Source organism: Grimontia sp. THUN1695 (genome assembly GCF_059704325.2).
This window is the reverse complement of record NZ_AP046577.1, coordinates 2,422,202-2,537,544: the sequence shown is the minus strand read 5'-3', so window position 1 is coordinate 2,537,544 and position 115,343 is coordinate 2,422,202. Positions and strand designations below refer to the sequence as shown.

Annotated in this window: 84 protein-coding genes, 7 tRNA genes, 3 rRNA genes and 2 pseudogenes (2 of these 96 running past the window's edge); 57 read left to right on the top strand and 39 right to left on the bottom strand. The window is 49.7% G+C overall.

Going from position 1 to position 115,343, the window contains the following annotated elements; genetic code table 11:
- The 7 genes from AC6IB1_RS14960 to AC6IB1_RS14930 all read left to right on the top strand — a co-directional run.
- Nucleotides 1-927, top strand: the 3' portion of a protein-coding gene (locus tag AC6IB1_RS14960; protein ID WP_497567303.1) for an efflux RND transporter periplasmic adaptor subunit. Its footprint begins 405 nt before the window's first position; the window shows 927 of its 1,332 coding nt (coding positions 406-1,332); the start codon falls outside the window, past its left edge; the stop codon is at nt 925-927.
- Complete coding sequence (locus AC6IB1_RS14955; RefSeq protein WP_497567302.1) at nt 924-4,043, top strand: efflux RND transporter permease subunit; 3,120 nt, start codon at nt 924-926, stop codon at nt 4,041-4,043. The genes AC6IB1_RS14960 and AC6IB1_RS14955 overlap by 4 nt, the downstream gene beginning before the upstream one ends.
- Before the next feature lie 365 nt (nt 4,044-4,408).
- The gene (gene leuO / locus AC6IB1_RS14950) at nt 4,409-5,356 is read left to right on the top strand and encodes a transcriptional regulator LeuO (protein WP_497567301.1); all 948 of its coding nucleotides are present in this window, start codon (nt 4,409-4,411) and stop codon (nt 5,354-5,356) included.
- A 294-nt stretch (nt 5,357-5,650) separates the two neighbouring features.
- Nucleotides 5,651-7,444: an AMP-dependent synthetase/ligase gene (locus tag AC6IB1_RS14945; RefSeq protein ID WP_497567300.1), complete on the top strand. Its 1,794-nt coding sequence runs from the start codon at nt 5,651-5,653 to the stop codon at nt 7,442-7,444.
- A 535-nt stretch (nt 7,445-7,979) separates the two neighbouring features.
- Nucleotides 7,980-9,698, top strand: a complete 1,719-nt coding sequence (locus AC6IB1_RS14940; protein WP_497567299.1) for an acetolactate synthase 3 large subunit — start codon at nt 7,980-7,982, stop codon at nt 9,696-9,698.
- On the top strand, nt 9,698-10,195 hold the full coding sequence (gene ilvN / locus AC6IB1_RS14935; protein WP_005504039.1) for an acetolactate synthase small subunit: 498 nt from the start codon (nt 9,698-9,700) through the stop codon (nt 10,193-10,195). The genes AC6IB1_RS14940 and ilvN overlap by 1 nt, the downstream gene beginning before the upstream one ends.
- 148 nt (nt 10,196-10,343) lie before the next feature.
- Nucleotides 10,344-10,496, top strand: coding sequence for a hypothetical protein (locus AC6IB1_RS14930; protein ID WP_005504038.1), 153 nt, complete (start codon nt 10,344-10,346; stop codon nt 10,494-10,496).
- A 66-nt stretch (nt 10,497-10,562) separates the two neighbouring features.
- Here the strand turns inward: AC6IB1_RS14930 and pykF are convergent, their stop codons facing one another.
- Complete coding sequence (gene pykF / locus AC6IB1_RS14925) at nt 10,563-11,975, bottom strand: pyruvate kinase PykF (protein ID WP_497567298.1); 1,413 nt, start codon at nt 11,973-11,975, stop codon at nt 10,563-10,565.
- Nucleotides 11,976-12,720: 745 nt separating this feature from the next.
- Between pykF and AC6IB1_RS14920 the strand changes: the two genes are divergently transcribed.
- Nucleotides 12,721-14,055, top strand: coding sequence for a diguanylate cyclase (locus AC6IB1_RS14920; protein ID WP_497567297.1), 1,335 nt, complete (start codon nt 12,721-12,723; stop codon nt 14,053-14,055).
- Here the strand turns inward: AC6IB1_RS14920 and AC6IB1_RS14915 are convergent.
- Nucleotides 14,052-14,960, bottom strand: a complete 909-nt coding sequence (locus AC6IB1_RS14915; RefSeq protein WP_497569152.1) for a GGDEF domain-containing protein — start codon at nt 14,958-14,960, stop codon at nt 14,052-14,054. The two genes, AC6IB1_RS14920 and AC6IB1_RS14915, sit on opposite strands and share 4 nt — an antisense overlap.
- Before the next feature lie 309 nt (nt 14,961-15,269).
- Here AC6IB1_RS14915 and AC6IB1_RS14910 point away from each other — a divergent pair, with 309 nt between their 5' ends.
- The 5 genes and pseudogenes from AC6IB1_RS14910 (at nt 15,270) to AC6IB1_RS14890 (ending at nt 18,920) form a co-directional block, all read left to right on the top strand.
- The gene (locus AC6IB1_RS14910) at nt 15,270-15,752 is read left to right on the top strand and encodes a sel1 repeat family protein (protein ID WP_497567296.1); all 483 of its coding nucleotides are present in this window, start codon (nt 15,270-15,272) and stop codon (nt 15,750-15,752) included.
- A gap of 157 nt (nt 15,753-15,909) precedes the next feature.
- A complete protein-coding gene (locus AC6IB1_RS14905; RefSeq protein ID WP_040528633.1) occupies nt 15,910-16,233 on the top strand; it encodes a ribbon-helix-helix domain-containing protein in 324 nt (107 codons plus the stop codon).
- Between the two features lie 121 nt (nt 16,234-16,354).
- Nucleotides 16,355-16,749, top strand: a pseudogene (locus tag AC6IB1_RS14900) (VOC family protein).
- Nucleotides 16,750-16,800: 51 nt separating this feature from the next.
- On the top strand, nt 16,801-17,343 hold the full coding sequence (locus AC6IB1_RS14895) for a hypothetical protein (RefSeq protein WP_497567295.1): 543 nt from the start codon (nt 16,801-16,803) through the stop codon (nt 17,341-17,343).
- Nucleotides 17,344-17,345: 2 nt separating this feature from the next.
- A complete protein-coding gene (locus tag AC6IB1_RS14890) occupies nt 17,346-18,920 on the top strand; it encodes a GMC family oxidoreductase (RefSeq protein ID WP_497567294.1) in 1,575 nt (524 codons plus the stop codon).
- Between the two features lie 56 nt (nt 18,921-18,976).
- Here AC6IB1_RS14890 and AC6IB1_RS14885 read toward each other — a convergent pair whose 3' ends face one another.
- The 4 genes and pseudogenes from AC6IB1_RS14885 to AC6IB1_RS14870 all read right to left on the bottom strand — a co-directional run.
- Nucleotides 18,977-20,602, bottom strand: coding sequence for a methyl-accepting chemotaxis protein (locus AC6IB1_RS14885; protein ID WP_497567293.1), 1,626 nt, complete (start codon nt 20,600-20,602; stop codon nt 18,977-18,979).
- Nucleotides 20,603-20,811: 209 nt separating this feature from the next.
- Nucleotides 20,812-21,159 carry a hypothetical protein gene (locus AC6IB1_RS14880; RefSeq protein WP_497567292.1) on the bottom strand — a complete coding sequence of 116 codons (348 nt, stop codon included), beginning with the start codon at nt 21,157-21,159 and terminating at the stop codon, nt 20,812-20,814.
- Between the two features lie 197 nt (nt 21,160-21,356).
- Nucleotides 21,357-25,088, bottom strand: a complete 3,732-nt coding sequence (locus tag AC6IB1_RS14875) for a M66 family metalloprotease (protein ID WP_497567291.1) — start codon at nt 25,086-25,088, stop codon at nt 21,357-21,359.
- Between the two features lie 455 nt (nt 25,089-25,543).
- A pseudogene (locus AC6IB1_RS14870) lies at nt 25,544-26,223 on the bottom strand (IS630 family transposase); the annotation flags it as partial.
- 386 nt (nt 26,224-26,609) lie between these two features.
- Between AC6IB1_RS14870 and AC6IB1_RS14865 the strand changes: the two are divergent.
- The gene (locus AC6IB1_RS14865) at nt 26,610-27,845 is read left to right on the top strand and encodes a site-specific integrase (protein WP_497567290.1); all 1,236 of its coding nucleotides are present in this window, start codon (nt 26,610-26,612) and stop codon (nt 27,843-27,845) included.
- On the opposite strand, the gene AC6IB1_RS14860 is transcribed toward AC6IB1_RS14865, so the two are convergent.
- From AC6IB1_RS14860 to AC6IB1_RS14850, 3 genes are read right to left on the bottom strand one after another with little or no spacing between them, the layout of a single operon-like run.
- Nucleotides 27,846-29,942, bottom strand: coding sequence for a UvrD-helicase domain-containing protein (locus AC6IB1_RS14860; protein ID WP_497567289.1), 2,097 nt, complete (start codon nt 29,940-29,942; stop codon nt 27,846-27,848).
- Between the two features lie 14 nt (nt 29,943-29,956).
- Nucleotides 29,957-30,661 carry a TOPRIM nucleotidyl transferase/hydrolase domain-containing protein gene (locus AC6IB1_RS14855; RefSeq protein ID WP_497569151.1) on the bottom strand — a complete coding sequence of 235 codons (705 nt, stop codon included), beginning with the start codon at nt 30,659-30,661 and terminating at the stop codon, nt 29,957-29,959.
- A gap of 38 nt (nt 30,662-30,699) precedes the next feature.
- A complete protein-coding gene (locus AC6IB1_RS14850; RefSeq protein ID WP_497567288.1) occupies nt 30,700-32,052 on the bottom strand; it encodes an AAA family ATPase in 1,353 nt (450 codons plus the stop codon).
- 939 nt (nt 32,053-32,991) lie between these two features.
- Here AC6IB1_RS14850 and AC6IB1_RS14845 point away from each other — a divergent pair.
- The 6 genes from AC6IB1_RS14845 (at nt 32,992) to AC6IB1_RS14820 (ending at nt 38,249) form a co-directional block, all read left to right on the top strand.
- Nucleotides 32,992-33,891, top strand: coding sequence for a hypothetical protein (locus tag AC6IB1_RS14845; RefSeq protein WP_497567287.1), 900 nt, complete (start codon nt 32,992-32,994; stop codon nt 33,889-33,891).
- Between the two features lie 87 nt (nt 33,892-33,978).
- The gene (locus AC6IB1_RS14840; RefSeq protein WP_114995976.1) at nt 33,979-34,221 is read left to right on the top strand and encodes a helix-turn-helix transcriptional regulator; all 243 of its coding nucleotides are present in this window, start codon (nt 33,979-33,981) and stop codon (nt 34,219-34,221) included.
- Complete coding sequence (locus AC6IB1_RS14835; protein ID WP_497567286.1) at nt 34,214-34,495, top strand: hypothetical protein; 282 nt, start codon at nt 34,214-34,216, stop codon at nt 34,493-34,495. The genes AC6IB1_RS14840 and AC6IB1_RS14835 overlap by 8 nt, the downstream gene beginning before the upstream one ends.
- Nucleotides 34,479-36,017, top strand: a complete 1,539-nt coding sequence (locus AC6IB1_RS14830; protein WP_497567285.1) for a replication endonuclease — start codon at nt 34,479-34,481, stop codon at nt 36,015-36,017. The genes AC6IB1_RS14835 and AC6IB1_RS14830 overlap by 17 nt, the downstream gene beginning before the upstream one ends.
- Before the next feature lie 130 nt (nt 36,018-36,147).
- Nucleotides 36,148-36,855: an HNH endonuclease gene (locus tag AC6IB1_RS14825; protein WP_497567284.1), complete on the top strand. Its 708-nt coding sequence runs from the start codon at nt 36,148-36,150 to the stop codon at nt 36,853-36,855.
- A 282-nt stretch (nt 36,856-37,137) separates the two neighbouring features.
- Nucleotides 37,138-38,249, top strand: a protein-coding gene (locus tag AC6IB1_RS14820; RefSeq protein WP_497566779.1) for an IS3 family transposase whose coding sequence is annotated in 2 segments (ribosomal slippage) — nt 37,138-37,390 and nt 37,390-38,249 — 1,113 coding nt in all. Because the reading frame shifts where the segments join, the coding sequence is not laid out codon by codon here.
- A gap of 275 nt (nt 38,250-38,524) precedes the next feature.
- Here the strand turns inward: AC6IB1_RS14820 and AC6IB1_RS14815 are convergent.
- The 5 genes from AC6IB1_RS14815 to rpsU all read right to left on the bottom strand — a co-directional run bounded on the left by AC6IB1_RS14815 (nt 38,525) and on the right by rpsU (nt 43,297).
- A tRNA-Ile gene (locus tag AC6IB1_RS14815) sits at nt 38,525-38,600 on the bottom strand.
- A 155-nt stretch (nt 38,601-38,755) separates the two neighbouring features.
- On the bottom strand, nt 38,756-40,603 hold the full coding sequence (gene rpoD, locus AC6IB1_RS14810) for an RNA polymerase sigma factor RpoD (protein ID WP_005504020.1): 1,848 nt from the start codon (nt 40,601-40,603) through the stop codon (nt 38,756-38,758).
- A gap of 93 nt (nt 40,604-40,696) precedes the next feature.
- Nucleotides 40,697-42,457, bottom strand: coding sequence for a DNA primase (gene dnaG, locus AC6IB1_RS14805; protein WP_497567283.1), 1,761 nt, complete (start codon nt 42,455-42,457; stop codon nt 40,697-40,699).
- A 156-nt stretch (nt 42,458-42,613) separates the two neighbouring features.
- Entirely contained in the window at nt 42,614-43,057 is a 444-nt protein-coding gene (locus tag AC6IB1_RS14800) for a GatB/YqeY domain-containing protein (protein WP_497567282.1), read from the bottom strand.
- 24 nt (nt 43,058-43,081) lie between these two features.
- Nucleotides 43,082-43,297 carry a 30S ribosomal protein S21 gene (gene rpsU / locus AC6IB1_RS14795; protein ID WP_002537656.1) on the bottom strand — a complete coding sequence of 72 codons (216 nt, stop codon included), beginning with the start codon at nt 43,295-43,297 and terminating at the stop codon, nt 43,082-43,084.
- A 208-nt stretch (nt 43,298-43,505) separates the two neighbouring features.
- Here rpsU and tsaD point away from each other — a divergent pair, with 208 nt between their 5' ends.
- On the top strand, nt 43,506-44,525 hold the full coding sequence (tsaD, locus tag AC6IB1_RS14790; RefSeq protein ID WP_497567281.1) for a tRNA (adenosine(37)-N6)-threonylcarbamoyltransferase complex transferase subunit TsaD: 1,020 nt from the start codon (nt 43,506-43,508) through the stop codon (nt 44,523-44,525).
- A 182-nt stretch (nt 44,526-44,707) separates the two neighbouring features.
- Here tsaD and plsY read toward each other — a convergent pair whose 3' ends face one another.
- Nucleotides 44,708-45,331, bottom strand: a complete 624-nt coding sequence (plsY, locus tag AC6IB1_RS14785) for a glycerol-3-phosphate 1-O-acyltransferase PlsY (protein WP_497567280.1) — start codon at nt 45,329-45,331, stop codon at nt 44,708-44,710.
- 200 nt (nt 45,332-45,531) lie between these two features.
- Here plsY and folB point away from each other — a divergent pair, with 200 nt between their 5' ends.
- From folB to AC6IB1_RS14770, 3 genes are read left to right on the top strand one after another with little or no spacing between them, the layout of a single operon-like run.
- Entirely contained in the window at nt 45,532-45,885 is a 354-nt protein-coding gene (gene folB, locus AC6IB1_RS14780; protein ID WP_497567279.1) for a bifunctional dihydroneopterin aldolase/7,8-dihydroneopterin epimerase, read from the top strand.
- Nucleotides 45,882-46,367, top strand: coding sequence for a 2-amino-4-hydroxy-6-hydroxymethyldihydropteridine diphosphokinase (folK, locus tag AC6IB1_RS14775; protein WP_497567278.1), 486 nt, complete (start codon nt 45,882-45,884; stop codon nt 46,365-46,367). The genes folB and folK overlap by 4 nt, the downstream gene beginning before the upstream one ends.
- 20 nt (nt 46,368-46,387) lie before the next feature.
- Entirely contained in the window at nt 46,388-47,191 is an 804-nt protein-coding gene (locus tag AC6IB1_RS14770) for an undecaprenyl-diphosphate phosphatase (protein WP_497567277.1), read from the top strand.
- Nucleotides 47,192-47,398: 207 nt separating this feature from the next.
- Here the strand turns inward: AC6IB1_RS14770 and AC6IB1_RS14765 are convergent, their stop codons facing one another.
- Nucleotides 47,399-48,628: a multifunctional CCA addition/repair protein gene (locus AC6IB1_RS14765; protein WP_497567276.1), complete on the bottom strand. Its 1,230-nt coding sequence runs from the start codon at nt 48,626-48,628 to the stop codon at nt 47,399-47,401.
- A 209-nt stretch (nt 48,629-48,837) separates the two neighbouring features.
- Here AC6IB1_RS14765 and AC6IB1_RS14760 point away from each other — a divergent pair, with 209 nt between their 5' ends.
- Complete coding sequence (locus AC6IB1_RS14760) at nt 48,838-51,105, top strand: AAA family ATPase (protein WP_497567275.1); 2,268 nt, start codon at nt 48,838-48,840, stop codon at nt 51,103-51,105.
- Nucleotides 51,106-51,265: 160 nt separating this feature from the next.
- On the opposite strand, the gene AC6IB1_RS14755 is transcribed toward AC6IB1_RS14760, so the two are convergent.
- The 3 genes from AC6IB1_RS14755 to AC6IB1_RS14745 all read right to left on the bottom strand — a co-directional run bounded on the left by AC6IB1_RS14755 (nt 51,266) and on the right by AC6IB1_RS14745 (nt 54,022).
- Nucleotides 51,266-51,880: a TIGR04211 family SH3 domain-containing protein gene (locus tag AC6IB1_RS14755; protein ID WP_497567274.1), complete on the bottom strand. Its 615-nt coding sequence runs from the start codon at nt 51,878-51,880 to the stop codon at nt 51,266-51,268.
- Nucleotides 51,881-52,039: 159 nt separating this feature from the next.
- A complete protein-coding gene (locus AC6IB1_RS14750) occupies nt 52,040-53,305 on the bottom strand; it encodes an inorganic phosphate transporter (protein WP_005504008.1) in 1,266 nt (421 codons plus the stop codon).
- Nucleotides 53,306-53,341: 36 nt separating this feature from the next.
- Nucleotides 53,342-54,022: a TIGR00153 family protein gene (locus tag AC6IB1_RS14745; protein ID WP_005504007.1), complete on the bottom strand. Its 681-nt coding sequence runs from the start codon at nt 54,020-54,022 to the stop codon at nt 53,342-53,344.
- 223 nt (nt 54,023-54,245) lie between these two features.
- Between AC6IB1_RS14745 and AC6IB1_RS14740 the strand changes: the two genes are divergently transcribed.
- Nucleotides 54,246-55,772 carry a CYTH domain-containing protein gene (locus AC6IB1_RS14740; protein ID WP_497567273.1) on the top strand — a complete coding sequence of 509 codons (1,527 nt, stop codon included), beginning with the start codon at nt 54,246-54,248 and terminating at the stop codon, nt 55,770-55,772.
- Between the two features lie 56 nt (nt 55,773-55,828).
- Here AC6IB1_RS14740 and AC6IB1_RS14735 read toward each other — a convergent pair whose 3' ends face one another.
- Entirely contained in the window at nt 55,829-56,617 is a 789-nt protein-coding gene (locus AC6IB1_RS14735) for a potassium channel family protein (protein ID WP_497567272.1), read from the bottom strand.
- A gap of 153 nt (nt 56,618-56,770) precedes the next feature.
- Here AC6IB1_RS14735 and AC6IB1_RS14730 point away from each other — a divergent pair, with 153 nt between their 5' ends.
- Entirely contained in the window at nt 56,771-58,369 is a 1,599-nt protein-coding gene (locus tag AC6IB1_RS14730) for a methyl-accepting chemotaxis protein (RefSeq protein ID WP_497567271.1), read from the top strand.
- A gap of 89 nt (nt 58,370-58,458) precedes the next feature.
- Nucleotides 58,459-61,308 (top strand): bifunctional [glutamate--ammonia ligase]-adenylyl-L-tyrosine phosphorylase/[glutamate--ammonia-ligase] adenylyltransferase, encoded by a 2,850-nt coding sequence (glnE, locus tag AC6IB1_RS14725; protein ID WP_497567270.1) that lies wholly within the window; start codon nt 58,459-58,461, stop codon nt 61,306-61,308.
- Between the two features lie 38 nt (nt 61,309-61,346).
- Here glnE and lpxL read toward each other — a convergent pair whose 3' ends face one another.
- Nucleotides 61,347-62,276 (bottom strand): LpxL/LpxP family Kdo(2)-lipid IV(A) lauroyl/palmitoleoyl acyltransferase, encoded by a 930-nt coding sequence (gene lpxL, locus AC6IB1_RS14720; RefSeq protein ID WP_497567269.1) that lies wholly within the window; start codon nt 62,274-62,276, stop codon nt 61,347-61,349.
- Between the two features lie 229 nt (nt 62,277-62,505).
- Here lpxL and hldE point away from each other — a divergent pair, with 229 nt between their 5' ends.
- Nucleotides 62,506-63,942 (top strand): bifunctional D-glycero-beta-D-manno-heptose-7-phosphate kinase/D-glycero-beta-D-manno-heptose 1-phosphate adenylyltransferase HldE, encoded by a 1,437-nt coding sequence (gene hldE / locus AC6IB1_RS14715; RefSeq protein WP_497567268.1) that lies wholly within the window; start codon nt 62,506-62,508, stop codon nt 63,940-63,942.
- Between the two features lie 72 nt (nt 63,943-64,014).
- Here hldE and tolC read toward each other — a convergent pair whose 3' ends face one another.
- The gene (gene tolC, locus AC6IB1_RS14710) at nt 64,015-65,331 is read right to left on the bottom strand and encodes an outer membrane channel protein TolC (RefSeq protein ID WP_497567267.1); all 1,317 of its coding nucleotides are present in this window, start codon (nt 65,329-65,331) and stop codon (nt 64,015-64,017) included.
- A gap of 269 nt (nt 65,332-65,600) precedes the next feature.
- Here tolC and nudF point away from each other — a divergent pair, with 269 nt between their 5' ends.
- The 8 genes from nudF to idi all read left to right on the top strand — a co-directional run bounded on the left by nudF (nt 65,601) and on the right by idi (nt 73,968).
- Nucleotides 65,601-66,224: an ADP-ribose diphosphatase gene (nudF, locus tag AC6IB1_RS14705; RefSeq protein ID WP_497567266.1), complete on the top strand. Its 624-nt coding sequence runs from the start codon at nt 65,601-65,603 to the stop codon at nt 66,222-66,224.
- Nucleotides 66,225-66,259: 35 nt separating this feature from the next.
- A complete protein-coding gene (locus tag AC6IB1_RS14700) occupies nt 66,260-66,685 on the top strand; it encodes a DUF1249 family protein (RefSeq protein WP_497567265.1) in 426 nt (141 codons plus the stop codon).
- A 45-nt stretch (nt 66,686-66,730) separates the two neighbouring features.
- On the top strand, nt 66,731-67,555 hold the full coding sequence (gene cpdA, locus AC6IB1_RS14695; RefSeq protein ID WP_497567264.1) for a 3',5'-cyclic-AMP phosphodiesterase: 825 nt from the start codon (nt 66,731-66,733) through the stop codon (nt 67,553-67,555).
- A gap of 8 nt (nt 67,556-67,563) precedes the next feature.
- A complete protein-coding gene (yqiA, locus tag AC6IB1_RS14690; protein WP_497567263.1) occupies nt 67,564-68,142 on the top strand; it encodes an esterase YqiA in 579 nt (192 codons plus the stop codon).
- A 97-nt stretch (nt 68,143-68,239) separates the two neighbouring features.
- A complete protein-coding gene (parE, locus tag AC6IB1_RS14685; protein ID WP_158162248.1) occupies nt 68,240-70,135 on the top strand; it encodes a DNA topoisomerase IV subunit B in 1,896 nt (631 codons plus the stop codon).
- 23 nt (nt 70,136-70,158) lie between these two features.
- The gene (gene parC, locus AC6IB1_RS14680) at nt 70,159-72,438 is read left to right on the top strand and encodes a DNA topoisomerase IV subunit A (RefSeq protein ID WP_497567262.1); all 2,280 of its coding nucleotides are present in this window, start codon (nt 70,159-70,161) and stop codon (nt 72,436-72,438) included.
- Between the two features lie 164 nt (nt 72,439-72,602).
- Nucleotides 72,603-73,328 (top strand): 1-acylglycerol-3-phosphate O-acyltransferase, encoded by a 726-nt coding sequence (locus tag AC6IB1_RS14675; protein ID WP_497567261.1) that lies wholly within the window; start codon nt 72,603-72,605, stop codon nt 73,326-73,328.
- A 103-nt stretch (nt 73,329-73,431) separates the two neighbouring features.
- A complete protein-coding gene (gene idi, locus AC6IB1_RS14670) occupies nt 73,432-73,968 on the top strand; it encodes an isopentenyl-diphosphate Delta-isomerase (RefSeq protein WP_497567260.1) in 537 nt (178 codons plus the stop codon).
- 78 nt (nt 73,969-74,046) lie between these two features.
- On the opposite strand, the gene AC6IB1_RS14665 is transcribed toward idi, so the two are convergent.
- From AC6IB1_RS14665 to argF, 4 genes are all read right to left on the bottom strand, one after another.
- Nucleotides 74,047-74,436 (bottom strand): RidA family protein, encoded by a 390-nt coding sequence (locus AC6IB1_RS14665; protein WP_497567259.1) that lies wholly within the window; start codon nt 74,434-74,436, stop codon nt 74,047-74,049.
- 206 nt (nt 74,437-74,642) lie between these two features.
- Nucleotides 74,643-75,110, bottom strand: a complete 468-nt coding sequence (gene pyrI / locus AC6IB1_RS14660) for an aspartate carbamoyltransferase regulatory subunit (protein WP_497567258.1) — start codon at nt 75,108-75,110, stop codon at nt 74,643-74,645.
- A gap of 15 nt (nt 75,111-75,125) precedes the next feature.
- A complete protein-coding gene (gene pyrB, locus AC6IB1_RS14655) occupies nt 75,126-76,055 on the bottom strand; it encodes an aspartate carbamoyltransferase (RefSeq protein WP_497567257.1) in 930 nt (309 codons plus the stop codon).
- A gap of 332 nt (nt 76,056-76,387) precedes the next feature.
- A complete protein-coding gene (gene argF / locus AC6IB1_RS14650) occupies nt 76,388-77,392 on the bottom strand; it encodes an ornithine carbamoyltransferase (RefSeq protein WP_497567256.1) in 1,005 nt (334 codons plus the stop codon).
- A 361-nt stretch (nt 77,393-77,753) separates the two neighbouring features.
- Between argF and rraB the strand changes: the two genes are divergently transcribed.
- Nucleotides 77,754-78,152: a ribonuclease E inhibitor RraB gene (gene rraB / locus AC6IB1_RS14645; protein WP_497569150.1), complete on the top strand. Its 399-nt coding sequence runs from the start codon at nt 77,754-77,756 to the stop codon at nt 78,150-78,152.
- Between the two features lie 57 nt (nt 78,153-78,209).
- Here the strand turns inward: rraB and AC6IB1_RS14640 are convergent, their stop codons facing one another.
- From AC6IB1_RS14640 to AC6IB1_RS14630, 3 genes are all read right to left on the bottom strand, one after another.
- Complete coding sequence (locus AC6IB1_RS14640; protein ID WP_497567255.1) at nt 78,210-79,118, bottom strand: bifunctional helix-turn-helix transcriptional regulator/GNAT family N-acetyltransferase; 909 nt, start codon at nt 79,116-79,118, stop codon at nt 78,210-78,212.
- Nucleotides 79,119-79,251: 133 nt separating this feature from the next.
- Nucleotides 79,252-79,650 (bottom strand): DUF2061 domain-containing protein, encoded by a 399-nt coding sequence (locus tag AC6IB1_RS14635; RefSeq protein WP_497567254.1) that lies wholly within the window; start codon nt 79,648-79,650, stop codon nt 79,252-79,254.
- 306 nt (nt 79,651-79,956) lie between these two features.
- Nucleotides 79,957-80,232 (bottom strand): hypothetical protein, encoded by a 276-nt coding sequence (locus AC6IB1_RS14630; RefSeq protein ID WP_497567253.1) that lies wholly within the window; start codon nt 80,230-80,232, stop codon nt 79,957-79,959.
- A gap of 755 nt (nt 80,233-80,987) precedes the next feature.
- Between AC6IB1_RS14630 and AC6IB1_RS14625 the strand changes: the two genes are divergently transcribed.
- On the top strand, nt 80,988-82,409 hold the full coding sequence (locus AC6IB1_RS14625; protein ID WP_497567189.1) for an IS1182 family transposase: 1,422 nt from the start codon (nt 80,988-80,990) through the stop codon (nt 82,407-82,409).
- 142 nt (nt 82,410-82,551) lie between these two features.
- Here the strand turns inward: AC6IB1_RS14625 and AC6IB1_RS14620 are convergent, their stop codons facing one another.
- The 3 genes from AC6IB1_RS14620 to pepA form a co-directional block, all read right to left on the bottom strand.
- Nucleotides 82,552-85,425, bottom strand: coding sequence for a valine--tRNA ligase (locus AC6IB1_RS14620; protein ID WP_497567252.1), 2,874 nt, complete (start codon nt 85,423-85,425; stop codon nt 82,552-82,554).
- 20 nt (nt 85,426-85,445) lie between these two features.
- On the bottom strand, nt 85,446-85,901 hold the full coding sequence (locus AC6IB1_RS14615; RefSeq protein ID WP_497567251.1) for a DNA polymerase III subunit chi: 456 nt from the start codon (nt 85,899-85,901) through the stop codon (nt 85,446-85,448).
- Between the two features lie 132 nt (nt 85,902-86,033).
- Nucleotides 86,034-87,542, bottom strand: coding sequence for a leucyl aminopeptidase (gene pepA / locus AC6IB1_RS14610; RefSeq protein ID WP_497567250.1), 1,509 nt, complete (start codon nt 87,540-87,542; stop codon nt 86,034-86,036).
- Nucleotides 87,543-87,735: 193 nt separating this feature from the next.
- Between pepA and lptF the strand changes: the two genes are divergently transcribed.
- Nucleotides 87,736-88,836, top strand: a complete 1,101-nt coding sequence (lptF, locus tag AC6IB1_RS14605; RefSeq protein WP_497567249.1) for an LPS export ABC transporter permease LptF — start codon at nt 87,736-87,738, stop codon at nt 88,834-88,836.
- Complete coding sequence (gene lptG / locus AC6IB1_RS14600) at nt 88,836-89,909, top strand: LPS export ABC transporter permease LptG (RefSeq protein WP_497567248.1); 1,074 nt, start codon at nt 88,836-88,838, stop codon at nt 89,907-89,909. The genes lptF and lptG overlap by 1 nt, the downstream gene beginning before the upstream one ends.
- 61 nt (nt 89,910-89,970) lie before the next feature.
- Here lptG and AC6IB1_RS14595 read toward each other — a convergent pair whose 3' ends face one another.
- Complete coding sequence (locus AC6IB1_RS14595) at nt 89,971-90,462, bottom strand: RDD family protein (protein ID WP_497567247.1); 492 nt, start codon at nt 90,460-90,462, stop codon at nt 89,971-89,973.
- A 182-nt stretch (nt 90,463-90,644) separates the two neighbouring features.
- On the opposite strand from AC6IB1_RS14595, the gene AC6IB1_RS14590 reads away from it, so the two are divergent.
- The 10 genes from AC6IB1_RS14590 to mepA all read left to right on the top strand — a co-directional run bounded on the left by AC6IB1_RS14590 (nt 90,645) and on the right by mepA (nt 98,266).
- Nucleotides 90,645-90,731: transfer RNA gene (locus AC6IB1_RS14590), tRNA-Leu, on the top strand.
- A 620-nt stretch (nt 90,732-91,351) separates the two neighbouring features.
- Nucleotides 91,352-92,903, top strand: a 16S ribosomal RNA gene (locus AC6IB1_RS14585).
- A 170-nt stretch (nt 92,904-93,073) separates the two neighbouring features.
- Nucleotides 93,074-93,149 (top strand) — tRNA-Glu (locus AC6IB1_RS14580).
- A gap of 2 nt (nt 93,150-93,151) precedes the next feature.
- Nucleotides 93,152-93,227 (top strand) — tRNA-Lys (locus tag AC6IB1_RS14575).
- A 67-nt stretch (nt 93,228-93,294) separates the two neighbouring features.
- Nucleotides 93,295-93,370: transfer RNA gene (locus tag AC6IB1_RS14570), tRNA-Val, on the top strand.
- 90 nt (nt 93,371-93,460) lie between these two features.
- Nucleotides 93,461-93,536: transfer RNA gene (locus AC6IB1_RS14565), tRNA-Ala, on the top strand.
- A 254-nt stretch (nt 93,537-93,790) separates the two neighbouring features.
- Nucleotides 93,791-96,782 (top strand): 23S ribosomal RNA (locus AC6IB1_RS14560).
- A gap of 131 nt (nt 96,783-96,913) precedes the next feature.
- Nucleotides 96,914-97,029 (top strand): 5S ribosomal RNA (rrf, locus tag AC6IB1_RS14555).
- The 16S, 23S and 5S rRNA genes sit together here with 5 tRNA genes alongside, the layout of an rRNA operon.
- A gap of 42 nt (nt 97,030-97,071) precedes the next feature.
- Nucleotides 97,072-97,148, top strand: a tRNA-Asp gene (locus AC6IB1_RS14550).
- 275 nt (nt 97,149-97,423) lie between these two features.
- Entirely contained in the window at nt 97,424-98,266 is an 843-nt protein-coding gene (gene mepA / locus AC6IB1_RS14545; protein ID WP_497567246.1) for a penicillin-insensitive murein endopeptidase, read from the top strand.
- Between the two features lie 133 nt (nt 98,267-98,399).
- On the opposite strand, the gene AC6IB1_RS14540 is transcribed toward mepA, so the two are convergent.
- From AC6IB1_RS14540 to trhP, 3 genes are all read right to left on the bottom strand, one after another.
- A complete protein-coding gene (locus tag AC6IB1_RS14540) occupies nt 98,400-99,821 on the bottom strand; it encodes an IS1182 family transposase (RefSeq protein WP_497567121.1) in 1,422 nt (473 codons plus the stop codon).
- A gap of 122 nt (nt 99,822-99,943) precedes the next feature.
- Nucleotides 99,944-100,198, bottom strand: coding sequence for a YfhL family 4Fe-4S dicluster ferredoxin (locus AC6IB1_RS14535; protein WP_497567245.1), 255 nt, complete (start codon nt 100,196-100,198; stop codon nt 99,944-99,946).
- Nucleotides 100,199-100,201: 3 nt separating this feature from the next.
- Nucleotides 100,202-101,563 (bottom strand): prephenate-dependent tRNA uridine(34) hydroxylase TrhP, encoded by a 1,362-nt coding sequence (gene trhP / locus AC6IB1_RS14530; RefSeq protein ID WP_497569149.1) that lies wholly within the window; start codon nt 101,561-101,563, stop codon nt 100,202-100,204.
- Nucleotides 101,564-101,827: 264 nt separating this feature from the next.
- Between trhP and AC6IB1_RS14525 the strand changes: the two genes are divergently transcribed.
- A complete protein-coding gene (locus AC6IB1_RS14525) occupies nt 101,828-103,105 on the top strand; it encodes a peptidoglycan DD-metalloendopeptidase family protein (RefSeq protein ID WP_497567244.1) in 1,278 nt (425 codons plus the stop codon).
- A 70-nt stretch (nt 103,106-103,175) separates the two neighbouring features.
- Here the strand turns inward: AC6IB1_RS14525 and rdgC are convergent, their stop codons facing one another.
- Nucleotides 103,176-104,087, bottom strand: a complete 912-nt coding sequence (gene rdgC, locus AC6IB1_RS14520) for a recombination-associated protein RdgC (RefSeq protein WP_497569148.1) — start codon at nt 104,085-104,087, stop codon at nt 103,176-103,178.
- 120 nt (nt 104,088-104,207) lie between these two features.
- On the opposite strand from rdgC, the gene AC6IB1_RS14515 reads away from it, so the two are divergent.
- From AC6IB1_RS14515 to AC6IB1_RS14495, 5 genes are all read left to right on the top strand, one after another.
- The gene (locus AC6IB1_RS14515; protein ID WP_503693035.1) at nt 104,208-105,452 is read left to right on the top strand and encodes an exonuclease SbcCD subunit D C-terminal domain-containing protein; all 1,245 of its coding nucleotides are present in this window, start codon (nt 104,208-104,210) and stop codon (nt 105,450-105,452) included.
- Nucleotides 105,449-109,216, top strand: a complete 3,768-nt coding sequence (locus tag AC6IB1_RS14510; RefSeq protein WP_497567243.1) for an AAA family ATPase — start codon at nt 105,449-105,451, stop codon at nt 109,214-109,216. The genes AC6IB1_RS14515 and AC6IB1_RS14510 overlap by 4 nt, the downstream gene beginning before the upstream one ends.
- Before the next feature lie 149 nt (nt 109,217-109,365).
- Complete coding sequence (gene phoB / locus AC6IB1_RS14505; protein WP_005507064.1) at nt 109,366-110,055, top strand: phosphate regulon transcriptional regulator PhoB; 690 nt, start codon at nt 109,366-109,368, stop codon at nt 110,053-110,055.
- A 56-nt stretch (nt 110,056-110,111) separates the two neighbouring features.
- Nucleotides 110,112-111,407, top strand: a complete 1,296-nt coding sequence (gene phoR / locus AC6IB1_RS14500; RefSeq protein ID WP_005507061.1) for a phosphate regulon sensor histidine kinase PhoR — start codon at nt 110,112-110,114, stop codon at nt 111,405-111,407.
- Nucleotides 111,401-112,348 carry a PstS family phosphate ABC transporter substrate-binding protein gene (locus AC6IB1_RS14495; RefSeq protein WP_497567242.1) on the top strand — a complete coding sequence of 316 codons (948 nt, stop codon included), beginning with the start codon at nt 111,401-111,403 and terminating at the stop codon, nt 112,346-112,348. Before phoR ends, AC6IB1_RS14495 begins: the two co-directional genes overlap by 7 nt.
- 56 nt (nt 112,349-112,404) lie before the next feature.
- On the opposite strand, the gene ppx is transcribed toward AC6IB1_RS14495, so the two are convergent.
- Both ppx and ppk1 read right to left on the bottom strand, forming a co-directional pair.
- The gene (gene ppx, locus AC6IB1_RS14490; protein ID WP_497567241.1) at nt 112,405-113,913 is read right to left on the bottom strand and encodes an exopolyphosphatase; all 1,509 of its coding nucleotides are present in this window, start codon (nt 113,911-113,913) and stop codon (nt 112,405-112,407) included.
- Nucleotides 113,906-115,343, bottom strand: partial view of a polyphosphate kinase 1 gene (ppk1, locus tag AC6IB1_RS14485; RefSeq protein ID WP_497567240.1) — the 3' portion only. 659 nt of this gene lie beyond the right edge of the window; 1,438 of the gene's 2,097 nt are visible here — the last part of the coding sequence; its start codon lies beyond the right edge, outside the window — the gene reads right to left on this strand; it ends in the stop codon at nt 113,906-113,908. The genes ppx and ppk1 overlap by 8 nt, the downstream gene beginning before the upstream one ends.

Below are 115,343 nucleotides of genomic sequence, written 5' to 3'. Positions count from 1 at the left end.
ACGCTGGCCATTGAACAGCGAAGACTGGCGTTAAGCCGCGATGAACTCGCCCGTAAAAAGAATCTGCGCCAAAAAGGGCTGACATCGCAATCAGAATTAGACAACGAACAACAAGCTTTCCTTTCCCAGCAAACCCGTGTTCAGGATCTGGAAGCTCAGCTGAAAGTCCTGCCGGACGAAAAACGCATTACCGAAGCGGAGCTTGAAGCAAGCAATCTGGCACTTGAGCAGGCGCAGCGAAATCTGGATAAAACCCAAATCGTCCTTCCGGTGGATAGCCGTATTGCGCAAGTGAATATCGAACGTGATCAGGTCGTTACGCCACAACAGGTGATGGTGATCGCCCACGGCCTTGGTGCGGTAGAAGTCGATGCGCAGGTCTCCATTCACGACATGCAGACGGTTTTCGATACCTTAAACGGGGAGCCAAACGAGGGTTTTGCCGAAAAACTGCATCAGCTCAACGCAAGCGTGAACCTTTCCAGTGGCAGTTTTAAAGAGCAATGGCCTGCCAAGGTGGCACGTCTCAGTGATACCGTCAGCCTGAATCAGGCGACGGTCGGCGTTATCCTCGAAATTGCATTGAACGAAGAGCAAAAACGTGGGATTGCCACCCAACCAAGTTTGGTTAATGGCATGTTTGTGAAAGCGACCATTGAAGGCAAACCCGTTTCCCATTGGGTGATCCCAGAGCGCGCCCTTCGCGGCGACAAAATCTACCTGATGGAAGACGGTGTGTTGAAAGTGATGCCGGTAACCATTTTATTTCGGCGTGGAGAGAGCGTGGCGATCGCCGGGGATCTGAAAGCGGGTCAGCAACTGGTGCTGAACGATCTTCTACCCGCCGTGCCAGGCATGGAGCTTCGCGCGCTGACCCTAAACGGTGAGGATGTTGAAAATACGCCGGTGAACGGAGAGGCGTCATGATCCGTTTCTTTGCCCGTCACCCGACAGCAGCCAACCTTCTGATGTTGACCTTGATCCTGTTGGGGTTAACGTCACTGTCAAAACTCAAGCGTGAAACCTTCCCTGAGTTTGCGCCGCCTTATATTCTCGCCACAGTGGTGTATCCCGGTGCCAGCCCAGAGCAGGTAGAGCAAAATATTTGTCTGTTAATGGAAGACGCGGTGGATGGTCTTTCCAACATCGTTGAAACCCGTTGTGAAGCGGTGGAAGGTTCGGCAGGGTTAGTGGTAAAGCTCGATGCCCAGGCCGATATCTCCCGCATGCTGGTGGACATCCAAACCCAAATCAATGCCATCAACAACTTCCCGAGTGATATTGAACTGCCCGTTGTGCGAGAGCTGGATTGGAATGAACCCGTGGTGGACGTGGCGATTGCGGCTGACACCGATTGGGTGGGGCTCAAAGCGTACGCGGAAGACCTTAAACAGACACTTAAACGTGAATACGACGTCCCGCTGGTCAGCGTGGCGGGCTTCTCGGGCAAGCAAATCCGCATCGAAGTGCGAGAGAGTGCGTTGCGCCAGCTGGGGTTAAGTGTTTCTGATATTGCCGCTCAGGTCAGTGCACAGAATATCAATTTGCCAAGCGGTAACGTTGAGCTTGATAACAAAAGTTTGCTTATACGCTTTGACGAAAGACGGATTGCCGCTGACACACTGGGGCAAATCGTGGTTGCCGCAGACAGCGACGGCGGCGTGATTCGTCTGCAGGATATCGCGACGTTGACCGAGCGCTTTGAGCTGGATGAACAACAGGTATGGTTTGATGGCAAACCTTCGGCGCTGCTCAAAATCAGCAAAAACAAAGCTGATGATGCTCTTCGTATCAAAGAAAAAGTCGCCCAGTTTGTCGAAGACGAGCGGGCCCGCACGCCCAATGGCGTGACGCTCAACCTCACCAATGATTTCTCGTCGCTCCTTTGGGATCGCCTGACCATGATGACTCGCAATGCCTGGCAAGGGGTGATCCTGGTGTTTGGCGTGATGTGGATGTTCTTTTCGTTGCGCTATTCATTCTGGGTAGCGGCGGGTTTGCCTGTCGCCTTCCTCGGCAGCTTCTTTTTGATGGCGCAACTTGGGCTTTCCATCAACATCATGTCGCTGGTCGCGCTCTTGATGGCTATCGGCATCATGATGGATGACGCCATTGTGATCTCCGAGTCCATTGCGGCCCATATCGATCGGGGGCAGAAACTTGAAGAGGCGGTGGTGAACGGGGTGAAGAAAGTGCTCCCTGGCGTCGTGTCCTCCTATCTAACAACAGTTTGCATCTTCGGCAGTTTGATTTTCCTGCAAGGGGAAATGGGAGCGGTGCTGCGGGTCGTGCCCATGGTACTGATCCTGGTACTGACGCTCAGTCTTGTCGAAGCCTTCCTTATTTTGCCGCATCACTTGCAGCATTCTTTGGCGAAAGCCAAAGCGCCAAAACCGGATTTGGCCTTCAAGCGCATTTTCCTTGAGAAGTTTGAAGCCTTCCGCGCAGGTAAACTGGCGGAGTTGGTCACCCGTGCCGTGAAATGGCGTTATCCCTTTGTGGGGGGCGTGATAGCCATGCTTTTGATTTCAATTTCCCTGCTGGCATCGGGTCAACTGCGGTTTGTCGGCTTTCCTGAACTTGATGGGGATATTGCGGAAGCCCGTGTCATATTGCCGCCCGGCTCGTCACTGGCGCAAACCGAAGCTGTTGTCGCAACACTGGTGGCCTCAGCCAATCGAGTGGGTGAGCGATTAAGTGAACAAAATGAAAGTGGTCAGCCTTTGGTGGAGCACATTACCGAGCAGTTCAACTTTAATGCCGATGCTGATGAGAGTGGTCAGCATATCGCGACAGTGAGGCTTGATTTGTTGAGTGCGGAGATCCGCAACACCCTGATTGATGACTTCATCTCAGATTGGGAAAAAGAAACCGGCGTGCTGACCGATCCTATTTCCATGGTGTTCAAGCAACCGGCGATGGGGCCGGGAGGGCGCGACTTTGATATCCGCTTGCAACATGACGATTTGAACGAATTGAAACAAGCCTCGGTCGCCATCCAGCAGTTTATCAGCCAATTTCAGGGCGTGTCAGGAGTACTTGATGACATGCGCCCCGGCAAAGAAGAAGTGAAGGTGACCCTGCGCCCGGGGGCAGAAGCGTTTGGCATTAACGGCCAAATGATTGCGCGCCAGCTTCGCGCCGCCTATTTCGGTCAAACGGCCGATGAAATTCAGGTCGGCCCAGAGAGCATTGAAATTGATGTACGCCTCGACAGTGATGATGCCGCCAGCCTGCAAAACTTTGCCAATTTCCCGATTGTGTTGCCGGATGGCAGTCAGGTGCCGCTTTCTACCGCCGCAGAGCTTAATTATCAGCGTAACTTTGTGCGTATCCAGCGCATTGATGGCATGCGAACGCTGAGTGTTTATGGCGATGTGGTGCAAAGCCAGGTCAGCATCGGTGATGTGTTGGCGCAATTAAAACGCGATGTGATCCCAGAGCTGGAAACGCAATATCCGGGGCTACGCGTGTTGTTTGAAGGCCAGAGTCAGGACTCTGCGGAAACCGGCCGCTCCATGGGGATTGGTTTTGCTCTGGGCTTGCTCGGTATCTTCGTGATCCTGAGTTATCAATTCCGCAGTTATCTGGAGCCCTTTGTGGTCTTGATTGCTATCCCGCTTGCCTTGATTGGTGTGCTGTGGGGGCATTGGCTGCTGGGGCATCCGCTCAGTATGCCAAGCCTGATGGGGTTCGTGTCGTTAGCTGGCGTGGTGGTGAATGACTCTATCTTGTTGGTGCAATACATCCGCCATCATCTCGATGAAGGGGAAGATATTTATGATGCCGTGGTGCGAGCCAGTCAGGAGCGTTTCCGCGCCGTCTTCCTGACGTCGTTGACCACGGCGGCAGGTTTGTTGCCGCTGCTGTTGGAAACCAGTTTGCAGGCTCAGGTGGTGAAACCTCTGGTGATTTCCATCGTATTCGGGATTTTTACATCAACACTGTTGGTGCTGTTTATGATCCCTGCGGCCTACGCCATATTGGCAGACTTCGGCAAAGTAAAACGACACCAACCCCTTCATGGTGATATGCCGGCGTGATCTTTGCCGGCAAATATAAATCGATGTCCCCATTGGTCGAGTCAATGTCTGATTGACAGGTTTTTTAGTCTAACTTTATATTTAACCATATGATTTTCAGTTTTTTTTGTTGATTTGTTGTTTTTTCTGTTGCTTCTTCTAGGCATCAATTTACAACAATTTACTGGGGGTATTTATTCAATCGTGTTACTAAGTTGATGCTTTGATTGTCGCGCGCGCAATTTCATATTATTGCAAGACGTAAGCAAGCTTTGTCTCATGGCTGGAAGGTCAACCTACTTCGTATTAATAATGAACTCTCCAGGGTTGATCGGTGACTGTTGCCACAGACGCTTTACATTTACTGTTTCCTTCAGGGTTTAGGTATGACGCAGAAAGAGTCGGTTAACCATTTCGAGAGCCGCACTGATACGACGCTGAGAAGCGTCGATCTTAACCTCATCACGGTCTTTGATGCCGTGATGCAAGAACAGAACATTACACGTGCCGCACAGAACCTGGGGATGTCGCAACCGGCAGTCAGTAATGCCGTATCACGCCTGAAAGTGATGTTTAATGATGAGTTGTTTGTTCGCAATGGCCGTGGCATTAAACCGACACAGCGCGCCCGTCAGCTATTTGGCCCAATTCGTCAGGCCATCCAGTTGATCAAAAATGAGCTGCCGACGTCAGTGTTTGAGCCTGAAACCAGTAATCGTACTTTCCGCCTGGCGATTTGCAGCCCCTCAGACATGCGGTTTGTTCCTCAGATCCTCAATACCATTTCTTCCGTTGCGCCTGGTGTCAAAGTACAGGTAGAAACGGAGTTTGATCGCGATATCGCCCGTAAATTGCGCTATCAGAAAGTGGACTTTGTGATTGATTACCTGCACTTCTGTGAAGCCGGTTTCTGCAGCACTGAGATGTTCAGCGATGAGCTGGTGGTGGTGGCAAGTAAAAACCATCCGCGTCTTGGAGACAGCATTACTGCCAAAGCACTTGCCAGCGAGGCGCATGCCGTCTTGAAACATAATGGTGAGATGCTGGGATATGCTGAAGCTTTATACCGTGATGGCCGTTACCATGAAGCCTATCATGGGGTTAGCCTGAGCAATATCTTATATGTGGTCAGTCAGTCACAACTGGTGGCCGTGGCGCCACGTTGGATGGTTGAAAGTGGCAGCAACCATGAAAACCTTAAGATGTTACCCCTGCCGCTGGAGAACAACCATATCAGCGGCTACCTGAGCTGGCATGCATCGGCGGAGAAAGACAAAGGTCACTTATGGATGCGTGACCAACTGCTGACGATTTGTGGTAACTCTTTGGTGTAAATCTGGCGCAAAAATGCTGCGAAAAAGCACTAAAAACCGGTGAAAGCCAATACTTGCTTTGATATATCTTGTTACAACTTTTTTCTGCTTTGAGAGAACAGGTGTACTCTGAAATGAACACTGTTTATCAAATGTATTGCTCAGGTTTTGAACGTCCTGTATGTGCTTTTTCTTGTAATTGATGGGAGAGTCATTACACTGCTGGCTGAGTTTTAGCTTACATCTGTAAGCCAATTGTTTTCCTTGCGACCCACCTTGTAATTATCGGGTCACGCTGTGCTGAGAGAGAGTGAAATGGCGCTGGAACTTCATATCGTTAACCGTATTCGTGAGCAGGTCAATGCTCAGGGCGACAAGATTGCGCTGCGCTTTCAACAAGGAAGCGGTTGGGGCGAGCTATCTTGGCGTCAATTCGGTGAACGCATTGATGCCGCTTCACGTGCGATGCTGGTTTCCGGCCTTGCAGTGCAGGACAAAATCGGTATTTTCGCCAATAACTGTGCAGAGTGGAGTATCGCCGATATTGCTGCGCTTCAGGTGCGTTGCGTGCCTGTGCCCATTTATCCCACCAACACGGCTGAGCAGGCGGCGTATATTCTGCGTGATGCAGGGGTGCGCATCCTGTTTGTGGGCGATCAGTCCCAGGCCGATGCGGCGATATCGATCGCAGATAGCTGTCCTTCACTGGAAAAAATTGTCAGCTTTGACGACAACGTCGATTTTTCCGGTCATGTTATGGGAATGGGGTGGCGTAACTTCCTGCAAACTGCGAATGACAATGTGGATCCGGAGTTCAATCAACGCCTTGCTGATGCGGCGATGGACGATTTGATGACGCTGATTTACACCTCAGGCACCACGGGCGAGCCGAAAGGTGTGATGCTGGATTACGCCAACATTGCTGCGCAGATTGAAAGCCACGATCAGGTGCTTGGGATCAGTGAAAATGAAGTATCACTCGCCTTCCTGCCACTGTCACATGTGTTTGAACGCTGCTGGACTTTCTATGTGCTACATCACGGTGCGACGAACTGCTACCTGTCCAATACCTATGCCATCCGCGAAGCATTGCAGGAAGTGAAGCCAACCGTGATGTGTGCGGTGCCGCGCTTCTATGAGAAAATCTACAGTGCGGTCCACGAAAAAGTGGCGACAGCTAACCCGGTGAAAAAAGGCATGTTCCGTGCGGCAGTGTCTATTGGCAACCTGATGGCAGAAATTACCCGTAAAGGCAAAATGCCGGCACCCTGGCTCAAGAGTGCGCACCGTATGGCGGATAAGCTGGTACTGCGCAAATTGCGCGAACTGCTGGGAGGCAATATCACCATGATGCCGTGTGGAGGGGCAAAACTGGAGCCAGCTATTGGCCGTTTTTTCCATGCCATTGGCGTGAATGTGAAACTGGGTTACGGCATGACTGAGACCACGGCAACCGTTTCATGTTGGGACAGCGGCAGTTTTGACCCAGACTCGATTGGCATGCCAATGCCCAATGCGGAAGTGAAAATTGGCGAGAACAATGAAATTCTGGTTCGCGGCCCGATGGTGATGCGTGGTTACTACAACAAGCCAAAAGAGACCGCCGACACTTTTACCAAAGATGGCTTCCTTAAAACCGGCGATGCAGGCCATATTGATGCCAAGGGTAACCTGTTTATTACCGACCGCATCAAAGAGCTGATGAAAACCTCAGGTGGCAAGTATATCGCGCCACAAATGATTGAAGGTAAGCTGGGCAAAGATCACTTCATTGAACAAATTGCGGTAGTGGCAGATGCGCGTCATTTTGTGTCTGCGCTTATTGTGCCGTGTTTTGAAACGCTGGAGAGCTGGGCGAAAGAACTCAACATTAAATATCACGATCGTATGGAGCTGATTAAACACAGTGAAGTGGTCGAACTGTTTGAAAAACGCCTCGCAGAGCTGCAAAAAGAGTTGGCGAAGTTTGAGCAGGTGAAAAAATTCACGCTCTTGCCTTCTGAGTTTTCCATGTCGAAAGGCGAGTTAACCCCCACGCTGAAGCTCCGTCGCAAAGTGATTCTGGAGCGATATAAAAAGCAAATTGAAGCCATGTACAAAAAGCACTGAGCTTGCCAATTCTCAAAGCCCGGCACTGATGTCGGGCTGTTTCTTTGCGTCTTTTCGCCTCTTTTCTTCCCCTCACGTTATTGCCCGACAGGCAAAAGTGTCTTTAACGTGCAACTCCCCGAAAATATTTCCCTGATGGTCAAAACAGACTTTTTTCGTGTGCATATACAACGGATGTCCAAACAGTAAATGTTGTTAACGCATGACTTTTTAGCAGTGAATGCTGATGGAGTGGGTTTGTACAGAGTCTTTAATGATGAATGATTGTTCAATTAGAGTATTAATGGGAATAAAGGTTATGTAATAGACAGATTTGCTAACAAAGCGTTAAAGTTGTTGGTGTTCATACAGCAGACAGGTGACTGGGATTAGACACTGTTAAACGCAGCATGGACAAACGCTTTTTTATTCCCTGTTACGACCGGGGATAAAAGCATAGCTGGCATGGATTGGCGGCAAGCAGGCAGTAAGTAATGTCGGCGTCCATCTCTAGGCTACAAATAAGTCCTAAACTATGCAGACATGGAGGCATATAGTGGAAATGTTGTCAGGAGCCGACATGGTCGTTCGTTCGATGATCGATCAGGGCGTTAAACATATATTTGGGTATCCGGGCGGATCAGTGTTGGATATCTATGATGCACTGCATGAGAAAAGTGATATCGAGCACGTGCTTGTCCGTCACGAGCAGGCTGCGGTTCACATGGCGGATGGTTATGCCCGTGCTACCGGCGAAGTGGGTGTTGTGTTGGTCACTTCAGGCCCAGGTGCAACCAATGCGATTACCGGTATCGCGACCGCGTATTACGACTCAGTTCCCTTGGTGGTACTCTCCGGCCAGGTAATGAGTAACCTGATTGGTAACGATGCTTTCCAGGAATGTGATATGGTGGGTGTCTCCCGTCCCATCGTAAAACACAGCTTTTTGGTGAAAAACACCGAAGACATTCCCAAAGTCATCAAAAAAGCCTTTTATCTGGCATCAACCGGCCGCCCTGGTCCTGTGGTTGTTGATCTGCCGAAAGATATGCTGAACCCTGCAAACACATACCCTTACGAGTATCCGGAAAGCATGTCCATGCGTTCTTATAACCCGACAACGTCGGGACACAAAGGACAAATCAAGCGTGGCCTGAAAGTGCTGCTGGAAGCGAAAAAGCCGGTTCTGTACGTTGGGGGCGGTGCGATTATCTCGGAGTGTGGTGAGCAGATTAAAACGCTGGCAGACACCCTGAACATTCCGGTTATCAGCACCTTGATGGGCCTTGGTGCGTATCCGGGAACAGGTGATAAGTCTCTCGGTATGCTGGGCATGCACGGTACGTATGAAGCCAACATGGCGATGCACAATGCCGATCTTATCTTCGGTATCGGTGTGCGCTTTGATGATCGTACCACCAACAACCTCGAAAAATACTGCCCGAACGCCAAGGTCATGCACATTGACATTGACCCATCAAGCATTTCAAAAACCGTCGCGGCTGATATCCCAATTGTAGGGTCTGCTGATGTGGTGCTGAACACCATGCTGAAGCTTCTGACTGAGCAGGGGGGCTCGAATGATGCGGCAGCGCTTGATGCCTGGTGGAGCAACATCAATGTCTGGCGTGAGCGCAAGTGCCTGGCGTATGAAACCAATAATGAGCGCATTAAACCGCAGCAAGCGATTGAAGCGGTTTACAAACTCACTAATGGTGATGCCTATGTGGCGTCAGATGTTGGTCAGCACCAGATGTTTGCGGCGCTTTATTACCCGTTTGACAAGCCACGCCGCTGGATCAACTCCGGTGGGCTTGGCACCATGGGGTTCGGCCTGCCAGCTGCCATGGGGGTGAAGTTTGCGCTCCCTGACGCTGAGGTGATTTGTGTCACCGGTGACGGCAGTATCCAGATGAATATCCAGGAACTGTCAACCGCGCTGCAGTACGACATTCCCGTCAAAATTATCAATCTCAACAACCGCTTCCTTGGTATGGTGAAGCAGTGGCAGGACATGATTTATCAAGGTCGCCACTCTCATTCTTACATGGACTCGGTGCCTGATTTCGCGGCGATTGCCGAAGCTTATGGCCATGTTGGTATCCGTATCAGCAATCCGGCAGAGCTAGAAAGCGAACTGGCGCGTGGTCTGGCGATGAAAGACAAATTGGTCTTTATCGATATCAGCGTGGATGAAACCGAGCACGTGTACCCGATGCAGGTGCGCGGCGGAGCGATGAATGAAATGTGGTTGAGCAAGACGGAGAGAACATAATGCGCAGTATTGTATCGATTTTGATGGAAAACGAACCTGGTGCATTGTCCCGTGTTGTCGGTCTGTTTTCCCAGCGTGGCTATAACATCGAGTCACTGACGGTTTCTCCGACAGACGATCCGACCCTGTCCCGCCTTAATATCACTACAACAGTGGTAAAAGAGTCAGAGCGTGAGCAAATCGAAAAGCAGTTGCATAAGCTTATCGACGTGCTGAAAGTCAGCAATGTGACTGAATCTGATTATATTGAGCGTGAACTGGCGATGGTGAAGGTGAAAGCGAGTGGCTTTGCCCGTGCGGAAGTCAAACGCACTGCAGACATTTTCCGCGGCCAGATCGTGGATGTCACCAACGCGCTGTATACGGTGCAGCTGGCAGGAACCAGCGAAAAGATTGATGCCTTTATCTCAGCAATGAAAGATGTCACTGACATCATTGAAGTTGCACGCAGTGGTATCGTGGGCATCGCACGTGGTGAGCGCGCGCTACGTCAGTAATCGAGAACCCGACCCGTCACGGAAAAGCCGATGGTAGGAGCCATCGGCTTTTTTTGATTTGCAGATGCTCTCAACTTGCGACTTTTTGCTCAAAATGTATACTGCCATCTTCATCAAAAGTAAAAATAACTTAAAAGAGAAACGTCACGTGTTCCAAACCATCAATAAGTATTTGGTGAGGGTGACAACGTTGTCACTGGCTGTCCTGACAATCAAGGTTGGCTGGATTTACTTGGTGCCAATGGCCATTCTGGTCAATACCCACCGCAATGAACTGTTGCCATCCTGGTTCAGAAAGTAAAACCTAAGACATTAAAAAAGGGAGCCAATTTTCGTTGGCTCCCTTTTCCTGTTAAGTACGGTTAGATTACAGAACGTGTACAGAGGCAGTATTGGTGGTACCGGAAGCAACCAGTGCACCTGATACCATCACCACGATGTCACCTTTCGCAGCCAGACCTGATTCCAGTGCAATTTCTTTTCCGCGACGGTAGAACTCGTCAGTGTTTTCAAATTGATCAACAACCACAGATGTTACACCTTTGCTCAGGCAAAGTTGTGCGGCAGTTTTCTCGTTGATGGTCATCGCGAGGATGTTTGCTGTTGGGAAGTACTTACGTACAGAGCGTGCAGACTTACCGGCTTCCGTCGCAACCACGATCAGTGGTGCGCCCAGTTTCTCAGCCGTGTCAACGGCACCTTTACATACCGCTTCAGTAATGCGCAGGCGAGGGCTGTCCAGACGCGAACCCAGCTCCGCTTTCAGTACAGCGTCAGTGCGCTTGGCGATTTGCGCCATGATGGTAACCGCTTCAACAGGGTATTTACCTTTCGCAGTTTCACCTGACAGCATCACTGCATCAGTACCGTCCATGATTGCGTTTGCCACGTCACCGGCTTCTGCGCGGGTTGGACGTGGGTTTTTGATCATTGAGTCCAGCATTTGGGTCGCGGTGATAACCACTTTACGTGCGCGGTTACATTTTTCGATCATCATCTTCTGTGCGAAGATCACTTCTTCTGCCGGGATTTCGACACCCAGGTCGCCACGTGCAACCATGATGCCGTCAGACAGCTCCAGGATTTCGTCAAAGTTATCAACGCCTTCCTGGTTTTCGATTTTTGAGATGATTTGGATTCGCTCACCGCCGTTTGCGTCCAGCAGTTCGCGGATTTCTTTCACATCAGATGCTTTACGGATGAAAGACGCCGCGATGAAGTCAACGCCTTGTTCACAACCGAAGATCAGGTCGCCTTTGTCTTTCTCAGACAGTGCAGGCAGGTTAACTGAAACGCCTGGCAGGTTAACACCTTTGTTTTCGCCCAGATCACCGTTGTTCAGTACTTTACAGATAACTTCTGTTTCTGTGGTTTCCAGCACTTCCATTTCGATCAGACCGTCGTCGACCAGAATGGTGTTACCCTCAGACAGGTCATTGGCGAAGCCTGGGTAAGTGACTGCAACGCGCTCTGCGTTACCGATGACTGATGCATCAGTCGTGAAGGTGAAAGTCTGACCTGCAACCAGAGAAACATCGTTGCCGCCTTCCAGTTTGGTGGTGCGGATCTCAGGACCTTTGGTATCCAGCAGGATAGCCAGTTGCTTTCCTGTGTTTTCCATTACCTTACGCAGGTTAGCGATGCGTGTGCCGTGCTCAGCGAAGTCGCCGTGTGAGAAGTTCAAGCGCATGACGTTCATGCCTGCTTCTGCCAGCTTGGTCAGCATCTCTACCGATTCGGTTTTTGGTCCAATCGTACAAACGATTTTGGTCTTTTTCATGTAAGGTTCTCTCCGGTCGAACGTTTACCCAAGGGATAAATGTCGCTGTAACCACGGGCACAGGTTATTGAAGTTTGTAATAAAACAACAACCTTGACACAGTGATGAGCGGCAACAGTGCCTTATTGCTCTTACAGCGTTAATACAGGTTCATGCCACATAATTGTGTTGTCCAAACGGTGAGGCGCTTGGACAACACAACTCATCCATGAAAGCGGGCACAAGTATACATGCTTTATATGGCGGAAATTTGATCGCAGGCAATGGAAAAAGGGTTATTCCCACCTTCATTCTACATTCCACTTAAGTGATAAAACGCATACCCGCTTCAAAACTGTAAATTTACCACAATAATCTAGGTAGATCACTAATCGATAACGATTAGGCAAAGAGCGGTGAACATTCGTAAACGAAGAGAAAGAAGCATTAGGGGTGTACAGTGGTATAGGCATCACGCATGGATGTTTGTGAAATAAAGTGACAATATTTTTTCGTTTTTCAATGAAATTCCGAATTTTTTTCACAGTTTCAGAGATCAAGCTCTCGCTCTGGTGAATCAACTGTTAAACACAGTGTGGTCTGTTGATTGAATTTTGCGACAATGTTTGCACTAATTGATGTGTAAAGAGGCTTGCTTTTGATATATACGCTTCGGTTATGCCGATTCGTTTGTAGCGTTGTGGTATTCATGCTGGGAATGCCCCAGTCGCTAGCGTTATCTGAAACAGATAAAGAGACCATTATCGTGACGAATTCCCATAGCTGGAAGCCGTTTGCTTTTTCTGAAAATGGTATTGCGACGGGATTGTTGGTTGACTACTGGAGGTTGTTTTCAGAGATCAACAATACGCCGGTCGAGTTTGCGCTGAGCGATTGGAATGACTCAATCGAAGCTATGAAAACGGGGGGGCGTAAGGTTCACGGTGGCTTGCTTTATTCTGAATCCCTGGTGGATACCCTAGATTATGTTTTGCCACTGTTCGAGATCTCTACCACCTTGTATGTACGGAACCGCGACGAAGAATTGCGAACTCAGGGTTTTTTGCCGGGAATGGTGATTGGCGTGGTGAAAGGCAGTTACGAAGAAGAATACGTCCAAACGCGTTATCCGTTAGTGGCAACCCTGGGGTTTGATAACAATGCGGCGCTGATCCAGGCTGCACACAATGGCAAAGTAAACCGCATGCTGCTCAATACTCAAGTTGCGACGTACTATTTGCATCAGCAGGAAAACCCAAACCGCTTTGTACCGATTGAACGCATTTATCAAAAGATGTTGTACACTGCGATCCCCAAAGACAATGAACTGCTGTTTAAGGAAGTCGAAAGCGGGATTAAGAATATTCCACCACAGGAAATTGCCCGTATTAAACAAAAGTGGCTTAACACCAGCAAAACTACCCAGATCCCACACTGGTTTTGGCCGATCACTGGTTCACTCGTGTTTCTGGTGGCTGTCAGCTATATCATCTTGCTAAAAAAAGTCGTGACCAGAAAGACCCGTGCCCTGAAAGCCTTGAATGTCAAACTTGAAGATTATGCCTATACCGACTCCCTGACTGGGCTGATGAACCGGCGTGGACTGGACAGAATGTACAGCAGCAAGCGGGTCAGCAATATGCGAAAGCGTGGGAAACTCGGTGTATTGATGCTCGATGTTGACCACTTCAAACAAATTAATGACAAATACGGTCACCTGAAAGGGGATGAAGTACTGAATAACCTGGGGGGAGTATTAACCGATTACGTGCGTGAGGCTGTGGCGGTTGCAAGACTGGGTGGCGAGGAATTTTGCCTGCTGCTACCCGCTGAAGATGTACGGGATTTGGAAGTGAATGCGGATTATGTCTGCAGTTGTCTGGTCCCCCAGGCGTCACAAATACAGCTGGATCTTCATGTTACGGCCTCTATCGGTGCTTTGTTGGTGGACAGGGAAAGCCCGGAGACATCATTAGAAGCTTTGCTGCATTATGCTGACCGCTTGATGTATCAAGCGAAAGAAGCGGGCAGAAACCGGGTCGTGGTCAGCCAGCTTTCTCACCAACGTTTTCACCGTTATGCGGGAAATATCACCGCTTAACTGGCGTTGATTTTCTGTGTTTTCTTTATTGATGCTTCATAATTGATCAGATTGTTACGGCCGCTCTTCTTGGCAATATACAGCGCTTCGTCTGCACGTAAGCTGGCGGAAAGAAAGTCGTCCGTTGCTGTAATGACTGTCATCCCGATGGAAATGGTACAGCTAAGTGTCAGAGGCTGTGAGTTGGGATGGCTGACCCGGAATTCACAGTGTTCTACGGATTTGCGCAGTTGCTCTAAACGGGCATAGGCTTCGCCATGATTGTCTGCCCAGGTTAATAGCGCAAATTCTTCTCCTCCAAGCCGAAATGCATACTCATCCGGTGCGGTGAAATCTTCAATCTCCCTTGCAACGCGGCGTAACACAATGTCCCCTACCGGGTGACCAAATGTGTCGTTGATGTGCTTGAAGTGATCGATATCTGCAATCGCCAGGTATTGGCACCGTTGGTGGGCGGCATGACGTTCACTGAACAGATCAAGCAGGTAGCGGCGGTTGTAGAGATTAGTCAGGTCGTCGCGATTCGCCATATCCCGCAATGTACGTTCACGACGGACTTGGTCTGTTACCACACTGACAAAGGTACACATCGCTTTCTCGCCGTACCAATCGATGACTTTGTCGGTAATTTCCGCAATCATAGGATTCCCTTTCAAATCCATGTGATTGATCACTTCAGGCGGTGTCGGGATCCCGGTTTCTATCGCATGGTTGTAACGACGCTGTGCTTCTGGCCAGTGCTCTTTCTCAAACAACACACGAATAGAGGGCAAGCTGAGCACGTCTTCGGCACTCTCCATACCGCTGAACTTAGCGAATGCGTTGTTGGCATACTTCGGCACAAAATTGATATGAATGACACAAGGGTTAGGATGTATGTCGAGTATGTCTTTAAAATCTGGCATTGACATGGAAGAAGGGCTAGTCAAATAATTGTGAAAGTTATCACTTGTTCGCATGAAAACTGCGATATATTTCAAGGTTCAGGGACTGTATTTTCAAATTAATCATTTGTGAGTCATATGTATTAATATTACGTCAAAATTGGAGTGAAAACAGGCAGTAAAACTCAAAAATAAGACAGAATCTTTATCCGGTTATTATCCTAACACCGGCCTTATTTTCCCCCTTTGTCACATCAATTCAACACCCCGTTTTTGCCACTGTTTGCTAGATTTAACCAATATCATAGCCATAAGAGGAGGAACATTTGCATGTCAGCATGGAAATTACTCGCAGGGAGCTGTGTGATGTTCTTTTCCCTGTCGTCGCCCGCTGCCCCTACCAGCGAATTTGCTTACACTGAACAACTGGACAGCGATAAACGTATGAAATGCCTTTATGGGTATTTTGCTGAAAAGACCGGTGATCATGAGTTTGCTGTGGCCATTTTAGAAGACTGTATCTCACGCTGGAACGATGTGTATTCGATGCTGCTCTTGGCACAAATCCACGAGAACGGTGTGTACGCCCCGCCGGATCCTGTTCGTTCTACTGCCTTGATGAAACGTGGCGCAGCAATGGATGATGAGGCCGGATATTCGCGGCTGGCCCGGTATCATTATGGTAAAGCGCTTTATGAAGGGTTTGGTACACAGATGGATAGGGTGCGGGGACGTGAATATCTGCGTATGGCGGCCAGCGAAGGGGTGACGGATGCTTGCGACTATTTGCAGGCAAAAGGAGACTCTTGTTAAACAAGGGAATATACCCAATAAACCTGCACTCAGCATATTCAGGTTTCTTGGGTATACGCGTAAAGTTTCCTACCCTTAGGGTGTCTCATTGATGAGGCGGTGTGCAAGGGGGGCATGGAATATGCTCATAGGAGTTGTAGCACAAAGGTAAGAAGTTATGTGTACTATATTTGCCGGGCAGGATCCCGCTAATTACGAAATGCACTCACGTTCAGTCCGCCTTGCAGGTCATTCAACCAGTGTAAGGCTGGAGAAAAAATTCTGGCAGATCATTGATCATCTTGCCCAGGAACAAGGCATGAACACCGGCAAGTTCCTTACTACGATGTATGATGAAGCCCTCGATATTAACGGTGATGTCAGCAACTTTGCCTCTTTGCTGCGTTGCAGCTGTATTCTCTATCTCAGCGAACCTCACGGTGTCCTTAACCTGGCTAATGCTGAATTGCGACAGCGTGAAACGCTGGATAAAGCGGGATGAAAAAGCGCGATAGCAGCCAACAACAAATATTAACAATTTTTTCACATGCGGTAGCATGATACCACCCAAGCCGAATACCCCGTCGTTATAGTGGAATGACTTAATAAACACGGAGGTATTTATGGCGAAAATGATCCATTCCATGATTCGGGTACTCGATCCGGATCGTTCTCTCTCATTTTATAAAACTGCACTGGATCTGGATGTTGCACAGCGGTTTGACTTTGATGGTTTCTCTCTCATCTATTTGCGTAATGACAGCAGTGACTTCGAACTTGAACTGACGCACAACCACAGCCAGACCGAAGCGTATACCCACGGCTCCGGTTATGGTCACTTGGCTGTGTGTGTGGACGATCTTGCTGCTATACACGCCAAACTTTGCGATGCCAACCTGAATCCTACAGAGATGAAAGCCATGAGTTACAACGGAAAACCCATGGCGCGTTTTTTTTCCTGACCGATCCCGATGGATACAAAATCGAATTCCTTGAGCAGTCTGGACGTTTCCAATAGAAGAAGCGCTATCTTGCTTGCGAAAGGAAGCTGAAAGCGAGGAGAGCAATCATGAATAACGTGAACCCTGCCTTTTCAAGGCGAACCATTTTAAAAATGGGTGCATTGACGGCCACCGCGGCGTATGCCTATGCGATAGCCGGATTGTCCCTGTCTGGCAAAAGCTGGGCACTTACCGTGAAGGCACTGGATAACAAAACGGCGAATGCCCTGATCAGCATCAGCCGAAGTATTTATCCACACCCTGAATTGGACGACCTTTTTTATGCTGCCAGTGTTGAAAGTATTGACGCACAAGCGGCGAAAGCCCCCTCACAATTGAAAGCCATTATTGAAGGCGTGGCCTCCCTGACCAACGCCGCTGATGGAGACTGGAACAGCCTGCCAGAAGCTAAACAGGCAGCCTTGTTGCAACAGGTGGACAGTGAGCCCTTTTTCCAAGCTATCCGCAGTAATATGGTGGTTTCCCTTTACGACAACCCTGGCCTTTGGTCTTCCTTTGGTTACGAAGGCCCTTCTTTTGAGAAAGGGGGCTACATCAACCGCGGCTTTAATGATATTCAGTGGTTGCCAACACCGGGCAAGGAGGTCTAGTCATGGCGAAGCAATTTGATCTTTCAGACACCAGTGTTGTGGTGGTGATTGGCTCCGGTGCCGGTGGTGGCACACTGAGTAATGAATTGGCTCAAAAAGGGGTGGATGTGGTGTGTCTGGAAGCTGGTTCACACCTCGATTACCGCAAGGATTTTGAAAACAACGAATGGAAAATGTTCGGCAAGGAGGCTTGGCTCGAACCCAGAACCACCTCCGGCAGTTGGGAAGTCGCAAGGGATTTTCCGGGCTTACCAGCATGGATCTGTAAAACTGTTGGCGGTTCGACCCTTCACTGGGCCGGGGCCAGCCTTCGCATTCAGGAACATGAATTCCGCACCCGGGATGTGTATGGCGATATTAAAGACGCCAATTTGCTGAACTGGCCGATCACCCTGGCGGAGCTTGCGCCTTATTACGACAGAGCGGAAGACAAAATGGGCGTGACCCGCACCCATGATATTCCGGGATTACCCGGCAACAACAACTTCAAAGTGTTGCAAGCCGGTGCGACCAAGATCGGTTACAAAAACGTGCACACCGGGCGAATGGCGATTAACTCCCAACCCCGCGATGGACGGGCTTCGTGCCAACAGCTGGGGTTTTGCTTTCAGGGATGCCGGATGGGGGCTAAATGGTCGACGTTGTATACCGAAATCCCGAAAGCAGAGGCGACAGGGCACTTTGAATTGCGCCCCAACAGCCATGTACTGAAAATTACCCATGATGTGACAGGCAAGGTTGACGGTGTGCTCTACGTGGATGCCGATGGGAATGAACAACATCAGAAAGCGCGCATTGTCTGCCTGGCAGGGAACTCGATTGAAAGTCCGCGCGTGTTGCTGAATTCCGCAACTGCCATGTACCCGGACGGGTTAGCGAACAGCTCTGGGGAAGTGGGCCGTAATTACATGCGTCATGTGACAGGTTCTGTGTACGGGGAGTTTGAGAATCCGGTAAACATGTACCGTGGTACCACCATGGCAGGTATTGTTCAGGATGAGGCCCGGCATGACCCTTCACGCGGCTTTGTAGGTGGGTATGAATTAGAAACCCTCTCGCTTGGCCTGCCGTTTATGGCTGCATTTTTACGGCCAGGGGCCTGGGGTGAAGAATTTGCCAAAGACATGGAAGGGTATGAACGCATGGCGGGTATGTGGATTGTTGGCGAAGACATGCCACGGTCAACCAACCGCATCACACTCAACACGGATGTAAAAGATCAGTTTGGTCTGCCCGTACCAAACGTGCACTATGACGATCACCCCAATGATATTGCTATGCGAAACCATGCTTACCAGCAGGGCAGTGCGATTTATGAGGCGGTAGGTGCGGTGAAAACCCATCGCGTGGTCCCTTATCCTTCGACCCATAACCTCGGCACTAACCGGATGAGTGCAAAGGCGCAGGATGGTGTGGTCAACAAATGGGGACAGTCGCATGATATCGACAACCTGTTTGTGTCGGATGGCAGCGTCTTCACCACGGGGGCGGCGGAAAACCCGACCCTGACCATCGTAGCGTTGGCTATCCGTCAGGCGGAATATATCGCCGATGCCATGAGCCAAAAACGTCTTTGACTGTAAATATGCCCTCCGGTGAGGTTGGAGGGCGTGTTACCTAGACGAAAATGATATCAGGCAGTCTTATACGCAATAATCTGGTCACGCAGTTGCTTGGCAAGCTTATCCAGTATTGAACTTGATTGTGCACTGTCTGCCGCCTGCTCTTGTAGGATTTGTGCTGCAGCATGCAACTCTGAAATGAGCAAAGAAATCTCTTGTGAGACTGAGGTTTGCTCATTTGCCGTTGCGGCGACCGTGGTGTTCAATTCGGCGATGCTATTGATGGCATTGGCAAGATCCCGCCAGCGTTCGGATACCTCGCTGATATTGGTGACTACTTCATCCGTTTTGTTTTGTCCGTTTTGCATCGCTTTAACGGTAGATTCGGATCCTTGGCGCAAACCTGCAAGGACTTCGGCAATTTCAGAGGTAGACTCCTGGGTTTTCTGTGCCAGCGCCCTGACTTCATCTGCAACGACCGCAAAACCACGACCTTGTTCACCGGCACGGGCAGCTTCGATGGCTGCGTTTAGGGCGAGTAAGTTTGTTTGTTCTGCAATTCCGCTAATGACAGTCATCACTTCATCTACGCGGACGACACGTTTGGACAAATCACCAACAGCCGATCCCGCCGATTCAATATCTTGGCGAAGCTGGGTCATCAACGCGTTGACGGATTCCATTTGAGTAGCACCTACTGCAGCCGATCCCGTTGTTTGTTGCGTGCTGTCAGAGGTTTCATTGGCACTGCGTGCAATCTCTGCCGCTGAACGTGAAAGCTCTTCTACCGCAGTAGAGGCTTGTTCGGTTTGTTGTTGTTGGGCATTGGCTGACTCTGACTGTTTCTGAGAATTGCTATTGAGTTGGTTTGATGCCGTTGACAGCTCATTGGCTGAGCGCTGTAGTCCGCTGATTAAGTTTGCCAACTGATTATGCAATTTGGTGGCAGATGCATTAATCATACCAATTTCGCCCAAACCGGTTGCTGAAGGAGTACTTGTTAGGTCTCCACTGGCAATAATATCCAGCTCTTTGGCTGTCGCTTCCAGTGGACGAGTGATGAACTTCATGATGAGTATATAAGCAAGAGCCAGCAGCACGATACTGATACCAATCACTGAAATGATAGAGATTTTCACCAATTCACGTGCTGTCGATTGCAGGATTTGTCCATGCTTTTCAGCGGATTCGCTTAAGACATTTGACAGTTCATCAAGACGTGCAGAAGGCTCACGGTCAATGCCACTCACCGCTTTATCACCTGCAGTATGGTTATAATTCGCATTCACGAAATCATTAAAACCACGACGGTAATCCGCTCCCATCTTCTTGTGCGACCTCAGGAAATCATTGGCCTGGGATGTCTGCTCCGGTGAATCGTTCAACAAGGGCACTAATTCCCTGCCTAACGCCTGGATTTTTGACTCTTGCTCTTGGAAGCGGCCCCAGTATTTCTCACGCTGCCCATCATCACTACCGCGGATCAATACGTTTTTCCACTCTTGTACCTGCCGCTTGAACTCAATATTCATTTGGTCTGCGAGCTGTACGGAGCGGATCTCTGTGTTAACGACAAAATCATATTCTTTCAGATCATCGCGCAAAGAAAGGATAGTTGTGAGGGAAATTGCTGTCAGGATGGCGATTACTGTGGTCAAGATACCAATCACTGCCCCTTTGATACTGAGATTTTTCATGAAAAACCTGCTGCTTCACATTCATCAATAAGTCTCTTTCAGTGTAGATTCGAATTTGAGACATGCATAATTTGTTGATTTAAAGACGTCTTGGGGAGGTGTGTGGTATATAGCGTGAAAATGAAAGCGCTGACGTAGACAGTTTTACCATGCAATGCGGCATTCCGTAGAGTGAGGCCTCATGGTGTGGGGCGTTGCAGAGCGGGCGGTTAAGTTGTTGGCGCTGGAGAGGTTAACCATTCAACCGCGAGTGTTTCCAGCGATGCCCAATCGGTAATTTCGCAGGTGCCAATATGAAAGCTAGAGGATGTCAGTTGTCCATAACGTTTAAAGGTCACACCTTCTCTGGGGTATTGGATTTCACAGTGGATGGAGGTAGCGAGGGTATCAATGTCGAAGGCAATGAGCATCACAGGAAGTGAAGGGTCGATACCACGCACATTTATCCGAAGCACCACAGGCAGGCCGCGTTCATTGGCAAACATATACATGGGTACAACATTGTGTTTGTTGCTGTTAGGTAGCAGCGTTTGAAGACAGTCCAACCGGTCTAACATTTCGTTCCCCTTCAAAAGTAAGGACTCATGACCTTACATCTTTTATTCAGTGTAGTGTTAAATCCCGGTATAAAACATGAATAGTGTATCCTCACGCATCTTCAGGTTCTAAATCTTCCTTTCAGAGCACACTGACTTATTCCTACATTAAAAAATGCCCCGACAAGTGCGGACCTGTCGGGGCATAAGGGCATTATTTATTGATAATAATGACCGAGATATTCCCATTCATGGTTACTGACATTGGGATCAGTTGGCCATGGGAAATAGCCGTATCGGTGGGTTTTCAGACGGTAATAGTGTTCCCCCCCTTGGAAATGATAAACATAGATATCGTTTACGTTTCCGTAGGTACCGTTATCACCCCATTCACGCATGGTGTCTTGCTTGTACCATGTCAGCAGCTCATCCTCGAAGGTGGTAACAGAACTTTTCAGTTTAGTCACCAAACGTTCAATCGTGGTATCTGAGCCTACGAAGTACCAGTCATCGTTTGAACCATACCAAGGGAACTCGCCGCCTTGTCCCGGACGTTTTTGGATAAAGTAACGGCGTTCACCGCTTTCATCTGTTCCCGTTGCGAAGACAGCATTTTCGCTTTCACCCCATTTTGTCGTTGTGCGCTCATCCCAGCTCAGCACGCGATCCTGACCGAAGTATTGCGCCACACGCGTTGCGGTATCTACGCCACTATTACGGTTCAGTTTCACTGGGTTCAACGCCAGGTTGACATAGTCATCGGCTGATCCCAGGAAGTGCCAGTCGTCGTTACTCTGATGGTTATTGGGCATGAGACCTGCGTTCTCATTGGCCATGATAAAGTAATCGCGGGTACCAGTATTTGGGTTCGCATAGACATACAATGCACCAGCTCGGCGGGCGTTAGAGGTGACACCGTTATTGATTTCACCGCCACCCCAATGTGCCGCAACATAGGCATCAAATTCGCTAAAGGACGCAAAATCCATGGTCTTTAGCCCTTGGTGCTCATTGAACGTAGGCATGGCTTCGACCACTTGGCGATAACCTTGTTCCTGGCCAATCACTACCGGTCCGTTGAGTTTGTCAATCGGTGGGTTTTGATCAGGTGTCAGGGTGTCAAGGATAGTTTCGCCCTGTGCATCCTCGCAGCTCAGCGTAACCTGAGCCGGTACGGTCATTGGCAGGTTTACGTGGAACTTGTTGCTTTCTGCACCATTATGACGGCTATTTGCCAGTTGGATTTGCTCTTGGCTACCATCGTGACGTGTCACCGTCAGGCTACAGACGCGTTGAGCATCAAAATGTGGATACCAGATGCCAGGTTGGCGAGATGAGTAGTACCAGTCAGCCCCGCCTTTGTGTTTGATATCTGGAAGTTGCTGGCAAGCATTGTCTTTAACAAAGCCTGCACCTTCGTGGTCAATATTCCCTTTATCCAAGACACACAGTTCTTGCTCGCCAATGTCAGCTGTTGGCTGGTAGGTCACTTTGCCATTACCGAATTTAGACAGTAATGCGTAGTCGTTTGGCTGTGAAACTATCGCCTCCCGTGAGCCATTGATATCCCAGTACATATCTTTACCGGCTTCACAGCGGGAAAGTGATGGGTTTTCAGCGCCGACGAAGTGAGCAGTCTGGCCGTTACTTGCGGTGTAAGTAAACTGACAAATTCGCTTCAGCTCGCCGTTTTCCCGCATTTTCCGCCAAATATCAGCGTTGAGTTGTGCATCGGTTAGGGACGTTACTGGCAGCCAACCTTCCACTTGGAAATCAATATCGGTAGGTTGTGGCAGATTGAACACATTGCCGTAGTTTGAATACAGCGGCGGATAAATCTGGCTTGGTAGCTGATTCATTGGATCGTACACGCCCAGTAATGTGACGACAGGCACACCTGTTTGAGACGGTTTGGGCGCCTCTGTCTGAACGACATCATAAGCTTGGGTGTGTCCATTCCAGCGTACATAGCCGCTTGGGCTGCTGCTATCCAGGTTGGCCGCTTGGTTTAACCAGTTCTGAGTTTTCCGGCTTTGAGCAGGGTGTTCAAGAGTGAACCGGCTAATAGTGCCGATTTTCTCTGCTTCACCGCCAGCTTGTGCATCCCGGGTAAAGCGGAACTCCCCTTTAAATGGTGGAACAATCTCACCGCCTTGCTCTTGGGTGTATGCCTCGCCTGTCCAGTGAAGGTTACCGATAAAGCGTTGATAGAATGCATCCCATCCCCAACCTGACTCCTGATCGTGAACGGATGCCATGTAAGGATAGTGACCCAGACCATAGTTATGACCAAGTTCATGTGACCATTCATTACCGGTTGTGCCTTCTAGTGTGACGATACCACCGCCACCACTGCCACCATGAACAACAGTCTGTGAGCCGCCATTAGGGTGTGTATAGACGCCGACGTTAGTGTGCGCCGTAATGTGGTTAAAACCACGATGACGGTTGTATTGTTGTGAGGCACCTGCAGAATCTGAAATACCGAAGTTTGCATTGTTAATGCCGGTAGATACCAGCGCTTTACCGATGGCCTCACGCATGTCGCCACTGTGCCAACCACCGGTGCTGTCGCTTTTTGTGGTGTAGACTTTCCCGTTTGGCATCGTCACTTTTTCAAAATGTGCCGGCGTGTAATCCGCCATCACCAGTTTTGAAACCGGGATCTTCTGGTAATAGTCCGCTGCCAGTGTTGCCATCTGCTGGATCATGGTGTTCTGACCACGTGGTGGGGTGAGCATGCCCATGTCGATATTCTGGATCACTAACTCAGGCGCACCGCCAAAGTAAATGCCAGTTTCAGGTAGCTCTCCGGTACGGCCAGTATTGTCAGTAATGCGCAGTGACAGGCCAGGCTGCATCCAATCCCATTGCATGTTTGCTGACCACGCATAATGGGAGTACACCACCTTGGTACGGCCATTATCAGGTTGATCGTTTTCAGGCAGAGCGCTCGGAGGGGTCATCGGCATGCGGTGGATGAGTTCACCGGATTGATACACTTCAACCCACAGTTGGTTGATGGTGCGATCTGATGGCGTAAACAGCAGCAGCGCAGCACGTTTCATGACAGGGTCTGGGAACAGACCATGCTCATTACCGTAAGGTGCGCTATCGGTATTGGTTTGTGCAAACGTCAGCCTTCCCTCTAAATCGCCGGTCAGGCTATTGGTGACAGGCAGATCGTCCACAAAGCCATGGCGAGCAGGGGCGGTGGTAAATGTCAGCGTTTTTGGTGCGCTGCAGCTTGCATCATTACAAAATGAGATGTCAGCTTGATAGGTAGTATTTGGCGTTAAATCACCAATAAAAAAGCCAGAACTGACCTGTTCAAATTGACGCTTGGCAGTAGGCTCTGATACGGGGAAAAGGGAGAGCGTTGCCAATGTGCCTTCATTTTCAGGCCAAACAAGGGATACCCCCTGATCGGAAAGGCTGCTTGCAACCAGGCTTTCAGGTGTTGCTGGCGTAACATCTCGGCAATCTGATGTTTCGATGCGCTGGATCATCGGGGCTCTAACGGTATCATCTCCCTTTGCTTTTGCCGCGGGAGAATACTGGATGTAACACCCTGACTGTGTTCCATCAAAGTTGATGCCTCCGAATTCCTTGTTGACCAGATAAAAACCGCCGTCATTCATCATGAATGACCAACGGTCATCCAGTCCGTCAATCACAGCGCGATACGCACTGTCATCCCCACCCAACATAAACGGGAAATTAGGATAGTGGTCAAAATTGACCAAATACTCATGGCCGTTATAGCGCAGATAGGTGTGGTCCCCTTTTTTGAATGTGCCTTCACCACGCTCTGCCAATGTTTTTAACTGCTCGATTTGTGCAAATGCGTGTTCACCGACGCGTTTCAGTTCCTCCGGCGAGGCCTGCACGGCTCCACTGAGGCTGCTTAGGGCAGCTGCTATTAGTATTGATAGTTTACGTTTGTTCATAAAATACCCGCAACATAGAGACGTTTGCTGTCTATAAATGCATTCAAATGTGTTTTGTTATCATGACAAATGTATCAATAATTGGATACCGCATGATTATCTTGCATGGCAAAAAAGATCACCAAAGAGGCGTAACAAGATTGGGACTTTCGTTCCATTCAGCGCGAAGCTGCATGCCGATAATGTATAGCGGGTTCAGATTATGTACCTATAACCTATTGATTAGTAGGTGACATACGCCAGGGATGGTGCGTTGACATGGAGGTATGAGCAATGATGAGAAACGAGGCCAGACATGAAAAGGGTACAGACAGTAACGCGACTTTACTAAGGCGCTGCATCTTGCAGAGTTCGGAGTGAGTGTGCTTAGAGACTGGTGATCTCCATATCTTACTTACCTGCGAAGAAGAGACTGAGAGAAGGAAGGTTGCGTGTAATATTATGAATATACCCATTCAACTTGAAGATGCAGGATTGAGCACTTGAAAATTATCATTTATACGAGACGCTAAAGAGCCTGCGATTTGTGGAAGGATCACAGTGAAAAATCGGCCAATAGCCGCTTCAAAATCCCGTTTACTTTTGAAGTAGACATTGTTCCTTACCTGCTCGTTCATCACTTTCCAAAGCCGGCGTCTTTTACTAAGTCGCTTCGGTGATACCCTGCACCATCCAGAATGAGGTGGAGCTTATGCGTCAGTGGGTAGCTTTCTCTCAGCTTGCACAAAAACCTAACGATGTTTTCGCTGTTGATGCTCTCGTAATTATCGATAACAGTGCGGCCAATCTCAGAGAGATTTAATGCACCCACAATGTTGAGGCGACTGCGGCTTCCCGTGGTTTCAATCGCTTTGTCCTGCCCAGTACGTATCCAGCCATGAGAGAGTTTGGTGGCCTGAGTGGGATGAACCGCATCCATGAACAGGATAGTTTCCTCTTTGCCGCAACTGGACTTAAGTGCCTTGTAGGCTTCGACAAATTCTTGCTGTTTAGCCTCATCAAACCTGTGAGGGACACCTTTAGGCTTTTTATAGCTAAAACCGTGGTGATGCAGCCACTTGTTCATGCCAGCGACGGTATAGCAGACGCCGAATTGCGCCAGAACATAGGCAACAATCTGGTGAGTATGGTGATAGGCAATGGCGTGGAGTTCAGGAATTGGCTTACAGCAATAGATAACGTGATTTATTTTCATGCGAAACAGCAAGGGTAGTTATCCCTTGTTTGACTAAAAATCGACAGGAATAAAAAAAGGTTAGTGAGCACTACGCTTACTAACCTTCTAGAATTTGGTGGCCCCTCCCAGACTTGAACTGGGGACCAATCGATTATGAGGGGCTTTTTTCGTTGTTTTTCAATGAACAAGGATGAACGAAAATGAACAAATAAACCCATTAAAATCAGTGTGTTGTCGTAATTCTCTGTGTTTTCTGTTGTTCATCGAAATCCATCGGAATATGATTGATTTGCTACATATATGCTACACAGCGAGCGCGGCGAGTTGCAGGGAAGCAAAAAATCATGCCTATAAAGAAGAAAATCACCACTACCACGATTAAGCAACTTCGTGTTGAAGATAAGCGAATCAATGATACCGAAATTCATGGTTTCCATGCGCGGATTTCTTCGGCGGGGCGCATTGTCTACTACCTCTATTATCGCTTCGACGGCAAACAGGTAAACTTCAAGCTGGGTTCAGCCAATGAGATAACGCCAGCACAAGCGAGAGACCTTGCTAAAGAGAAAGCGGGGGAGGTAGCAAAAGGCAATGACGTACACGAAGAGAAAAAACAGGTACGGCATGAAAATCAACGCCGAAAGCACTTAAAGCTGCCCGTTTACCTCGATGAGCGTTATCTGCCGTTTTTGATGACGCGAAACCCTAAAACCGCAAATCGCATCGTTAATCATATAAAAAGCCGTTTTGCTTTTTTGATGGAAAAAGAGCTCGATCAAATCACTCCGTGGGAAATCGAGAAATGGCGTAGTGAACAGCGAAAAAAGGGACGAACACCTTCAACCATCAATCACAGCGTTAACTCGTTAAAAGGTGCTCTATCACGAGCGGTTGAGTGGGGGCTGATTGATTCCCACGAACTGAGCAAAGTGAAAACCATCAAAGCGGACAACATTCGCGTCCGTTACTTGACCGAAAGCGAAGAAAAGCGGTTACGCCATGCCATAAAACTACGTGATATGAATGCACGTGCTGCTAGGCGTTCTGCCAATGAACATAGAGAAATTCGTCACCGTGAACTTTTCCCCAGTTTGGATGATGTAACGTTCGTTGATTACGTCGAGCCGCTTATCCTGCTTGCCATGAATACAGGCTTACGCCGTGGCGAACTACTAAGCCTTACTTGGTCAGACATCTATTTCACTGAACGATACCTTCAAGTTCGTGGCGGTAACGCCAAATCAAAGCAGGGGCGAATCATCCCGCTGAACAATGAAGCCTACAACGCTCTTTTCAACTGGCGAGAACAAAACCAGAAAGCGGCCTATGTGTTCGAAGGAAAAATGGGCGTACCGCTGACCGAGGTGAAAAAGCCGTGGGGCATGGTAATGAAGATGGCTGAGATTGAAGGGTTTAACTTTCATGACCTCCGCCACCACTTCGCAAGTAAGCTTGTGATGGCGGGAGTTGACCTGAACACAGTCCGAGAGCTGCTAGGCCATGCAGACCTTAAGATGACGCTTAGATATGCACACCTAGCGCCAGAGCATAAGGCTGCTGCGGTAAACCTGATTGGATAATCAAGAAAACTCGTTTGTTGTACTAAAAATAGTTTCAATTTTGCTTTTGAAGCTAGATATATCATCTAAATATAAAATGCTTAGGTTTTTCCTCGCGCGAGAACATGATACGTAGAGCAGGTTTTTTGTGTTCTCGTGTGTTTCTCTTCTTGCTAGGTCAAGAGTGTCTTCATTTCCTAAGTTCATGAAATAGTCTTTGAATTTATTTGGCTGACGAACCCCAAATCTATTTTCCATTATAATTACGACATTATCAAACTCGACCCCCTTTGTTCCATGATAGGTATGGAATATTACATTACCTTTAACATTGTCAGTAATGTGGTTATACCATTTTAGGAGTTGTGTTAAATCCGACTTAAGGAAATCATCGACGAATACTAATTTTAATTCTCTTTCTTGTTCACTCATCTCGTTAAGATTGAATAGCTTAGAGCTTATGTGTAAAAGGAAGTCATTATAGCTTCTTATTTCTATGTTAAATATATCATTAATCAAGCTCTTGAATTGATTGCTCGATTCTTCATATTTAGCGAAAAGTGACTTAATGATACTCATAATGCTTTTCCTTTTAAAACAGGAAAGCTCATTAAGAAGGTTGATTATTTCGTGAGAGCTCAATTGTGAAATTAACTTCTCGCTGATTATCGCTGACAGCTTGACTTTTGAATTAAGATGATCATGCAGTCTAATTATCTTGAACAGTAGTAATTGAATATCACCTAGCTTATGGGTGTCCTTACTTAAAAGTTCCACATTGACTTGATCAAAAAACTTTCTGTAATAGTCTGTAGAAGAAAAGAAATCATATACTGATGGGAAGCCTGCTAGTTGGCACAAAAACCTATTGGTCAACACTAGGCAATTTACTTTCTCTCTAGTTATGTCCTTTGATTTTTTGATGTTCGCTTCTATGAATCTTACAACCGACTCTTCTTGATTACTTGAGTTATGTAGATGATAAAATTCAACCTTACCGCCAAGATTGCTATTTCTATCGTCCGTACTGTAGATTGACTTTTGAATAATATCGTCATTTCTTATTTTGTTTATTACACTTATGATCTCTTCCTTAGATCTTCTGTTGAATTTTTTATATATTTCCTTTAGTCCTTTGTGAATATTCTTTAGCTTAACACCAACACCATCTTCATAAATGTTTTGCGCTTTATCTCCAAAATATCCCACTACCACTTTATTGTTGTTTTCTTTGGATTGTTCATCTATTAACGCAAGAGATTTTATAACAAGCGGGTTTGTGTCTTGATATTCGTCTACCAGTATATATGGGTATTTATCAGCAAAAATTTTAGCTATCAAAGGCTGTGATGAAAAAACCTTTTCAGAATACTCGAGAAGAGTATCGTGACTTATTAGCATTTTATGTAACACATCTGAGTTAAAGTTTTGGTTATAATCGATGAAATCCTTTTTCTTCAAATCTATATCTTTTATACATTCTGAGTAATTATCTATTCTAAATATCTCATTAACGATTGATTTTAGCTTTGATACATTATTTGATATTGAGCCAAACTGCTGTAGCCCATCACCTAACGAATTTCTGAAGTCAGCAGCTCCCTTGTTGTAATTTTCATGATAAGCATCTTTTACTGAATACATATATTCATGAAAAATTATTTTGTCTTCTTGGGAGAGGCTTCTATAAGCAGCATGTTGTTCCGATTTTTTATGTTTTTCATCAGTAAGGGAGCGTTTGCTGTTTTCTATTTCCTTTCTTAACTTTTCCTTATGTATAGAAAGAAGAACACTTTGATGTCTTGAGATAAAACCCCATAAAGTATCATGAATTGTCGATACTTTTACTAGTTCAGTATTACCCAAACGCTTGCTAATCTCATTGGCGGCTACATTAGTGTAAGTTATGCAAAGTACTTTTTGATTGTTCTTCTCTAGCCGCTCTCGTTGAGTTTTTAATATATACTGTATCGTTTGTACTAATGCGTATGTCTTGCCAGACCCTGCACCTGAATCAAATACAAAACTAAACTTCTCTTCGATGGTTTTGTTTATATCCTCTTGAATTCTTAGTTCTTCGTCTAAGTTTACTTGAGGTATTGTTTTTATTCTTTCCATTACATAACCCCAGATTAGTAAGAATCTTGTGTTTTAAGGCTTAGCCAGAAAATGCCATCTTTAATATATGATGGTAGCTCAGGATGTTTCTCTATGTCATCTTCACGACAAAGTTCATAAAGCAAGTTATTCGAGAACTTGCTTTTATCTGAAGATAGTTTTCTTTGGAGTAAATATGATGAGTGTATAATTTCTTTTATTGATTTTCCATTTTTCGTCACTTGTAAATATGTATTTTTCTTGGTTGAATACAGGGCTTTTTTTATTATTTCATTGCCCCAATTCATTAGTATTATTGCTTCTTCTAGGCTTGAAGCGTAATATCCATTTGTTTGCTCGATTTGATAAACACAGCGAACATTTTTGTTAGTGTAATACTTGTCTATATATTTTAGGTTTGGAATGTTACTGCTAAAATAATTAATTGTTGCGTTAGTGGTTGTTCTTAAATTCAAGTCGTTTACTTGTGAGTATTTTCTCTTTTCTTCTTCTGTCCTTAATATATCAAGATCGGTAACTATCAATGTTGGGATGCCTAAAATCGTAAGTAATGGCTGGTAAACAAGGCCATGAGCCCCATCAATATTAAATACCGATATATATTTATTTTTTAGAGATGGATTTTTATCAATATAGAAATTCAGTATTGTCTCTTCCGTCACGCCCTCTACAAATATCACGGCGTCAGAGAAAAATAGTTCTGATACTTTGAACTTTATATGTGTCTTAAGGAACTTTAGATTTTCCCTTTTTCGTTTTAAATACTCAGCTTGTGTTTCTTCTTTGTTATTTCTTTTCTTTTCTTTCCTTTTTTGTATATTTCATTGTCATTAAGATTTACTACATGTATGCCACCATTTCTAGTAGTGACATAGCTTATATTGTCAAATGAATTACTTGAGTGTATTTTGCTATTAAGAATATGGGCTGAGTGACTTGTTATAATAATTTGGCTGTTGATGCTTTTTGTAGCGCAATGAGCTATAAGTGTTTTAATTGCATCATCTATATATTTTATGAAATTCTCTTGCATCTGAGGATGCATAAAAGCTTCTGGTTCTTCAATGCATATAAGGTTTACTTTATGCTGTATTAAATCGTCTGGGCAATCTTCAATGTAGTCAATTATCTCACCGACTATGCTAACCAAATTGGTATAACCAAGGCCATACTGATCTTCCGGTATATAAATTCCCGCTTCGTCAAACTCATATTTTATGAGGTTAGCCATTAACTTTTCAAAGTCCAGATCGGAGATTAGACTTACATTGAGAGTGTCTGATGATTCGACTTTCCCTAGCACGTTATTAACTAGACTGTTATGAGTATTTGAAATATTTTCTGAAATCCCGATGTTTAATTTGTCTATTTCATCAATTAGATTATTGTACTCCGAGTTTGATGATGGGGATTTGTATTTTTTCTTTATTATTTTGTTGAACACCTTGGCTAGATTTGTGCCGTTTAGGTTTTTATTTGCTGAGATTGACTTTATTTCAATTATATCGCTAATCTTAAAGTTTGAACTAGTGATTGGGTTGTTTTTCTCATCATAATAAAATACTTTGAATTCAGTTTTGTCAATTAGTGAAATCAGCTTTGAAAATTGAAGCCTGGTTTGATCTTTATATTTATTCTTTATTTCTGATAGGCTGGATGAAAATTCATCTGCTTCTTTTATTTGTACTTTTGTTTTGATGTTAATGTCCATGCTTTCAGGTATGGATCCGTTGAATGAGTCAATGAAGTATATTAAGTTTCCTAAGCTGGATTTTTTGGTGTTGGAAATATGTATAACTATAGAGAATTCAAGTTCAGGTAGGATGTTATCGTTTTTCTTTGGATCAAACATTTTCAATATTCTCTGTAGGTATTGAAAGTTAAAGTCATTCCCTCTTATATTTTTGCTCCCACCAACGATACACTCTAGGGCTTTTGTAATCGTTGTTTTGCCGGCATTATTCTTTCCAACAATTAAAGTGGTAGCGTTTGCGACAGATTCAAAACCTTCTTCAATTTTATTTCCAATTCCTTTCGATACAAACTGTACTTCGTTACCAGTAGATTTGAACTTTCTGAAATTTTTTACTCTCAGGCTTTTTATATACATGTTTTACCTACAAACATCGAAATAACTTCACTTGATTAAGCTTCGTGACTACAAACCAATAAGGCTTTGTGGTCAGCGTTTCTAGGCTTAAATGTATCACGATGTTTGCTTTACATTACAGTCATTAGTGACAACGAACTTATACACACTTTGGCTAATTTCATGCGAACTAGTACTGGATCACATTGCTATGAGACCTAATCAACCTCTAAGCACTCTAGTAAGGGCACTCTAGCAGGGAGGCCGCATGAGTTGATTTTTTGTTTAAACAATGATTATCAAATGTTGCGATCATGCGAATGAGAGCTTGTTTTAGAAATCATCGCAGCATGTCTTGCTTGATAATTAACCGATTCAGTGACTAGCGATACATAAATTGAGTTATCTAAATGTTAATTTTAATGATTGGATAACTCATGCGGTTGCCCTGGGCACTCTAGTAAGGGCACTAAAGCGAAACACTGGGAGTAGCTATTTAGTTGGTTACCAATAAGGCGGGATGAAAGTTTGTCATTGCACAGATTTTTATGCAGTAAGAATATGATAGTTAACACTAATGATTTGGTGGTGGGTCGGTTTCATTTGCTTTGGCAATAGAGCTAACGTTCCAACTACCCGAATCGGCTATTCGTTTGGCTTGCTATCGCCTGAGTATCTAGCGGTAACGTTCTACGAATACGAGCCAGATCACTTGCTGTGAGGTTACGCTGCTATCGACTTGCCTTAATCTAACCGGATGTAAGTTCGGTTTGGAAGCCGGCTCCTTAACCGACCAACTTCGGTTAGATGAACCTTTAGGTTACCTCTTTCGGTCAAAATAAATCTTTCGGCTTCTTAACCGATGAAGGCGCATAAACACTAGGCTTCCAGCCGAAGCGGGTAGGCCTTTAGGCTCGGCTCGTTCGGTTTACAAGCCTAAAGGCTGGGAATAAGGCAAGGATGCAAAAAAGACGTTTTTACCGCTTAGACGAAATCAATGATGTTACCTCCATAACAAAAGGTGATTTGCTTCATGCCGTTGAAATAGGTGAGTTGGCGCTTTGTGCGTGGGTTGATGCCAAAGCGTTAGGCGCTCAAATTCAGAGTAAAGAACCAAATAGGCCAGCGCTGGCGAACCTTTTTGATTACCGTGGGGTATTGAGCCTCACGTCCAAACAATCCATTGATTGCCTCTCTTCATTAAAAACGGCTATCAGCCGGACGCTTATCCTTGAACCAGAGTTCGTTTCCAATTGGCGAAGTGCATCAACGGATTACCCTAAAGCCAAATCTGTTCGGTTTAGTTCAGTTACCGCATTGTCGAATAAGCCTTTAGACCCCTTTGTGGCGTTCGCGTCGATTGGTACTCAGGCGGTTTATGGTCAGAGGGCAAAGCAATTAGCGAAAGCGGGGGCAGATGAGTGGAAAAAGGAAGGCTTTTCAGGTCTGCTTGATGCTTTGCTCGATACCGATGAAGAATTGGCAATCAAACCGTTAGAGATTCGGATTGATCAGCTTCGGTTTGATTTGGAATCGGTTAACAAAGTGTTTGGTCTGGAAACCGTTAAAAATACACCTCAAAGCCCAAATATTGTGAATGTTGACGGTATTGAAACGCATCCTATCAAAATCATGATAAGTGCTGTGCTTGCTGGCAATCGGGAAGCCAATGCGCGAACCATTTGGAACGCAATAAAGCGTGATCACCAAACCGATGCGAAAAATATTGATGTAGATAGTCTGATCAGCACCATGAACAATGATGAAATCGAGTGGTTTGGTCAGAAAGACGCCGTAAGAATCACCAAGTACAAGACCTTTCAAAACTTGATAGCAGAGGTTAGAAAAAGCCAAAACTAAAAACCTTCCCGACCACATTCCCGATTAGCTTCCCGATGCCATCGGGACACTTACGGTATCTCCCAACGAACTACAGGAGATGTCGTTATGGCTACAGAGCACGCGAATAAACGCGCATACACAGAACAAGAAACTTCCGCCTATATCGGCATGAGCCGTTCCTTTCTGCGTCAGTCACGCATGGAAGGCCACCGCTTAAACCGCACCGAAGCACCGCCGTTTATCAAAATCGGTCGTGCCGTCCGTTACCTGAAAGAAGACCTTGACCAATGGCTTGATAGCCACCGCAAGCAAACTCACCTCGTTTGTGATGGAGGTGATCATGCCTAACGCTAAGAAGCCTCAGTTAAACAAGCACCTTCGAGACATTATTCGAGCACTTCAGGCGGGGCATTGGTTTGAGTTGTGCAATTCAACCAAACCGTCAATTCATGGTCGCTACGCCTGCTCTGATGGCTTTGATATCCGAGTGATGCACCGGACGATTATCAAGCTGCAACGTGAAGGGATTTTGACTAGCAGAAAGGTTTTCTATTACGGCATTTCATGGCTGCGCTATGAACTCACCGACGCTGGGAGGGCATTAGATGTTAGTCATTCCTGATTCTGAACTGGCGAAAGTTGATTGGGATGATAGGGCGTTCGTAAAAGAGCGCCTTTCCTGTTTGCCAGCGAAAGCGCAAAAAAAACTGTTCAGCCGTTACAACACGATTCCAGACAAGTTCGCCAGAAATACTTATCTTCGTGAGCTGGTCGATAGCCTTGTTTCAAAGCTTACTGTTTCTCCCGAAAAACTTAGCCTCAGCACGTCAGAAGATGAATTACAGGAAGAAGCTGAACATTTGGTGGATTCTGCATTGTCAATTCGTCGAACCATGATGGGTAACGAGGAAGAAGCCTTATCATTACTTTCTGTCATTTGCCGTGGCTACGGTGTTACCCCACCAGATGAGAATAAATACAAGCAGGAAGGGCGATTAAGGCGTCTGTCAGACAAGTCTTGGTGGCTGCGTAACCTTCGCAAGACACAGCGAAAAAACATAGAAACCACCATGCGCCACATTGGGGAAGTGAACCGCTGCAAAGCCATTTATTGCTCAGACGAAACGCTTAACGCCAGAGCGGCACAGAAATTCCAGCATACGGGATATCTGTCAAAGACCATGATGACCAACCAATACGGACAACGCTTTAGCCTGCTGGAGCTTTCGAAAAAAGGCGTATCTGATCCAAAAATCCGCAAAACCGAATTGATGGTTCGTGCGCGTGGCTTTGAAGATCTCGCCAACGAGCTAGGCCATGTTGCCACCTTCCTCACCATTACTTGCCCGTCAAAGTATCACCGCAGCTATGCCACTACCGGCGACGATAACCCCAAATGGCAAGGTTATACGCCAGCAGAAGCACAAACCTATCTCAACGAGAATTGGAAACTGGTTCGCGCAAAATTGCAGCGAGAAGACGTGCGTTTCTATGGTTTTCGCGTCGTAGAGCCGCAACATGATGGCACACCGCATTGGCATTTACTGTTGTTTGTCGAACCTCGACACTATGACACTTTGATAAACATCATGCGTGATTACGCCATGCGCGAAGATGGCGACGAGAACGGCGCAGATAAGCACCGTTTCACCGAAGTGAAGATAGATCCTAATAAGGGTTCAGCAACAGGCTATATCGCCAAGTATATTTCCAAAAATATTGATGGTGAGAACCTTGAAGCAGGTGTTTACGGTGAAGACCCAAAATGCGCAGCGGCAAGGGTGGATGCATGGGCTGCCTGTTGGAGCATTCGCCAGTTTCAGCAACTTGGTGGCTGTTCGGTAACGGTTTGGCGAGAATTACGCCGTTTAAAGGCCATGATGGGCGAAAGTCAGCGAGTGACAGAAATCCATGCAGCAGCGGATAAAGGTTGCTGGAAGACGTTTACAGACTTAATGGGAGGTGTGTTCTGTAAACGCACTGAACAGGCTATTGCGCCACACTATGAACTCGCCGTGGATACGGCAACGGGCGTTGTGAAAACCTCTATGTATAGCGAAGAGGAGCTTTTGAAGGTGCTAAAGGGCATCTCGACGGGTGGCAAGACCATCATCACTCGAACCAACGAGTGGCATCTGTCCTAGGGACAGATGTGCTTTTACTTGGAGTTCTGTGAATAACTGTATTTTGTTAGTTTCCATTCTAAATGTGGAATCAATATTCGATTTGATATATGTGTTAATGTATCGAAAATTCATAACTTATTGATTTAAAATGCCCGCGATTACGACTAAAGAAATTCAAGCTGCTTTTGAGCTGGGGGTTGAATGCTTTGAGAACGGTATTAGTCCGTCTCGCCTTAAACAGCGACTTATTGACTCTTTCGATATGAACTCTAGTTCAGCGCACGGATACATTGAAATTGTCAAACACATGCTTAAAGGGCGTCAGTACACCCGGACTATAAATGCCGAAGCTACTCAATATTACCTATCCACTATCCATGAGACATATGGGATAGATAGGCTAAAAATTGCTTTGGAAGCGGTTAGAAAACACTTGGAATACTACGAAACAACCAAAGGAAATTCACAGAAATCGGTTCGTCGGATTTATAAAGAACATCTAGCTGTCTGCGATGAATATTTTCAACTTTCTGATTTTGAAAAGGCTGTCATTCTGGCCAGTGACGATAGTTCTAAACAGCGTTCTGTGCGACTGAGATCCGCAGTATCAAAACCGGAAGTGGTCGAGAGAACATCTAAATATTATCGAAGGAATCCTGACGTTGTTGCCGAACGTCTGTTCATGGCTAAGGGAATATGTGAGGCATGTAAGAAACCTGCTCCTTTTAACCGAAAAGATGGTACTCCATACTTGGAAGTACATCATATCAAAATGCTTTCTGATGGTGGGCTAGACGTCATAGGAAATACTGAGGCGTTGTGCCCAAACTGCCATAGGGAAAAGCATTTTGGTTAAACCTTTTTGGGGTGCTTTTCCTTTCTCACTCGTAAGTTTCTGGTAACTGATATGACTGTTGGTACTAAGAAAATCAACCCAAAGAGGGGGGGCTAGCTCAACCGAAGCTTGTCCAAGCCCAATACTGATTGCTGATTCATTATCCAGAAACGCTGGAGCAATGTAGGCCAGCACAACATAGACAACTACTGCAAAGATTACGCTCATGTAACCCTCCCCGAAAAGCGGGTCATTAGCAATTAGAGTTTTTCCGTTTACACTGAAACGAACGGAGAACGTCTGATGAAAAAATCACGCTACACGGAATCGCAAATCGTCAAGATCCTCAAAGAAGTGGAAGCGGGTCGAAAAGTGAACGAAGTCTGCCGTGAATACGGCATTTCCGATGCAACTTACTACAACTGGAAATCCAAGTACGGCGGCATGGAAGCTTCTGATGTTAAACGACTGAAAGAGCTAGAGGACGAAAATCGAAGGCTCAAACAGATGTTTGCAGATCTCAGCCTCGAGCATCGTATTGTCAAAGATATCTTAGAAAAAAAGCTGTAACGCCAGCGGTTAAACGTGAACTTGTGGAATACGTTCGGCAACACTTTCAGGCCAGCTTAAGGATGGCCTGCCGCGTGGTTGGCATCAGTGATTCAGTGTATCGGTATCGTCCTGACCCGCATCGTGATGATGAAGTCATTGCCAAGCTGCAGGAAGCGGTAGAACGTTACCCTGCGTATGGTTTTGGAAAACTCTTCAAAGTCCTTAAACGTTGGGGGCACGCATGGAACCACAAGCGAGTATATCGCGTGTATTGTTCGCTAAAACTCAATTTGAGGCGAAAGGGTAAGAAACGCCTCCCTAAGCGAGAACCAACGCCGCTTTGTTGTCCTGATTGGGCGAACAGTTGTTGGTCTATCGACTTTATGAGCGATGCCCTTGTCTGTGGCCGGCGTTTTCGCACCTTCAACGTTGTTGATGACTTCAATCGAGAAGTGTTGGCCATTGAAGTGGACTTGAATCTCCCCGCACCGAGAGTTATCCGAGTCCTAGAGCGTATTATTGCTTGGCGCGGTGCTCCCCAGAAACTACGCATGGACAACGGCCCTGAGTTTGTCTCAACGGCATTGGCCGAGTGGGCGGAAGAGAACCGCGTTGAGCTTGAATTTATCCGACCAGGCAAGCCAACAGAAAATTCATACATTGAACGCTTTAACCGAACCTATCGAACTGAAGTTCTCGACATGTATGTTTTTAAAACGCTGTCCGAAGTCCGAGAAATCACCGAAAACTGGATGAAGGAATACAACAACGAGAGACCGCATGACTCTCTCAATGACCTAACCCCTTGGGAATATCTGGCTAAGTATGAAAGCAGGAAAAGCTCTAATTTAGACTGTCACTAAAATGGGGAGGGTTACACTCACCCACCAAGGCGAACCAGTTAGTAGCACCAGAATGTGTTTGTTACGTTTTGGCATATCATTCCCCTTACGTTAGTAAGGTTCTACTTCACCACAATCTTGGATGCGTTGGCAGCGGATGAGTCGGGAGTTTCGACGAGAGGAGAACTTTGGTGTAAATCGGCAGTTTGGTTGCTATAAATCTGCTACATATATGCTACACAGAAGCAGAAAAGCAAAAGGCCTGAGTGGTTACTAACCTCTCAGGCCTTTAAATATGGTGGCCCCTATGTGACTTGAACACATGACCAATCGATTATGAGTCGACTGCTCTAACCACTGAGCTAAGGGGCCGTTTAGGCGGTCGATTATAAGGGTTGGTGGCGGGCGTGTCTAGATGTAAGCATTCCTGATCGGTATGGATTTTAATCACTTGAACGGATTCTTAAATATAAAAAAGGCGAGCTGTATGCCCGCCTTTCCATTATGTCAGTTACACTATGTTTGGATTATTCATCCAGGAAGCTGCGCAGTACTTCTGAGCGGCTTGGGTGACGCAGTTTACGCAGTGCTTTTGCTTCAATCTGACGGATACGCTCACGGGTAACGTCAAACTGCTTGCCTACTTCTTCCAATGTGTGGTCGGTGTTCATGTCGATACCGAAACGCATACGCAGCACTTTTGCTTCACGTGGCGTCAGGCCTGCCAGTACTTCGCTGGTTGCCATTTTGAGGTTATTCATGGTGGCAGAATCCATTGGCAGTTCGAGGGTGGTATCCTCGATGAAGTCGCCCAGATGTGAATCTTCATCGTCACCGATAGGGGTTTCCATGGAGATTGGCTCTTTGGCGATCTTCAGCACTTTGCGGATCTTGTCTTCTGGCATTTGCATGCGTTCTGCCAGTTCTTCCGGCAGTGGTTCACGGCCCATTTCCTGAAGCATCTGGCGTGAGATGCGGTTCAGTTTGTTGATGGTTTCAATCATGTGAACAGGGATACGGATAGTACGCGCCTGATCAGCGATTGAACGGGTGATTGCCTGACGGATCCACCATGTTGCGTACGTCGAGAACTTGTAACCACGACGGTATTCGAACTTGTCTACCGCTTTCATCAGACCGATGTTACCTTCCTGAATCAAATCTAGGAATTGCAGGCCACGGTTGGTGTATTTCTTGGCGATAGAAATAACCAGACGCAAGTTTGCTTCAACCATCTCTTTCTTCGCACGGCGGGCTTTCGCTTCACCGATGGACATGCGACGGCTGATGTCTTTTACGCGCTCAACAGAAAGACCGGTTTCGTCTTCAACGATTTTCAGCTTCTGGATGCAACGGCGAAGATCTTCTTCGTGCTGCTTGAGGCGTTCTGCGTATGGTTTGTCAGAGGCCAAAGCCTTATCCAGCCATGCGTCTGATGATTCATTGCCGGCAAACAATTGTACGAAGGTTTTCTTCGGCATTTTTGCTTGGTCGACACACAGGCGCATGATGATGCGCTCTTGAGTGCGTACACGATCCATGGTGTCGCGCATTTCGTTGACCAGGCGGTCGAACTGTTTTGGTACCAGACGGAACTGCTTGAACACTTCAGACAACTCGGCGATGGCGACGGTGGTCTGTTCGTGGAAGCGGCCGTATTTCTGGATTGACTGTTGCATGCCTTCGTAAGCGACGCGCAGTTCATTGAACTTTTCACGCGCCAGCTCTGGATCGATGCCAGTATCTTCTTCCGCTTCGTCTTCGCTATCTTCGTCGTCATCGTCGTCTACGTCGTCGTCTTCATCGTCCAGTTGCTCGTCGGTGAGCTCTGAGCCGATGTGGGTCGCAGTAGGGGCGATGTCGTCCTGGTTAGGATCAACGAATCCGGAGATGATGTCAGTCAGGCGAAGCTCTTCAGCTTCCACTTTGTCAAATTGGTCCAGCAGTGATGAGATAGAACCTGGGTACTCGGCAACCGATACCTGTACTTGGTTTATCCCATCTTCGATGCGTTTGGCGATGTCGATTTCGCCTTCGCGGGTAAGCAGTTCTACTGTCCCCATTTCACGCATGTACATGCGCACAGGGTCAGTGGTACGACCTATTTCAGATTCAACGCTGGAAAGTGCTGCTGCGGCGGCTTCAACGGCATCTTCGTCTGCGACAGTTTCAGACATCATCAGCTCATCGGCATCCGGCGCTGTTTCCACTACCTGGATACCCATGTCGTTGATCATTTGAATGATGTCTTCTATCTGATCAGAATCGACAATGTCTTCCGGTAGGTGGTCATTTACTTCTGAATAGGTTAGATAGCCTTGTTCCTTACCTTTGGCGACAAGCAACTTTAGCTGTGACTGCGGATTTTGATCCATAGACGATATCCAACTTCGGGTCTGAGTGAAGAATTTAGTATGCGGAAACGCAAACTGCCAATTTTAGCAAAATACAAGTATGCTGGCTAGTTTCTAGTCGGGCCGGTTGAGGATTAACAACTGCAATTCCCGCTTCTCTTCGACTGATAAGCCGACGGTATTCGATTTAGCTTGCAACTTGGCTATTTGTTGTTTGACACACTGATCTAAAATTTTGTCCAGTGAGTCTAAAAATACATCTAATGCATTGTTTTCGTTGATAAGTAGTTCCCAACTTGCCAATTTGGCCAACAATGCTTCTTGATCTGTGCCGCGCCAGTGTTCGAGCAGCTGTCCTGTCGTAATATTGGGACGGGACCGGCAAAGTTCAAGCATCGAGGTGAATAAATTTAAGCCAGGGATCTCAAGCTTTTCCACCCCCTCCAAGGGGGGCACATTCTCAACAAACCCTGGGTTTTGTAATAACAGGGTTATCACCTCTCTCATGGGGGTACGTTTTATTTCTGGCAATGGCTTACGTGTTAGCGCCTGTCCTTGCCGGCTGATGAGTTTTTCCAGTTGTTGCTCATCAGGTAGACCGAGCTTCTGCCCCAACATGTTACGCAGATACAGTCGAAGTGTGCCACCGGGCACTTTATCAATCAGTGGCACCGCCAGTGTGGTCAGTTTGGCTTTGCCTTCCTGACTGCTGGTATCGACCTGCTCCATCAGGGTGTTAAACAGGAACTCGGACAGTGACATGGCACTGGCAAGGCGCTGTTCAAAGCCGTCTTTGCCTTCTTTCCGCACCATGGAATCCGGGTCTTCGCCATCGGGCAGGAACATGAACTTAAGCTGGCGGCCATCCACAAGGTGGGGGAGCGCCTGCTCCATAGCACGCCATGCGGCGTCACGTCCTGCGCGGTCGCCGTCATAACAGCAGATCACATTTGGCGTTTTGTGAAATAGTGTTTTGATATTTTCGCCGGTGGTTGCTGTTCCTAGCGCTGCGACAGCGTAATTTATTCCGTACTGAGCAAGAGCGACGACATCCATGTACCCTTCAACCACAACAAGCTGAATAGGATCTTTGTCATGCTCCAGAGCTTCATAGAGCCCATAAAGTTCGGAGCCCTTACGGAATATTCCGGTTTCTGGAGAGTTGAGGTATTTTGGGGTGCTGTTATCAAGCACGCGACCACCAAAACCAATGACCTTTCCTCTATTTAGTTTATGGCCGCGAATAGGAAACATCACACGGTTCCTAAAGCGGTCATAAGTCCGGCCATTGTCTGTTTTGATGAGCATACCAGCATCGATAAGTGCATCGATACTTGCTTTGTCTTGACCAAAATGTCTTTTTACTGTGTCCCAGCCTTCGGGAACAAAACCTATCCCAAATTTTGCTACAACTTCTCCGCTAAGTCCTCGCTGCTTTAGATATTCAACGGCTACAGCGCCAGAGTCTTTACGCAATTCTGCTTTATATAAGCGAGATATTGACTCCATTAAATCGTAAAGCTCTAGCTTTTGTGCGCGTGATTTTACAGGAAAGTTCTTGTCGAAGTTTCCTTGTTCTCTTGGAACCTCTAAACCCAATGTCGACGCCAGCTCTTCAATTGCCTCTACAAACTCGAGACGGTCATACTCCATAACAAAATCGATGGCATTGCCATGGGCACCACAACCGAAACAGTGATAGAACTGTTTTTCCTGGCTGACAGAGAATGATGGGGTTTTTTCGTTATGGAAGGGGCAGCAGGCACCGTAGTTTTTGCCTTGCTTTTTAAGTTTCACCCGCGCGTCTATCAGCTCGACAATATCCAGTCGTGCCAGCAGATCATCAATAAATGAGCGGGGGATCTTTCCTGCCATAAACCTTCAGAATTCGGTAGTTAAGAGCGTTAAATACCCAAGCTATCCGCCATTTCGGTTAGCTTTGGTATCATCAGTATTTGTTACTGAGCGAATACGAACAAGCCGCGCACTCCAAAATTGGATAGCACGGCTTGTTTGCAGGTTGGATAAACGTTAAGCCAGATTGGCTTTAACCAATTGGCTGATTTTACCCATGTCAGCACGGCCCTGAACCTGAGGTTTCAGGACGGCCATGACTTTACCCATGTCTTGCATGGAGCCTGCACCGGAAGTTGCGATGGCTTCTTTCACCAGGGCATCAACTTCTTCGTCGCTGAGTGGCTTTGGCATGAACTCTTCCAAAACGGAAATTTCAGCCAGTTCCACATCAGCCAGGTCATCACGGCCTGCTGACTGATATTGCGCTACGGAATCACGGCGTTGTTTCACCATTTTGGTCAGTACTGCCAGCACGTCATCTTCGGTCAGTGTTTTCTGACCGTCGATTTCCTGCTGTTTAATGGCAGCCATGATCAAACGGATGGTGCCAAGACGTGCTTTGTCTTTGGCTTTCATTGCCGCTTTTTGTTCGTCTTTCAGACGTTCAATCAATTCCATGTCGCAATCCTGTATTAATCGTAATTAGTACAGGCGAACGCGACGTGCGTTTTCGCGAGCCAGCTTTTTCAGGTGGCGCTTAACTGCAGCTGCTTTAGCGCGTTTGCGAACGGTAGTTGGCTTTTCGAAGTGCTCACGACGGCGAACTTCAGAAAGGATACCTGCTTTTTCACAAGAGCGCTTGAAGCGACGCAGTGCTACGTCGAATGGTTCGTTTTCACGTACTTTAACTACTGGCATGTGCCTTTCACCTCGGGGGTTAGTCAGTTATCGCTGGAGACAGTTTGACCAGCTTTGATTAAAAATGGTGCGGAATTCTAATCCGATACTAGGGTGCTTGTAAAGCATAACTGGTGAATTTGATGCCGCCCATGTAATATTGCCGCCTGTTTTGAAAACTGGCAGATCGAAAGCGGATCGATCTGGGATCCGAGCAAGCTGAGGTGTTATGCGAATTCTGGGCATCGAGACGTCATGCGATGAGACTGGCGTGGCAATTTATGATGATGAAAAAGGTCTGTTGGCGCACCAGCTATACAGCCAGGTCAAATTGCATGCCGATTACGGCGGTGTGGTGCCTGAGCTGGCATCTCGCGATCATGTGAAAAAGACGATTCCGCTGGTAAAAGCAGCGCTGGAAGAAGCCGGTTTGACGCCGGAAGGTCTTGACGGCGTGGCATATACCGCAGGCCCGGGCTTGGTGGGGGCGCTGCTGGTAGGTGCAACCATTGGCCGCAGCCTGGCGTATGCATGGGGCATTCCTGCTGTTCCCGTTCACCATATGGAAGGGCACCTGCTGGCCCCCATGCTGGAAGATAACCCACCGCCGTTCCCGTTTATTGCCTTGCTGGTCTCTGGCGGTCATTCGATGATTGTCGAAGTGAAGGGAATTGGTGAATACCAGATCCTCGGGGAATCGATTGATGATGCGGCCGGTGAAGCATTCGACAAGACGGCCAAGTTGATGGGGCTCGACTATCCTGGTGGCCCGCTGCTTTCCAAACTGGCCGAAAAAGGCGACAGCAGCCGTTTTACCTTCCCGCGCCCGATGACCAACGTGCCGGGGTTGGACATGAGCTTTTCCGGCCTGAAAACGTTCACGGCGAACACCATTGCTGCTCATGGCAATGATGACCAAACCCGTGCAGATATCGCCCGGGCGTTTGAAGATGCGGTTGTGGATACCCTGGTGATCAAGTGTAAACGCGCACTGAAGCAATGCGGCATGAAACGGGTGGTGATTGCCGGAGGCGTGAGCGCAAACCGCCACTTGCGTGCGAAACTGGAAGCGCTGGCAAACAGTATCGGGGGCGAGGTGTATTACCCGCGCACAGAGTTCTGTACTGACAATGGTGCGATGATTGCATATGCGGGCATGCAACGTCTGAAAAATGGTGAGCATAGCGATCTGGGGGTAAAAGCCTTCCCTCGCTGGCCCATTGATACGCTAAAACCGATTGAAGGGTAAGAGCGAAGAGCTGGTTCTAGGAAAAGAAAGGTCCTAGGACCTAGGAAGAGCGAAAAGTAGAACGAAAAAAGCGGCAACTGAACTCCAGTGCCGTTTTTTTGTTTTCCGGTGATGGGGCTGTTTTCTTCTAGACCCAGGACCTAGGACCTAGGACCTAGGACCTAGGACCTAGGACCTAGGACCTAGGACCAAGGATCCGCTCTTTCTTCCTGCTTCTTCTTTTTATGCCAGACTTTTTGCTCTTCCCCGCGCAGCAGGCGTTTTATGTTTTCCTGATGACGGAAAATGATCAGGCAAGAGAGCATAGCAACCGGCATAGTAAACTGGGGTTTGACCATCCAGGTGAAAAGTGGGGCGAGCAGAGAAGCAAACAGGGCCCCAGCCGATGAGTAGCCTGTCACCAACACCGCAGCGGCCCAGGTTCCCAGCATCATGCCGGTCAGATCCAGACCAATAGGGGCAATGGCCCCCAGTGCCGTAGCAACACCTTTTCCGCCGCGAAAGTGAAAGAAAATCGGGTAGATATGGCCAAGGCAAGCGGCAATACCAATCAGGCCAAGCAGGAAGGGATTGATGCCTATCAGGTAGCTGACCCAGACCGGGATAGTGCCCTTGAGCATGTCACACAGCAGAACTAACGCGGCAGTCAGACGTCCGCCAAGGCGAAAGACATTGGTTGCTCCGGGATTGCCTGAGCCCTGTTCCCGTGGGTCTGGCAGACTGTAAAGACGACAGATCAATACCGCACTGGAGACAGAACCCAGTAAGTAGGCAATCACGATCATCAGTAGGCCAATCGCTGTCATTCGGTCATCCACGTTGAACATTCGCTAGGGCGACAAGAACTTGTTATAGTTCGCGCAACAGACACAAAGTATCCATTTTTTATCGGGTAATGTGTAGATACAACGCGTTTTATAGATAATGATCCCAACTGCGTTGATTCAACGATGTTACGTGCTTTTGCGCATAATAGGTATCCGACCTCTGATATTTTTAAGTGAACATGGATTTAGTATTTATCGAGCAGCTTGAAGTCGTGACCACCATTGGTGTGTACGACTGGGAACAGCAGATCAAACAGAAGCTGGTGTTTGATATTGAAATGGCACACGACAACAAGCCCGCCGCAGACAGTGATGACGTGACCCTCGCGCTGGACTATGCGGCAGTCAGTGGTGCTGTGATCGATCTGGTCGAAAATGGCCGGTTCCTTTTGGTTGAACGGGTTGCAGAAGAGATTGCCGCCCTGATCCAATCCCGGTTCTCCGTTCCCTGGGTTCGTGTAAAAGTCAGTAAACCGGGCGCTGTGCCTCAGGCGCGCACTGTCGGCGTGGTGATCGAGCGGGGCATAAAGTGACACAGGTGTTAGTGAGTGTTGGCTCGAATATTGATCGTGAGCATCATATCACAGAAGGGGTTGCGGCACTGAGAAAGCTGGATCCACAGTGTCGCTGCTCGCGGATTTTTGAAGCTGAGCCTGTTGGCTTCGACGGCCCCAATTTTTATAACCTTGTGGTGGAACTTCATACCGATCTTAGCCTTGAAGGCATTATGACGGCGTTGCGTGACATTGAATCGCGATGGGGCCGTGAACGTGATGCGATCAAGTTCCGTGACCGTACGTTGGATATTGATCTGCTGACATACGGCGAGCTGTTGCAACCTTCCGGCCCGACCCTGCCCCGCAATGATATCTATAAGTTTGCATTTACCCTATGGCCGCTGGCAGAGCTTTGCCCTGATCAGATCATTCCGGGTGACTCGCAAACCTATAAACAGGCTTGGGAGGCTTTTACCGAAAAACAACCTCTCTGGCCTGCAACGGATTTCTCCCTTTAATCACAGGTAGTTTAACGCTAATGAGTATGTTTGAAGCCTTTGCGCTGGCGCTGATTCAGGGTTTGACGGAATTCCTTCCGGTTTCAAGCTCTGCGCATTTAATTCTTCCGTCAGAAATTCTCGGTTGGCAGGATCAAGGGTTGGCCTTTGATGTCGCCGTACATGTGGGCACCCTGCTTGCGGTTATTGGCTATTTCCGAACAGAAGTGACGCAGCTTTTGGGTGCCTTCTTCCGCTCTATTTTTAAAGGCGAACGTTCTTCTGATGCCAGTCTGGCATGGATGATTGCACTGGCAACGATCCCGGCCTGTCTGTTTGGCCTGTTTATGAAAGACATTATTGAGCTTTACCTGCGCTCAGCGTGGGTGATTGCCATAACCTGTATTGTCTTTGGTCTGTTGCTGTGGTGGGTAGACGTGAAAGCCAAGTGTGAGTTTGATGAATACAACACCACGCCGAAAATGGCGCTGTGGATTGGTATTGCACAGGCGCTGGCGATGATCCCGGGTACCTCCCGTTCTGGTGCAACCATGACCATGGCGTTGTATCTGGGCTACACCCGTGAAGCGGCAGCGCGTTTTTCTTTCCTGATGTCGATTCCAATCATCGTACTGGCGGGGTCTTATCTGGGGCTGGGTCTGGTGAAAAGCGATGTGCCTGTGATGTGGGGCCCCATCCTGACCGGTGTACTGGTGTCTTTTATTAGTGCGTATGCGTGTATTCACTGGTTTTTGAAGCTCGTTACCCGAATGGGCATGAAGCCTTTTGTTATCTACCGAATCGCGCTGGGTCTCGGTCTGGCGGTATTTCTGGCGACGAGATAAAGAATAAAGGTCCTAGAAGAGCAGGTCCTAGATTCTGGGAAAAACAGGTCCTAGGCCTTGGGAAGAGCAAGAGCAGATCCTAGGAATAGAAAAAGCGGCAACTGATAATCAGTGCCGCTTTTTTTATTCTTGATAATCTTGAATAATTCCTTCAGGACCCAGGACCCAGGACCCAGGACCCAGGACCCAGGACCCAGGACCCAGGACCTAAGCTCTATGTCCTTCAAGATACCCCTTCACAGCCTCAACTCTCTGTCTTGTCAGTTCTTCACGGATTGCCGGGCCTTTAAACCCTGCGGCAACAATCGGTTTTACCTCTACCGCATTGGCGGCATCAAAGGCGCCAGCCAGCCACTCCGCCTGCGGATAATCCCGCTGTTCAAACCCGGTGCGGCCTTGGTGGTCTGCTTTGCTTGCCGTGGCGAGTTGGGGGATTTTCTCCGGTTTTCGCCAGCAGTCATTGCGGTCGAAAATTTTTACGAAAGTGGCGGCTTTCAGCTCGCCGGCGTTGTGCACATTAGTGTGTTCGGCGCAGACCAGCAGAGCCGCATCACGGTAGGCGTTGGGTATGCGGATACGCTCACACAGCGCTTTTATCGGTGTTAACCCCAGCTTGGTATGACGTTTATGGCTCGGCCACTCTTCTTTCGGTGTCAGGCCTTTACCCAGATCGTGAACCTGCGCGGCAAAGCGGATCACCGGATCGTCGGTCAGCAATGCCGCCTGCCTTGCCACCATCAGAGTGTGAATCCCGGTGTCGATTTCCGGGTGCCACTGCTCAGGTTGCGGGACACTAAACAGGGTGTCGATTTCCGGCAGTACCACTGCCAGAGCGCCGCAGTCGCGCAGCACACTGAGGAATACGTCAGGGCGTTGGGAGGAGAGTGATTTTTCCCACTCTTTCCAGACCCGTTCGGCGGTCAGCGCTTCCAGCTCACCGCTGTCAACAATGTGTTTCATCAGTGTCAGGGTGTCGTCTGCTACCCGGAAACCCAGGTGGTGGAAACGTGCGGCAAAGCGGGCAACACGTAACACGCGCAGAGGATCTTCAACAAAAGCCGGTGATACATGGCGCAGCAGGCGATTGCTCAAGTCTTGCTGGCCGCCATAAGGGTCAACCAGGGTGCCATCTTCTGCCTTGGCAATGGCGTTGATGGTGAGATCGCGGCGCTGTAAGTCTTCTTCCAGTGTCACCTGTGGCGTGAAATCACAGACAAAACCGGTGTAACCTTTGCCGGATTTGCGCTCCGTGCGCGCCAGTGCATGTTCTTCGTGGGTTTTAGGATGCAGGAACACCGGAAAATCTGCACCAACCTGCTGATAACCCGCCTCCAGCATAGTGTTGATATCAGCTCCGACCACCACCCAGTCCCTGTCTTTTACATCCAGGCCGAGCAGTTCGTCGCGCACGGCGCCGCCAACGAGGTAGGTTTTCACATCACAGTCCGAAATTTAGGTAATAATGAGGGCATCATATACTGAAATATTGCATACCCAAACATCAGCAACGTCAGGGAGTGTAAATAGAGGGAGGAGTAAAAGCAGCGAACCTGCCCCTGAATACACGGTCTTACGGGCGTGTCTGTCTTTACAACGCTTATGGGCCGCGATACCTTGCAACCCATTGAGGGAACAGAGAACTATCCATGTACCAAGACTTTTTCCGGTTAACTGAATCGCCCTTTGCGATTGTGCCTAACCCCAAGTTTTACTTTTTGAGTGAGCGGCACAAAGAAGCGTTGAGCCATGTCCTGAATGGCATTGAGGACGGTGGTGGCCTTGCGCTGTTAACCGGTGAGGTGGGCACGGGGAAAACCACCACCATGAAAGCCTTGCTCGAGCGCCTGCCGGAGCAAACTCAGGTCGCAACCATTCTCAATCCAAGTGTTTCTGTGCTCGAGCTGCTCCAGACCCTTTGTGACGAGTTGGGGGTGGCATACAACGAGAATGACAGCTTCAAGCGGTTGTACGATGCGATTGCCAATAAGCTGTTCAACAACGAATCCAAGGGTATTCAGACGGTGTTACTGGTCGATGAAGCCCAGCACCTGATGCCGGATGTACTTGAGCAGCTTCGCCTTCTCACTAATATTGAAACCTCATACCGCAAGCTGCTGAAAGTCATTTTGATTGGCCAGCCTGAGCTGCAACAGATGTTACGTCAGCCGAACTTGCGCCAGCTTGCCCAGCGCATTACCGCACGCTACCACCTGATACCGCTTACGCCGGATGAGGTGCACCAGTACATCACCCACCGTATCAGCTGTGCCGGAGGGCTTGACCCTTTGTTTGACAATGCGGCGATCAAGCTGATTGCCAGTAAAACCGGGGGCGTGCCCCGGCTGGTGAATCTGGTGTGTGATAAATCCCTCAAGATGGCGTTTAAGGCATCCCGCCAGAAGGTTAACAAAGAGATTGCTGCTAAGGCCTGTCAGGATGTGCTGGAATGGCAGGGGATGACACAAACCAAGCCAAGCGGGAACAAGCGTTACTGGCCGGTGTATGTCGGTGTTATCGGTGGCGCGGCATTGCTGGCAGTGGCTGTCCGTGTTGGGCTGTGGGGGGGCAATGGGGAAAGCGTCGCTGTGATTGCCAACGATCCCGTTCCGGCCGCGGTGACAACCAAGCAGAAAGAGGAGACGCCGGTGGTCGCCGTTACTCAGCCTGAGCCCGTGGTGGCGCAGAAAGCACCGGCAAAGCCGCAGAAGCCGGTCGTTACCCTGCCATTGGGTGAGGTGGCGAGAGAAAGCCTGAGTGCAGGCACGGCGATGCAGTCACTGTACAAGCTCTGGGGCTTTGATGCTGATGTGCTGGCAGCAGGGTGCGCCAACGAGGTGCGTGGTGAGCTGGCCTGTTTTAAAGGCAGGCTGCCCTTTTCCCAGCTCCTGACCATTGGCCGCCCTGCGGTATTGCAAATGAACGGGCCTGAAGGGCAAAGCTGGTTTGCTGTACTGTATGGCAAAGGCGAAGACCAGTTTGAGCTGCTGGCGGCAGACAAACGTCTGCTGGTGAGCGGGGACTTCCTCAAACAACACTGGAGCGGGGAAGCGCTGGTGTTATGGCGCCCGCCGCTCGGCAACCCGAATCACATCAAGTTTGGTCAGCGTGGTGAGCGTGTACGCTGGCTTGACCAGCGCCTGAACCTGGTTCTGGGCGACACTACACCGGTTTCCGATATATTTGGACAGGCGCAGCGCGTTAAAGTGCGGGAGTTCCAGCGCAGCAAAGGACTGGATGCTGACGGCATTCCGGGAGCCATGACCTTTATGGTGCTGGATGCTGTGTTGCAGATGCCGGGGCCGGTTTTGGTTACCAGTATTGATGCCACACCGGGTGAAGTGCAGGCGATGCAAGAGGGTGACATTGTGATGATGCCGCAATCGGATGTCTTTGAGCTTGCCCTTGAACCTTTGCCGTCACCGGTAACAGAAGAAGCGATAACAGCGGAAGAGGACGAGGAGCAGACCACGCCTGCTGACAAGGCAGTGGACGTGGGCAGCACAACGTTTACCGCACCGAACCAAACCCAGTTGAAAGGTAATGATGAACTGACGCTGGAAGAGCTGGATTTGTCTGGACTGTCGCCGGAGCTTGTCAAGAAAGTGGAAGCCGCATTGGGAAGCGATAAAAGCCGTACGTTGGATGCCAAGCTTGAGCGAGCCAAACCACAAAGCAACGTCGTGCCGATTGCCGAGTTGCCTGATGCGCAGTTAACCCGCTTACCGCCAATGGATTTCCAGACCCATATTTATGCTTCCGATGAAAATGCACGTTGGGTGAAGGTGAATGGTAAAGAAACCCGGGAAGGAGAGTTTGTGGCGGAGGGAGTCTTGCTGCGGGGTATTGAGCCACAACAGGTCGTTGTGCAGTTTGAAGACATGCTGATTGCGATCCCTGCACTGACGACTTGGTAATTCAAGCTCGCGTTTAGAATTTTTTCCCAGGACCCAGGACCCAGGACCCAGGACCCAGGACCTGGGAGGAGCAGTGAGAGCCAGGCACTATCACCTTGTGTGCTGACTCAAGACACTAAAAAAGCCGCTTCCACGGCTTTTTTTGTCGTTCGATTATTGCCTACGCCCAACCGCTGTTGCGCTTCTTACGGCGTGGGATCAGGTGAGGTAAAATCAGGCCAAACAGCAGGCCACCACCGGCCACTATGCCACCGTAGGTGAAGTAGCGCATCAACAGATCATCTTTCTGGGTGTCGATACGGGCACGCAACTCGCGGATTTCGGTTTGTGCATCAATCAGCTTCTGGTTCAGCTCACTGGTATGCTGTTCAAGCTCTTTCACCTGAGCATTACGCTGCTCTAAGGAGGTAATCAAACCTTTGGTTTTGGCTTCCGTGTCACCCTGTGCCCTGGCCAGTGCTTCTTTTACCTGCTTCAGCTCTTCTTCCAGCGCCGGGACACGGATTTTCAGACCGGGTTGGTTGGAGACATATTTGGTTTCCACCCATCCCTTGCGGCCTCGATCATCAATGATTTGGCTGTAACCCGCGTTACGGTTACTGTCCACAACAGTTACTTTTGTGCCCGCATCCACACTGCCAATAATACGGTATTGGGTACCTGGGCCAGAATGCATGTAGGTGAATAGCTCATCAGAAATGTAGTTGTCCTTTGCATGCGCAGCAGGAACCGCCAACATCATCAATACAGCTAGGGCAGAGAAAAGTTGCTTCACGGAGTATTCCTTTGTTTTGATCGTGAGTATCTGTTTGTGTCAGATACTAAAAAATTTTGTGGTTCAGGTACAACAAAAGGGAGGTATAACCTCCCTTTTTTAACCGAAGACTGACATCACAGCACAAAAACGTGACTTAAATGCCTTTTTCGGATGGCATTATACGCCAAGCATAAACTGCATAACGTAGAAGAAGATCACAGCAAGCAGCGCGCCAGCAGGCAGGGTGACGACCCAAGATGCGACGATATTACGCACGACGCCGAGGTTCAGTGCGGCAATACCTCGGGCAAAACCTACACCCAGCACCGCACCTACCAGTGTCTGTGTGGTGGAGATAGGCAGGCCAGTACCGGAAGCCAGTACAACCGTTGATGCGGTCGCCAACTGCGCAGCAAAACCACGGCTTGGCGTCAGCTCGGTAATACCTGTGCCGACGGTGGCCATCACTTTGTGGCCAAGGGTCGCCAGACCGACAACAATGCCGATACCGCCCAGCGGCAGGATCCACCAGGCAATCTGACTTTTCTCGCTGATTTGGCCCATGTGTTCAACGGTAGAAACAATGGCTGAAAGGGGACCAATTGCGTTAGCTACGTCGTTTGAACCATGTGCAAACGCCATCGCACACGCGGTAACCACCATCAGGAGACTGAACACGCGCTCTACGCCCTGATAGCCATTTTCGCTGGCCGAGTTGTCTTTGTACTTACGGCGGATGTAAAAATAACCAAACACCATCACAAGCGTGGAAAGGGCGATAGATACTGTTACCGCTTCACCGGTAGTCAGGTGCAGGCCCACGTGTTTCAGACCTTTTTTGATCGTCACCAAGGTGATAATCATCGCAGTCAAGAACATGTAGACTGGCACGAAACGTTTGGCATTGATCAGGGGAGTGTCGGTATCAAAGATCAGGCGTTGGGCGCTGACAAAAATGGCATACGCAAACACACCTGAGATAAGTGGGGTGACAATCCAACTGCCTACAATGCCTTGGACAGAGCTCCAGTCGACGGCTTCAGTGCCTACAGATACGCAGGCAAAGCCGATGATGGCACCAATAATAGAATGGGTGGTAGAGACGGGCCAGCCCATGTAAGACGCGACCAGCAACCAGGAGCCGGCAGCCAGTAGAGCGGACATCATACCGTAAACCAACACGTCAGGTTGAGAGGCGTAAAGTGAGGTTTCAATCACCCCTTTACGGATGGTGTCTGTGACTTCACCACCGGCAAGATAAGCGCCGGCAAATTCGAAGATCATCGCGATGATGATCGCTTGTTTAACCGTCAGTGCCTTGGAGCCCACTGACGTACCCATGGCGTTGGCAACGTCGTTTGCGCCGATACCGATAGCCATCATGAAACCAAAGACTGCGGCCACCACAATAATGATGGAACCGTAATTCGCTAGGATTTCCATTGTTTTACCTTGTTATCTATTCGGAAAACGGGACACTTATGAACGTGACAGCATCAGCTCCAGACGTGATCCTACACGCTGAGCCTGATCAGCAATTTCACCAATCCATTCAAGGATCTTGTACAGGAACATCACATCAACAGGGTTGTATTCATTTTCGATGGACATCAATTTCTGGCGAAGGTGGATCTGCATGGAGTCTGTATCACCCTCAATGGTGTCTAGCTGGTGGATCATCTCTTCAACCAGTGTGACTTCACGACCTTTAAAACCCGTTTCCAGCAGTTCATCCAATTCACTGATCACGCGACGTGCCTGTTCGGCAGCATCAAGGCAACGTTGCACATAAGCGACGAAGTCAGTGTAGAGCAAGGAAGGGATTTGGAGTTGTCGGCCAATAACACGGCCAGCAATGTCTTTAGCGAGGTTTGCCAGTTTGTCCTGCTGGATAAGCAGATCCAGCATGTCGGTACGGTCTACCGGAAGGAACAGACCGCGGGGCAATTTAAGGCGGATTTCACGTTTGAGCGCATCAGCATCTTTTTCAATCGTTGAAATCTCATGGCGCAGTTGTTCTGCACGTTCCCAATCGCCCTTTTCGCATGCTTCGAAGAAAGGGACCAACAATGAGCAGCAGTCATTGACGCGACTCACATGGCGTTGCAAAGGTTTTAAGGGGCTCTTTGCAAACAGCCCAACAATTGTATTTACAGGCATAGCCGTATCTACCTAAAAAACCTGTCCAAAGGATCAGGCTAAATATTACACCCAAACACCCACCAACGCAGGTTTTACAAGTCCGGGTAGACCAATAGTTATTTAGGCGGCGAATGTTAGCGCAATCACATTTGCATTGATACCATTTCAGATCAATGAAAGTCTCTTGCCCGCGTCCACGAATATTCATATCCTTGTCTGGCTATTGGTTATGGGTCCCTTTATGGAAACTGAGATAGAGTTAAAGTTTTTTGTTTCTGGTGATTTTTACCGTCAACTTAGAGACAAAATTACGGATCTTAAAGTATTGCAACAGCGTCAGAAAAACCTGGGCAATATTTACTATGACACCCCGGACTTCCTGCTGCGACACCATGATATTGGTTTGCGTGTCAGGCGTTATGATGACGTCTATGTCCAGACATTGAAGACCGCGGGACGTGTTGTTGCCGGCCTTCACCAGCGTCCAGAATATAACGCTGAACTGGACTCCCCGGTGCCTGATCTCTCCCTTATCCCGGCAGATGCCTGGCCAGAAAGTATCGATGTTGATGCACTTGCCGCCAACCTGACCCCTTTATTTTCCACCGACTTTGAACGCCAACAATGGTTGGTCGCCATGCCTGACAGCAGCCAGGTCGAACTGGCGTTTGACAGCGGAGAAGTGACGACCACAGAAGGGGGCTACGATCCGGTTTGCGAGGTGGAGTTGGAGTTGAAATCCGGTCAGACGGATGCCCTGTTTGTGCTGGCGCGTGAGCTGGCGGAGCATGGCGGCTTGCGCTTGGGTAACCTGAGTAAAGCGGCGCGGGGCTACCGGCTGGCAACGGGGTACGAAGGCGATCCGGTCAAACCGCTGACTATCGTGCCGGTTAACAGCCAGATGCATGTCGAGGATGCGTTTGTGAAGGCACTGGAACATGCGCTGGCACATTGGCATTACCACGAGCAGATTTATGTTGAGCGTCCAGAGCAGGAAGCCATTTTTGAAATCTGTAATGCTGTTGCGCTGATCCGTCAAGCGCTGGTGCTTTACGGCGGCTTGATCCCACGCCGCGCCAGTGCACTGTTGCGCCAGGAACTGCAATGGCTGGAAGGGGAGTTCGAATGGGTCTATGAAGGGCGGGCGATTGAGCGCCTTCTTGATGACAAAGGCCATTTTCTGCGAAAACTCAACGCGCAAAAGCCACTGATGGCAAAGCTCTCTGATCGCTACGATAAACTGCCTGAACGTGCACAGGTGCTGGAATTGCTGCACTCAAGCCGCTATTGCAACCTGCTGCTTGATTTGAGCCGTTGGATCTTAACCCGGGGCTGGCAACCCTTCCTGGATGATAAAGCACGTGAAAAACTGGATGAGCCAGTTCGTCAGTTTGCTGTCCGTTCTCTGGCGCAATCCTGGGAGGAACTGCTGGGCGTATTTGCTGAAAACAACACGCTGGACCGCTTTGGCTATCTCGACCAACAGCCCCGCCTGACTCGTAACCTGATGTCGGGATGTTGTGTGGCGGCGCTGTTTGACATTGAAGAGCGTGAAATATTTCGTTTGCCCTGGTTGGATTTGCTGCAAGGGATTGAAGATATCCAATTGCTTGAGCCGGTGCGACGCCTGGCTGGCGATGAAGATCTGGATGAAGAAGATCGGCACCAGATTGAAAAATGGCTGAGCCGTAAGGAAGAATCCCTGTTGCATGCCATGATGCAATCGCGTCAGATTGGGTTGACACTAACACCCTATTGGGAGCTGTAACAGAACGCAGAGTCTATTGATCGTAAAAGGTCAGTAGACTCTGGCACTTGGGGGCGTTATTTTTGAGCTTGTGAAGGCGCCTCAGGTGATATTTGCTCCAGTTTTTTCTCAATTGCTGCAAGGCGCGTCATCATCTCATTTTGCTGGTTCAAGAGTTGTTCCAATACTTCACGGCTGCGTGCTTTCTTTTCCTGCTCTTTCTTCTGGGGCTTAGTGACGTAGGAAGTCACCAAACCGGTGATTGCACCGAAAATTCCCACACCACAAATGATCACAATAATGGCGACTGCCCGGCCGGCTGACGTGACCGGATAATGATCTCCGTATCCTACGGTCGAGATAGTGACAAAAACCCACCACATCGCATCCATCAAGCTGGTGATATTGGCTTCATCGGCCGGACTTTCAAGTACAAATATCGTCGCTGAACCCGTCGATACGATGACCGTCAGCAGCAACAGGATGGTTGCCATGGTGGTTTCGTTGCGGTTTTCGTTCATATAGCTGAGCAGGGAATGACTCTGCTGTATTAACCGGATAACCCGGAATATCTGGAAAATGCGGGCAAAACGCAGGGCTTCTATCACAGGAATGCTGGCAAGAATATCAATCCAATGTTTTCTCAAATAAGTGATTTTTCTGTCACTTTTAAGAAAGTGTGTCGTGATTTGGAGCAAAAATATCAGGCAGATCAGCGTGTCTATGCCCAGTAATAAGGTATAAAGGGGCGTGTTTTTCGGCAGTAATAACAAAGTGGTGACGATGCACAGTGAGACAAAAGAAAGCAACAGACTTAATAATCCCATTGGATTCAGATCTAAGTTTTTTGAATCGTTTTCACTCATCGCTCAATAAAATACCTGTTTTGCCGTTAATAAACGAAGGCAGGTTATCTTCACCGGCATTGATGATCGGCAGATACCTAGTGCCTGTTTTAGCTTGCATTATCTCTACTGTATCGCAGTTTACGCGGTGCAACTATCAAGGAGTCATCACGAATGTCACAGATGATATTCAGGCCTGGGGAAAAGGCCGCTGCTAACATCAAACTTGTCCCCAAACTCATACTGTTAATGGTGTTCAGTACCTTGCTGCTGGTAGTAAAACAACTGTGGGATGCTAATACGTTTCGTGACTCTGTTAAAGAGATGACTGAAGCCCAAAGCTATAGCTTGGCGCTTCGTAGCGCTGAGCTGGCGCAGACATTGTTGGCCAAGGAGGATGGTGTTGCATTGCTTGAGCATGTGGTTAAGCAAGAGAATGCGACCAGCACCATTGACCAATACATTTATCTGGTAAACCGTCAATCCGGCCAGGTATTGGCGCACCCGACGATCAAGAGGCTTGATGGCTTGAATCTGCCACTGGAAAATGGTCGCCTGCTCACAGAAGTATTCCGTAACACCCCAAGTGGCTTTGCTTACCATTTGGCTGATGAAGCCCGTCATGGCATTGCCGTGCCAGTGGGTAACAGCGATTGGATGGCGGTGTCGTCACAACCTGATTCTGCTGCCGAGCAGTATTACAACGCATATCTGATGCAGATGGTCTGGCAAACTGCCTTGATGATTGTGGCATTTATGGTGATTCTGTTTGGTGCTTCCAGCCTGATGCTACGCCAAATCAAATGCCTGACCAATGGCATGCGTAACATGGCACAGAAAAACCTGAGTATCCCTGTGGTGATGGATTGTAAGGATGAATTTGGTGAGCTTGCCCGTGAACTGGAAAAGAGCCGCGTTCAGCTTGCCAGCGTGATCAAGACCCAGCGCAGTTCTTCTGAAGAGTTGTACTCCATTGCGGAAGTGATGAGCGTCAGCATGGATGAAACCCGTGAGTCAGCCAAGGAACAGTTTGGTGAGATAGACCAGCTGGCATCGGCGATGAGTGAAATGACATCGACTGTTCAGGATGTTGCCAGTCATGCTCGTGCGGCATCACAGGCAACTGAAGCGTCACGCCAGCAGGTCGCCAACGGTCAGCTGTATGTGAGCAACACCATTTCCACCATTAACAAACTGTCTGAAGACATCAGGGAATCCGCGAGTGTGGTGAACCAGGTAGAAGAGCGTGTGGAGAAAATCAGCTCGGTGGTGGTTACTATTCAGGGCATTTCGGAGCAAACCAACCTGCTGGCACTGAACGCGGCGATTGAAGCGGCACGTGCCGGTGAAGCGGGTCGGGGATTTGCAGTGGTTGCCGATGAAGTGCGTAACCTGGCGCAGAATACCCAGAAAGCGACCGTAGAAATCCAGGACATGATCACCCAGCTGCAATCGTCTGCACAGAAGGCCGTTGGCCTGATGGAGCAAAGCGTGGTAGAAGCAGTAGCAAGCGTCGAGTCTGTCAGCAACGCCGGGGAGGAACTGAACCTGATTGTTGAGCAAATCTGCCAAATTAATGACATGAACTTCCATATTGCAACAGCGGCTGAGCAGCAGGCCTCGGTGGCGGATGAAATGAACCAGAATCTGACCAATGTGCGTGAGCTGGTTGAAGCTTCAGTGACGGTAGTCACAGAGCTTGCCAATACATCAGAGAGCATGCAGGGCAATGCGGAACAACTGGATCTGAAAATCAAAGAATTTGCTGTTTGATGCCCGCTTAGGAATGAAGAAGCCCACCATTTTGTGGGCTTTTTTATGATAAATTGTCAGATACTGAAAGCGTAAAGGAAAGAACACCGATGTCGTTGCCTAGGGAACTGGAAGCGTGCGCAACCTGCGCGATAGATGTATTGGCTGAAAAACAACCGGACAACCTTACACAGTGGCAAGGGAAAGAGCGGGATACACTTGCCCGCACATTGGCACTGAGTGACTTTATCAATGCATCGGTTTTGCAGGACGAAACCTTGTTGCCGTGGCTGAAAGCGAATCTGGAGAGTGGCCAGCGCCTGACTCAGTACCGCAACGCGCTGAAAGAAAAACTTGCTAGCCAGCAGGATGAAAATGGCTTGCTCCGTGAGCTTCGGCGTTTCCGTCGCCGTGAAATGGTTTGGCTGGCCTGGCATGACTTCAATGATTCCCTCTCGCTGGATGACAGTCTGGCGCACCTCTCCAAACTGGCTGAAGCCATCATCATGGAAGCCTATGGTTGGTTGTACCGTTTCTGTTGCAATGAATGGGGAACGCCTTGTGATGCTGAGGGAAACCCACAACCCATGCTGATCCTTGGTATGGGCAAACTGGGTGGCGGTGAACTAAATTTTTCCTCTGATATCGACCTTATCTTCACCTATCCGGAAAACGGTGAAACCCAGGGGGCACGCCGCAGCATTGCCAATGCCCAGTTCTTTACCCGCCTCGGTCAGCGCTTGATTAAAGCGCTTGACCAGCAAACCTATGACGGCTTCTGCTACCGCGTTGATATGCGCCTGCGTCCGTTTGGTGACAGCGGTCCGCTGGTGATGAGCTTCGCGGCACTTGAGGATTACTATCAGGAGCAGGGGCGTGACTGGGAACGCTACGCCATGATCAAAGCGCGGGTGATGGGCAAAGAACAGTTTGCCTGTTACCAGAGCTTGCGCCAGATGCTGCGTCCATTTGTGTTCCGCCGCTATATCGATTTCAGTGCTATCCAGTCCCTGCGCCGGATGAAAGCGATGATCCGCAGTGAGGTACGTCGCCGCGGACTGACAGACAACATCAAGCTTGGGGCAGGCGGGATCCGTGAAATCGAGTTTATTGTCCAGTCTTTCCAGCTGATCCGGGGTGGCCGTGATCCTGTCCTTCGTAAGCGTGGCTTGTTTATCACCTTACATGCTATTCGTGAGCTGGCACTGTTACCTGCACAGGATGCAGATACACTGGAAGCGGCTTACCGTTATCTGCGCCGGGTGGAAAACCTGTTGCAGGCGATAGGCGATAAGCAAACCCAGACCCTGCCGGATAACAAGCTCGACAGGTTGCGCCTTGCTGTCGCGATGGGTGAAGATAACTGGGATCTTCTTCGTGGGAAAATCGCGTCTCACATGCAGGACGTGCATGACATCTTCGATAATCTTATCGGTGATGAAGAAGAGGGCGAAGAAGAGAAGATCGCCGCTGAATTCAGCGAGATCTGGGATGCGGCGCGCGATCCGGAACTGGTTGAGAAGATCCTGACGGATATGACGGCGCAACATGCCGAAGAGCAAGCCAGGGCACTGCTGCGTTTCAAGGAAGAGCTGGCAAAACGCACTTTAGGGCCACGTGGCCGGGAGGTGGTGAACCGTTTGATGCCGGTGATGCTCAGCCACATTGTCTGCCGGCAGGACGCCATCGCGGTGTTGGAGAGGGTGCTGAAGCTGCTTATCTGTATTGCTACCCGCACCACCTATCTGGAACTTCTGGACGAGCACCACGGCGCTATTACACAACTGGTTAGACTTTGCGGTGCCAGCCCTATGGTGGCAGAGAAGTTGGCAAGCTACCCCATCTTGCTGGATGAATTGCTGGATTTGCAACACCTCTATAACCCAACACCGCTCGATCAATACCGTAACGAACTGTTTGATTTTCTTGCCCGCATTCCGGAAGAGGATATGGAGCAGCAGATGGAGCACATTCGCCAGTTCAAGCAGACCCAGTTGCTGCGTATCGCGGCAGCAGACATTGCCGGTGTGTTGCCTGTGATGAAGGTGAGTGACCACTTGACCTATCTGGCGGAAGCGATTGTAGAAGCGGTAGTGAATCAGGCCTGGTTCCAGATGACAGAGAAATATGGCCAGCCCTCCCACCTTGCCGGGCGTGATGGACGGGGATTTGCGGTGATTGGCTATGGCAAGGTTGGTGGTATCGAGCTCGGGTATAACTCGGATTTGGATGTGGTGTTTGTCCATGATTGCCCCGTTGACAGCTATACTGATGGCCCCAAAGAGATAGACGGTCGCCAGTTCTATCTTCGCCTTGCTCAGCGCATTGTCCACCTGTTTTCAACCCGCACGGCATCCGGTGTGTTGTATGACATTGACACCCGCCTGCGTCCATCCGGTGCTTCCGGCATGCTGGTGACCACACTGGAATCGTTCGAGGAATACCAGAACACCGAAGCCTGGACATGGGAGCATCAGGCGTTAGTGCGTACCCGCTTGATCTACGGCGATACGTTGCTGGCAAAAGGCTTTTCGGACGTGCGTAAGCGCATACTGACCAAAGCGCGTGACAGGGATGCTCTCCGTAAAGATGTGGTTGAGATGCGTCATAAAATGCGCGACCACCTGGGCAGCAAAGAAAAAGGTAAATTTCACATCAAACAGGATCCCGGCGGGATCACAGACATTGAGTTTATGACCCAGTTCTTTGTGCTGGCCAATGCCCACGATGAACCCGCTTTGATGCGCTGGAGTGACAATGTCCGTATTCTGGAAGACATGGCCCAGGCCGGCATTTTAAGCACACCACAGGCACTGACCCTGCGTGATGCCTATGTGGCGATGCGCGATGAAATCCACCGTCTGAACCTGCTGGACGCCCCTGTGGAAGTTGATGATGCGGCATTTACCGCAGAGCGCGAGGCAGTGAAAGCAGCATGGAAAGAGTGGATGGAGCCCTAAAGAGTAGAGAGAAAAACAGCATCGAGTTACCTCGCACATCAGTCGTATAACGATGGCTCACCGTCGGGGCGGCTTTTGAAACGGCGATGCAGCCACATATATTGCTCTGGTGCCCGCATAATAGATCGCTCAATAAACGTGTTGGTGTATGCGGCGGAGGCGTTTGCATCATCATAGGGAAAAGCCTCCATTGGCGGATCCAGCGTCAAAGTGTAACCGGTACCTTCCCTGTCGCGGGTAATGGTAAATGTCGCCACATCACACCTGCTGGCAGACGCAAGAAGATGGGTGCCTGTCGTTGTGCAAGCGTTTTCTACGGCAAATAATGGGGCCCATGCGTAACGGTGACGTCCATAGTCATGATCCGGCGCATACCAGACCAATTCCCCTTGCTTTAATCGTCTGATCATCTGTTTAACGTCGCAGCGGTCGATCAGTTTGTTTTCGCGACACCTTCCCCAGTATTGAAACCAATCATAAACGGGATTGGTGTTTGGCCTGTATACACCAAACCCGGGTGTATGCAGGCCAAATGCACGGGCGCCAAGTTCCAGGTTGAAAGAATGCACGGCAACAATCAGCACCCCTTTTTTGCGTGCTTTGAAATCGGCAATCTGTTCAAAACCTTCATATTTTATGTGCTTTCTAATTCGCCAGGCTGGCCAAAACCACGCCATACAGGTTTCAAAAAATGCTAAGCCCATATGCTCGAAGTTTTCTTTGAGCAGGGCTTCACGCTCGCCCCCTGTCATTTCTGGAAAGCAAAGCTCAAGGTTGCGTGCGGCAATTTTCTTACGACTTTTGAAAAACTTCATGATCAGCCGGCCAAGTTTCCGGCCAAGGAAGCGTTGCACACGGTACGGTAACCAACTGATCAAAAACATCACTCCGACACCCATCCAGGTGTGCCAGTACCTGGGGTGAAGGAAAGACAATTGGAAAGTTGGCGCTTCAGAATGGCTGCTCATAGCGTGGTCGTGTTTCCTGAATCAAACGGTAAAAATGAGGCGCCATTGTATACCGAAATGTTTGAAATAGTCAGGGCTCGTCGGCAGATCCTATCAGTGGCCCAAGTTGCCTGAAGGTACTGGATTGCGGTGGCGCGGATATAGACGGCGTGAGTTGTTGTCGGTATGGCTGTTGCTGTGAAGTCTTTATGATAATATCGCCGACGTTCCTTTTTCCTTGGAGAAAACAATGAAACTGACTTTGCCTGACTATCAGCAAGCTAATGTTCTGGTTGTTGGAGACGTGATGCTTGATCGCTACTGGTATGGCCCAACGGGACGTATCTCCCCGGAAGCGCCGGTACCTGTGGTGAAAATCAACCAGACAGAAGAACGTCCGGGCGGTGCAGCAAACGTGGCAATGAACATTGCAGCGTTGGGCGGGAAGGCACAACTGATTGGTCTTGTAGGTCAGGATGAGCAGGCTCAGGTGCTAAAAGACACCCTGGGATCGTTAAACGTGGCGTGTGATTTTGTGGAGCTGCTGGACTACCCAACTATCACCAAACTGCGCGTTATGAGTCGTAACCAGCAGCTGATCCGCTTGGACTTTGAAGAAGGTTTCCACGATGTGGATGTGCAGCCAATCTTGTCCCGTATTGAAGCGGCACTGTCAAACACCAAAGTGATGATCCTGTCAGATTATGCCAAAGGCGCATTGGCAAATGTTCAGCCAATGATCCAGTTGGCCCGCAAGGCGGGTGTGGTGACGTTGGTCGATCCCAAAGGTACAGATTTTGAACGCTATCGCGGTGCGACCATGTTGACGCCAAACATGAGTGAGTTTGAGGCGGTAGTAGGGGCCTGTCGTACGGAAGAAGAGATTGTTGAGCGTGGCCTGGCGCTGATTGAGAAGTTTGAGTTTAACGCGTTGCTGGTGACCCGCAGTGAAAATGGCATGACACTGATTCGTGCTGGCCACGAGCCGCTGAACCTGCCCACATTGGCCAAAGAGGTGTATGACGTGACCGGTGCCGGTGATACCGTGATTTCGGTCGTGGCTGCGTCTTTGGCGGCGGGTAAGCCGTTTGAAGATGCGTGTGCGCTGGCGAATGCAGCAGCCGGCGTGGTGGTCGGTAAACTGGGAACGTCCACGCTGTCGACGATTGAACTGACGGAAGCGGTGCATGGCAGCCATCATTCCGGTTATGGTGTCGTGACTGAAGATCAACTGAAAGCTGCGGTGCAGATGGCACAGTCTCGTGGCGAGAAAGTGGTGATGACCAACGGGTGTTTCGACATTTTACATGCCGGTCATGTGGCTTATCTTAATGAAGCGGCGAAACTGGGCGATCGCCTGATTGTGGCGGTGAATACCGATGAGTCTGTTCGTGGACTGAAAGGACCGGGTCGTCCGGTAAATCCGACCGATCGCCGTATGGCTGTGCTGGCGGGGTTAGGCGCTGTAGATTGGGTGGTGCCATTCAGTGAAGAAACGCCACAGCGCCTTATCAGCGAAGTGTTGCCAAACATGTTGGTGAAAGGCGGAGACTATAAACCGGAAGAGATTGCTGGTGGTAAAGAAGTGATTGCCGCAGGCGGTGAAGTTCGTGTGTTGAATTTCGAAGAAGGTTGTTCAACCTCTGAGATCATCAATTCTATTCTGGGTGGCCACAACAAAGCGTAATGCTTATTGCTGGCTGACTGAACAGAAAAAAGGCGCCCTTTCAACAGGCGCCTTTTTCATGTTTGGCAACCATTACTTTTTCGGTGGCAACAGACCGTTGTTAATATCAACCAGGTCTTGTTCACTCAGTGTCCCGATAGCCTGACGCAATTGCAGCACATTCAGGATATAGTCATAACGTGCGTTGGACAGGTTGCGGTTGGCGTCATACAGACGGCGGGTTGCATCCAGTACGTCAACAATGGTTCGGGTACCCACTTCAAAACCGGCTTCGGTGGCTTCCAATGCTGACCGTTGTGAAATCACGGTTTGCTCATAGGCACGCAGTGCACCAATGCTGGCGTTGATGTTGTTGTAGAACGCACGCACATCTTTCACGGTTGTACGGTACGTCCCTTCCAACTGCTCAGAGGCAGCCACATACCTGAACTGCGCTTCTTTTACGCCAGCACTGATAGAACCACCGCTGTACAGAGGCATATTGAAGTTAATGCCTCCCGCTAGCTCATTATTATTGATATCACGGGATGAGTCTGTCTTGTTTTCCTGATCGGTATAGCCATAGCCTACATCAAGCGTCAATGATGGCAGATGTCCAGATTCTGCCAGGCTGATACGTTCTTTTGCCGCATCACGGGAAATACGTTGTGCCAGCAGGTTCAGGTTGCCTTCTTCTGCGCGTTTGACCAGCTCCTCAACCGTTTGTTGGGGGCGGGTTGCCGAGAAGGTTTTGGTATTCAGGATATACAGGTCTGAATGACGGGTACCCGTGATTTCACGCAGTGCCTCGTAGCTGTTGGAGACTTCATTTTCTGACAGGATTTCCTGTGCCAGTACAGCGTCATATTGTGCCTGCGCGTCATGCACATCGGTGATGGCAGAAAGACCCACTTCAAAACGTTGTTTGGTCTGTTCCAGTTGACGACCCACTGCTGCTTTTTCAGCGCGGACAAAAATTAGATCGTCAATAGCACGCAACACATTGAAGTACGCTTGGGAAACACGAAGAATGAGCCCCTGCTGCTCCGCCGCGTAAACCGCATCTGCTTGGCGGGCAGTGATTTCAGCGATATCCAAGTTGATCCAACTGTTTTGCTCAAACAACTCCTGCTTCAGGGTTACACCCGCCGTGAGGGTGTTTGTGTCACTCACAATGTTGTCACTGTTACGGGAGAGATTGTAACCCGCTTGCAGATTGATTTGTGGCAGCAGTGTACCACGGTTGGTATCCACCGCCGCAAAGGCAGCATCCTTAGTGGCTGCTGCTTGCAGAAGTTGAGGGTCGCTTTGCTTCGCCTGCTCGTAAACCTGAATCAGATCATCAGCGCTTGCCAGAGGAGCGGCGGTACCCAGCGCAACCCCGATAAAAAGGGGGAGCAATTTTTTCATAGTCAGTAATCCCTGAACGTATAATTATTTGGTCAGTTATCAAAAGGTATCCGGACCTTACGGCTAGCCTTAGTTTAAACCATGGAGGCTTGCTTGGAACTGACAATGTGATGGTTTCTTGAGAAAAATTCATTGTAAAACTGTCAGAACCATAAAGGCATTCAAATAATTCTGCAATCTATACCAAAAAAGTCGGGGTATAACGTTGCAGTCTCGTCTTTTGACCATTTATTATTTGCCTCCTGATTACAGGAGTAGAGGGATACGCTGTGCCGCAGCAAAATAGCCCATCCCAGTTTGGACAGGACGATGTCACCATTGAGGCCAATGACGTTGTCTATAATGGTTACTTCAAGATGGTGAAATACCGCTTCCGGCACCGACTTTTTTCTGGAGGCTGGAGTGGACCGATTGAACGCGAGCTTTTTGAGCGTGGACATGCAGTAGCGATGCTGCCTTACGACCCTGTTTCAGACAAGGTGGTGATGGTCGAGCAAATTCGCGTGGGGGCCATGGTGGCAAGTGACTCTCCCTGGCAACTCGAGATTGTCGCTGGGATCATCGATAAAGATGAAACCCCGGAAGCGGTGGCTGTGCGTGAAGCTGAGGAAGAAGCCGGTCTTAACGTGCAAAAGCTGCTGCCGATGACCCGTTACCTGTCAAGCTCAGGTGGTTGCTCGGAGCGCATTCATCTTTACCTTGGTATCGTGGATGCTTCGCAGGCAGGTGGCGTGCATGGGTTGGCCGAAGAAGATGAAGATATTCTTGTCCATGTGGTGCCGTTTATGACGGCTATGCAATGGATGAATGAGGGCAAAATTGAAAATGCCGCTTCGATCATTGCGCTGCAATGGCTGGCATTGAACAGGGAAACGTTGCGCGCGGTAGTATAAGCGGGCCAGTCAGGTTGTGCTGGAATGGAGGTAGGTTGAAGCAAAAGTACAGGGTTAATTTGAATGCGCTGATGCGCATGTATGAGACCAACTACGCCAAATTGCTTAGACTGATGCCGCGTGACGATGATGTGGGGACGTCCCGTGTCTACGACATCCAGGGTAATGAATACCAGATGGATATTCTGGAATCGACACGCTACACCACCTTACTGGATATCTGGCTACGTGGGGATGCCCCTCACTATTTGCGCCCCAGACTGACAGTGCGTATGTATCACGATGCACGTGTCGCTGAAGTGTGTACCACTCAGCAGATTTCTCGCATTAAGCCGCGTTATGATTATCCCAACCCGCGTATGCACCAGAGGGATGAAAAGCACCAGGTAAATGCTTTCCTTGCTGACTGGCTCGCGCATTGCCTGCGAAACGGTATCACAAAACAGAATATAATTTATTAGTTTGACGTGCATAGGCACGCATTTACGATCAAGGTTTTCAAGACGTTGCGGATAAGCCATCAACCTAGTCAATACAGCCAGAGCGTCCGGTTGTTACAAATTACAGATACCCACCTGTTTGCCGACCCTTATGGCAGTCTGCTGGGGGTGAATACAGCTGCAAGCTTTCAGGCTGTGGTCGAAAATATTCAATCCTTGGGGGTTGAATTCGATGCCATGATAGCGACCGGTGACATTTCGCAGGACCATACTGCTGAATCCTACCAACGTTTTGTTGATGGTATTTCCCACTGGACGCAACCCTGTTTTTGGTTGCCGGGTAACCATGATTTCCAGCCTGAAATGCAAACTGTTCTGGCACAATCTCCCCTTCAGCGCAGCGACGTTGTTCTGATGGGGGAGCATTGGCAGCTGGTCATTCTGGACAGTCAGGTAAAGGGTGTCCCACACGGAAGACTCTCTGAGGCGCAACTGGCACTTCTGGATTTGGCTCTGGTAACCCACTCTGAGCGTTATACCCTAGTGCTGCTTCACCATCATCCACTTCCTGCTGGCAGTGCCTGGCTGGATCAACATCAATTACATAACCGGGATGAATTCTGGACTGTGGTGGACAGACACACTAATGTGAAAGGTGTGGTTTGTGGACATATCCATCAGGCGCTGGATACACACTACAAAGGCTGTCGCGTGATGGCAGCGCCGTCTACCTGCATCCAATTCAAGCCAGATTCCGATGACTTTGCGCTCGATACGACCAATCCAGGCTGGCGTGAGATTGAATTACACCATGACGGTACGATTTCCAGTTATGTAGGTCGACTGAAAGGCACGGATTTTCAACCAGACATGAATTCATCCGGTTACTAGGTCCTGATATGCCTTCCTTGCTTCTCTATATTCACGGTTTCAACAGCTCGCCATTGTCGGCAAAAGCACAACAAATGCAGACTTGGTGTAGGTTGCATCGTCCGGACATAAAGCTGGAAGTTCCCCGTCTCGCCTGCTACCCTGCCGAAGCTGCAGCTCAACTCCAGCAAGTTGTTGAGACCTATAAAAACGACTATTGCATTGGTTTGGTGGGGAGTTCTCTCGGTGGTTATTTCTCGACCTGGTTAAACGCCAAATACGGCTTCCGTGCCGCCTTGATTAATCCGGCAGTTAAGCCTTACGAATTGCTGGCCGGTTACCTTGGCGCGCAGCAAAATCCCTATACCGGCGAAAAATACTGGCTTGAGCCACACCATATGGATGAGCTTAAAGCGTTGGACGTGGTATCCATTGCCAAACCGGAAAACCTGTGGCTGCTGCAGCAAGAAGGCGATGAGGTACTTGATTTCAGAGATGCCGTCACCAAGTATCAAGGATGCAAGCAGACGGTTGAGCCCGGTGGCGATCATGCTTTTGTCGGGTTCGACAGATACCCCGCTGACATCATTCAATTCCTGGGACTGTGACCACAACTCACAGAATAACCCCGTCAGCCGTGGCAATATTTGACAAGCTGGCGGGGCATCACTGACCATGTGACAAAATTTAGAAAACCAATCATCTATGACAGAGCAAGTTTATAACGCGGGATCCATTGAGGTTCTCAATGGTCTTGAACCGGTGCGTCGTCGTCCCGGTATGTATACAGACACGACCCGTCCGAACCATCTCGGTCAAGAAGTTATCGACAACAGTGTCGATGAGGCATTGGCAGGGCATGCACGGAAAGTGGAAGTTATCCTTCATGCGGATCAGTCCCTTGAGGTTATCGATGACGGCCGGGGCATGCCGGTGGATATCCACCCGGAAGAAGGGGTGTCCGGGGTTGAGCTGATCCTGTGTAAACTCCACGCCGGGGGTAAGTTCTCCAACAAGAACTATCAGTTCAGCGGTGGTTTGCATGGCGTAGGTATTTCAGTGGTCAATGCCTTGTCAAAGCGTGTGGAAGTCTCGGTAAAACGTGATGGGCAGGTATATGACATTGCCTTCGAACATGGCGAAAAAGTGCAGGAGCTGACCGTCACCGGTACCTGTGGCCGACGGGCCAAGGGCACCCGTGTCCATTTCTGGCCTGATGCCTCTTATTTTGATTCGCCGAAATTCTCTGTTTCCCGCCTGAAAAATATCCTGAAAGCCAAAGCGGTATTGTGTCCTGGTCTTGAGATTGTTTTCACCGACAAAAACACGGATGAAACCATTACGTGGTGCTATGAAAGTGGTTTGAAAGAGTACCTGGCGGAAGGCGTTAGAGGGTATGAACTGCTGCCGGAAGAGCCCTTTGTCGGTGAATTCAGCGCGTCGAATGAAGCGGCTGACTGGGCGGTGATTTGGCTGCCGGAAGGGGGCGAGCTCATCACTGAGAGTTACGTTAACCTGATCCCGACTGCGCAAGGTGGCACCCACGTCAACGGTCTGCGCCAAGGGCTTCTGGATGCCATGCGTGAGTTTTGTGAATTCCGCAACCTGCTGCCACGCGGTGTGAAGCTGACGGCAGATGATATCTGGGATCGCTGTGCGTACGTGCTGTCAGTGAAAATGCAGGATCCACAGTTTGCCGGCCAGACCAAAGAGCGCCTCTCTTCACGCCAGTGCGCGGCGTTTGTCTCCGGGGTGGTAAAAGATTCCTTTAGCCTGTGGCTGAATGAGCGTCCACAACTTGCTGAGCAGCTGGCAGAAGTCTGTATTGCCAACGCGCACCGTCGTATGCGCGCGGCGAAAAAAGTGGTGCGTAAGAAAGTGGCGTCAGGCCCAGCATTGCCCGGCAAGTTGACGGATTGCTCCATGCAGGACCTGTCACGCACTGAACTGTTCCTGGTTGAGGGTGACTCGGCAGGTGGATCGGCCAAACAGGCCCGCGACCGTGAATTTCAGGCTATCATGCCGCTTCGCGGTAAGATCCTGAACACCTGGGAAGTCTCCGCCGATCAGGTACTGGCTTCCCAGGAAGTGCACGATATTTCTGTGGCACTCGGTATCGATCCTGACAGCGACGATCTGAGCGGCCTGCGCTACGGCAAGATCTGTATCCTCGCCGATGCGGACTCCGACGGTCTGCATATCGCGACCCTGCTTTGTGCCCTGTTTGTAAAACATTTCCGCGCGCTGGTAAAAGCCGGCCATGTGTATGTTGCAATGCCACCACTGTACCGTATCGACTGCGGCAAAGAGGTCTATTACGCGCTGGATGACGAAGAGAAAGCCGGCATCCTTGAACGGTTGAGCCAGAAGCGCGCCAAAATTGATGTGCAGCGATTTAAAGGTCTGGGTGAAATGAATCCACTGCAGCTGCGCGAGACCACCATGGACCCGAATACCCGCCGTCTGGTACAGCTGACTATTGACGATCAGGAAGAAACTGACCGTATGATGGACATGCTTCTGGGGAAAAAACGCGCAGAAGATCGTCGCCATTGGTTACAAGACAAAGGCGACATGGCTGAGCTGGTTGAGATTTTATAAGATTCTAAGATCGGACGTTTTCAATGACTGATATCACTTATGACGGTGTCGAACAGCTTCCATTAAGGAAGTTTACTGAGGATGCATACCTCAACTATTCGATGTACGTCATCATGGACCGTGCACTGCCTTTTATCGGTGACGGCCTGAAACCGGTACAACGCCGCATCATTTATGCAATGTCTGAGCTGGGGCTGTCAGCCACAGCCAAATACAAGAAATCTGCCCGCACCGTGGGTGACGTGCTGGGTAAATATCACCCGCACGGCGATTCGGCCTGTTATGAAGCCATGGTGCTGATGGCGCAACCATTCTCTTACCGCTACCCACTGGTAGATGGTCAGGGTAACTGGGGTGCGCCGGACGATCCCAAATCCTTCGCGGCGATGCGTTACACCGAATCGCGTCTCTCCCGCTTTTCTGAAGTGCTGCTGTCTGAATTAGGGCAGGGCACCGTCGATTGGCAGCCAAACTTCGATGGCACCATGAAGGAGCCGAAAGCGTTGCCTTCGCGCCTGCCGCATATCCTGCTGAACGGCGTGACCGGTATTGCTGTGGGTATGGCGACGGATATTCCTCCGCATAACGCCCGTGAAGTGGCGAATGCGCTGGTGGCATTGATTGATTCACCCACACTGGATTTAGACGGCCTGCTTGAGCACGTTAAAGGACCGGACTATCCGACTGAAGCGGAAATCATTACCCCGCAGGTTGAGCTTAAAAAGCTGTACCGTGATGGTCGTGGCTCAATCAAAATGCGCGCCCGCTGGCATAAAGACAATGGCGATATCGTGATCACCGCGCTGCCACATCAGGTATCGGGCGCGAAGCTTCTGGAGCAAATCGCCAACCAGATGCGCGCGAAGAAGCTGCCGATGGTGGATGACCTGCGTGATGAGTCGGATCATGAGAACCCTACCCGGATCGTGATCGTACCGCGTTCAAACCGTGTGGACTGCGAACAGTTGATGAATCACCTGTTTGTGTCGACGGATCTGGAAAAGAGCTACCGCGTTAACCTGAATATGATTGGCCTTGATGGCCGTCCTCAGGTGAAAGGCTTGCTAAAAATCCTGACTGAATGGCTGGAGTTCCGCCGTGAAACCGTGCGTCGTCGCCTGCAATACCGTCTGGATAAAGTGCTGGCACGCCTGCACATTCTGGAAGGTTTACTGGCTGCCTATCTCAACATTGATGAAGTGATTGAGATCATCCGCACTGAAGATGAGCCGAAAAAAGAGCTGATGAGCCGCTTTGGCCTCAGCGAGAAACAGGCTGAAGCGATCCTTGAAATCAAACTGCGCCAGTTGGCGAAGCTTGAAGAGATCAAGATCCGCGGTGAGCAGGATGAACTGAATAAAGAACGTGAGCAGCTGGAAAAAGTGCTGGGTTCTGAGCGTCGCATGAACACCCTGCTGAAAAAAGAGATCCTCGCCGATGCCGAAAAATACGGTGATGAGCGCCGCTCACCACTGGTTGAGCGTGCAGAAGCGAAAGCGATGACGGAACGTGACCTGATCCCGAGTGAGCCGATCACTGTGGTGTTGTCAGAAAAAGGTTGGATCCGTCATGCCAAAGGCCATGATGTTGACCCAACCTCACTGAGCTATAAATCCGGCGACAGCTATCTGGCATCTGCCCGGGGTAAAAGCAACCAGCCCGTGGTGTTTATCGGCAGTGATGGCCGCAGCTATGCGCTGGAGTCCCATACACTGCCATCGGCACGCAGTCAGGGTGAGCCAATCACCGGTCGCCTGAACATCACTGCAGGAACAGCAGTGCGTCATGTGATGATGGGGGAGAACGACAATCTGGTACTGATGGCATCCGATGCCGGTTACGGATTTGTCTGTAAGCAAGACGATCTGCTGTCGAAAAACCGCAGCGGTAAAGCCTTGTTGAGCCTGCCCCAGGCGGCTGAAGTGATGCCGCCGCAGCGTGTGCTGGATATTGAAACCGACGATATCGTGGCCATTACCAACGAAGGCCGTATGCTGGTCTTCCCGGTGAAAGAGCTGCCACAGCTGGGTAAAGGTAAAGGGAACAAGATCATCAACATTCCTTCGGCGCGGGCAAAGGCGCGCGAAGAGCTGTTGTCACAACTGTTCGTGATCCCGCAGGGGGCGTCAGTCACCCTGCATGCAGGTAAGCGCAAGCTGTCACTCAAGCCAACAGACATCGATAATTTCCGTGGCGAGCGTGGCCGGCGGGGTTCAATGTTGCCGCGAGGTTTGCAGCGCGTCACCGCCATTGAGATTGCCAAGCCAGAAAGCGCCGAGCCTGAGGCGATGGACGCTGAATAAGAAAAGCCCTCTCCGGAGGGCTTTTTCTGGTGTGTTAGACAGAGTTGTTTGAGTATATACTAGGCGCAACTTATTTTAGCGAACATGTGTACGCTGTAATTTTTACCCGACCGCAGGGCTGGATGCCCGATTCTTTGCGGCGAAATGGTGTTAGGAGAATGTGAATGTACTTTATACTGCGACTGTTGGCTGTCGCGCTGTTTGCGATTGTCATGTTTGTATTCGGTTGTGGTTACTGCCTGTTCAGCCCGAGAAATCCAAAGCACGTTTATACCTTTGGCCGTTTATTCGGCAAATTGTCATCCCTGTTCGGGATCAAACTTCACCTGCGCCAGAGTGAAGCGTCAAAAGCCGTGGGAACCTGTGTGTATATTGCCAACCACCAGAGCAACTGGGATTTGGTGACGGTGTCCAATGCTGTACGTCCCCGGGCAGTGACAGTCGGCAAGAAAAGCCTGGCGTATATCCCTATCTTTGGCACCTTGTACTGGCTAACCGGTAACATCCTGATTGATCGCAACAACCGCAGCAAGGCGGTGGGCACCATTGGCCAGGTGGTTGACCAAATCAAGGACAATGATGTGTCGGTATGGCTGTTCCCGGAAGGCACCCGTTCACGCGGACGCGGTCTTCTGCCGTTTAAAACCGGTGCATTCCATGCTGCTGTGGGGGCAGGGGTTCCTATCGTGCCTATCGTGTGCAGTTCAACCAATCACCTGAGTGCATCACGGGGTGACAACGGTAATATTATTGTTGAAGTGATGGATCCGATTTCAACGGAAGGCTACGGCAAAGAGAACGTGCGCGAACTGGCACAGAAATGCCATGACATCATGGCGGCTAAGCTGGCAGAGTTGGATGCAGAAGTAGCCGAACTGAACAAGAAGTAATAAACTACTCAACAGATTGAGTAGTGATAAACCTAAAGGATACGCAGCCGCGTATCCTTTTGTTGTTTTTGGCGCGTTTAGTTTGTATGAGAAGTAATAGATTATGCTGAGAGATCAGGTCGTTCTGGTAACAGAAAGTGGCGAGCCGACGGGGCTGGCAGAAAAACTGGCTGCCCACCAGCAAGGGCTATTGCACCTGGCATTTTCTGTGATGATTTACCGTGAAACACCGGCAGGACGTGAGTATCTTCTGCAGCAACGCGCACTGGGCAAGTATCACAGTGGCGGGCTTTGGACCAACACCTGCTGTTCTCACCCCATGCAGGGTGAGCCGGTTGACGTGGCAGCCAGGCGTCGCCTGAATGAAGAGCTTGGTATTGTTGCCTCACTGGATTTGGCGTTGGGTGACAGGTTTTGCTATCGCGCTGAGCTTGATAATGGGCTGACCGAACATGAACTGGATCAGATCATTGTCAGCTGTGTGGATGATGTCGATGTGGTGCCGAATCCGGAAGAGGTGATGGACTGGCGTTGGTGGACAGAGCGTGAGATCAGCGAAGCGCTTCAGAAAAAGCCGGAGCAGTTCACCGCTTGGTTCCGTCAGGTGCTGGATAGGGTGTCTTTACAGCTCGCCGCATAGTGGTGCTCAGAAAAACAAAAAGCGACCGGCTATGGTCGCTTTTTCAATCTTGGTGCTTAGGGGCAACGGCCCTAGAGCTTATTTGCGTACAGCAATCGCTTCGATTTCAATGCCCACGTCTTTTGGCAGACGTGCAACTTCAACACATGAACGTGCTGGGTAGTGTTCGACACCGTGTTCATCGAAGAACTTGCCATACACGTCGTTAACGGTGCCAAAGTCGTTCAGATCTTTGACGAATACAGTCAGCTTGACGATGTCGCCAACTGTCAGGCCCGAAGACTCAACCACCGCTTTCACGTTTTCCAGGGATTGACGTGCTTGAACGGCAATATCTGGGGACACTTCACCGGTCTCAGGGTTGACCGGGATCTGGCCTGAAGTCAGCACCATGTTGCCCAGATCGACGCCTTGAATGTATGGGCCAATTGCTGCAGGCGCCTTTTCAGTGTGAAGCACTTTAGTCATTAATTTATCCTTAATCTAAACAATTATGTTGGATGCGGGCTTAGTCTGCACTGAGCCAGCGCCGTCGTAAACCCAGTCCATCACATTTTATCCCTGAAATGGCCGGTGATGGCGTTCATCGGCAAGAAAAGCCAACAACAAGGTTGGCTTTTCAATGGGATGAAGGGCAGGAAAGGCTGTCGCCCTTCGGGGTGTTGGCTGAAACCCTAATGGTTTTCGGTCATGATCTCCCGGGAGAACACTTTCTCGCAGTATTTGCACTTCAGATACACATCGTCGGCCTTTTCGATGACATTAAAGCTGCTTTCCACGGCTTTTTCATCGTGGGTAATACAGTTGCTGTTCGGACAACGGTATACACCCTGGATGCTTTTGGGCAGTGTCAGTGGCAGTTTGGCTACCACTTCATAGTTTTCGATTTGGTTGACGGTGGCATTGGGGGCATACAGCGCCAGCTGCTGTGCCTGCTCTTCACTGACGAAGATATTTTCAATCTTGATAAGATCTTTGGCACCAAGGGCGGATGAAGGCAGGTTAAGACCAACCGTTACGCGCTCATTGGTCTTGTGCAGCTTGAACAGCTTCATCACTTTAAAGCCGATATTGGCAGGGATGTGGTCGATAACGGTGCCGTTCTTGATGGCTTCAACCTGTAGTTTGTGATCTTTTCCCATGATGTTTCTCCTGCCTTAAATGCTTCCGTTAATAACCAGTGCCAGCAATGCCTGGCGTGCATACACCCCGTTTTCTGCTTGTTCGAAATAGTAAGCGTAAGGGGTTTTATCAACTGCGACGGTGATTTCATCTACCCGTGGCAATGGATGGAGAACTTTCAGGTTGTCGCGGGCGTTGGTAAGTTGCGGGGTATCCAAAATGAAAGCGGCTTTGATGTGTTGGTATTCTGACTCGTCAAGACGCTCTTTTTGTACCCGGGTCATATAAAGGATATCGAGCTCTGGCACCACATCTTCGATGCTGGCATGCAAACTGTAAGGAATACCTTGTTCGTCGAGCTCTTCCAGAATGTAATCCGGCATTGCCAGTGCTTCCGGCGCAATGAAGTAGAATTGGTTGCTATCGAATTTTGACAGCGCTTGGGTCAGAGAATGGACAGTGCGTCCGTATTTTAGGTCGCCCACCATCGCCACTTTCAGGTTATCCAGACGGCCCTGGGTTTCGTAGATACTGAACAGATCCAGCAGGGTTTGGGTTGGGTGTTGGTTCGCGCCATCACCACCATTGATAACAGGAACTCCCCTTGAAAATTCTGAGGCCAGCCGTGCCGCCCCTTCTTTCGGGTGGCGCATGACAAAGGCGTCGACGTAAGAAGAGATCACCTGCACTGAGTCAGACAGAGTTTCGCCTTTTTTTCCTGAAGAGGTGTTGCCGCCGTCTGGGAAACCAATCACGGTGCCGCCAAGACGCTGAACCGCAGTTTCGAAAGACAGGCGGGTTCGGGTGGACGCCTCGAAGAAGCAGCTTGCCACGACCTTGTTTTTCAGCAAGGTAGGGTTGGGCTCTGCTTTGAGTTTACCGGCAATATCGACGATAAGTTCTAGCTCTTCACGGGATAACTCCGGGATGGAGATGATGTGTTTGTTGTGTAGCGAGGTCGCCATGCCTTCTCTCCCTTAACAGATTCCATGTGCTGTTATTTTTGGGCAATTAACAGCCGCAGTGGTGGTACATTTTGGTCAAAAAAAAGCCTCCCGATAAGGAGGCTTTTTTGAATACAGTAAAAACGAAAAAGGGGGCCAATGCCGGGAGCCGGCAGGTTTTAGCAGTCAGTAATGTCACTAAATTTGGCATTCCGGTTCGTTTTTTTGACAAATTGCGGAGGATTATACGCCCATTTTTGTCCGGTGCAAGGTAGGAATAGTGATATGGCTCTGTTGGGAAATAGAAACCGCGCAGTACGCGGTTTACCCTGTTTTCTCACTCAGAAAGCGGGTTAGTTTCCCAGCGTGGCGACCATCACGGCTTTGATTGTATGCATGCGGTTTTCCGCCTCATCAAAAACGATGGAGTACTCAGATTCAAAGACCTCTTCGGTGACTTCGAGCCCTTTCATGCCATATTTTTCTGCCACTTCTGCGCCAAGGATTGTTTCATCATTGTGGAATGCAGGCAGGCAGTGCATAAATTTGACGTTTGGGTTACCGGTCGCTTTAATTACGTCCATGTTAACCTGATAGGGTTTCATCATCGCAACGCGCTCGTCCCAGGCTTCTTTGGACTCGCCCATAGAGACCCAGACATCGGTATAAAGGAAGTCACAACCCCGCACGCCTTCTTCCACGCTTTCTGTCAGGGTAATTTGTGCGCCGGTTTTTTCGGCTATCGCCTGACATTCTTCTACCAGTGTTTCTTCAGGCCAGAATTGGCTGGGAGCCACCAGGCGGATATCCATGCCCATTTTGGCTGCACCCACCATCAGTGAATTGCCCATGTTGTTGCGGGCATCACCCAGATAGGCAAACGTGATGTCAGACAGCTTTTTTCCTTGCCCATGTTCAAGCATGGTCAGGAAATCGGCTAGGATCTGGGTGGGGTGAAATTCATCTGTCAGGCCATTCCATACCGGTACACCAGCATATTGTCCCAGCTCTTCAACGATATCCTGGCCAAAACCACGGTACTGAATACCGTCATACATACGGCCAAGCACACGGGCGGTATCTTTCATCGATTCTTTGTGGCCAATCTGGGAGCCCGATGGGCCGATATAGGAAACCTTTGCGCCTTGGTCAAATGCCGCGACTTCAAAGGCACATCGCGTGCGGGTGGAGGCTTTCTCAAAGATCAGGGCGATGTTTTTTCCTGTCAGGCGAGGCTGCTCATAGCCACCATATTTGGCTTTTTTCAGCTCGGCAGACAAGTCTAATAGGTGTGCAATCTCCTGCGGCGTGAAATCCAGCAGCTTGAGAAAGTTCCGGTTACGCAGATTAAATGCCATGTTTGAGGTCCCTTTCTAAAATCCTACTTGTGACCTGTTTTATGTCACGCAGATATCAGTCATGATTCTGACTTATTTTTGATTGTTAATTCAACCTCTTTGAATAAATATTTATTTTTATTTGATCGCTACTTTCTTCAGGCGAGAGAGAAAACCCCGGTTGAGATAGTGTTATCAGTTTGAGGGGGGGCCTTAGACATTTTCATGCTCAATAGGGCAGGTCAAACAGCGCATTCTCCATCACTTGGTCTGTGCGGGTTGTCTGGAGGCTTATTGTAGAGGAGAGGGAGTGAATTTGGCGTGGCAAACCACATCAATCCGTGCCATAGTGCTGCCGTTAATAAAGAGCTGGAGTGAGCCGATGTCTTACGCTGACATTATTGAAGAACAAAAAGCGGAAACCCGTGAAATTATTGAAGCGTTGCTGGAAGATGGCAGCGATCCTGATGCACTTTATACCATCGAACACCACCTTTCTGCAGACAGTTTTGCTGAACTGGAAGGCGCTGCTGTGGAAGCGTTTAAAATGGGCTTTGAAGTGTTGGAAGCGGAAGAGCTTGAGCTGGAAGATGGCAGCACAGTGATTTGCTTTGACGCTGTGATGGAATCAGCATTGGACGCTGACCGCATTGATGAGCAGGTAGAAAAGCTGGTGAAACTGGCTGAAAAGTACAACATTGATTATGACGGTTGGGGCACCTATTTTGAATCGGATGAAGAAGACGCCGAAGAAGAAGGTGAATTAGAAGAAGACGATTAACCGTCACTGACTGAAAAAGCTGGAGCTGCAATGCTCCGGCTTTTTTTCCGCCAAACCTCAGAGTTTTTTCAGCATCACGACTTCACAATCAGTGTGTCCGGTGTTGCCCAGTGGCGCATCGAGCCGTTCAAAGCCCATCGACTCATACAGATGAATCGCTTCCTTCAGGCATGCTGTTGTTTCAAGGTAACAGGCGGTGTAGCCTTTTTCCCGGGCAAACTTCATGCCTTGGGCAGCCAGGCGCCTTGCAAAACCACGTCCACGCAATTCTGGGCGGAAATACATTTTCTGTAGCTCGCATATGCCTTTTTCGCCGGGCAAGGGCGCAATACCGCCGCCACCAAGAATTTTACCGTGTTGCTCAATCACCCAGTAGGCCGCATTGTCGGCTTTGTAATTTTCGCTCAGCACATCAAGCGTTGGATCTGAAACACCATAGCCTTTATCGGCTGTCAGGCCATACTCTTCCGACACGTTACGGATCACCGCAGCCATAGCGGCATTGTCAGCAGGCTCTAACCGGCGAAGGGTAAATCCTTTTTGGCGTTCGCTTTGTGCCATGGCGCGGTTATAGCGATGCAGCGAGCGGGACAGGGCTTCGATTTCATCAGTATCGAGCTGCTCAAGATACAGGGCGATTTGTTGGTTGATACCGTGGTGGTGTTCATCCAATCGCGCTTTTCCTGCATCAGACAGGGCATATTTCAGCTGGTTACTCTCGGTGTCAATGTGTGAAGTGATGTTGTCATTGTTGATCAGGATGGCAAGTGTGCGGTTGGCGTTGGCCACATCTATGTTCAACCGTTTAGCCAGTTCACTGGCACTCATTGTTTCCTGCTCCAGTTCGATCATCACGTGGCATTGCACGGTGGTAAGGCCTGCAGTGCCATAGATGTTATCCAACAAGCCACGATGGCGAAGAAGTTGGCGGACGAGGGATCTGATTTCAACCGGACCTGTAGGCATTGTGTCTCCATTTTATACTGAGTGTGCCACTTTCCTGCGTGGCTTACTGTTATTGGGTAAGCAGGCACGTGACACCTGAAATGAAAACAGGTCAGCCAAGGCTGCCCTGTTTCGTGAGGAATGCTGTGGGTGGTTATAGCATCATCGTATGGTGGTGGCATTGCATGTTCAAACGTGATTTATGCTGCCAGACCCGTTCGTGGACATAATACGCCATGGTATTGATGCATGGCTCAATCATTGCCATTACGCTGCCAATCAAGATATCACCGGTCAACAGGTATACGACACCGAATGCCACACTGAAGTGGACGATCGCAAAACTGACGGTTTTGCGGCCAGGATCGCTGGCAAAGGTGCGTTTCAGCCAGTTGCTTTCCCAGGCTTTTTCGTGGAAGAAAAATGCCACGGTATTGACCATAGGTTCGATCATGGCAATCAAGCTACCCAGTAGAATGTCGCCGGTCAACACGTACGCAACGGTAAAAGCAACGGTAAAGTGGATTGTTGCAAAGCTGATGGTCTTTTTCATAACGAATACCTCACTGGATGATGAATTCATTATTGTAAATAATTCTCATTTGTAAATGTGGTTTCTGTGAATCAATTTAATAGGTTTAAACTATTAAATTGACCGGGGTAGAAATACAAAAGGAGGAGAGGCAATGGGAACGAAAGGGAAGGCGATACGAGAGCGAGTAAAGCAGTACATACTGCTCAAGAAAAGAAAACGGCCCAAAGTAAGGGCCGTTCGTATCAATAAAACTCGCTATCCTCTTCGTTCTAAGCACCTTAAGTGATAGGTGTTATTCAAATGGGAGGCTTTTATTGAAATTGTTTATTGGAGCGATTGTTCTAATTTATCCAATTTACGGTTCAGCTCACCAAGCTGTAATCTAACCCCATAATAAATATCATAATTTTTCATTATACTGCTGTATGTTATATTATAATCACTAATGCATTCAGCAATTCTCTCTCCACACCTATGAGCCTCTTGGTTGATAGCTTTGATTTGTAACTCAAGCGTTGCAATTTTAGTGTTAATCTTATCTAAATCAGACTTAGGCACAGAAGAAGAAAACTGAATAGTCGGTGGGGTATGCAGTCTCATAATAAAATCCTTCAAATAATAATACGATGCGCATAAACACTATCAAACCCAATAGCGTCATACGTAGTTACAAAATCAGATTTTATCTGCCTATTTTTCAAGGCATTTGGCCCGCAAAGATAAGAAAACCGCATGATATTTCAACGCATTACACTAGATTAAGTGGCTGCATGTCATGCTCTTCACTTTCACGTAAATAGTCGATTGTGAGTCGAGTTCGGCGGTGCATTTGTGCTCATCTATGTTTGTTTTTTGGATATTCTGGAACCTTGCATAGAAAGGTTTTCCATAAATTCACGCATATTTTTATGTTTATTGAGGGTGAGGGGTTGCAAATCCGCTGTGGTGCCGAAAATCTAGTCATTTCAATGTCGTGGTCACTACTGGAAGCGAATTCGTTTTCCCCGTTCAAACTGAAGCGGAAATCAATAAGTTTCGTTTTACTGGAGTAGTGAATCTGAGGCACGTTTTAACGTGTATGACTGCGTGTAATGGAGACGGTATTTCGTTGGTTGGAAAAACAGGGTTAAACGCACCCAAGAGATAGGTCAAAAACACTGGGCATGGGGCGGTAAGCACTCCAGACGATGATACAGTATGTCACCAAAAAAACAGGCGTCATGCTCCCTGTCGTTAAGTCTGAGCAAAAAAGCTGATGGTTTCCCATCAGCTTCAGACTGCTGACAAAGCCCTGGCCATTTGGCTGGGGCTTTGATCTAATAAGGGATAAGCAAATCAATCATGGATGTGGTGACATGCTTAAAGACCCTGGCCCTCAGCAATATGAATTCGAGATGGTGACACTCGAACAGTTGGTTCCCAAAAACCATCTTGTTCGCAAAATCGATGCTGCCGTCGACTTTGAGTTTATCCGCGACGAAGTCGCCCATCTCTACTGCCACAACAATGGCCGTCCTGCGATAGACCCCGTTCGCCTGTTCAAAATCCTGCTCCTAGGCTTCCTCTTCGGTGTTAAAAGTGAACGCCAGCTCGTCAAAGATATCGAGGTCAACGTCGCTTACCGCTGGTTCCTTCGCATGTCGCTAACCGAAAAGGTGATTGATGCGTCCACCTTGAGCCAGAACCGCCGCCGTCGCTTCAACGATACCGACGTGTTCGAGCGCATCTTCATCCGCATCGTCGAGCAGGCGATGAACAAAGGCATGGTCGAGGGACGCGTCTTATTTACCGACAGCACTCACCTGAAAGCCAATGCCAACAAGCGTAAATACCGTAACGAACTGGTGAAACAAAACGTCAGTGCTTATGCCGAGCTGTTAGATGAAGCGGTTGACGCTGACCGTGCAGCAGAAGGAAAACGCCCACTCAAACCGAAAGATGGTCACATTGAGAAAAACACCAAAGTCAGCACCACCGACCCAGACAGCGGGTTCATGACACGGGACCAAAAACCACAGGGCTTCTTCTACCTTGACCATCGCACCGTCGACGGCAAACACGGCATCATCCTCGACACCCATGTCACGCCAGGCAATGTGAATGACGCCCAACCGTATATCGCCCGTCTGGATACCACGTTAGCGCGCTTTACGCTCTCGCCTGTTGCCGCCGGGCTTGATGCCGGTTACTTCACCGCGACTATCTGCCATGAACTGGAGCAGCGCCAAATCCTGCCGGTGATGGGATACCGCCGGCCGCACCGTACGAAGAATCCTATCAAGAAAAAGCACTTTCATTACGACAAAGAGACGGACCGCTATCTCTGTCCTCAGGGACAGGAGCTGGTTTACAAGACCACCAACCGTCAGGCATACCGCGAGTATCACTCTGACCCACAGATATGCAAAACCTGTCCGCTGCGCGATGATTGCACCAAGAGCAAGAATCACAAACGGGTGATAACCCGGCACCTGTTCGAGAAATCGGTAGAGAATGCCAATGCCTTGAGGCTGACAGCCTGGGGAAAGAAAGTGTACCGACGACGGGCAGAGACGGTGGAGCGAAGCTTCGCAGATGCCAAACAACATCATGGCCATCGCTATGCGAGGTTCCGTGGTCTGTTGAAAGTACAAATCCAATGCTGGTTGGCGGCAGCAGCGCAAAACATCAAGAAGATAGCCTTACTGGAGGCTTATCTTCGCAAAATCGGGCTCAATACACGGCAAATAGTCCAGATAGTGACGCAATTTAGCGTCTATGGGCTAAAAGCAGCCTGAACATAACAATATGGAAAAATAGCGCGATCGCGGCCTTCGGCCACTAACAAAAGAAAACCCCGCTTGAAAAAGCGGGGTTAGTCAGCAATCTGAAGCTGATGGTTTCCCATCAGCTTTTGAATCATTACCTTCATGGAGGAAATTACAGTGCAGCGATCACCGCTTTCTGTTCTTCCAGCTTGGTCAGGGTTTCTGCGTAACCTTCGAGTTTCGCACGCTCGGCTGCGACAACCGCTTCCGGTGCTTTGGCAACAAACCCCTGGTTGTTCAGCTTGCCTTCAACGCGTTTGATTTCGCCCTGAGTCTTGGCGATTTCTTTGTCCAGACGTGCCAGCTCAGCATCTTTGTCAATCAAGCCTGCCATTGGGATCATCAGGGTTGATTTACCCACCAGTGCGGTTGCACAAGCTGGGGTTTCTTCACCTGCTTCCAGAATGCGGATGCCTTCCAGTTTCGCCAGTGACATCAGTACTTGCTTGCTTGCTTCAACACGCGCCGCGTCTTTTTCATCAGCCGCTTTCAGCATCACATCCAGCGGTTTGCTTGGTGCGATGTCGTACTCGGCACGCAGGTTACGGATGGCGGTAATGAAACCTTTCACCCATTCGATGTCAGCCAGCGCAGCGTCGTTGAATTGCGCGTCATCATACTGTGGCAATGCCTGCAGCATAATGGTGTCGCCTTCCACGCCGTCTACCAGCGGCTTCACACTCTGCCAGATAGATTCCGTAATATATGGGATCACTGGATGTGCCAGACGCAGGGTCTTTTCAAGCACAGTGATCAGCGTGTGACGGGTCGCGCGCTGTTGTGCTTCCGTGCCTTTCCACAGCACCGGTTTGGTCAGCTCCAGATACCAGTCGCAGAATTGGTTCCAGATAAACTCGTACAGGGTGTTCGCTGCCATATCCAGACGGAAGTTCTCGATGTGGGCATTGAACTCTTTTGCTGCCAGCTGGAACTGGGATTCGATCCACTTGTCAGCCAGTGAGAATGCCATCTCGCCGCCCTGATCTTGTGACAGAGAGGTGCCGCAATCCTGGCCTTCAGTGTTCATCAGCACGTAACGGCTTGCGTTCCACAGCTTGTTACAGAAGTTACGGTAACCCTCAAGACGCTTCATGTCCCAGTTGATGTCACGGCCCGTAGACGCCATGGCTGCCAGGGTGAAACGCAGCGCGTCAGTACCGTACGCTTCGATACCGTTTTCGAAGGTCTTACGGGTGTTCTTTTCGATCTTGGCGGCCAGTTGAGGCTGCATCATGTTACCGGTACGTTTTTCTACCAGTGATTCCAGATCGATACCGTCAATCATGTCGATAGGGTCAAGTACGTTACCCTTGGACTTCGACATCTTGTCGCCGTTTTCATCACGGATAAGGCCGGTAACGTAGACGGTCTTGAATGGCACCTGTGGTTTGCCATCTTCATCTTTGATGAAGTGCATGGTCATCATGATCATGCGCGCCACCCAGAAGAAGATGATGTCAAAACCGGTCACCAGCACATCGGTCGGGTGGAAGGTTTTCAGTTCTGGGGTTTGTTGTGGCCAGCCCAGTGTTCCGAATGTCCATAGTGCAGATGAGAACCAGGTATCCAGTACGTCTTCGTCCTGACGGAGGACAACGACGGGTGCCAGACCGTGTTTCTCACGGATTTCTTCTTCATTGCGGCCAACGTAGACGTTGCCGTCGTTGTCGTACCATGCAGGAATGCGGTGGCCCCACCACAACTGACGGGAAATACACCAGTCCTGGATGTCACGCATCCACGCGAAGTACATGTTTTCGTACTGTTTAGGTACGAACTGAATGTCACCATTTTCAACCGCTTCAACCGCAGGTTTTGCCAGGGTTGCTGTACGCACGTACCATTGGTCGGTCAGCATTGGCTCGATCACCACGCCGCCACGGTCGCCGTATGGCACGGTCAGATCGTGATCTTTGATCTCATCCAGCAGGCCCAGCTCTTCGAATTCCGCCACGATCGCTTTACGTGCAGCGAAACGCTCCATGCCACGGTATTTTTCTGGTAATTCGCTGCTGTATACATCGCTTGGTTCACCATTGGTGGTGAACACTTCCGCCGCATCACGGATGTCAGCGTTGAAGGTCAGGATGTTGATCATTGGCAGCTGGTGGCGTTTACCCACTTCGTAGTCATTGAAGTCGTGCGCAGGGGTGATCTTCACACAGCCTGTACCTTTCTCCATGTCTGCGTGCTCGTCGCCTACGATAGGAATGCGGCGGTTGACGATAGGCAGGATGATCTCTTTGCCAATCAGATCTTTATAGCGTGGATCTTCAGGGTTAACCGCTACGCCGGTATCACCCAGCATGGTTTCTGGACGGGTGGTTGCTACCACGATGTAGTCTTTGCCGTCAGCGGTTTTCACACCGTCAGCCAGTGGGTAGCGGAAGTGCCACATGTGGCCTTTCACGTCTTTGTTTTCCACTTCCAGATCGGAAATGGCTGTGTGCAGTTTCGGGTCCCAGTTAACCAGACGCTTACCACGGTAGATAAGGTCGTCTTCGTACAGGCGTACAAACACTTCCTGAACGGCTGCGTAAAAACCATCATCCATGGTGAAGCGCTCACGATCCCAGTCTACTGACGCACCCAGACGGCGCAGCTGTTTGGTGATCGTGCCACCGGATTCGTTTTTCCACTCCCAAATCTTGTCGATGAAGGCATCACGGCCGTAGTCGTGCTTGGTCTTGCCTTCTTCTGCCGCGATTTTGCGCTCAACAACCATTTGAGTCGCGATACCGGCGTGGTCAGTACCAACCTGCCACAGGGTGTTTTTGCCCTTCATGCGCTCGCAGCGGATCAGGGTGTCCATGATGGTATCCTGGAACGCATGGCCCATGTGCAGGCTGCCCGTGACGTTGGGTGGTGGGATCATAATGCTGTAGGCAGCTTTCGATGTGTCACCGTGAGGCTTGAAGTAGCCGGCCTCTTCCCAGCGCTGGTACAGCGCTTTTTCGATTGATGTTGGGTTGTATGTCTTTTCCATAGCGCTCTTGATGGACTGATTTAATGGGACATTTCTTCAATGGCGAGAGTGCGCATTTGGCGCCCCGCCATGCGGTAAATTTTGTAGCGTTCCCGAGCCTGTTGCTTGAGAGCGTCTTCGCAAGGCACGAAGTCTACCACTTGTGCAAAGGAAGGCGCAAAAGTTGCTGCTTCTTGCGCCAGATTTATCAGCACATGCCGGTGGCCGGAATGACGTACGCCAGGCCAGCCAATTTCAACCTGTGCTCCCCCCCGGGGGCCTTCGCCAACCAGATTATGCGGAACAAAACCCTCTGCAGGTTGTTGCCATAATGCTTCATCAATGGCTTCTGCCTGGGATTTATCTGCCGCAGTGATAAACACTTTCATACCCTGTTGGCAAAAAAGGGCAGACAACTGACAGACTTTTTCCAACATCCGCAGGGAAGGGGTGTGGTGCGATTCATCCAGTAGGTAGAAGGTCGCCATGCCTGTCATTGGTTTTTCCTCTTGTGCCGTTTGGTGTGGCGGTATTTTGCTCGGTTCAGTGTGCGTTGTGTTGTCGGTTGACGCAACAAAAAGCCAGCAATAAAAAAGGAGGCCGAGGCCTCCTTCTCTCTATGTGCAGGTTTATTCTGCAACTTCAAGGCCGGAGCGGTTCAACAGGAACTGGACCAGCAATGGAACAGGACGGCCTGTTGCCCCTTTATTCTGACCGCCTTTGAAAGAGGTGCCGGCCACATCCAGGTGTGCCCAATTGTACTTCTTGGCAAAGCGTGACAGGAAGCAGCCTGCGGTAATAGTGCCGCCACCCGGGCCACCGATATTTGCCATATCTGCAAATGGGCTCTTCAGCTGTTCTTGATACTCTTCGGTCATTGGCAAGCGCCATGCGCGGTCGCCAGCTTGTTCAGACGCATTCACGATTTCATGTGCCAGTGGGTTGTGGTTAGAAATCAAACCGCTGATATGGTGGCTGAGTGCCACGATACACGCACCAGTGAGAGTCGCCACATCAATCACACATTCCGGCTCGTAACGCTCGACATAGGTCAGGGCATCACACAATACCAGACGGCCTTCTGCGTCTGTGTTCAGCACTTCAACCGTCTGGCCAGACATGGTGGTCAAAATATCTCCGGGGCGGTACGCGTGGCCATCGGGCATGTTTTCACACCCTGCCAATACGCCCACCACGTTGATCGGCAAGTCGAGTTTTGCCAGTGCTTTCATGGCACCGAACACCGCCGCTGCGCCGCACATGTCGTATTTCATTTCGTCCATGTTGGCAGCCGGTTTCAGCGAAATACCGCCAGCGTCAAACGTCAGGCCTTTACCGACCAGAACAATCGGTTTTGCGTCTGGGTCTGGATGGCCTTTGTATTCCATGATAGACATCATGGATTCGTTTTTAGATCCCTGACCAACGGCAAGGTATGAGGTCATACCCAGCTCTTTCATTTCCTGCTCACCAATGATCTTGGTGCTGATTTTCTCGAAATCATCTGCCAGACGGCGAGCCTGAGAAGCCAGATAGGCAGGGTTTGCCACGTTAGGCGGCATATTACCGAGATCTTTACAGGCGTTTACGCCAGATGCCACAGCCAGGCCATGTGTGATAGCGCGTTCACCCAGATTCAGTTCACGGCGGGTCGGTACGTTGAACACCAGTTTGCGAAGTGGACGGCGTGTTTCTGGTTTTACACTCTTGAATTGGTTGAAGGTGTAGAGTGTGTCTTTGGTGCTTTCAACCGCCTGACGCACTTTCCAGTAGGTATCACGACCTTTAACGTGCAATTCGGTCAGGAAACACACCGCTTCCATTGAACCGGTTTCGTTCAGGGTGTTAATGGTGTTTTTGATGATTTCTTTGTATTGGCGCTCACCCAGCTCACGCTCTTTACCGCAACCGACCAGAAGCACACGCTCAGACAATACATTAGGAACGTGATGCAACAGCAGCATCTGGCCAGGCTTGCCTTCGAGGTCCCCACGGCGCAGCAGGCTACTGATGTAACCGTCGCTGATCTTGTCCAGTTGCTCTGCAACCGGTGACAGGCGGCGTGGTTCAAATACACCGACAACGATACATGCACTGCGCTGTTTCTCGGGGCTCCCGCTTTTTACACTGAACTCCATGCGTACTCCTACATCCTAAAGACAAGTGGGGCTAAATGTTGGATAATGCCCGCTTTATCGGAACTCGAAACACTGTTCGAGGTAAATTTCATTAAGCAGGTCAACACTTGGCCGAAAGATTAAAAAACAACTAATTTACCGAAAAACTATAGCGATTCGAGTAAAAAAACAAGTTTTCTAAAGGTAAAACGCCGTGATTATTGTTCGGTATTTGATCCGAGAAACAGTGAAAACACAACTTGCGGTGCTTTTTGTGCTGTTTCTGGTCTTTTTTAGCCAAAAATTTATCCGGGTGCTGGCGAATGCGACAGATGGCTCAATTCCGGGCGGTGATGTGTTAACCCTGGTGGGGTTGTATATGCCTTCAATGGGCATGTTGATGCTGCCACTCAGTCTATATATCGGCATTTTGATTACTTTCGGCCGTCTGTACGCAGAGAGTGAAATCACCGTGATGAATGCAACGGGAATAGGAAACAAATTCCTGATCCGTGCGGCGCTATATCTGGCAATCATTACCGGCAGTGTCGCGGCGTTTAACGCGTTATGGCTGACACCTTGGGCTAACGACAAAGAAGTCAAAGTGATGGAAAGTTTGGAAGCCGACACCGGGTTGGAACTTTTGGTCCAGGGAAAAATCCAGACCACGCCGGATGGGCAGGCGGTAGTGTATGTCAATGATATTACTGGCGATGGTAAGGATTTGCACAAAATTTTTATTGCCCAGCCAGTTCCCCGTGGCACTTTGCGCCCGAATGTTGTGGTGGCTGAGAAAGGCTTTATTTCTGAGTTGCCAGATGGTCGTCAGGTGCTGGATCTGAACAACGGTATCCGTTACGAAGGTGTGCCGACCCTGCTCGACTATACCGTTACGGATTATGAAAATTATCAGGTGCTGATTGGTCAGCGAGAAGTTCGCCAGAAAAACCGGGATTGGGATGCGATGCCAACCCAAGTACTTATCCATGAACCTTCTCCCCGCGCACAGGCAGAGTTGCAGTGGCGTATTTCTCTGGTGCTTTGTATTCCACTGATGACCATGATCGTGGTACCGCTTTCAGCCGTGAACCCCCGCCAGGGGCGGTTTGCCAAGCTTTTCCCGGCTGTTTTGATTTACCTGGCTTACTTCCTTTCTATCAGCGCGGCGAAATCGGCGGTTGAAGAAGGGAAACTGGCGCCAGAAATTGGCCTTTGGAGTGTTAATTTGATGGCATTGCTGGTTGCCCTGATGCTCATCAGCTGGGATAGCTTGCCTGTGCGTAAAATGAGATACCGTTTGAGGAGAGCGGCCTGATGTTCAAGATCCTCGACATTTATATCGGCCGCACCATTATTGCCACCACATCACTGTGTCTGGCAACACTGGTAGGGCTCTCTGCCATCATCAAGTTTGTGGAACAGCTTCGTTCGGTGGGTGAGGGTACCTTTACCATGATGACCGCGGTGCAATATGTGCTTTTGAGCATGCCCCGTGATATTGAGATGTTCTTCCCGATGGCGGTGCTCCTTGGGGCATTAATTGGTCTGGGTACCCTGGCCTCAAGCTCGGAACTGGTGGTCATGCAGGCAGCAGGTTTCTCCAAGCTGGATATAGGCCTTTCTGTACTGAAAACAGCAATGCCGCTGATGTTAGTCGTCTTGGCGCTGGGTCAATGGGGGGCGCCGGATGCGCAAAAAGCGGCACGTGAACTGCGTGCATTTGCGAAATCCGGTGGCAATGTCATGTCTGTCAGACGTGGCGTCTGGGCAAAAGATGGCCGTGACTTCATTTATATTGCTCGGACTGACCAGCAAGAATCGTTGATTGGTGTGAACATCTGGAAGTTTGATGACACCCAGACGCTGAAAGCCCAAGTGTTTGCCGAACAGGCAAGGTATTTGGATAAAGATAGCTGGATGTTGGAAAACGTCACCGTCACCCACTTTGATGGTCCGGTGAAAATCAATGAAACTAACGAGAAACAACTGGCCTGGAAGACCACGCTGACGCCTGAAAAACTCTCTATCGTCACGGTGAAACCGGAAGAGCTTTCCCTCAGTGGCGTATACAGTTATGTGGATTACCTGAAAGCGTCGGAGCAGGATGCTTCCCGCTATGAATTGGCGTTGTGGCGTAAAGTGCTTCAGCCGCTCTCTATCGGTGTCATGATGCTGTTGGCATTGAGCTTTGTTTTTGGCCCACTTCGTTCTGTGACGATGGGGGCGAGGGTGCTGTCTGGGGTGATTTTCGGCTTTGCCTTCTATATTTCCAATGAAGTGTTCGGCCCGATGACCCTGGTCTACAACCTGCCACCATTTGTAGGTGCTATTGCGCCTAGCTTGGCTTTTATCGGAGTGACGCTTTACCTGTTGAATAGAAAGCTTTAGCGCTTTACATAAAAAAGAAGAGGGAGCCAATGTGCTCCCTCTTTTTATACTTAGTCTTGAACTACTTCGTTTTCACTGTCTCGATTTTAATCACCTGACTGTTTGAGAAGTGATCCTGAAACGCCCGGTTATTCCTGTCAAACAATGCCAACAGGTTACCGATGCCAAGGCAAGATGTCGTCATGCGGATCAGTGCCTGGGTAAACGTGATATTGCCTCCAAACTCACTGACGACTTTGAGTTTCCATGCCCTCATGCCAACAGTCTGGCCAGCCCGGGTCCAGAAATAACCATAGAAGCCCGCTGCAATTGCAAAGACATAGATAGTGAAGAAGGGACTGATTGCAGGGTCTCGGGTGAGGTAGTCGCTGACATCTGCATACCCTTCAATAGAAAGACCCAGATGTACTGCAATTGCAACTGCACCAACAACCAGCGCAATGGCCAGCATCTCAACAGCGATAAGTACGAGAAAATCATAAAGCCAAGCGCCAAAGCGTCTGAAAAAGCTGGCGCCCTTAGGTACGCTGTATTGTGGGGAGGAGTGAGCCATTGTGTTGTCCTAGAAATGAGTACTTTGTGTAGTTTACCAGCCTTACAGACCGTGTTGAATGCGTAAAAACAGGCCAGATAGTACGTGTTTATAGCAGTGTGGCGAAAAAAGAAACGATTAGAAGGGTTTTGTGAATTAGACGCTTGCTTCGGTACGTTGCTTGCGTATAATTGCTCGCACTTGCCCGGGTGGCGAAATTGGTAGACGCAGCGGATTCAAAATCCGCCGGTGGTGACACTGTGCCGGTTCAAGTCCGGCCCCGGGCACCAATTTCCAGAAAGCCCCAGTCGAAAGACTGGGGCTTTTTTCGTTTTAGGTCTTTGCGTATCCCCCTAAAACTCCCTCTTTGTTACGATCTTTCCTTCTAAGCCTTATTTATTGAAGCGTTAACTTATCGCTCTTATCCTTCCGTTGTCTTCAATATGAAAACTCCCCATGACTATTGGATTCTTTGAAGCGAACTTGGAGAGTATCAGCAACTTCTTGCTGGGGGGTAAAGTGTGCTTCATTTCATTTTTCTTAGTATATCTGAGCTGAATATTGATGGATAACTATTCATCTCTGTATTTTTTGATGGATTTATAACCGTTTGATTCGATTTTTCGAAATTATTTGTTTTTGGCTATTGCCAATGAAAGTGAACGCCCTATAATGCGCCGCATCGACACGGCAAGCGGCTAATAAAGCAAGTAAGTCGGTCAGCGTTCTTTAACAATTTGACCTATGCAATCTGTGTGGGCACTCGTCATTGATAGACAAAAGATTTATCGATGAAACTGAGTGACCAAAACGAAAGCTCTTCGGGGTTATCGGCACAGTCAATTTATACAGTATTTCATCGAGCCGCCTTTGTTCACTTTTTCAAAGTGAGGAAGGGCAGAAAAGATTCTAATTGAAGAGTTTGATCATGGCTCAGATTGAACGCTGGCGGCAGGCCTAACACATGCAAGTCGAGCGGCAGCGACAATAAAGATTCTTCGGATGATTTATTGGGCGGCGAGCGGCGGACGGGTGAGTAAAGGCTGGGAACCTGCCCTGACGAGGGGGATAACCACTGGAAACGGTGGCTAATACCGCATAATGTCTTCGGACCAAAGAGGGGGACCTTCGGGCCTCTCGCGTCAGGATGGGCCCAGTTGGGATTAGCTGGTTGGTGAGGTAAAGGCTCACCAAGGCGACGATCCCTAGCTGGTTTGAGAGGATGATCAGCCACACTGGAACTGAGACACGGTCCAGACTCCTACGGGAGGCAGCAGTGGGGAATATTGCACAATGGGCGCAAGCCTGATGCAGCCATGCCGCGTGTGTGAAGAAGGCCTTCGGGTTGTAAAGCACTTTCAGCCGTGAGGAAGGTTACGTAGTTAATAGCTGCGTAATTTGACGTTAGCGGCAGAAGAAGCACCGGCTAACTCCGTGCCAGCAGCCGCGGTAATACGGAGGGTGCGAGCGTTAATCGGAATTACTGGGCGTAAAGCGCATGCAGGCGGTCTGTTAAGCAAGATGTGAAAGCCCCGGGCTTAACCTGGGAGTGGCATTTTGAACTGGCAGGCTAGAGTCTTGTAGAGGGGGGTAGAATTTCAGGTGTAGCGGTGAAATGCGTAGAGATCTGAAGGAATACCGGTGGCGAAGGCGGCCCCCTGGACAAAGACTGACGCTCAGATGCGAAAGCGTGGGGAGCAAACAGGATTAGATACCCTGGTAGTCCACGCTGTAAACGATGTCTACTTGGAGGCTGTTGTCTAGAACAGTGGCTTTCGGAGCTAACGCGTTAAGTAGACCGCCTGGGGAGTACGGTCGCAAGATTAAAACTCAAATGAATTGACGGGGGCCCGCACAAGCGGTGGAGCATGTGGTTTAATTCGATGCAACGCGAAGAACCTTACCTACTCTTGACATCCAGAGAACTTTCCAGAGATGGATTGGTGCCTTCGGGAGCTCTGAGACAGGTGCTGCATGGCTGTCGTCAGCTCGTGTTGTGAAATGTTGGGTTAAGTCCCGCAACGAGCGCAACCCTTATCCTTGTTTGCCAGCACTTCGGGTGGGAACTCCAGGGAGACTGCCGGTGATAAACCGGAGGAAGGTGGGGACGACGTCAAGTCATCATGGCCCTTACGAGTAGGGCTACACACGTGCTACAATGGTGCATACAGAGGGCAGCGAGACCGCGAGGTGGAGCGAATCCCAGAAAGTGCATCGTAGTCCGGATTGGAGTCTGCAACTCGACTCCATGAAGTCGGAATCGCTAGTAATCGTGGATCAGAATGCCACGGTGAATACGTTCCCGGGCCTTGTACACACCGCCCGTCACACCATGGGAGTGGGCTGCACCAGAAGTAGATAGCTTAACCTTCGGGAGGGCGTTTACCACGGTGTGGTTCATGACTGGGGTGAAGTCGTAACAAGGTAGCCCTAGGGGAACCTGGGGCTGGATCACCTCCTTAACGAAGCTATGAATGCGAGTGTTCACACAGATTGTATAGGTTGAAAAAGTAAAGAGTGGTTTGGTATCCCAATACCAGACATTGTGTTTTTCGGTATGATGTCGCTTCTCGCAAGCTCGTCACTCCACTAACACAACGTTAGCGAAACATGTTTCGCTGACAAACGTTGTGTCCCATTCGTCTAGAGGCCTAGGACACCGCCCTTTCACGGCGGTAACAGGGGTTCGACTCCCCTATGGGACGCCATTGGGTCGTTAGCTCAGTTGGTAGAGCAGTTGACTTTTAATCAATTGGTCGCAGGTTCGAATCCTGCACGACCCACCATCTTCCCCACAGAGGATGTAAAACGCAGTTTGGGTTTTGCCTTTTCAAAGGTGAAAACAAACAATGTGGGCGATTAGCTCAGTTGGGAGAGCACCTCCCTTACAAGGAGGGGGTCACTGGTTCGAGCCCGGTATCGCCCACCACTTTTCCTTTATGCTGCGTTGAAGGTTTTCTCGTTTAGCGAGCTAAACGTCGGAATACTTCGCCTTGCCGAAAGGAAAAGGTCATTTGATGGGGCTATAGCTCAGCTGGGAGAGCGCTTGATTTGCATTCAAGAGGTCTGCGGTTCGATCCCGCATAGCTCCACCACTCTTTAAGTGTTCTTGCGAGAATATTTAAAAAGTGGTTTTAACATCACTTTGCTCTTTAAAAATCTGGAAAGCTGACTAAACAACTTTGTTTCGAAAGAGATAAAGCTTGTTTGTAAAAGTTCTCAAATGTTAACTCTTAAGAGTTAACACCAAACACATTCAAGTGTTCTTGGAATTTGAGTCCGGCGAAATCGTCATCGAACGATGACAAACCTTGGTTGTTTAAAGCTACGAAACCTCTTGGGGTTGTAGGGTTAAGTGACTAAGCGTACACGGTGGATGCCTAGGCAGTCAGAGGCGAAGAAGGACGTGCTAACCTGCGATAAGCCGAGAGAAGACGGTAAGAGTCACGATACTCTCGGATTTCCGAATGGGGAAACCCACTGGCATAAGCCAGTATCATTAACTGAATCCATAGGTTAATGAGGCGAACTCGGGGAACTGAAACATCTAAGTACCCGAAGGAAAAGAAATCAATTGAGATTCCGGCAGTAGCGGCGAGCGACCCCGGACCAGCCCTTAAGCTGATTGTGCGTTAGTGGAAGCCTCTGGAAAGTGGCGCGATACAGGGTGATAGCCCCGTACACGACAACGCACAGTGAGTGAAAACGAGTAAGACGGGACACGTGTTATCTTGTCTGAAGATGGGGGGACCATCCTCCAAGGCTAAATACTCCTGACTGACCGATAGTGAACCAGTACCGTGAGGGAAAGGCGAAAAGAACCCCTGTGAGGGGAGTGAAATAGAACCTGAAACCGTGTACGTACAAGCAGTGGGAGCCCCATCACTAAGTTACTGAGACTTAGTGGTCCAGGTACCTTACTTGAAAGGCGGTTAACAACGCGACGCGTTGGTCAACCTCCCCAATCAAGCAGAGGTGGCTTAGTGATGGGGTGACTGCGTACCTTTTGTATAATGGGTCAGCGACTTACGTTATGTAGCAAGGTTAACCGTATAGGGGAGCCGTAGGGAAACCGAGTCTTAACTGGGCGTTCAGTTGCATGACGTAGACCCGAAACCGGGTGATCTAGCCATGGGCAGGTTGAAGATTGAGTAACATCAATTGGAGGACCGAACCGACTAATGTTGAAAAATTAGCGGATGACTTGTGGCTAGGGGTGAAAGGCCAATCAAACCCGGAGATAGCTGGTTCTCCCCGAAAGCTATTTAGGTAGCGCCTCGGACGAATACTACTGGGGGTAGAGCACTGTTAAGGCTAGGGGGTCATCCCGACTTACCAACCCTTTGCAAACTCCGAATACCAGTAAGTAGTATCCGGGAGACACACGGCGGGTGCTAACGTCCGTCGTGGAGAGGGAAACAACCCAGACCGCCAGCTAAGGTCCCCAAGTTATCGCTAAGTGGGAAACGATGTGGGAAGGCTCAGACAGCCAGGATGTTGGCTTAGAAGCAGCCATCATTTAAAGAAAGCGTAATAGCTCACTGGTCGAGTCGGCCTGCGCGGAAGATGTAACGGGGCTAAGCGATACACCGAAGCTGCGGCAGTGTGTTTAGGCACATTGGGTAGGGGAGCGTTCTGTAAGCGGTTGAAGGTGTGCTGTAAGGCATGCTGGACGTATCAGAAGTGCGAATGCTGACATGAGTAACGATAAAGGGGGTGAAAAACCTCCTCGCCGGAAGACCAAGGGTTCCTGTCCAACGTTAATCGGGGCAGGGTAAGTCGGCCCCTAAGGCGAGGCCGAAAGGCGTAGTCGATGGGAAACGGGTTAATATTCCCGTACTGCTGATAACTGCGATGGGGGGACGGAGAAGGCTAGGTGGGCCAGGCGACGGTTGTCCTGGTTCAAGTGCGTAGGTGGGCGAGTTAGGCAAATCCGGCTTGCTATACACTGAGACACGATGTCGAGCTACTACGGTAGTGAAGTCATTGATGCCCTGCTTCCGGGAAAAGCCTCTAAGCTTCAGGTTATCAGTAACCGTACCCCAAACCGACACAGGTGGTCGGGTAGAGAATACCAAGGCGCTTGAGAGAACTCGGGTGAAGGAACTAGGCAAAATGGTACCGTAACTTCGGGAGAAGGTACGCTGCCCGCGGTGAAGTCCCTGGCGGATGGAGCTATGGGCAGTCGCAGATACCAGGTGGCTGCAACTGTTTATTAAAAACATAGCACTGTGCAAACTCGAAAGAGGACGTATACGGTGTGACGCCTGCCCGGTGCTGGAAGGTTAATTGATGGGGTTATCCTTAGGGAGAAGCTCTTGATCGAAGCCCCAGTAAACGGCGGCCGTAACTATAACGGTCCTAAGGTAGCGAAATTCCTTGTCGGGTAAGTTCCGACCTGCACGAATGGCGTAATGATGGCCACGCTGTCTCCACCCGAGACTCAGTGAAATTGAAATCGCAGTGAAGATGCTGTGTACCCGCGGCTAGACGGAAAGACCCCGTGAACCTTTACTACAGCTTGGCACTGAACATTGAGCCTACATGTGTAGGATAGGTGGGAGGCTAAGAAGCGGTGACGCCAGTTGCCGTGGAGCCATCCTTGAAATACCACCCTTGTATGTTTGATGTTCTAACTTGGCCCCATAATCTGGGGTGAGGACAGTGTCTGGTGGGTAGTTTGACTGGGGCGGTCTCCTCCCAAAGCGTAACGGAGGAGCACGAAGGTGGGCTAATCACGGTCGGACATCGTGAGGTTAGTGCAATGGCAAAAGCCCGCTTGACTGCGAGAATGACGGTTCGAGCAGGTGCGAAAGCAGGTCATAGTGATCCGGTGGTTCTGAATGGAAGGGCCATCGCTCAACGGATAAAAGGTACTCCGGGGATAACAGGCTGATACCGCCCAAGAGTTCATATCGACGGCGGTGTTTGGCACCTCGATGTCGGCTCATCACATCCTGGGGCTGAAGTCGGTCCCAAGGGTATGGCTGTTCGCCATTTAAAGTGGTACGCGAGCTGGGTTTAGAACGTCGTGAGACAGTTCGGTCCCTATCTGCCGTGGGCGTTGGAGAATTGAGAGGGGCTGCTCCTAGTACGAGAGGACCGGAGTGGACGAACCTCTGGTGTTCGGGTTGTCACGCCAGTGGCATTGCCCGGTAGCTAAGTTCGGAATTGATAACCGCTGAAAGCATCTAAGCGGGAAGCGAGCCTCGAGATGAGTTCTCCCTGATACTTAAAGTATCCTGAAGGGTTGTTGGAGACGACGACGTAGATAGGCAGGGTGTGTAAGCGCTGTGAGGCGTTGAGCTAACCTGTACTAATTGCCCGAGAGGCTTAACCCTACAACACCCAAGGGGTTTTGGCGGACTCAAACAGAACATTGAATGTGTTGAGAACAGACAGCTTTCCAAGATTTTAATGGGTGTTCCCAGGGCCGAGTTACCCAGGACCGAGAACCCCAATAAAGAATTTGCTTGGCGACCATAGCGTTATGGACCCACCTGACTCCATGCCGAACTCAGAAGTGAAACGTAACAGCGCCGATGGTAGTGTGGGGTCTCCCCATGTGAGAGTAGGACATCGCCAGGCGTCTAATTTAGGTTATTGTGTTTAATACACAGTAATCTGAGTGGAGCGGTAGTTCAGTTGGTTAGAATACCGGCCTGTCACGCCGGGGGTCGCGGGTTCGAGTCCCGTCCGCTCCGCCACTTATATTAAGAAGCCCTGCTAGAAATAGCAGGGCTTTCTTCCGTTTGTGATACCGAAAATTTTCTCGCTTGAAACCTTCAGTCTACATATTCGGTCGCAAGGTGAGTTATAGCGATATGGGGTTCATTTAAAGCTCCCCCTTTGTTCAATAACGGCATTTCTTATGGCCTGTTTTTGATGTTTACGACAGATCCCGCGACTTCCTTTTACTATCTGCGATACTCCCCGGCTAGACTGCTAAGATTGACATGATCCTTTTTCAGGCGGTGACACCATGAAGAAAAATCTTCTGTTGATCCTGTTTATTTGCATGTTTTTAATTGGCTTCTCTATGGCAGTGGCACAGGCTAATCCATGGGAAAAGGTACAGGAACCTTACCCTGGGGCTGAGAAGTCGATTGGCAGTTATGTCAATGGTTGTTTAAGCGGAGGAGAAGCGTTGCCACTGAAAGGTGAGGGGTATCAGGTGATTCGTCCGTCAAGGAATCGCTATTACGGTCATCCTGCTATGATTGCTTACCTCACCAAGCTTGCCAGAAAGACCAAGGGGTTTGGCTTGGATGATTTGATGATTGCTGACATCGCCATGCCCCGGGGTGGTAACTTCACCCAAGGCCATTCCAGCCACCAAACCGGGTTAGACGCTGACATATGGCTAAGTTTTGCACCGGAATCGCTGACGCGGGATTCGCTCGAAAGCCCGGTGGCGGTGAGCATGGTAGATTTACATAACTATGCATTGAAACGTGATAACTGGATGAAAGATCACGCTATCCTGTTTCAGGTCGCTGCGTCAGAACCTGAGGTGGCAAGGATTTTTGTCCATCCGGTGATTAAAGAAACCTTATGTGATATGGCATGGGAAGACAGGCGCTGGCTGCGTAAATTGCGCCCGTGGTGGGGACACCACTACCATATGCATGTCAGGTTGCAATGCCCTGAAGGGAGTGTGAACTGCATTCCGCAGAACGCGCCGCCTGTGGGGGATGGCTGTGGGGCAGAGCTTATCAGCTGGCGGCCAACACCGACAGACCAGCAGAAAACGGTAGCGGCGACAGCAAAGAGAAAGCGTGTGAAGATAAAGCCGGGCCAGTGTGACGTCGTATTAACCCAGTGATTTACGCCATCCAGAGACAAGAAAAGCGCCTGTCGGCGCTTCAGATTGCTGACTAACCCCGCTTTTTCAAGCGGGGTTTTCTTTTGTTAGCGGCCGAAGGCCGCGATCGCGCTATTTTTCCATATTGTTATGTTCAGGCTGCTTTTAGCCCATAGACGCTAAATTGCGTCACTATCTGGACTATTTGCCGTGTATTGAGCCCGATTTTTCGAAGATAAGCCTCCAGTAAGGCTATCTTCTTGATGTTTTGCGCTGCTGCCGCCAACCAGCATTGGATTTGTACTTTCAACAGACCACGGAACCTCGCATAGCGATGGCCATGATGTTGTTTGGCATCTGCGAAGCTTCGCTCCACCGTCTCTGCCCGTCGTCGGTACACTTTCTTTCCCCAGGCTGTCAGCCTCAAGGCATTGGCATTCTCTACCGATTTCTCGAACAGGTGCCGGGTTATCACCCGTTTGTGATTCTTGCTCTTGGTGCAATCATCGCGCAGCGGACAGGTTTTGCATATCTGTGGGTCAGAGTGATACTCGCGGTATGCCTGACGGTTGGTGGTCTTGTAAACCAGCTCCTGTCCCTGAGGACAGAGATAGCGGTCCGTCTCTTTGTCGTAATGAAAGTGCTTTTTCTTGATAGGATTCTTCGTACGGTGCGGCCGGCGGTATCCCATCACCGGCAGGATTTGGCGCTGCTCCAGTTCATGGCAGATAGTCGCGGTGAAGTAACCGGCATCAAGCCCGGCGGCAACAGGCGAGAGCGTAAAGCGCGCTAACGTGGTATCCAGACGGGCGATATACGGTTGGGCGTCATTCACATTGCCTGGCGTGACATGGGTGTCGAGGATGATGCCGTGTTTGCCGTCGACGGTGCGATGGTCAAGGTAGAAGAAGCCCTGTGGTTTTTGGTCCCGTGTCATGAACCCGCTGTCTGGGTCGGTGGTGCTGACTTTGGTGTTTTTCTCAATGTGACCATCTTTCGGTTTGAGTGGGCGTTTTCCTTCTGCTGCACGGTCAGCGTCAACCGCTTCATCTAACAGCTCGGCATAAGCACTGACGTTTTGTTTCACCAGTTCGTTACGGTATTTACGCTTGTTGGCATTGGCTTTCAGGTGAGTGCTGTCGGTAAACAAGACGCGTCCCTCGACCATACCTTTGCTCATCGCCTGTTCGACGATACGGATGAAGATGCGTTCGAACACGTCGGTATCATTGAAGCGACGGCGGCGATTCTGGCTCAAGGTGGACGCATCAATCACCTTTTCAGTGAGTGACATGCGAAGGAACCAGCGGTAAGCGACATTGACCTCGATGTCTTTGACGAGCTGGCGTTCACTTTTAACACCGAAGAGGAAGCCTAGGAGCAGGATTTTGAACAGGCGAACGGGGTCTATCGCAGGACGGCCATTGTTGTGGCAGTAGAGATGGGCGACTTCGTCGCGGATAAACTCAAAGTCGACGGCAGCATCGATTTTGCGAACAAGATGGTTTTTGGGAACCAACTGTTCGAGTGTCACCATCTCGAATTCATATTGCTGAGGGCCAGGGTCTTTAAGCATGTCACCACATCCATGATTGATTTGCTTATCCCTTATTAGATCAAAGCCCCAGCCAAATGGCCAGGGCTTTGTCAGCAGTCTGAAGCGCCTGTCGGCGCTTTTCTGTGTTAACCCAATGAGCGTTAAACCAACCCCTGGAGTTTGACGAATTTTTCCATCAGTTCATCATTGGTTTCCTGATGTTCAGGGTCAATGATGATGCAGTTGGTGATCGGGCACACCGACTGACAGGTGGGTTTTTCATAGTGACCCACACATTCCGTGCATTTGTCCGGATCAATTTCGTAGATCTCTGCGCCGAAGGTAATGGCTTCATTCGGACACTCAGGATCACACATGTCGCAGTTAATGCACTTCTCGGTGATCAGCAGAGCCATCGGTTATGCACTCGCTGTTTGAGGCACATTTGGGTTCCGTGTATTCGCACCATCAACCAGGTTTCGCATCAACAGGGCAAAGTCCAGATCCATGTCTTCCGGTACCGGAATGTACACGAAGTACCCATTGCCTTTGGCGTCGTCAATCGCTTCACCCTTGCGGTTTTCCATGGTCTCCAGCGTGAACACGACATTGCCTTTTGGTGTCATCAGCTCCAGTGAGTCGCCGACGATAAATTTGTTTTTCACCTCGACTTCTGCCATGCCATCACGGCGCTTACCGGTGAATTCACCTACAAATTGCTGGCTGTCAGATACTGAGTAGCCGTAGTCATAGTTTTGGTATTCACTGTGGGTATGGCGGCGCAGGAAGCCTTCGGTATAACCGCGGTGTGCCAGGCTTTCCAGCGTGGTCATCAGGGTTTCGTCGAACGGTTTGCCTGCAACCGCGTCATCAATCGCCTGACGGTAAACCTGCGCAGTACGTGCACAGTAATAGAAAGACTTGGTACGGCCTTCGATTTTCAGCGAGTGAACGCCCATTTTAGTCAGGCGGTCTACGTGTTGAATGGCACGTAAGTCTTTGGAGTTCATGATGTAAGTACCGTGCTCATCTTCGAAAGCGGCCATCAGCTCACCCGGACGGCGGCCTTCTTCCAGCAGCACGACTTCATCCGTCGGTGCACCTTCGCCGAGGGTTGGGGTCACTTCCTGAACCTGTACAATCTGGCCTGCCTCGTCTTCTTTTGCCTCATGGACTTTATAGTCCCAGCGGCAGGCATTAGTGCAGGTGCCTTGGTTCGGATCACGTTTGTTGATGTAACCAGACAGCAGGCAGCGGCCAGAGTAAGCCATACACAGTGCACCGTGAACGAATACTTCCAGCTCCATGTCAGGCACTTCCTGACGTATTTCCTCGATCTCTTCTAACGACAGCTCGCGGGACAGGATCACACGCTCAACGCCTTGGGTTTGCCAGAACTTCACTGTCGCCCAGTTCACCGCGTTCGCCTGTACAGACAGATGAATTGGCATGTGTGGGAACGCTTCACGAACCATCATGATCAGGCCTGGGTCAGACATGATCAGTGCGTCAGGGCCCATATCCACAACCGGTTTCAGGTCGCGGATAAAGGTTTTCAGCTTGGAGTTGTGCGGTTGGATGTTGCACACCACATAAAACTTCTTGCCAAGGGCATGCGCTTCGTTGATGCCGATTTGCAGGTTCTCGTGGTTGAACTCGTTGTTACGCACACGCAGGCTGTAACGTGGTTGGCCGGCATAAACCGCGTCAGCGCCATAGGCAAAGGCGTAGCGCATGTTTTTCAGGCTACCGGCCGGGGACAAAAGTTCTGGTACAAACATAGTCATTGCTTCTTTTCATCTGAGTGTAAGTCAGGCCGCATCAAAAAAGTGGTGCGGAGGAGCGGCGATTCTACTGCGATCTTGCTAGCATAGCCAGTTCCGTTCAAGAAACTAATTGCAGAAAAGATTGTCTCTTGGATGAGTCAATACGATATTCAAAATGATTGAATGAATTGACACCAGTTAGAGAAGATAGGTATGTTGGCTCGGTATTTTCCGACGTAACTATGGTGGTGAAACCCTGCGACTTTGAGATGTGGACTGATGTACGAAATTAAAACCAAGAGATTTAGTAACAAGCTGTCTAAATCGTTGCTTGGCCTGATGGGCTTGTCACTGGTGACGGTAGCAGTGTCAATTAACACGCTGCAAAAAGAGCCGATCCGAATTGTCCCTCTCAACCTGCCCGAGTCTGTTGTGCCTGACTTGATACAAGAGGATGTGGCGAAAGAATCCGGCGACCTCGATCTCCCCGCGTACGAATACGCCATTCAGACCGGTGATAATCTGAGCGAGATTTTCATGCGGCTTGGGTTACCCTATTCCGAGTTGCTTAAGCTGATGGAAGCGGATCTGAACCACCTCCGGATTGATACATTAAGGCCGGGCGATATTTTGCGCTTCTGGGTTGATCCAACGGGTAAACATCTAAAAAAGCTCGAACTGGAATTCAACATTGCTTCCAAAGTGCAATATGTTCAGCTTGATGACGGCAGTTACGAGTTTAACGAAATAGTGATTCCCGGCACGTGGGAAGAAGCGGTTGCAACGGGTGATATTCAGGGCAGTTTCTCTGTTTCCGCACGTCGTGCAGGCCTGAGTTACAACGACGTGCAGATGATTACCAATTTGCTGAAAGACAAGATGAATTTCTCGCGCGATCTTAGGGCTGGCGATAAATTCGAGGTCGTGCGTTCAGAGCAGTTTGTTGATGGGCAGGCCAGTGGGCAACGTGAAATCAAGGCGATTCGTATCGAGCGTCGTGGTGAGCCTATCACCGCATACCTGCACACTGATGGCAACTATTACGACAAAGACGGGCAGAGCCTGCAGCGTGCATTCCAGCGCTACCCGACCAACGGCAGGGAGCGCATCAGCTCGCAATTCAATCCTCGTCGCAAGCACCCAGTCACCGGGCGGGTGTCGCCGCACAACGGGGTAGATTTTGCAGTAAGGACAGGTACGCCCGTACTTTCAACAGGGGATGGCGTGGTAGTGATGGTACGCAACCACCCCTATGCGGGCAAATATGTAGTGATAGACCACGGTAACCAGTATAAAACCCGTTACTTGCACAACAGTAAAATTCTGGTGCGCAAAGGGCAACGTGTGACGCGTGGACAACGCATCGCCCTGTCTGGTCGCAGTGGGCGTGTTACCGGTCCGCATATTCATTACGAATTATTGATTCATGGCCGTGCTGTTGACCCGATGAAAGCCAAAATTCCGATGGCAACGTCAGTACCGCATGGGGAAATGACTGCGTTCAAAAAGTCGGTTGCCGAATACGATAAGAAGATGCTGCAAGCGCAATTCAGTTAGCGCGGACAGTGAAACCAGCAACGGGGCGCAATGCCCCGTCTCCGTTTCTGGTAAGAGAAAGGTGCTGTGCTTATTCGCCTTTGTCGATACCGCCCAGTTCCTCGTAAAGGTTTGGCAGGAAAGCGCCCAGCTCGCCACACATCAGCGACAGGTCTGCATCCAGACGCTGCGCGATATCTTCACGGTCGATGTCGGCATTCTGATCGCGAAGCTCTTCAGAAAACTTGATGCGCTTGATAGACATGTCATCACACAGCATCAGCTCGATGCGATCCTGCCAGTTCAGTGCCAGTTTGGTCACCAGCTTTTCTGCTTCGATGTGAGCGAGGATTTCATCGCTCGACAAATCCTGTTGCTTACAACGGATGACACCCCCCTGTTCCAGAATGGCTTTCAGTTCCGCCTCTTCACCAATGGTAAAGCCTTTTGGTGCATTGCCGGAGCGCACCCACTCGGTCATGGCCAGCTCAACCGGTTTGTGGGTTTCCACCGGCACCACAGGCAGACTGCCAAGGGATTTACGCAGTAGCGCCAGAATCTCTTCTGCTTTCTTTGCGCTGCCGGCGTCAATCAGTATCAGACCTGTTTTGGGCATGATCAGCGCATAGGTTTGGCTCATACGGCTGAATGCCCGTGGCAGCAAATCCATCACGATGTCATCTTTAATGCTGTCTTTTTCTTTTTTCTTCAGCGGACGGCCTTGTTCTTGTTCAAGCGCCTCCACTTTGGCGTTCAGTGAGTCTTTGATCACCGACGCAGGCAGCATTTTTTCTTCTTTGCGCGCACAGATAAGAATATTGCCATCGCTGACATGAGTCATCATGTCACCATGCTTGCCCAACGCAGTTGCCCAGCCAAACTTCTGCATGTCCTGGCTGCCACATGGCGTAAAGCGGAAGTCAGATAGCTGTTTTTCGATATGCTCTGGGTCGAGGTCAATATCTCGGGTGAGGCGGTAGGTAAAAATATTCTTGAACCAAATCATGGCGAGGCTTTATCCATCCGGTAATGAGAAAGGCCACATGGTATTGCATTCAGGAAGGATTGTCGCTCCAATGGCGGTAATATTTGTTCTCCACGTAACATGGTGAGTACGCATTCTGTGATTAAAATCATCCACACCTCCGACTGGCATCTGGGCCATCAACTGCATGGTTTTGACAGAGACCACGAACATCAGCAATTTCTCAACTGGCTGTCTGATTTGTTGATCACTGAACAGGTTGATGTGCTGTTGGTCTCTGGTGATGTCTTTGACACGGCCAACCCGCCGGCCTCAGCATGGCAAATGCTCTACCGTTTCCTGGCTGAGATGTCGAAGGCCCTGCCGGACTTGGATGTGATCATTGCCGGTGGAAACCATGACTCACCCAGCAAATTGGATGCGCCCCATGATTTGCTGAAAGCCTTTGATCTGCACATGGTAGGAGGCATACGTCGTCACAATGACGGTAGCCTGGATACTGATCGCATGCTGGTGTCGGTTTCCGGGAAAGATGGCAGCAAAGCCATCGTTATGGCAGTGCCGTTTTTGCGCAGTGCCGATTTGCGTACCCAGCATCTGGATGAGGTGGATGATCGTTTGATTGCCGGTGTGGAAGACGTCTACCGGGAAATGCTGGAAGCGGCGGAGAAACAGTGCCATGGCGGTGAAGCCCTTATTGCCATGGGGCACCTTTACATGGCATCCGGCCAGTTGTCTGAAATGTCTGAGCGCCGAGTGTTGGGTGGCAACCAGCACGCGCTGCCTGCATCAATTTTTGATGACAAAATTGATTATGTGGCACTGGGACACCTGCATCTGGCGCAGAAAGTGGCCGGACAAGAACGTATTCGCTATTGCGGCTCGCCCATCCCCCTGTCGATATCTGAGCGTGACTATAAGCACCAGGTATTGGGCATTGAACTGGCCGACGGAAAGCTTGCTAGTGTCACCCCCCACTATGTGCCGCGCGCTGTCGATATTCTCCGAAAGCCGTCCAAGCCTCAGCCGCTGGATGTGGTGCTTCAGGAGCTAAAAGACTGGCAACCGGACACGTTGCCGCGTGAGTCCCGGCCGCTGGTGGAGGTGCCGGTGCTGATGGATGCACCACAACCTATGCTTCGTGAAAAAATCCACGCGGTACTGGAAGGCAAGCCGGTACGCTTGGCACGCATTGCGCCGCATTATACCCAACAAAGCCAGGCTGAACACTTTGCGACCAAACGTCTTGATGATGTCTCGCCGGAACAGGTATTCCAGTATGGTTGGGAACAAAAATTTGACGGAGCGCCGCCCCAGGAAATCTGCGACGCATTCCACGCATTGCTCACTATGGTTGAAGAACAAGAAGAGGGTCAGGCATGAAAATCTTGGCGCTTCGTGGCGAGAATCTCGCCAGCATCCAACATCCTTTCGAGATTGATTTCGTCAACAGCCGACTGGGTGAGGCCGGGCTTTTTGCTATCACAGGTAAAACCGGTGCCGGGAAATCCACTTTGCTGGATGCGATTTGCCTGGCGCTGTATGACCGTATGCCACGCCTTCAGGCCAACAAGAAAAATGACGCAGAGATAGGTCTGGGTGATGAATCCACCAGACTTAAAGCCAATGATGTACGCAGCATCCTGTCACGGGGTAAAGCAGAAGGCTATGCTGAAGTGGACTTCAAGGCCAACGATGGTTCCTGCTGGCGTGCACACTGGCATGTCCGTCGGGCACGGGGCAAGGCAGATGGCCGTGTCCAGGCTTCTGAGCAATGGCTGGAAAACCTTGAAAATGGCCAGCGGTTTTCGGGCAAAAAACAGGAAGTGCTGGGCGAAATTGAACGTTTGGTTGGGTTGAGCTATGAACAATTCCGCCGCGCTGTGATGTTACCACAAGGGGACTTTGCCGCATTTCTGAAAGCCAGCATCGATGAACGGGCTTCGTTGTTGGAACGCATGACTGGCGGGGAAATCTACAGCCGGCTGTCTGTCGCCGCCTACGAAAAATCCAAAGCTGAGAAAAATGCCTTGGAGACCCTGCAGGAGAAACTGGGGGGGATCTGTATCCTGCCCGAAGAAGAAAAAACCGAGTTGCGAGAAAAGCTGGAGGCAGAGAAAGCGTCACTGGAAAGTGTGCTGGCACAGCTGGATACCCTGAAAATCCATCGCCAGACCCTGGCATCACACACTGAACTGGAAAAGGCCCTGGCCGCAGCAATCGCCCAGTGTGAGGATGCAGAAAACGCGTTGGAAGAGGCTGCGCCACGGCGTGATGAGCTCAGCATGGTCGAAAAAGTGCAGCCTGCCCATGCCGATTTTACCCAACTTCAGCACACTCGGCTGTCGTTGACGCAACTAAAAAACAACATTGAATCGCGGACAGCAGCGTTGCAAACCCTAACCGGGGAGATTATCACGGCGACGGATGCACTGACAGCATCGCAAAATATCCTGGGCACAGCACAGGCCCAGTGGGCGGATGCAGAGCCAAAACTGCGCCGCGCGGCAGAGATGGACACAGAACACCGTGCCATCAAACAGCAACTGGACGACATGCAGGGTCAACTGCAAGAGCGTGATGGAAAGATAAACAAGGCGCGCGCTGAGTTTGAGCAAAAACGGCGAGCTCACTATCAGCTGGAAGAGCAAATTGCGGCACTGAAACACGAACTGGCCCAATTCGGGGATTTTTCGGGGATTGCAGAGCAGTACCAACCTGTGCTGGATAACCTTGAGCAATACCTGGTTGCAAACCGGCAATATGCCGAAGCGGATGCGGAAATCCAGAAACTGCAACATTTCCAGCAACAGGTAGAACAGGACCTTGCCGACATTGTCCGTCAGCAGGAAAGTCTGGGTAAAGATCGTGAGCAGCTGGAAATGCAACTCAATGACGCGGATACCGAGGCTTTGGAAATGGCGCAAAAAGAAGATTATGCCCGTTATGAACAGCTTCAGCAGCGCCATGAGCATTTCCGCAAACTGCAATATGCCAGCAATGAATGGTTGAACCTTCTGGAACACAAAGCGCGTCTGATCCAGGAAAAAAACAGCCTGACGTCGGTCATTGAAAGTGCCACCAAACAGCTGTCGGACATTGAGCCAGCGTTCAACACCCGGGTGACCCAATATGAAGAGGCAGAGCGGGCCTTAAACCAGAGCATGGCGGTAGTGAGCCTCGCGGAGTACCGCAGCCAGTTGGAAGAAGATCAGCCCTGTCCATTATGTGGTTCAGGGCATCACCCTTACCGGGAGCATAACCCGGTGGTTGAAGGTGTGCTGGTTAGCCAACGCCAGAGACTGCAGGCGTTGCAGTCTGAACTTCGCCAACTGGAAAGTGAACGCCATTATTTCCACCAGCAGCGCCAGCAAGCGCAGCAACAAATGCCACACTGGGAGCAACAATGGCAGGATTTGGACTACCATGTGCAACGCCAGAAAGCCCTACTGGCGCCGCTTATGGAAGAAGCGGGTGAGGTCACTGAGTTTTTGGAACATGATGATCCAAATGCATTTGGATCATGGGTAGACGAAAGCCATCAAAAGGCCAAAGAAAACTATCAGGAAATGGAAAACCTTTATCACACGCTGGAAAACCGTCGCCAGCGTCTGGGGTATGTGCAGCGGTGGCAACAACAGCTTATGCAGTTGGGGCAACGTGAAAACCAATTGCAAACCCATGCCCATCAGGTTGCCCAACAGAAAACGCAAAGTGATGAGCGAATCAAGGCGCTGCAGGAGCGCTTAGTGGCTGCGAAAGAAAGCATCCGTTCGCGTCATAACGCGCTGGACGATTTGTATGGAGACAGCTCCTGGCTGAATATGCTGCAGCACTATGGCGCAGAGCGTTATATCCGTGAAATGCAACAACGTATCAAGCACTACCTGTCACTTCGTGAAAAGTTGCAGGAGTGCGAAAAACAGCTTACACCTCTGGTGCCGGACATGGCGGCCCTTGAGCAGGCGTTGAAGACATTACAGCTTCACCAAAATGAAGCCATTGACGCTTACCACACTCTGGCTAAGAAAGCGCAGCAGCAATACAAAGCGCGGATGGAAGTGCTGGATGTCGACGATCTGGCGGGGTATGAAGCGTCACTGAAATCGGCGTTGGAAACAGCCCGTAGCAGGGAAAAAGAGTGTGAAGCCGTCCTGTCGTCACTGACCGAAAAGCGGGCTGCTGACAGGGCGGCGCTGGAAGCCGCAGAGGCGCAGCGTAAAGACACTGACAAACAACACCGCGAGGTAGTGCACCGTTGGCTGAAATGGCAACAGACATTCGACCTGACTGAGTCTGCTCTGATCCAATTACTGGCCAAAGATGCGAACTGGGTAACCAGCGAGCGAGCTGCCCTGAAAGCCTTGGATGATGCCATGCAAGTTGCCAACACCCTGCGCGATGAGCGGGAGGGGCGCTTACGTGAGAGTCAGGAGGCTGTCTATCAAGCGGTGACGTGGTTAACGGAGCGTGGCGCTGACGATGATGAAAAGGCCACGGCATTGAAAAATGCGCTGGATGCGCAGAAAACGGAAATTGAAGAATCGGTGTTTTTGGTCAGGCGTACATTGGAGGCCTCTGAGCAGGCTGAAGTACAGGCAGGCGAACTCAGATCCCAGCTTGAAAAACAGCAGCAACACGCAGAAATGTGGATGAAAATTGCCGATTTGATTGGCTCTGCTTCCGGCAATAAATTCCGTAACCTGGCGCAGTCGCTCACCTTGCAGCAATTGGTGTTGGAAGCCAATGTCCACCTGCAAGAACTGGCGCCGCGCTATGCGCTGCAAACTGTGCCATCCAGCCCACTTTCCCTGCAGGTGGTGGACCATGACATGGGCGATGAAGTGCGCAGTGTTGAGTCACTCTCCGGTGGGGAAAGTTTTCTGGTTTCGCTGGCATTGGCACTGGCGCTCGCATCGCTGGCCGCAGATACGCGGCAGTTAGGTTCGCTGTTTATTGATGAGGGCTTCGGTACCCTGGATCCGGACAGTCTCGAAATGGCGCTCGCCTGCCTTGATACCCTGCAGGCTGATGGCAGACAGATTGGTGTGATATCACATGTTGGCACATTGGTGGAAAGGATTGGCACACAGGTGGCTGTTGAAGCGCTGGGCGGCGGTGTCAGCCGGGTACAGGTGCGGGGCTGAATGAATGATAGTCAGAAAATGCCTTTTTTATTGGGCGTTTAGTGGCTGTGTTTTCGTTCATCTCTCACGGAAGGTCACAAAACTGTCATAATAGAATCACATAATGACACCCAAGAAATACACATAAACCTCTAACTGGGTATGGAAAAATGGTAAGACGGATACTTGTTGTCGAAGATGAAGCACCGATTCGCGAGATGCTGTGCTTCGTACTGGAACAAAAAGGTTATCAGGCCGTAGAAGCAGAAGATTATGACAGTGCTCTGGAAAAAATCTGCGAGCCTTACCCTGAACTGATCCTGATGGACTGGATGCTGCCAGGTGGCTCGGGGATCAACCTGATCAAACATCTTAAACGTGATGAACTGACTCGCCAGATCCCGATCGTGATGCTCACAGCGCGTGGTGAGGAAGAGGATAAAGTACGCGGTCTGGAAGTGGGCGCAGATGACTACATCACCAAGCCGTTTTCGCCCAAAGAGTTGATGGCACGATTGAAGGCTGTGATGCGCCGTGTATCACCTACTTCGCTGGACGATGTGATTGATGTGCAGGGCCTCAAGCTTGATCCTGTTTCACATCGCGTCACGTCCAACGATAAGCCGCTGGAGATGGGGCCAACCGAGTTTAAAATGTTGCACTTTTTTATGACCCATCAAGAGCGAGTTTACAGTCGCGAACAGCTTCTTAATAACGTATGGGGCACCAACGTTTATGTGGAAGATCGTACTGTTGATGTGCATATTCGTCGTTTAAGAAAAGCGCTTGAAGAGCACGGGCACGACAAGCTGGTACAAACCGTGCGTGGTGCTGGCTACCGCTTCTCAACGCGCATCTGATAACACATTGTTCATCTGTCGCCCGAAGGCCACCGGGCGATATCGTGGAGACATAAATGGTCGAAAGACTGACATGGAAAAAGCTGGCTCTGGAGCTGGCTTTTTTTTATCTACCCTGGTTTCTTATTGGCGGTTTTTTTGGCGGCCTTCCCTGGCTGTTGCTGCTGGCAACGGTGTTGGTGTTGTTGTGGAACTTCTATCACCAGCTCAAACTGTCTGACTGGCTGTGGAAAGAGCGCAGTCTGATACCGCCAACCGGCTCTGGGAGCTGGACGCCGCTGTTTAATGGCATTTATCGCTTACAAAAACGTAACCGCCGTCGGCGTAAAGAGTTGACGAATTTGATCCGCCGTTTCCGCAATGGCGCTGAATCTTTGCCGGATGCCGTGGTCGTGTTTGAGCATGATGGCTCGATTGTCTGGTGCAACAAGCTGGCACAGGAGCTGCTCGGTTTCCGCATGCCAGATGATGCCGGCCAGTACATTGCCAACCTTATCCGTACCCCGGAATTTATTGAGTACCTGGGGCGCGCAGAGCTTGGTGAACCGTTTGAGATGCGCTCCACGCTGCATGCCTCGAAAACCCTGGAGTTCCGTACCATGCCTTATGCGGAAGGGGAATACCTGATGGTGGTGCGTGATATCACCCAGTTGAAACAACTGGAAGGCATGCGCCGTAACTTCTTTGCCAACGTCTCCCATGAGCTTCGCACCCCGATGACGGTGCTGCGTGGTTATCTGGAAATGTCAGAAGATCCGGACATGCTGGCGGGGCCAATGTGGAATAAAGCCCATGGCGTGATGACAGAGCAGTTAACCCGCATGGAGAGCCTGGTGGAACAACTTCTGACGCTGTCTAAGATAGAAGCGAGTGTGAAAATCGCCCTTGATCAGAAAGTCGATGTGCCGGCGATGCTGGATGTGCTGGAAAAAGAAGCGCGGACATTAAGTGGCGATAAGGCGCATGACTTTGAATTTGATATCGACCATTCCCTGAAGGTGCTGGGGGATGAAGACCAGCTTCGCAGTGCAATTTCCAACCTGGTGTATAACGCGGTGAAGCACACCCCGGCTAGCGCGAAAATCAAGGTTCGCTGGTTCAAGTCCCGAAAGGGGCCCCGGTTAGAAGTGATTGACAGTGGTGAGGGTATTGCGCCGCAACATATCGACAGGCTGACAGAGCGTTTTTATCGGGTGGATAAAGCGCGTTCACGTGAAACCGGCGGTAGCGGTTTAGGGCTTGCGATAGTGAAGCATGCGCTGAATCATCACGAATCTGAACTTGAAATTAACAGTAAGGTTGGCGAGGGCAGTACGTTTTCATTTACGCTCCCGGAGCGCCTGGCATGCTGAAATGGGCTTTGATCTTAATTGGATTGTTATGGATGGTGTCGCCTTCGCTAGCTGAAGATCACCTGCCTGCGTATCACCGCATAGAAAATGTATCCGGCAATCTCTCGACCGTCGGATCAGATACCCTTGCCAATCTGGTAACCCAGTGGGGTAGTCTGTTTAAACAGTATTACCCCAGTGTCAACGTGCAAATCCAAACATCAGGCTCATCAACCGCTGTGCCTGCATTGATCGAAGCCACGACGCAGTTTGGTACCATGAGCAGGGAGATGCACCCGCGCGAGATTGAACTGTTCGAACGTAGGTATGGCTATCCCCCGACAGCCATCAAAGTGGCCATTGATGCGATGGCGATTTTTGTCCACCAGGACAATCCCATTGATGTGCTGAATATGAGGCAAGTAGATGCGTTGTTTTCCCAAACGTTGCGGTGTGGCGCCAATGCGCGTATCGAAAAGTGGGGGCAGCTTGGTCTGCCGGGCAGCTGGAAAAAACGGAACATTCAACTTTTTGGCCGCAATTCAGTATCAGGTACCTACGGCTTTTTTAAAGATCAGGCGCTGTGTGACGGTGACTTCCGGCCAGATGTGAATGAGCAGCCGGGTTCTGCTTCTGTGGTGCAATCTGTCAGCACGTCGCTGAATGCCATTGGTTATGCAGGCATTGGCTACCGCACGGCTGGCGCGAAAATGTTGCCGCTGGACGTAGATGGCGAGCGGGTTTACGCCACTACCGGAAATGTGATCTCTGGGCGTTATCCGTTATCCCGCTATCTCTATGTCTATATCAACAAAGTGCCGGGCAAGCCCTTGCCGCGCATGGAGGCTGAATTTATAAGGATGATCCTCTCAAGACAGGGGCAAGCTTTGGTGGGGGCTGAAGGATTTGTTCCCTTGCCAAAAAAACTGATTGAACAGCAGCTTAACGATCTTGACCTGTAACCATATAAACACGGCTTCCTTGCTCTGTCACCTTGACCTTGGCTTGGTACCGTGTTTTATCCCTTCACCTTGAGCTTCCAGCCCACTGCTTCCCAATAGTTTTTCTCTGTCTCCAAATCTGCAGCAAGCAGGGTATTCTGGTTTAACCCGTTTTCTGGAAAGGTGAGTGACCAGCAATCATCGTTGGTCTCAAGTTTGACATCCGTTACCGGCTCCCCACTTCGCTGAACGTTGAGTACACAGGCCAGACGCAGTGAACGGATAAGTGGATAAATGTGTTTTACTTTGAACAGGGTGAACTCAGGCATGTCTGCCAGCTTCAGCGCTTTGCGGTGAAAACGGGTCAGGGTAGCCAGTACGGTTTGTTGCTCCTGATTAAAACCGGGCAGGTTGGTATTTTGTAGGATATAGGCAGAATGCTTATGAAAGCCTGAATGGGCGATACTGAGGCCAACTTCATGGAGTAATGCTGCCCAGCTCAGCAAGATAGCCAGCTCAGCCTTTTTCGGACTGAGCTGCGGCTCTGCTTGAAGGTAAAAATGCTCAGCGATCTGCTGCACATTCTCTGCATGTTGCAGGTCAATATGGTATCGCTGGGCCAGGTCTGCGGCAGTACGGCTTCGGATGTCACTGTGTTGAAAGCGTTCTTCCATTTCGTACAGCAGTCCTTCACGCAGTGCACCGCTGGAAAAAACCATGCTGTCGATATTCAGGGCATGAAAAATCCCCGACAGGATTGCAAGCCCCGCTGCAAAGACCGGTTGCCGCTCTTCGGGTAAGCCCGGTAGAGTCAGTGCTCGGGCTGACTTAAACGTGATGACTTGATCAATCAGATCATCAAGGCGTTTTCGGGTGATGATGCCGTCTTCGTGTCCACTGGCGATCAGCACTTCACGAATCGCTTTTATCGTGCCCGAAGAGCCCATTGCTTCGTTCCAGCCACAATCTTTATATTGTCGGGCAATGCTTTCCAGCTTGAGTTCCGCGGTCAGTTGGGCTTGTGCAAAGCCTCTGGCAGAAATCTGTCCATCGTTGAAAAAACGCTGGTTGTAGCTGACACAACCCATATGCTTGCTGGTTACAAGGATCGGGTTAAAGCCGTTGCCGATCACCAGCTCAGTGCTGCCGCCGCCGATATCAACCACCAGTTTCTTACCTTCCCCAGGTTGGGTATGGCAGACACCAAGGTAAATCAGACGCGCTTCCTCTACCCCGGGAATAATTTCAATCGGGTAGGGAAAAACGTTACGGGCACGCCGGACAAAAACCTGGCTGTTCCTGGCCTCACGTAGGGTGAATGTGGCCGCTACGCGCACATTTTGTTCATCAAACCCCTGGAGACGCTCAGCGAACATGGCCAGACAATCGACACCACGATCAATGGCGGCATTATCCAGATTCTTGTGATCATCGAGCCCGGATGCCAAGCGTACACGCTGCTTATGGCGGCTGATGATTTGAAGGCTTTGCCCGACGACACGGGCAACGACCATGTGGAAGCTGTTGGAACCCAAATCAATCGCTGCAATTTCCCGTGGCTTTTCAGTCGGGGTGTAGTCATTCATTTTTTTGTTTGCCTGCTTGACGTTTTTCCGCGCGTTCTACGTGTTTAAGGTATTCGTAAATGGCGAGTTGTGAGCGTACTTTTTTGCGATTTCCGCGTTTAACGTAAGCGTTTGACATCTTTTCGTCGAGCACACGCGCTTTGGCCCGATCGAGAAACTGCAACTCGAGAATGTCCATAATGCGCTGTTTGAGGCGTTCATCCCTGATGGGCGCCCCCACTTCTATCCGGTTGTCAATGTTACGTGTCATCCAGTCTGCAGAAGAAATATAGACATCGTGATCGCCCCCGTTTTCAAATGCAAATACCCGGGGATGTTCAAGGAAACGGTCGACAATACTGATGGCTTTAATGTTATGGCTCAGTTCTTTTACACCTGGAATGAGTGAACACATACCACGGATGACCATGCGGATTTTTACCCCTTCATTGCTTGCTTTGTAGAGCAAATCTACCAGTCCCTTGTCGACCAGGTTGTTTACTTTCAAGGTGATCCCGGCTTTGCGTTTTGCCTTGGCATGCTCAATTTCACGCTCAATCAACCGGTATATCCTTGAACGTGAGTTGCGTGGGGACACAATCAGGTGTGAGAACTTGACCGGTTTGTACGGGTTTTCGATAAAGTTAAACACTTTACGTACTTCTGTGGTGAGGGATTTATCCGCGGTAAACAGTGAAAAGTCCGTGTAGATACGTGCGGTTTTTTCGTGGAAGTTCCCCGTACCGATATGGGCATATTCCTGAAGCCCGTCGTCCTCTCTGCGGGTAATTAAACAGAGCTTCGAGTGGATTTTAAGGCCTGGTGTCCCGAACACGACTTTGACACCTGCGTCGGTCAGCATGCGGGCCCATTCAATGTTGGCTTCCTCATCAAAACGGGCTTGCAGTTCCACCACCACGGTCACGCGTTTGCCGTTATTGGCGGCGTCAATCATGGAGTTGATAATGCGGCTGTTTTTCGCCACCCGGTAGATGTTTATGCGGATGCTTCTTACTTTCGGATCAAAGGATGCCTGACGCACCAGCTCGGTCATATGACGGAAGGTGTGGTAGGGGTAGTACAGCAATATATCCCGCTCGCGGATGGCGTCGAAGGCGTTTTTTCTGGTTGTGAAATCGGCTGATTCAATCGGGGGCAGCGGCGGGTTTTCCAGGTATTTCATCCCAACATTCGGAAAGCCGATGAAATCTTTAAAGTTGTGGTAGCGGGCACCGGGCAGCACGCTGTCATAATCTGAGAGTTTCAGCATCTGGATGATTTTTTTTACCATCTCATCGGGCATATCACGCTGGTAAACAAAGCGCACTGGCAAGGCAGTCAAGCGCTGGTCCAAACTGTCTGACATGTTTTCAAGCAGGCTGTGGTCGACTTCATTGGTCAGGTCGTATTCTGCATCCCGGGTCATTTTCATGGCGTAGGCTTCGGCACTG

Coding starts and splice junctions, on each gene's coding strand:
- AC6IB1_RS14955 (WP_497567302.1), top strand. CDS start 924: ATGATCCGTTTCTTTGCCCGTCACCCGACAGCAGCCAACCTTCTGATG.
- leuO (WP_497567301.1), top strand. CDS start 4,409: ATGACGCAGAAAGAGTCGGTTAACCATTTCGAGAGCCGCACTGATACG.
- AC6IB1_RS14945 (WP_497567300.1), top strand. CDS start 5,651: ATGGCGCTGGAACTTCATATCGTTAACCGTATTCGTGAGCAGGTCAAT.
- ilvN (WP_005504039.1), top strand. CDS start 9,698: ATGCGCAGTATTGTATCGATTTTGATGGAAAACGAACCTGGTGCATTG.
- pykF (WP_497567298.1), bottom strand. CDS start 11,975: ATGAAAAAGACCAAAATCGTTTGTACGATTGGACCAAAAACCGAATCG.
- AC6IB1_RS14915 (WP_497569152.1), bottom strand. CDS start 14,960: ATGCCAGATTTTAAAGACATACTCGACATACATCCTAACCCTTGTGTC.
- AC6IB1_RS14910 (WP_497567296.1), top strand. CDS start 15,270: ATGTCAGCATGGAAATTACTCGCAGGGAGCTGTGTGATGTTCTTTTCC.
- AC6IB1_RS14905 (WP_040528633.1), top strand. CDS start 15,910: ATGTGTACTATATTTGCCGGGCAGGATCCCGCTAATTACGAAATGCAC.
- AC6IB1_RS14895 (WP_497567295.1), top strand. CDS start 16,801: ATGAATAACGTGAACCCTGCCTTTTCAAGGCGAACCATTTTAAAAATG.
- AC6IB1_RS14890 (WP_497567294.1), top strand. CDS start 17,346: ATGGCGAAGCAATTTGATCTTTCAGACACCAGTGTTGTGGTGGTGATT.
- AC6IB1_RS14885 (WP_497567293.1), bottom strand. CDS start 20,602: ATGAAAAATCTCAGTATCAAAGGGGCAGTGATTGGTATCTTGACCACA.
- AC6IB1_RS14880 (WP_497567292.1), bottom strand. CDS start 21,159: ATGTTAGACCGGTTGGACTGTCTTCAAACGCTGCTACCTAACAGCAAC.
- AC6IB1_RS14875 (WP_497567291.1), bottom strand. CDS start 25,088: ATGAACAAACGTAAACTATCAATACTAATAGCAGCTGCCCTAAGCAGC.
- AC6IB1_RS14865 (WP_497567290.1), top strand. CDS start 26,610: ATGCCTATAAAGAAGAAAATCACCACTACCACGATTAAGCAACTTCGT.
- AC6IB1_RS14860 (WP_497567289.1), bottom strand. CDS start 29,942: ATGGAAAGAATAAAAACAATACCTCAAGTAAACTTAGACGAAGAACTA.
- AC6IB1_RS14850 (WP_497567288.1), bottom strand. CDS start 32,052: ATGTATATAAAAAGCCTGAGAGTAAAAAATTTCAGAAAGTTCAAATCT.
- AC6IB1_RS14845 (WP_497567287.1), top strand. CDS start 32,992: ATGCAAAAAAGACGTTTTTACCGCTTAGACGAAATCAATGATGTTACC.
- AC6IB1_RS14840 (WP_114995976.1), top strand. CDS start 33,979: ATGGCTACAGAGCACGCGAATAAACGCGCATACACAGAACAAGAAACT.
- AC6IB1_RS14835 (WP_497567286.1), top strand. CDS start 34,214: ATGCCTAACGCTAAGAAGCCTCAGTTAAACAAGCACCTTCGAGACATT.
- AC6IB1_RS14830 (WP_497567285.1), top strand. CDS start 34,479: ATGTTAGTCATTCCTGATTCTGAACTGGCGAAAGTTGATTGGGATGAT.
- AC6IB1_RS14825 (WP_497567284.1), top strand. CDS start 36,148: ATGCCCGCGATTACGACTAAAGAAATTCAAGCTGCTTTTGAGCTGGGG.
- rpoD (WP_005504020.1), bottom strand. CDS start 40,603: ATGGATCAAAATCCGCAGTCACAGCTAAAGTTGCTTGTCGCCAAAGGT.
- dnaG (WP_497567283.1), bottom strand. CDS start 42,457: ATGGCAGGAAAGATCCCCCGCTCATTTATTGATGATCTGCTGGCACGA.
- AC6IB1_RS14800 (WP_497567282.1), bottom strand. CDS start 43,057: ATGGAATTGATTGAACGTCTGAAAGACGAACAAAAAGCGGCAATGAAA.
- rpsU (WP_002537656.1), bottom strand. CDS start 43,297: ATGCCAGTAGTTAAAGTACGTGAAAACGAACCATTCGACGTAGCACTG.
- tsaD (WP_497567281.1), top strand. CDS start 43,506: ATGCGAATTCTGGGCATCGAGACGTCATGCGATGAGACTGGCGTGGCA.
- plsY (WP_497567280.1), bottom strand. CDS start 45,331: ATGACAGCGATTGGCCTACTGATGATCGTGATTGCCTACTTACTGGGT.
- folB (WP_497567279.1), top strand. CDS start 45,532: ATGGATTTAGTATTTATCGAGCAGCTTGAAGTCGTGACCACCATTGGT.
- AC6IB1_RS14770 (WP_497567277.1), top strand. CDS start 46,388: ATGAGTATGTTTGAAGCCTTTGCGCTGGCGCTGATTCAGGGTTTGACG.
- AC6IB1_RS14760 (WP_497567275.1), top strand. CDS start 48,838: ATGTACCAAGACTTTTTCCGGTTAACTGAATCGCCCTTTGCGATTGTG.
- AC6IB1_RS14750 (WP_005504008.1), bottom strand. CDS start 53,305: ATGGAAATCCTAGCGAATTACGGTTCCATCATTATTGTGGTGGCCGCA.
- AC6IB1_RS14745 (WP_005504007.1), bottom strand. CDS start 54,022: ATGCCTGTAAATACAATTGTTGGGCTGTTTGCAAAGAGCCCCTTAAAA.
- AC6IB1_RS14740 (WP_497567273.1), top strand. CDS start 54,246: ATGGAAACTGAGATAGAGTTAAAGTTTTTTGTTTCTGGTGATTTTTAC.
- AC6IB1_RS14735 (WP_497567272.1), bottom strand. CDS start 56,617: ATGAGTGAAAACGATTCAAAAAACTTAGATCTGAATCCAATGGGATTA.
- AC6IB1_RS14730 (WP_497567271.1), top strand. CDS start 56,771: ATGTCACAGATGATATTCAGGCCTGGGGAAAAGGCCGCTGCTAACATC.
- glnE (WP_497567270.1), top strand. CDS start 58,459: ATGTCGTTGCCTAGGGAACTGGAAGCGTGCGCAACCTGCGCGATAGAT.
- lpxL (WP_497567269.1), bottom strand. CDS start 62,276: ATGAGCAGCCATTCTGAAGCGCCAACTTTCCAATTGTCTTTCCTTCAC.
- hldE (WP_497567268.1), top strand. CDS start 62,506: ATGAAACTGACTTTGCCTGACTATCAGCAAGCTAATGTTCTGGTTGTT.
- tolC (WP_497567267.1), bottom strand. CDS start 65,331: ATGAAAAAATTGCTCCCCCTTTTTATCGGGGTTGCGCTGGGTACCGCC.
- yqiA (WP_497567263.1), top strand. CDS start 67,564: ATGCCTTCCTTGCTTCTCTATATTCACGGTTTCAACAGCTCGCCATTG.
- parE (WP_158162248.1), top strand. CDS start 68,240: ATGACAGAGCAAGTTTATAACGCGGGATCCATTGAGGTTCTCAATGGT.
- parC (WP_497567262.1), top strand. CDS start 70,159: ATGACTGATATCACTTATGACGGTGTCGAACAGCTTCCATTAAGGAAG.
- AC6IB1_RS14675 (WP_497567261.1), top strand. CDS start 72,603: ATGTACTTTATACTGCGACTGTTGGCTGTCGCGCTGTTTGCGATTGTC.
- idi (WP_497567260.1), top strand. CDS start 73,432: ATGCTGAGAGATCAGGTCGTTCTGGTAACAGAAAGTGGCGAGCCGACG.
- AC6IB1_RS14665 (WP_497567259.1), bottom strand. CDS start 74,436: ATGACTAAAGTGCTTCACACTGAAAAGGCGCCTGCAGCAATTGGCCCA.
- pyrI (WP_497567258.1), bottom strand. CDS start 75,110: ATGGGAAAAGATCACAAACTACAGGTTGAAGCCATCAAGAACGGCACC.
- pyrB (WP_497567257.1), bottom strand. CDS start 76,055: ATGGCGACCTCGCTACACAACAAACACATCATCTCCATCCCGGAGTTA.
- argF (WP_497567256.1), bottom strand. CDS start 77,392: ATGGCATTTAATCTGCGTAACCGGAACTTTCTCAAGCTGCTGGATTTC.
- rraB (WP_497569150.1), top strand. CDS start 77,754: ATGTCTTACGCTGACATTATTGAAGAACAAAAAGCGGAAACCCGTGAA.
- AC6IB1_RS14640 (WP_497567255.1), bottom strand. CDS start 79,118: ATGCCTACAGGTCCGGTTGAAATCAGATCCCTCGTCCGCCAACTTCTT.
- AC6IB1_RS14635 (WP_497567254.1), bottom strand. CDS start 79,650: ATGAAAAAGACCATCAGCTTTGCAACAATCCACTTTACCGTTGCTTTT.
- AC6IB1_RS14630 (WP_497567253.1), bottom strand. CDS start 80,232: ATGAGACTGCATACCCCACCGACTATTCAGTTTTCTTCTTCTGTGCCT.
- AC6IB1_RS14625 (WP_497567189.1), top strand. CDS start 80,988: ATGCTTAAAGACCCTGGCCCTCAGCAATATGAATTCGAGATGGTGACA.
- AC6IB1_RS14620 (WP_497567252.1), bottom strand. CDS start 85,425: ATGGAAAAGACATACAACCCAACATCAATCGAAAAAGCGCTGTACCAG.
- AC6IB1_RS14615 (WP_497567251.1), bottom strand. CDS start 85,901: ATGACAGGCATGGCGACCTTCTACCTACTGGATGAATCGCACCACACC.
- pepA (WP_497567250.1), bottom strand. CDS start 87,542: ATGGAGTTCAGTGTAAAAAGCGGGAGCCCCGAGAAACAGCGCAGTGCA.
- lptG (WP_497567248.1), top strand. CDS start 88,836: ATGTTCAAGATCCTCGACATTTATATCGGCCGCACCATTATTGCCACC.
- AC6IB1_RS14595 (WP_497567247.1), bottom strand. CDS start 90,462: ATGGCTCACTCCTCCCCACAATACAGCGTACCTAAGGGCGCCAGCTTT.
- mepA (WP_497567246.1), top strand. CDS start 97,424: ATGAAGAAAAATCTTCTGTTGATCCTGTTTATTTGCATGTTTTTAATT.
- AC6IB1_RS14540 (WP_497567121.1), bottom strand. CDS start 99,821: ATGCTTAAAGACCCTGGCCCTCAGCAATATGAATTCGAGATGGTGACA.
- AC6IB1_RS14535 (WP_497567245.1), bottom strand. CDS start 100,198: ATGGCTCTGCTGATCACCGAGAAGTGCATTAACTGCGACATGTGTGAT.
- trhP (WP_497569149.1), bottom strand. CDS start 101,563: ATGTTTGTACCAGAACTTTTGTCCCCGGCCGGTAGCCTGAAAAACATG.
- AC6IB1_RS14525 (WP_497567244.1), top strand. CDS start 101,828: ATGTACGAAATTAAAACCAAGAGATTTAGTAACAAGCTGTCTAAATCG.
- AC6IB1_RS14510 (WP_497567243.1), top strand. CDS start 105,449: ATGAAAATCTTGGCGCTTCGTGGCGAGAATCTCGCCAGCATCCAACAT.
- phoB (WP_005507064.1), top strand. CDS start 109,366: ATGGTAAGACGGATACTTGTTGTCGAAGATGAAGCACCGATTCGCGAG.
- phoR (WP_005507061.1), top strand. CDS start 110,112: ATGGTCGAAAGACTGACATGGAAAAAGCTGGCTCTGGAGCTGGCTTTT.
- AC6IB1_RS14495 (WP_497567242.1), top strand. CDS start 111,401: ATGCTGAAATGGGCTTTGATCTTAATTGGATTGTTATGGATGGTGTCG.
- ppx (WP_497567241.1), bottom strand. CDS start 113,913: ATGAATGACTACACCCCGACTGAAAAGCCACGGGAAATTGCAGCGATT.